Raw genomic sequence first — 94,075 nt, 5'->3', positions numbered from 1 at the left:
CCGCTGGCACTCGCCGCGTCGACTTCGCGCCAACTTACGCGCCGCCTCCCGCGCCACGCCGCCCCAGGGGCGCGCGGCGTAGACCGCAGCGCTCGCCCCCTCGCTCCAAAAGAGCGAAAGTCGAGTCAGACCCTGACGGGCATCATCGGCTTCGAGTCCGGCGGAGTGACCACGCTCTACGTCACCGGACTGGGCGGGTACCTGTACCGCTGGGTGCCTGGTACCACGCCGGCGAGCCAGTTCGAGGATGTGGACCTCGAGTTCCTCGGTGTCGCGGGGCCACGCCCGGAGGAGCTGTACATCGCGGGCCGCTTGAAGGGGGTGGGCCCGGAGGCCCAGCGGCTTCTTTCCTATACCCATACCGGTGCCGAACCCGTGGTGAACTACTACTCCACGGGCGGCGGGCTCGAAATGACCGCGGTCTGCATGGGGCTGGGTGAGACGGTCTATGCCGTGGGATTCGGCGGACAGGCCTGGAAGCGGACGGCGTCGACCAGCTGGACACGTCTGCCCCGGAGCTCTGGGCCATCGCTCTACTATTACAGCGGTGTGGCGGCTCCCAGCTCGGGTCCCAACGATGCCTACGTCATCGCGAAAGATACCAGCGACAACACGGGCATGCTTCGCCGGGTGACACCGTACGGCTGGGCCGCCGGACCGCTCCTCGACACGCCGGTCCAGCTCTTTGGCATCGCCATGAGCGAGGTGGGCAACTTCTGGGTCGTGGGCAATGACGGCTACGTGGCCCACTACCCCGAGCCGTAGCCCTCGGCCTCCGTCGGCCGCGCTCATCGCCTGCTCCTGACCTGCCTGTAACGCGGGAGGTCACGAACAGGCGCCCATCGTAACGCGGTGCGCTACACGAGTTCACCTGGTTCCGGGAGATGCACGGCTGCCCTTCCATTTGCCAGGGAGGAGGGACGTGGGGCTCGTGTTGGCACCCGCGCTGCATCCATCCGCCACGTCCGCTCGCGAAGCTGATGGCGAGAGGGACACCGAACAACAACCACCTCGATACCCATCGTCCCCCCGACCAACAATGAACATGAACTCCCTGAAGGTCCCCTCGCTTCTGGCTGCTGTCCTCCTCTCCGGCTCCGCCCTCGCGGGAGAGCCGCGCTCCGCGTCGTACGCCCCCCGTGAGGCCACCGCGGCCGCCTGCTCCGACCTCAAGTCCGAGCTGTTCAAGGCGGCCCAGGAGCAGGCCACCCCGCTCGACGCGGAGGGCGTGGTCACCCTCACCCTGCCGCAGGCCGCCCTCGCGGGAACCCCCATCGAGGGCTACGAGAAGCTCCCCGCCTCCGAGTTCGCGAAGGGCGTGGATGCCGCCTTCATCTACATCGACAACCCCGAGGCGGGCATCCCGGCGGGGCACTACCGCGTGAATGTCCGGGCCAACCCGGAGGACATCCACGAGGGCAAGTACCAGGGCACGGCCAGCCTCATCGACAAGGATGGCAAGGAGGTCGCGAGGCTTCCCGCGGACATCGAGACCTTCGCCCAGACGAGCGCGCGAGGCGGGAACGTGGGCCCCAGGGCGCACCTGGGCCTGCAGCAGCATACGTACGACTGGAACCTCGATCGCTTCCGGCCGCGCGTCCTCCTCATCATCGTCAGCCAGGCCGCCGGCATCATCGTCATCGACCTGTTCAACAACTGGTACTGATTCATCCCTCCACCGCCGGGAGCCAGCGGCTCCCGGCGGTGTCGTGGGGCTCGTCTCGTTCCGCCCACGGCATGTGGGTCAGTGGACGAAGACCTCCGGCGGCCGCAGGAAGCTGAGCGGCAAGTCTCTGGAACCCTTGGCGAACTGGGAGCGCAGCTCCAGGACCGCCTGCATCTTCTCCAGGTCCCGGATGGGGCCCACCTTGAACGGCGGCTCCGGCGCGCCGGAGATCCTGTCGAAGGGCACCGTGCCCGCGACGGCCTCCATCCGCGTCAGGAAGCTCGCGTCGAAGATGAGGAACGGGCTGCAGGCGGTGCAGGTGGCGATGTCATAGAGCCGCTGGTGCCGGCGCAGCAGGTCCGCGAACTGCCACGTCGGTGAGCCGAACTGCTGATCCGGGACGCCGAACATGAAGCCCACGCCGCCGCCCGTGAGGAACTTCGACGGCGTGGCCGGGATGCCCGACGTGGGGCTGATGTGCGTGAAGGCATTGTTGCCACCGGTGCCGTCCAACGCCGTGTCCCCGAAGTGACAGCCATTGCAGGTGTTGCCGGAGAACTCCTTGCGCGCGCAGACCTGCGCCGCCGTGGGGCTCGGGAACAGGCCAAAGGCCTCCCAGTGGGTGGGCGGGTTCACCAGGGCGCTGCCGCCCAGGAAGAAGTTGCCATTGACCTTGTGGGGCGCCGTGAAGCTGGCGGCACACGTGACGGGGACCGTCACCGGAAGCTGGACACCACTCGTGACAGTTCCCGCCACGAAGGCGCTCACGTCCGGATCGATGTCGGGGTCGTGGTTGCCGAGGTCGCTCGGCGTCAGCGCCACCGTGTGCGGCCGCAGGAGCCCGTTGGTGCGCGCGTCGGGACCGGTGTCCGTGAGGTTCTCGTCCGCCAGCTGGAACTCGCGCAGCTCCCACTGCGGATTCGGGTCATTCAGCACCAGGGAGATTTCATTGGTGCGCAGTTGGTTGAGGGCGTTCTTGTTGCCCTTGGACGGTGCGCTGCCGTGCAGGACGACGCTCTCGGTCATCGACTCGAGCTGGGAGAGGTAGGTCGCATCGAAGCTGGTGTGGGTGCCCAGCTGCGCCCACGCCCGGGCCCAGTCGATGACCTGCTGGCAACCCGTGCGGGGCACGCCGTACTCGATGATGGTGGTGAAGAGCTTGAGATTGCACGTCGCCTCGGTGCCGCCGGTGCCCCAGGGGTTGGGCTTCGTCATGCCGAACACGAAGCGCAGCTCGCCCGCGGTGGACGACCCGCCGTAGCCGCCCGTGCTGCCAGCCAGGTCGACGCGGTTGACGATGGACAGAAGCCGGAAGGGCGCGATGTCCAGGTTCAGCGGCCCGGTGATGGACACCTGCCACTTGTTCAAGGTGCCGTTGAACACGAGCGAGGCCACCTGCCCGCTGGCGGTGGCCCAGGGTTGGATGACCTCGGTGAACATGGCCTGGCGCGCCTGCACCGTGTCGCCATTGACGGTGTAGTCATTGAGCCAGTGGGACAGCCACTTCAGGACGAAGTCCTCGGCCGTGGTGCCCGAGTCCTGCGCCATCTCCTTGAGGAGGTGGGAGAATGTCCACTTGCCGCCCTGTGTGCCGGCGCCGGTGCAGGGGTCCCACGTGCGCGTCGGGTCCTGCACCACGGCCGGGTCGCGGATGAGCAGCGCCTTGTCCCAGACGTTCTGCGTGGTGGCGGGCATCGCCGGACAGTTGGCGATGGGCACCATGCCGCCGCCCCGGAAGGCCTGGGCCTCCAGCGCGAGGCCCTCGAAGCGGGCGGCCGGGTGGCGGCCGTTGAAGAGGACGGTCTCCCTGGTTATCTCGCCGAACTTGCCTTCCGCCACCTCCTTCTCACTGTTCGTCCGGCGGTCCAGCTCCGAGTCCGTCAGCGACGAGAAGAGCGTGAAGAACCCGGGGCCAGGGCTCTTGGGAATGCGGCCCAGCGAGGCCAGGGCATCGGAGCTGAACAGGACCACGGGGTCCTTCGGGTCTCCCACGACGCGCACCAGACTGTCCTTCAGCGCGGGGTTGGCCGGGGGCGCCAGCTTCACGTGGATGGCCGTCGTCTCCTTGAGGGGCGTGACCTGCTCCAGCCGCTGGGCGAAGGTCTTGACGGTTGACGCGCCCTCCACCCGGGGCAGCTCACTGAGCGACGAGGTCTTGCTCTCGCCCACCCCGGCCCCCGCCTCCGTCTGGGAGACAGGTCCGCCCAGGGCGTCCTCGGGCGATGTCGCCTTGGAACAACCACTGACGGCCAGCACGGCGCCCAGCAACCAGACCGACTGGCGCTTCCAGACTCTCACATCCCTGCGCTCTTGAGACATGCATGCCTCGTCGTGAAACCACCCTTATCGGATGGTGGGCATGCACCCTGGGTACGAGGCCCCAGGAGAGAAGTGGACAGGGCGATTGCACGCTGAGTCAAAGTCGAACCCACAACAGAGATTCACCGCGTCTGCCATTTATTCCAGTCTGGCCCCGTCCAACTCCAGACATGGCATGATTCTTAGCGCGGTGAAGGGTGTGAATACCCGAAGGGCTACGCCCCCGTGGGCTGGGTGAAGCGCCGCAGCGGGTCCCAGACGTAGCGCTCGGTGGGGATGAGGTCCATGTGGGTCAGCCCGTGCTCGGTGACGAGGCGGGCGAAGCGCTGGGAGACCACCCTGACGCCGGGGAGGCCGCGGGGCTCGAAGACGTCGTCTCCGTTCCAGCTCTGCCCAGGTCGAGGGCGCGGTAGCGTAGGTGGCCGGCCACAAACCGGCGCGAGTTCCGACTTCTTGAGGGAGTTGCCGATGTCCCAAGCGAACAACCCGAACGCTGCCGTCAGCACCGAGCGGGTACTGTCCTCGAACCCGCGAAAGGTATTCGCCGCGTTCGAGCAACCGGATCAACTGGCCCGATGGTGGGGGCCGAATGATTTCACGAACACGTTCGAGCAGTTCGAGTTCAAACCCGGCGGGCGGTGGGTCTTTGTGATGCACGGCCCGAATGGTGCCAACTACCCCAACGAGAGTGTGTTCCGGGAGATTCAGCCCGATACCAGGATCGTGCTCGAGCACGTCGTAAAGCCCTGGTACTCGCTAACAGTGACACTGACCGCTCGTGGTGACCAGACACACCTGTCCTGGGTCCAGGAGTTCGAAAGTCCCGAGGTCGCCGCGAAGATGCGTCCCCTCAGCGGAACCGCCAACGAGCAGGTCCTCGACCGGCTACAAGCGCGGCTCTCGAGCGTGTGACCCACTCCACCGGAAGCAGGCACCGCCTGCTTCCGGCGGGGGCGTCCGGCCGTCAGCAGTCCTGGCTGTACTGCTCCTCGAACACCAGCACGCGGTGCGACTCCGGGAAGAAGATGACGTCCAGCTCCCAAACCATGCACGCGTCCGGCCACATCATCCGCGCATACCGGTAGCCGCCCACCTGCACGTTCTCCGTGCCGTTGCTGTACTCGTTGAGCAGATCCGGGGCCAACGACGTGAACTGGGACCGCAGGCGGTACTGGGCGAAGTCCGCGTAGCTCATGGCCTCCAGGGGCGCACCGTAGAGCGCGTTGCTCTGGAAGAAGGAGGCCACCGCTTCCACGGCCTTGTCCAGGCTCGGCGGCGCGGCGTGGTTCCACGCGAAGTAGTAACCGTGGGCCGCGCCCTGACACAGGGTGTTCTGGCCGCAGGCGGTGTTGATGGCCGCCAGCTCCGACTGGAGGCCCGCGCTCAACGGCTGGGAGCTGAGGCTCAGCGAGTACAAGCCGTAGTCGATGGAGTAGAAGTCCAGGCACTTCGGCCACATCCACTGCGTCCACGCGGGCTCGCCGCCCGCGCACCACGCGGGCTTGAAGGGGTTCCCGGCGTAGCAGTTGCCCTCGTAGATGGCGTGCGAGTCATCCGCGCCGAAGCACCGCGAGAAGGCCTCGGCGGTGGGGACGCCCTCGGCGTTCCAGTGGGACATGCACTCCTCGACGAACGGCCCCACGCGGGCCGTGTCACAGGTGGCGTACACGGACGGGTCCACCGGGTTGCAGGTGCCGCTGAGACAGTCGACCTGGAGGCGGAACTGCTTGCCCGCGCCCGTGCCGGTGCTGACGACGACGAGGTACTCACCGCCCTGGGCGAACGCCACCGAGGCGAGCTTGCTGAGCTGGCCGTAGCCGGACTCGTCGTCCTGCGCCAGCACGGCGGTGCCATAGCTGCCGCTGGCGTTCTTCGGGCCGTACACGAAGAGGCCCGTGTCCAGGTACATGCTGCTGCCCAGGTGCGTCACCTCCAGCTTCGCCTGCGAGCCGGCGCTGACGGTGATGGCGAAGGAGAAGTACTGCGGGTTCATCGTGAAGCGCGTCTGCACCGAGCCGGGCACGGCCACCTGGCCCATGTACGTGGTGCTGTCGAGGATGTTGCCGCTGGCCGGCGCGGGGGGCGCATGGAGCACGCCCTGCGTCACGGTGTCGGGGGCGGAGGGCTCCGCGTCCACGGGAGTTTCCGTCGGGGAACAGGCGCCCAGGAGGAGCGCGGGGAACAGCCAGAGGGACTTCGGGGAACGACGCATGAGCTGGCCTCGTTGCTGGGGGAAAGGCCCGCCCCGTCCCACGCCACCGCCCTACCCGCCCGGAGCAAGCCGCGCGCAGTATAGGGCGCAACCATTGAAATCCGGATAACCACGTCAGCCCTTGCGCAGGGGGTTGGAACATGAGGGTCCCGAGTGTCGACGGTTCCATCACCACAGCCCATCAAGGTGAGACACACCAGCGCGGCTCGGTGAGACTCAGAGATTGACGAAGTGCCAGTTGCACGTCGATACGGCCAGGTCGACGAAGGCCCGGACCTTGGCGGAGAGCAACCGGGAGGTTGGATAGACGAGGTGGATTGGCAAGGGCGGCGGCTCGAACTTCGAGAGTACGACCTTGAGCCGCCCCGCTCGTACGGACTCGGCGACTTGATACGCGAGCAGCATCGTCAGTCCGTGGCCGCGCTCCGTGTGAGCGAGCGCCGCATCGGCGCTATTCGTCACGAAGGTGGGCGTGAACGAGACGTGGCTCAAGCGGCCGTCACGAGAAAAGCGCCACTCGGGTGTGGGATTGAGCCCGGTGAACAGGATGACGTCGTGTGATGCGACGTCACCGGGCAGCTGAGGCTTCTTGCGCTGAGCAAGGTATTCCGGCGAAGCAACGACGACGCGTCGGGTCTCCCCGACCTTGCGGGCAAAGAGGCTCGAGTCGGCGAGCACGCCGATCCGAACCGCCGCGTCCACTCCCTCTTCGACCAGGTTCACCGTGCGGTCCGACAGGAGCAACTCACCCATCACGCCCGGATGGCGTGACAAGAACGTGCTCATGAGTGGAGCGACGTTGAGCCGGCCGAAGAGGTCTGGTGCCGTGAGTACGAAGCGGCCCTTCGGTACGGTTCGCTCTTCTTGAGCCGCGTCCTCCGCTTCTTCGACCTCCGCGAGGATGCGGCGGGCGCGCTCCAGATAGCGGGCGCCCGCATCGGTCAACGTCACCGAACGCGTCGTGCGCTGGAGCAGGCGGATCGACAGCCGCTCCTCGAGCGCGGCGACGAGCCGTGTGACGGCAGAGGGTGACAGTCCCAGGCGGCGCGCGGCGTGAGCGAAGCCACGATGTTCGGCGACCGCCACGAAGGCGGCCATGGCATCAAGGCGGTCCATTTCATTATTGCAAGAGCTGAAACAGTGAAGTGTCAAGGAGCAGGATTGTTGCAGTGCTCGGGAGGGGGCACGTTGTTGGGGCGGCGGACGAATGGCTCCGCCCCCCACCCGAAAGGAAGCTCCCCATGTCGCGCATCCCTACTCCGGCCTCCATCGAAGCGTCCCCTGCCGCGGCTCAGCCCCTGCTCGAGGCGGTCAAGAAGCAGCTCGGCGTCGCGCCCAACCTGTTCCGCGTCGTCGCGAACAGCCCCGCCGCCCTCGAGGGCTACCTTGGACTCAATGGGGCGCTTGGAAAGGGCCAGCTCGATGCCCGCACCCGCGAACGCATTGCGATGGCTGTCGCGGAGCTCCACGGCTGCGACTACTGCCTCTCCGCGCACACCTACCTGGGCAAGAACCTGGCCAGGCTGGATGACGCGGAGCTGGCGGCGAACCGTGAGGGCGGCTCGATGGACGCGATGGCCGCCGCCGCCGTGCGCTTCGCCACCCAGGTCACCCGTGAGCGCGGCCACGTCACCGACGCGGACGTGCAGGCGGTCAAGGCAGCGGGTTACAGCGATGGGCAGGTAATCGAAATCGTCCTGCACGTGGCGCTCAACACGCTCACCAACTACGTGAACGAGGTGGCGAAGACAGAGATTGACTTCCCGGTCGTGCAGCATCGAGCGAAGTAGGCTCTCGGCTGCTTCTCCCCTCGCGTCACAGCGGGGGGATACGGACTCCATCGGCTTGGCGACACGCCTCACCTTCAACAGCCAGTCGAGGGGGTGTCCACATGAAGCGAAGACTCTGGCTCGTGGTGGCACCCTGGAGGAGTTCAAGGCGAGGCTCGTCCCCAGATTCACGAGGTCGCCCGGCAGACGCACGCGCTCATGGGCGAAACGCGCGGCAGCTCCAGCATGCGGCCAACGTGGTGGTGCCGCCGGATTCGCCGCATGCGCGGCGACGTACGGCTGCTATTTGTACATCACTACCGTCGACGGAACGCACGGCAGCTGCTCGCGCTTCCGTCGACGGACAAAGACACTGCTGACAAGAACTACTCCCTGGAGCCTCAGCGTGGCCTGACGTCGGCGGCTTCTTGGTGCTAAATCAGCTTGCCCCGCAGCACTCAAAGACAATGCAGGTGCAGATTGTCTGCGCCGAATGCGTATCGTAATGGCAGCCGTATCCCGCGTAGCAACACATCCCCTCTGTGCAGCAGTCCGTACAACGCCCCTGTTGCTGAGGATTAGGACTCTCCCAGGACTCGAGCGAAGCCGCGCTCGGAGTTAGCCTTACGAAAAAGATGCTCTTCTCAAGCTCTTGGGCATCAATGCCCCTCTGCTGTGCAGCCTCCTGCAGCCAGCGGTCCATTGCAGCTTGCTGACCACCTGCGACGAGCGAAATACGGCTGAAGTCGATCTGACCGCGCGCGGGGTCAAACGTAATCACGTCGCCCTGTGCCTGTCCGTCCAGGCGGAGATGAATGCCCTCATCAAGCGCCTTCACCGTAGCCGCCGTGATGTGAAGGCCGCTACCCTCACGGTCCTGCACAGCAGCCTCGGAAGTCTCCGACAGGTCCGTGCCAGCTTGACAGCCGAATGTCGTCGCGGTGAGCAAAGCAGCAATAGCCAAAGCCTTGAAATCAATCACGCTCATCGTTCTCTCCCTTTCGCGATTCCCTGTGGTGACGACGTAAATCAGCACTGGGCGCAGGGGTTATTACACGCATGGACTTGCTATAGCGACACAATTGCGGCGGCCACATACGCTGACGGCAGGGTGAGGCATTGTTGACCCCGAGCGTATGACAATGGCGCATTGCGCAACTGGTGTCCCCGCCCTTTCTGCCGAGAGTCATCCCCTGTCCTCGCCATAGGCAACGAGATGCCCCTGCGCTTGATTTCGTCCAACAGGAGATTTCTCTCGTGAACCGCCGGGCCCAGAGGGAAATGAACAAGTCGTACGAGAACGCCTGAGCGAGTGGGATGCACGCGATTCCGTGCGCGTCAGTCGAGGTACTGCTCGGTGCCGGCGCCGTCGAGGTGCCGTACGCGCACCTTCGACAGAAGCTCGAGCGGCATGAGCCGGGCGTTGACACCCATCCGGTCTCTCGCCGGGTCCAGCGACGCCCAGTGCGAAACACAGCCGCAGTGGGCGCAACGATGGAAGGCAATCTTCTGCTCGCCCCACTGGTACGTGTCCTGGGCAGTCCCTTCCGTACGAACGCGGACCTGTCGAGGCGAGTAGTACGCCCACAGCACCCCGTAGCGGCAACAGATGGAGCAGGTGCAGTCGGTGACTTCGGTGGGCTCGGACGGCACCTCGAGCGACACGCGACCGCAGTGACACGTAGCGAGAATCATCGTTGGCTCCATGCGAGAGAGTCGGCAGCTGCGTCCTGCCACAGTCAGCTTCGAGCCGCGAACTTGGAGCCGCCCCTTTCAACGTGCAGGAGGCGTGTCGCTCCCGGGCAGAGCGTGTAGGAAGCCCTGTCGGGGCGACGAGCCCCGCGTTGAAAAGGCGCCGCACCTCCCGAAATCGTGGCACGCTGGCTTCACTCCAGACCGTCCCCTTTCGGGGTTGGAAGACATTCCATGGCGCACCGACCCTTCGCTCCGCGTGAGCCGCCGGAGCCGCCCCGCACCTGGTGGCGGCGGTTCCTGGACTTCATGGACCTGTCCAGTCCCGAGTCGGTGAAGGGCCTCGGACTCGTGCTCGTCCTGCTCGTCATCGGCTTCGGGCCGTTGTTGCTGCTGGCGGTCCTCGACGTAAGCGGGACGGCACGCAAGGCGCTGGTCGCCCTGGGGCCCGTGTCCATCTGCCTGGGGTTCGCCGGCCTCGTGCTGGTGTGTGGCTACCGGTATGGCGAGTTGCTCAAGTGGTCGCGCCGCCAGACGTGGATGCTTGCCATGCTGTTCGTGGGCCTGGGCCTGCTGGGCGGCCTGGGGCTGTGGTTCAGCGAGAGCTGACGGTGAAGCAGCGGCGGGACGTGCTCCCCGTGAGTGCGCCCCAAGTGGGGCGCGCTCGTGCGAGGAGCCTCAGCCCTGCTCCGCCCCCTCGAAGGTGACCTTCGCCTTGTTCATGACGTGCTCCACGGCGAGCAGGTACCAGCCCAGCTCGGTCAGGCGCCGGGTCGTCTCCGGCGTCTCGCGCAGGGCGGCGTGGACGTCCTCCGCGCTGAACCCGAAGGGCTCCATGTGGTCGCGAATCAGCTCCTCGAGCTTCTCCGGGGTGAGCTGCAGCTTCTCGGCCTCGGTGACGGCCTTCAGCACGATGCCGATGTGCAGCCGGCGCTCGGCGTCCGCGCGCGTGGTGGGGTCCGCGAGCCAGCCCTGGAGCGCCTCCTGCTGCTCCTCGACGTCGAACTGGTACTCGACCATGGCCTTGCCCTCGGCCTGGACCCAGCGGCGGCGCAGCTCCTCGTCCAGCAGCGCCCGCGGCAGCTCCACCGGAGCGCGCCGGGCCACCTCGTCCAGCACCATGTCCTGGGCCTGCACCCAGAGCTGGCCCGCGAGCTCGTCCTCCAGCTCCTCGCGGAGGTTGTCCATGACCTCTTCCAGGGTGCTGCCCATCCCGAGCTTCTCAAAGAACTCGGGGGAGCTCTCCGGCAGCAGCGTCACCTCGCGGGCGGCCACGATGTCCACCAGGAAGCGCGCCGGCTTCCCCTGGAGGTGCTCCACCGGGTAGGTCTCCGGAAGCTCGAGGGCAATCTGCATGGACTCGCCCACCTTGCCCCCCTCCGCCACGGCCTCGCAGAACCCGGGCAGCGCCTCGATGGGCGCCAGCTCCGTCGTCATGCCGAAGCGCGCGGAAAAGGGGATGAGCTTCCCATCGCAGTAGCCCACGATGTTGAGCTGGACGTCGTCGCCCAGCTCCAGCGACTCGCCCTGCTGACGCTCGCGCGACGTGGCCAGGGCCCGGCGCTTCTCGTGGAAGCCGCGCAGCAGGTCCTCCTCGGTCAGGTCGTCCGGGGTGGGAACGCGCACGGCGAGTCCCTCCAGTGAGGGGGCCTGCACGCTGGGAAGCTTGAGGGCCTCGGCGGAGGCGGTGCTCACCACCGGGCTCATCTTCAGAAGGCGCTCGACACCCCGACCTGGTCCTTGCGTCCCTTGATTGCTGCTCACGAATGCTCCCGGAAGGTAGGCCTGCCAGCGTCCGCGCCAATGGGGAACAAAGCGACGGCTCGGCATGGACGTAGGCATAGTCCAGCCGAGCCGCTCTGACAAACCACGAAGGGATGGCCGCTTAGAAGAAGGCGCCCACGATGCTGGACACCGTGGAGACCGCGGCGCCCACCTGGCTGACGATGGGGATGTTGGTGGCCGCGGCGATGGAGCCCACCGCGGTGATGACCGACGTCACCTTCTTGCCCGTGCTCGCGTTCTTGTCCATCAGCGTCGCGCCCGCGTTGGCCACGTCGACGGCCGCAATGGCCACGTTGACGCCCGGAGCGAACCGGCCCAGCGCCTTGGCGGCAGTGCCCGCGGCGGCCTTCGCGCCCGCCTTGACGGCGGCCTCACCGGCCTCCCGGCCCACCGTGGCCAGCGCGGCCTTGGCGGCGGAGCGCGTGCCGCTGCCCAGGATGCCCTTGGCCAGGGTGCTGCCCGCCTTCGCGGCGTCCCCAGCGGCGGCGCTGACGGCCCGGCCCACGGTCTTCGCCGTGCCAGCCTCGAAGATGCCCTTGGTGGCGGCGTTCTTGACGGCCTTGAGCACGTCGTCGCTGGCGTTCGGGAGGGCCTTCTTGAAGGCGTCGACGGCCTTCATCCCGGCGTCCAGCTTGCCCTTCATGATGGTGCCGCCGAGGACGCCGCCCATCACCTTGCCGCCGACGATGCCGCCCGTCGCGGCGGTGATGCCGGCCTTGGTCGCGTCCAGGGTCGACCGCGTGGCCGAGATGATGTCGTCCTTGCTGCCCGTACGGATGGCCTGGCGGATGTCCTTGACGGCCGTGGCGCCCGCCATCACCGCACCGGGGATGCCCGCGTAACGCATGGCCGCGTTCATGGTCGCGCCGAACTTGGCGACGCCCTTGAACCCCTGGGAGAAGGTGGGGTTGCGGATGAAGTCCAGGTTCGTCTTCCCGAGCAGCCCCTCCGCGCCCTGCTTGATGTTCTTGATCTGCTGGAAGGCGTCCTTGCTGAAGCCGAAGGCCTTCGCGCTCTTGGTCGCGACCGCGATCCCGCCCGAGATGAGGCTCTTGTTGTCCTGGACGGTCTTCTGGACGTCCTGGACGGTCTTCTGGACGTTGGTGCGGACGGCGTTGAAGGTCTTCTTGATGTCGGGGAAACCCATGGAGGGCCTCGCGAAAAAATGGGATGGAACCTGCATGGATTATCGCAACCTGCGAGCGCGGGTTGCGTCAGCCAGGCCCCTTTTTTCCATCTGCGAGGGCGAGGCGGGACGGCCCACCCAAGACCCTGTAATCGCTGATGTTTTTTCACAGGGACTGGCGGGCATGAGACGCCTGGACCTCTTCATCTCGAGGCGCGGTTGCCCGGGGAGTCGACGTACCCGACGTGGCAGTCGCGCAGGTCGGCGACTCGTCCCACGTCCTTCCGCCATCCCACGACTGGACGGCGAAGCCACGTCCCCGGCGGTCAGCGTCTTCGTGGACAACGTGGCCCCGTTTGTCGTGCACGGCCTGCCCACGTACAACCAGCACACGCGCGGCTACGTGCGCGGCAACGTCAGCGTGGGCATGAGTGCGGTCGAGACCGGCTCGGGCGTGGCCAGGGTGGACTTCTACCAGGACTCGACCGTCTTCCTGGGGACGGTGCCCGGCCACAGCGGAGTCAGCTACTCCTTCGTGTGGAACACGGTGGGGCTGCCGGATGGTCCCCATACCATCAGCTACCGGGCCACGGACCGCGCGGGGAACGTGTCCAACGGCGGTGGCGCGAGCGTGAGCGTGGACAACACGCCGCCGACGTCGTCGGTCATCACGGCTCCCGCGAACGGAGCGCAGGTGAGCGGCATCGTGACCCTCCGCGCCACCGCGAGCGATGCCCAGGTCCTGGCCTGGGTCGCCTTCGAGGTGGATGGCGTGCGCCTGACGCCCTATTCGATGACCCAGCCGTTCACGACGACCTGGGACTCGACCCAGAAGCCCGGCACGCACACGCTGGTCGCCGTCGCCTCGGACTGGGCCGGTAACACCCGGCGGTGTGACTCGGGCACGCTGCTCAATGGTCGGGGCCCGGTAGGACCGGAGCTGTATGCGCCCAACACGCTCCAGGGCGCTTGCGCGGATGGCACGTCCGGCACCTTCCACGTGGACGAGTCGGTCGACCGCATCCGCATCTTCACCTTTGACGGCACCCCGTTGGCGCCCGGCAAGCCCGTGCGCCTGGAGACCATCGTGTGGGCCTTCAGCGGCTTCGCCGAGGACCACCTGGATTTGTACTTCGCGCCGGAGGCCCAGAGCCCGGTGTGGTCGCTCGTGGGCACCTTCACGCCGGTGGCGTCCGGCATGAACGTGCTGGGGACCACCTTCACACTGCCGGCGAGCGGGGCCAGCGGCCTTCAGGCCCTCCGCGCGCGATTCCGCTACCAGGGTGTGGCGGCACCGTGCACGTCCAATGGAAACACCTTCGACGACCACGACGACCTGGTGTTCCGCGTCGCGTACTAGCGGGTGTCCCGCCGACACGCACTCGTAAGCCATCTTGTCGCCGCTGGTATCGCCATTGCCGTCAATGACGATGGCCAGCGGCGCCGAGGCCGACTTCGGGTCGGCCCCTTCGCCACGAGGCGCCTAGTCCTTCGTGCAGACGACGTCGTCGAGCTGGAGGTGGTCGCGTCCGGCCTCGCTGCGGCTCGGATAGAAGAGCAGGCGCCAGTCGTGCACGTTGCCGGTGAAGCGGAAGAACACCGGCTGCCATTCGTCGCTGTCGACGACGAGGAAGTCGGTCTGCGCGCTCCAGCCGCCGCTCGAATAGATGCGATGGCGAATGCTGCCGTGGCCTCGCACCCGATACGAACAGGAGTAGTTGCCGCTCGGGACGTCGAACTTCTCGAGAGAGAAGCGCTCGGCCACCTGGAGAGGGACAACGAACTGCAGCGCCCTCGAGCCGCCGTGCACCGCGTTCGTGTAGAGCACGAGGCGCGAGGGCTTGATCTCGGAGCCCGGGTCGGAGACGCCGTTGTCGATGCCGTACCAGTCGTCGGGGATGTAATGGTCCCCGTGGTAGGGGATGTAATAGGTGCTCCAGGCTTCGAATCCACCGTTGCGGATGATGTTCGAGGGGTGAGCGGCGGAAACGCAGCGCCGGGTTGCCGCGTCGCAGGCAGGGAGCGCACCGCGGCAGTCGTAGGTGGTGAAGCAGGCCCCTTCGGCCAGCTCGCACACGCCGCTCGTGGGGTTGCAGCTCGTCGCCGGGTGGCTGCAGGTGACGCCGGCGCAGGGGTCGCCCTCAACGCAGAGGTGCGTGGCGTATTCGCAGACCGGCGTCTCCGGGGTCCCCGCGCAATCAGCGTGACGGGTGCAGCGCCCCTCAGCGACCCCACACGTGTGGGTCTCGTCGCAGGCCTGCCACTCGCTGCAGTCCGCGGCGTCGTTGCAGCGACCGGAGAGCGGTTCGCAGGTGGCGGTGGCATTCACACAACGCTCCCAGGCCTCGCAACTGACCTGATCACACGGCTCGACGGCCCGCACGCAGCGCACGTCGTCGATGAGCAGATGCTCGTCGCTGGTATTGCGGACGCTGAAGATGAGCTCGAAGGTGTCGAAGACGTCGGCGGCGAGGTTGAAGTCGTACGCCAGCTCTTCCCACTCCTCGGTGTCGACCGTGGTGTAGGCCGAGTAGGTGGAGTAGTCGTCGTCGAAGAAGGCGTTTCGAACGTCACCGGAGCCCCGCACCTGGTAGGTGCAGAAGTAGCGGCCGGCGGGCATCGACTTCGCCAGGGTGCTGAAGCGCTTGTGCGCGGTCGAAGGGTTGGCCAGCCGGGCCGCGTTCACGCCTTCGAAGGCATTCGTCGTCACCTTCTGCACCCCGTCGGTGGAGATATTCGACTTGCTCCCGAACCACATGCTCGGAAGCTCACCGGGCCATTCTTCGAAGCCCCAGTTGTCGATGACGCTCACCTCGGGATTCTCGCCCGCGTCCGGCGTCCCTGCTCCCGCGTCCGGCGTCTCGGCTCCCGCGTCCGGTGTCTCGCTTCCCGCGTCAGGTGTCTCGGCTCCCGCGTCAGGTGTCTCGCCTCCCGCGTCAGGTGTCTCGCCTCCCGCGTCCGGCGCCTCGCCCCCCGCGTCCGGCGTCTCGCCCCCCGCGTCCGGCGTCTCGCCTCCCGCGTCTGGCGTCTCCTCGCCGGCATCAGGCGTCTTCTCGCCCGCATCCGACAGGGTCTGGCCGGCATCAGGTGTCACCGCAGGATTCGAATCACCACAGGCGACAACCAGGACCAGCAGCGAAGTCAGATACACTCGAAACAACGTCACAACGAGCCTCCGTTTTCCAGCAACAGACCTCTCGTACCACACTCTCCCTCAAGTGCGGGCTGCGCTCGGAACGAACGTCGCTCGTGCTGGATTGGTCGTGGTGTTGCCGTGGATTAGCGCGTTGAACGTGACGCCCACGAGGAGGATGGCATCGTCCCCTTCGTGGCGAACAGCCCCGCAATGAGCTGCTGCTCGCGAGGAATCCGCACCGTGAGCATCGCCGCGCTGGCACCGTTGGTACGCGTTCCGGCAGCCCAGCCCCACATGGGGCGTGTACCGCCCCGGGGGCACGTCGGGGGGCACGGCATCAGCATCAGTTCGATTCGCAGAATGCCACCATGTAGAAGTTGCTCCCGGTGTACAGGGTGGTGCCTGACTTGTTTGTATAGAGATTGCACCCTCCCAGCGTGGGTGACGGGAAGAGCTGGGTCCCGGAACCTGCCATCACCGTGGTCTCATAGATGGGATAGAGTGGCCGGGGCCGTTGCACCGTGTGCGACCACTTCCAGAAGTCTATCGTCGCGCCCGAGGTCTCCCGGAACTGCGAGTACACGGGCGTCGGTGCGTATCGGCAAATCGCGTAGTTGGAGTTCACGCTATAGCTGCCGAACTGCCCCAGGAACAACCGGTTCGTGTTGAGCTCCCGGTAATCCTTCGACGCGTTGAAAGACTCTGAACCGTCCGTGTTGGTCAATAACGCGCACTTGCGGGCCCACTCGAGACGCGCAAGCGCCTGGGCCGATGTCAACGAGTCCACGCTGCAGCGGAACTCCAGGATCTGCGCATGTGAAGTAACGGGGACCAGCGCCATGAACATTGCGGCGAAGAGCCAGGCGAACGGGATTCTGAACATGGAAACTCCTGTGGGCGGTAGAGCCAGATGGCAACGTCAGCAATGGTGGTAATTCAAATTCAATTATAGACAAATTAAATTCAAAATCAGCGCACCAATCTGGCTTGATTGGAAATAGATGGTTTCCAGGAACTTCAACTTCCTGCCTCTGTCGTCTGCAATCCCATCGAGCGCCGACGCCATTCCGAGCACCGCAGGTAGAAGTCGTCGGGGCAGCCTCAGTCCCCTGGAGGCCCGCGCTCCAGGGCAGCCGGAGCGCGCGCGGCGCCGCGCATCACCTTGTGGCCACTGGCCGTTCCGGACGAAAGTGGGCGTGTGCCGACGGGCAACGAGCCGTCGGCCCCCACCTTTGACCGGGAGCACCGATGCCCGTCGTGGAATCCCGCATCGACACCGTGACGCTCTACCAGAAGGGCGCGCGGGTGACGCGGCTGCTGACGCTGGACTGCCCCGAGGGCCGCGCGCCCGGGGAGCTGGAAATCCCCCGGCTGCCGCTGGCACTGTTCGACCCCACGGTGCGCGTGCGGGTGCTGTCCTCCGGTGGCGATGGCGCGGACCTCACGGCCACGAACGTGCGCGTGGGCCTGTGGCTGCCGCCCCGCGAGGCGCCCCTGGAGACGGTGGACCAGGCCGCCCTGCGCACGCTGCGCCAACAGGCCAGGACGGTGGAGAGCCACATCCGCCAGCGCCAGTGGGAGCTGAACGTCTTCGGCGGCATCACCGTGCCCCCGCGCCCGAAGCCCGAGGAGGGCAAGCCACCACCGCCCTCGCCGCTGGGCGCGCGCATGGCGCTGGAGCAGTTCACCCATGACGGGGCACAGGCCCGGCTCGCGGAGATGCGCACCCTGGGCGAGCAGCTCCGCACGCTGCGCGAGGAGGTGGCCGTCCTCGAGCAGCGGCTGGCCCTGGCCTCCACCGCGCGGCAGGTGACGGCCCAGGACCTCTACAAGTCCGTGCATGTGCAGCTGCGCCATCAGGGCCCCGCGCTCTCCCGCGCGAGCCTCTCCGTGGAGTACTTCGTTCCTGGCGCTCGCTGGGCGCCCAGCTACCAGTGCCGCCTGACGCGGGACTGCCGGCAGATGGAGCTGGTGATGCGCGCCCTCATCGGCCAGCACTCTGGAGAAGACTGGAGCGGGGTGAAGCTGGTGCTCTCCACCGCCGCCCCGCTGAGCTGGACGGAGCTGCCGGAGCTGTCCTCCATCCGCATCGGCCGCGCGCAGCCCCCGCCCCCCGCACGCGCGGGCTTCCGGCCGCCGCCGCAGGGCGCGGCTTCGCTCTTCTCCGACTTCGACCGGGACAGGCAGGCGCTGCTGCGCATCCTGCCTTCACCTTCACCCTTCCCTCTTCCCGCCCTCAGCGAGCCCGTGGACCTCGAGAGCCTGGAGCCCCCCGTCCCGTCGGAACCGGACATGGACGCCTTCATGAGCGAGGCCGGCGACGACGAGGCCGAGGAGCGGCTCGCCGCCCCCTCGATGAAGTCCTATGCCGCCCGGGATGAGGAGGAGCTGCTCGATGAGCCCATGCCGGTCGAGGCTTCCCTGGCCCCTCCTCGTCCCGCGCCCAGGAGCCTGATGCCCGCCTCCGCCGGGGCGCCCGCGCGCCGCAAGGAGATGTCCAAGAAGATGGACCGGGGCGGGCCCGCTCCGGGGTATGGCGCCGGGCCCACGCAGGCCGGCCTGGAGGCGGTGGTCTTCACGCACCTGCGGCTCGCCCCCGCGTCGGACGGGGCGCACCGCAACCGGCTCCAGCCCATGGATGCGCGCCGCTTCTACCTGGAGACGCTGGCGCGCTTCCAGGTGGAGGTGACGTTCGACGTCATGGCGGCGGTGGCCGGGGCGGAGGCACTCGCCCAGGGCATGGCCTCCACGCCGCTGCCCGGCGGCACCGCCGACGTGAGGAACGCCTCCAGCCGCTTCGACTTCAGCTACACGGCCGAGGCCACCGTGGACGTCCCCTCGGACGGCGTCTTCCACTCCGTGGCGCTGGGCGCGCGCACCGGCGACGCCAGTGTCCTCTACGTGGCCGTGCCCCGGGAGGACTCGAACGTCTACCGGCAGGCCGAGGTGAACAACCCGCTGCCCGCCCCCATGCTGGCCGGCCCCGCCGAGGTGTACGTGGGCGGCGAGTACGTGCTGTCCACCACCCTGCCCACCGTGGCCCCCCGCGGCAACTTCAAGCTGGGCCTGGGCGTGGAGCAGGCCATCCGCTGCGCGCGCAACACCCGCTACCGCGAGCAGCGCAGCGGCTCCAAAATCGTGGCGACGACGGAGCTGTGGCACGACCTCACCATCGACCTGGCCAACAACCTGGACCGGGACATCACCTGCGAGGTCCGCGAGCGCATTCCCCAGCCCGCGCCCGACGCGGAGGTGGTGGTGGAAGAGGGCACCGTCACCCCGGCGTGGGAGCCCTACACGCAGCAGGAGCGCGGCAGCAAGGCGCTGGAGGGCGGGCGGCGCTGGCGCCTCACCGTGCCGGCCAACCAGACACAGCAGCTCTCCGCGCAGTACGTGGTGAAGCTGTATGCCAACAACGAGCTCGAGGGCGGCAACCGCCGCGAGGCCTGACATGAGCACGGAGATTCAGACGCAGGGTGTGGAGCGCCAGGAACCCCCGCTGCCCACCGGGGCCACGCGGCTGGACGCGCCGGTGCGCGGCGTGACGCTGCTGGAGGACCGCGCGCAGGTGACGCGCCAGGGCACCGTGCGCGTGCGCGCCGGGCAGAACCGTGTCGTGCTCCCGGGCATCGCGCCCGTGCTGCAGGACGTGTCCCTGCGCGCCGAGGTGCGCTCCGGCCCCGCGCGGGTGGCGGACGCCCGCCTCCGCCGGGCCCTGCGCATCCGCACCGCGGACAGGCCGGAGGCCGCCCGCCTCCTGGAGGAGCGGCTGCGCGCCCTCCAGCGCGAGTACGGACAGGTGCTCGAGGACCAGGTGCGCGGCAGGCTTCGCTTCGAGCGCGTGGGCAACATGCTGGTCCTGGGCGCCGGCGAAATCCCCGAGGACGCCGGCTGGGGCATGGGCACCGCGGCCCAGTGGCAGGACACCTTCGACGCGATGTTCCGCCGGGCCCGCCAGCTGCGCGAGGAGGCACTCCAGGCCAGCTTCACGATGGAGCGGCTGTCGGAAGAGCTGACCGCGGTGGCGCGCCAGCGGCAGGCGATGGACCGCGTGGACCACCAGGTGGTGTCCTGGCTGGAGGCGGACCTGCTGGCCAGCGCCGACGGCGAGGTGGAGGTCCACATCGACTATGTGGTGCCCAATGCCATGTGGCGGCCGCTGCACACGGCCCGGCTGGTGGAGGGCGGGCAGGTGCGCTTCACCGCGTCCGCCGCGGTGTGGCAGGACACGGGCGAGGACTGGAAGGACGTGGACCTCCATTTCTCCACGGCGCGCTCCTCGCTGGGAATCGAGCCGCCGCTGCTGGGCGACGACCTGCTCACCGTGAAGAAGAAGAACGAGACGGTGCTGGTGCAGGCGCGCCAGGTGGCGGTGCAGAAGGCCGGCCTGGGCAGCGCTCCCGCGAAGGGCTCCGCGCCGGCCACCGTGGACCTGCCGGGCGTGGACGACGGCGGCGAGACGCGCAACCTGCGGGCGCCCGGGAAGAACACCGTCCCCTCGGACGGGCGGCCCAACGTCGTGCCGCTCTTCACCTTCGAGGACGCGGCCCGCTCGGAGCTGGTGGCCTTCCCGGAGCTGGAGGCCAAGGCCTTCCTCCGGGCGGTGGCGCGCAACACCTCCGCCAGCCCGGTGCTGGCGGGCCCGGTGGAGCTGCTGCGCGACAACGGCTTCGTGGGCTGGACACAGACGCTGTTCGTGGCGCCCCAGGAGAAGTTCGAGCTGAGCTTCGGCCCGGACGACGCCATCCGCATCCAGCGCGAGGACAAGAAGCACCGCGAGGAGGTGAACCCGGTGAGCAAGTGGACCGAGCACACCCTGCACCGGCTCATCTACCTGTCCAACCTGTCCGGCGAGGCGCGCACCGTCACCGTCACCGAGCGCATCCCCGTGGCGGAAATCGAGCACGTGAAGGTGGAGCTGGACACGAAGAAGACCACCGGCGAGCCCGTGCTCGACGAGAACGGCTTCGTCACCTGGAAGGTGGAGCTGCCCGCCAACGGGCAGACCACGCTCCACCTGTGGTTCAGGATGTCGATGGCACCGGGGGTGCAAATTTCCTGAACGGCGGGATACGGGAAACCCGCGACATCAGGACACCCAAGCGCACTCGTACACACGACAGGCAACCTTGTGCGCCTCCTTGCGACAATACCTGGGTGGAGTGATGGAAGAGGAGCGGACCCGTGGACCTTCGCCTTGCCCGTACCCAGCCGTCCGCGACCCAGAGCACCGTCGCGAACAAGGGGGGCGCGAAGGGCCGCGACTGGCTGAACATCCCCCACATCAACCAGCTCCGCCCGGACGGTGCCAACGAGGGCTACGTCAACGGAGCCTCCTTTTGTGGCCCCGCCGTGGTGGCGATGCTGGCCCGGGGGGCCAACAGGCAGGGCAATCTGAGTGATGCCCGGCTCATCCAGGAGCTCTCCGAGGGCCTGGTGTCCCGGAAAGGGAGCTCGCCCCAGGACCTGACGAAGATGCTCGAGCGCGTCAGCCTCCCCCTGGGCGGCCCGGCGTTGTCCGGCTCCTACACGGACACCCAGTTGCAACAGCACCTGCGCCAGGGAAACAAGCTCATTGCCCAGGTGGAGTCGGTCAACCCGAAGACGGGGGAGCGGAGCGCGCACTACATCCTGGTGCGCGGGATGACGCCCGACGGCAACTACCGCATCTCGGATCCACTGGCCAACGGGCCACAGGTGATGTCTCCCCACCGGCTCCGCGGGCTCATCAGCCGGGCGCCGCCGGATGGAGGGATGCTCATCCCCGTGGCCCAGCCTCGCAACATCCCCAAGGGCTCCGGCGCTGGCACACCCCGGCCCGCGTCGCTGGACGCGTCGGGGCGAAACGACGGCCCCATCGGCATCATGGCTCGCCGTGAGGCGCGCAACGACTTCAAGCTCGGCATCGACTACGGCGGCCACGAGGTACGCCGCGACAGCGGGTCCATCAGCTCCATCGGCTTCGGGTCGCGCAGCAACTTCAACATGGACCTGGACTGCATCGGCCGCGATGCGATGCGCTACGGCTCCAGCCGGCCGGTGACTCCGAACCGCTTCTCCGCGGACGACTTCGCGGGCCGGCTGCTGTGGCTCAAGAGGAAGGGAGAGCCCAAGGCCCTCGCCGTCCTGGAGCTCCTCCAGTCCAGCCCCTACCCCAGGGATCAGCGGGTCTTCGAGCGCGTCATGAGGGCCGAGCTGCGCCAGCCCGGCATTGGAAAGAAGATACTGGGCGACCCCTGCTGAGCGGCGGCGCCGGGCTCCGCTCGCGGCGGGTGCCAGGCGCACCGCGTGTGCTAGCCTCCGGGCCGCCTTGGCATCGGAGCCTTCAGAGGAAGAAGAGGCGCTCGCGGCGTCGGAGACCACGCCTCTCGAGCAGGTGCGCGGCCCCGCGCGCATCCGCCTGAAGCTCCTGTTCCTCTCCGGGCCGGACGTGGGCCGCAGCGTGCCGCTCGAGCCCGGCCAGTACCGGATTGGCTCATCCCCCTCGTGCGAGATTGCGCTGAGCGACAAGACTGTCTCGCGCCAGCACCTGCGGCTCGTGGTGCGTGAGGACGGCGTGCGGGCCGTGGACGCGGGTTCGCGCAATGGCTCCTTCTGCGAGCAGATGCGCTTCTCCGAGCTCGAGGTCCGCGTGGGGGCGGTCCTCCAGGTGGGCACCACCGAGTTCAAGCTGGTGCCGGAGGAGTCTCGCGAGCGCATCATCCGTCCTTCCGCGCGGGAGTCCTTTGGCGCGCTGGTGGGCGACAGCCGGCCCATGCGCGAGCTGTTCACCCTGCTGGAGCGGCTGGCGGCGGGAGACGCGGATGTGCTCGTGCAGGGCGAGACGGGCACGGGAAAGGAGCTGTGCGCCGAGGCGCTTCATCAGCAGGGCCGGCGCAGCCAGGGCCCGTTCGTCATCGTCGACCTGGCCGGCGTGGCGCCCTCGCTCATCGAGTCCGAGCTGTTCGGCCACGTGAAGGGGGCCTTCACCGGAGCCCATGGGGAGCGCGCCGGGGCCTTCGAGCGGGCCCACGGGGGCACCGTCTTCCTGGATGAGGTGGGGGAACTGCCGCTGGAGCTCCAGCCCAGGCTCCTGCGGGTGCTGGAGCGGCGCCAATTGAAGCGGGTGGGCGCCAATGACTACCGCACCGTGGACATGCGGGTGGTCGCCGCCACGCATGTCGACCTGGAAGCCGCGGTGAAGGCCGGCAGGTTCCGCAGGGACTTGTTCCACCGGCTGGCCGTGCTGCGCGTCACCCTGCCCCCCCTGCGCGAGCGGCCCGAGGACCTCCCCCTCCTGGTGGACACGGTGCTGCGGCGGATGGGCAAGCCCCCGGGCGCGCTGTCGGAGCAGACGCGCGCGCTGCTGGCCCAGTACCCGTGGCCGGGCAACGTGCGCGAGCTGCGCAACGTGGTGGAGCAGGTGGTGAACCTGGGCGAGGAGACGCTGCCCGAGCTGACACCGGACCCGCTCGGGCACTCCGTCGACGCGGGCGCGGCCGGCCTGGAGCTGCCCTTCAAGGAAGCCAAGGAGCGGCTCATCGAGGGCTTCGAGCGCGACTACCTCCGGAGCCTGATGGAGCGCTGCGAGGGCAACCTCTCCCGCGCCTCGCGCGAGGCCGGCATCGACCGGTTCTACCTGCGCAAGCTGATGAAGAAGCACGGGCTGGACGCGCACTGAGCCCGGGGTGGCGACTCCAGTCGCCAGGTGGCAACGCGACTCGCCAGGGACGACTCCCGCCGCCAGGGCCCGCGTGCCCTGCCGCCCGCGCTAAACCCCTGAAGAGACGAAGCGCACCTTGTGCCGCAAGCCCGGTGCGTGTGTGGCACGCCCCTCGCAGTAGGCATGGGCACACACCAGCGCTCCTCCGGACGCTGCGAACCTGAAAGGCAAACCCCATGCGCGCCATCGGCTCTTCTGCTTCTTCCCACGCTCAGCGGACCTCCTTCGCCACCCGCCAGGACAACCAGAACAACCGCATCCAGAAGGGCATCAGTGACGGAACCCTCACCTCCGAGGAGGCCAGCGGCCTGATGGCGAAGCAGGCCCAGATCGCGGAGGCGAAGGGCAAGGCGATGGCCGACGGCAAGATTGACGGAAAGGAGCGCAAGGAGCTGCGGCAGCTGCAGCGGGGCGCCAGCCGCGACATCTTCGAGCAGCGGCACAACACGTCCGAGCGCCCCGTCGCGCCCGAGCAGCGGGGCTCCAACATCGACGGCCACCAGACCGGCCAGCGCAACCGCATCCAGAAGGGCCTGGGTGACGGCTCGCTCAGCGCCGGCGAGGCCGGCCCCCTGCTGGAGCAGCAGACCAAGCTCGCGGAGGCCAAGGGCAAGGCGATGGCCGACGGGACGATTGACGAGGCGGAGTACAGCCAGCTCCGGCAGCTGCAGCGGGAGGCCAGCATCAGCATCTTCAACGCGCGCCACAACGATGGCATCCGGGCGTAGCTGCCCCGGGCCTCTCCCGCTCCCGCTCAGTGCGGCCTGGAGCGTTCGGAGGCGCTCTGGGAAACAGGGCGCTCCTTCCGGGCCTCGAGCCAGGCGCTGATGTCCGCCGCCTGCCGCTGCTGGCCCAACGCCGTGTAGCGCTCCCGGGCCCGCCGCGCCTCCTCGCGGGCCTGCTCCGGTGTCTGTCCGGCAGCCCACAGCGCCTGGGCCAGGGTGAAGCCCGTCTGCGCGAGCGCCTCCGGGTCCGTGTTCTCGAAGGAGAGCGCCTGCCGCAGAGGCACGATGGCCTGGGCGGGAAGGCCCTGGGCCAGCAGCGTCTTGCCCACGCCGTCCAGGGAATAGGAGAGGTCGGGGTGCTCCGCGCCGAGCGCCCGTCGCTTGAGCGCCTCGGCCTCGCGAAAGGACTTCAGGGCCTCGTCGTAGCGCTTCAGCTGGAGGAAGCACTCGCCCAGCTCGTCCAGGTCGTCAGCGGTGGAAGGGTGCTCTGGCCCTAGCGCGGCCTGGCGGACCGCGAGCGCCGTCCGGGCGTACTCCAGCGCCCGGGCAGGCTCCCCGCGCTCCCGATACGCCGTGGCCAGCATGCTCCGGCGGATGGCGACCTCGGGGTGTTGCGGTCCCTTGAGCTCCTCCGTGCGCCGCAGCGATTCACTCAGCATCGCGATGGCCCTGGGAAGATCTCCCAGGCGCAGCGCCGCGAGGCCCAGGGCGTGGCTCACCTTGGCCCGCCGCGGGTCCTCCGGCGCGAGAGACTCTTCCATCGCGCGAGCCTTGGAGAAGGAATCCCAGGCCTCCTGGTAGCGCCCGCCGAAGAGGGCGGTGTAGCCCAGGTTCACGTTCAGGTCGAAGGCCGCGGGCGGCTCGCTGCCCACCCGCTCGAGCACGCCCCGCGCCAGGTCGCCCCACCGGCGCGCCTCGTCTGGGTGGCCGTTGTTGGCCAGCGCGTAGGTGAAGCGGGTGAGCGCCTCCAGGCGCTGCCGGTCCGCGCGGCCCGCCTCGGCGTCGCGCAGGGCGCGCTCGAAGTGGCGCAGGCTCTCCTCCGCCTCGCCCTGCTGATGAAGCAGCCAGGCCAGCAGGTAGCTCAGCTCGGCCTGGAAGGGACGCCAGGCGGTGAGGGCCGCCTGGGGCTCCAGCTTCCGCGCCAGCTCCAGCCCCTGGGCATAGCGGCCCGCATCGAGCAGCACGCGGACCTGGGCGAGCTGCGCGCCGAGCTGCTCGATGGCGGCGCGGCGCAAGGGGTCGGCGGGCAGCGCGGGCTGCTCGGCCAGGGACTCGATGTCGCGGCACTCTTCGAAGCCCGGGAGCGCAGAGGCCGCATCCACGGCGCGCTCCACCACCTTGCCGTCCGCGCTGGTGAGCAGGTCCACCAGCGCGCCCAGGCTCTTGCGGCGACGCTCCAGGCACACCATGCGCAGGGACAGCAATTCCTCCGTCTGCTCGCCGCGCACGCGGGTGGCCTCGCAGGCCTCGGTGTGCAGGCGGGCCCACCCGCCGGCATAGGCATCCAGCAGCCGCGTCACCCCGTGGGCGCTCTCCGAGGCAAAAGGCCTGCCCGTGGCGTGGAAGGCGGCCTCCAGCTTTTGCCGCGCTGCGGGCCCCCATACGGAAGCCACGAGGGAGTCCGCCCCCGCGCACACCTGGCTCTGGCGGTGGAGGAACAGTCCAATGCCCGCGGTGGCCGCCGTCAGCAGGCCCAGGGCCGCCAGGGCTCCACGGCGGTTGCTCCGCCGCTGCTCCCAGGAGAGCTCCTCCAGCAGGGCCTCCATGGAAGGGAAGCGGTCCTCCGGGTGCAGGGACAGGCCCCGCATCATCGCGTTCCGCACCCGGGCGGGGACGCGGGGCTCCGTGGGAGGCACCTTCGCGGTGCCACGAGGCAGCAGCCGCCAGGCCTCTGCGCCAGGGGGCGCCTTGTCCTGGTGTTGAACCGCCTGGGTGGCCGCCGCGACCATGAGCCGGGGCTCCACGGCGTGCTTGCGGTACAGCGCCCAGAACAGCGAAGCGCAGAAGCTGAACTGGTCCGTGCGCGCGTCCACGCCGCTGCCCAGGTACTGCTCGGGCGGCATGAAGTGGGGAGTGCCCTTCACGAACCCCGCCTGCGTCAGCGGCGTGGCGAGTTGGAGTCCGCCCATCCGGCCCAATGTCTCTTCCTCGTGGAGTCGAGTCCCCTCCTCCTCGTGGGGCAGGGGGTTGAGCCGTGCCAGCCCGAAGTCCGTCACGCAGACGCGGCCGTTGCGTCCGAGGAGGACGTTGGCGGGCTTGAAGTCCCGGTGCACCAACCCCACCCGGTGCGCCGCGAGCAGACCCTGTCCCGCCTGGTGGAACACGCGCAGCACCTCCTGCGGCGTGGGGGGCGACTGCTGGCGGACCCACTCGTGGAGGTTCTGGCCCTGGATGAACTCCATGGCGATGAAGACCCCCCCGCCCACCGTGCCTACGTCATGCACGGTGATGACGTTGGGGTGGGAGACGCGGGCCATGGCCTGGGCCTCGCGCTGCAACCCGGCCGCCTCATCCATGACGCCGGGGCGGGCCTTGTCCGGGCGCAACAGCTTGAGGGCCACCTTGCGGTCCAGCTCCGGATCATAGGCGGCGTAGACCACGCCCATGCCGCCCTGCCCCACCGGATTGAGGATGAGGTAGCGCTCGACGTGGGTGCCGCGCTCCAGCACGAGCCCCGCGCCCTCGGGAGGGGGCGAGGTGTCAGGTGCGCTGGGGAGTCGCTCCTGGAGCCCCCGCGGGAGCGGCGGACCGGCGGGCTCCGTCACGCCCTCCTCGCCAGGGTGGGAGACGTCGTCATCGGCAGGAGGTCTGCTCATCGGCCCCGCAGCATAAGGCCGCAGAGGGGCCGCTTACGAGGCCACGAAGCCGTGGCTGCGGGCCTTGTCCGGCGTGGTGCCAGTCATCCGCCGGAACATCGCGATGAAGGCGGAGGCACTGCTGTAGCCCAGGTCGAGCGCGATGGCCTCCACCGACTGGCCCTGCTCCAGCATCGCGAGCGCCTTGACCACGCGCAGCCGCTGGCGCCACTCGCTGAACGACAGCCCCAGGTGTTGCTGACAGCGCCGCTCCAGCGTGCGCTCGGTGGTGTGCAGCACGCGAGCCCACTCGGCCAGGGAGCGTTCATCCTCCGGGTGTTGCTCGAGTGCCGTGAGGACCGGCTCCAAGAGCGGGTCGTCGGACATGGGCAGGTAGCTCCCATGGGCGGGGGCCAGCGTCAGTTGGTCGATGAGCACCCGGAACAGCCGGCGCTCGGCGCTCGTGCGCGGCTGCGCCAGTTCATTCGCGCGCAGGTGCTCCAGCAATGACTTCATCAGCGGACTCACCGCCAGCGCGCACGTCGTCCTGGGCAGTCCCCGGCACCACTCCTGCGCGAGGTAGAGCGAGCAGTGGCTCGCCTCGAAGCGGTTCATTCCCCGATGCTCCACGTCGGGTGGAAGCCAGATGCCGTACTGCGGTGGCGCCAGGTAGTGGCTGCCCGCCAGCTTCAGCTCCATCACCCCGCTGAACGCGTAGACGAACTCACCCCAGGGATGCCGATGCCGGGGATACGTCGCCGCGGCAGGCAGGCTTGCCGTCCGGAAATACACGGGGTGAGGGAGCTTGGAGGTGAAAGGAACCTGGAGCTGCTTCGCCATGGCGCCTTCTCGGGATGGGTTGTCGGAGTCTCGCTATATCAATCAGCTCCGCCATGCGAAGGATGTTCGCATGAGTTCTCATCGGAAACCCGCGGACGGCTTCGCGCTCGTGACCATGCTCGTGCTGTGCTGCATCTGGGGCATGCAGCAGGTGGCCGTCAAGCTGGCCGCCCCCCACATTCCGTCCCTGATGCAGATGGCGGTGCGCTCGGGTGTGGGGGCGCTGCTCGTGGGGCTGCTGTGCTGGCTGCAAGGCGAGCGGAGGCTCCTACGTCATGGCCCCTGGCGCCCTGGCCTTCTCGCGGGTGTGCTCTTCGCCCTGGAATTCCTCTTCGTCGGCGAGGGGCTGCGTCACACGCACGCTTCGCACATGGGCGTCTTCCTCTACACGTCCCCCGTCTTCGCCGCGCTGGGCCTGCACTGGCTGGTGCCTTCCGAGCGGATGCGGCGAACGCAGTGGTTGGGCATCGGCGTGGCTTTCGCGGGCATCGCGCTGGCCTTTGGCGGCGGGTGGCTCCAAGGAGGCATCAGCCCGGGTGTGCTCTGGGGCGATGCGCTGGGACTGCTCGCGGGCCTGGCCTGGGGCGCCACCACCGTGGTGATTCGTGTCTCGTCGCTGTCTGATGCGCCGCCTACCCAGACGCTCCTCTACCAGCTGGTGGGCGGCGTCGCGCTCCTGCTGCCGGTGGCCCTGCTCACCGGACAGGCCGGCCCGATATCGATGGCCCCCATCGCGTGGGCGAGCTTGCTGTTCCAGGGCGTCATCGTCTGTTTCGCCAGCTACCTCACCTGGTTCTGGCTCCTGCGCCGGTATCTCGCCTCCAACCTGTCGGTCTTCTCCTTCATGACGCCCCTGTTCGGCGTCAGCGCGGGCATCCTGGTGCTGAATGAGCATGCGGACGGCTTCTTCGCCGTGGGGGCCGTGTTGGTGCTCACCGGGATTCTCATCGTCAGTGGCTCCAGCCTGCTGCGGCATGCTCCCGCGCTGAAGACGGGGACGACCTGAGCGCTCCGCGAGCGTGCGAGGCTTCAGTGTGGTGGTGGAGGAGTTGGCCGAGGTGCGTGGCGAGGACGCTGGGCGCTCTGTCCTACGCACGTTCGACCTTTTTCGAAAGCCGGTGAGGGAAAACCCGGCAGGGGTCCGTTCTCGGGTTGGTCATGCAAGCAACACCCAGAACCGCGGTGTTGCGCGCCGGTCTCCACTTTTCGCGGCGCAAAGGGCTCGTGCACGCGAGCACGGCCCTGCTCTCGCATGACGGAACTCGCGCTCCGAACACGAGAGAGAAACCATGAAGACGACGAAGTGGAGTGTCCTGGCACTGCTCGCCGGCGGTGTGGGCTGCGGCATGCCCGAGGGTGAGGCTCCCGAGCGAATCGAGCTCGGAGCTCAGCAGGCCGGGATTGCCCGGGGAACCGCTGTTCCCGACGGCACCTATCCGTGGGCAGTCTCACTGCACACGAGCTCCGCCACCTCGACCGCGAACCGCACCTGCAGCGGCTCGCATATCGCCCCGGGCTGGGTCCTGTCGGCGCAGCACTGCTTCGACGCCAACCTCGACGGAACCATCTCCGCCGCGGAGCTCTCGGCCACCGAAGTCTGGGCGTCGCTCAACCGCACCCGCATCAGCGACACCAGCCGCGGCCAGGTCATCCAGGGGGCAGAGGTCTTCCTCAACAACACCAATGACCTCGCGCTGCTCCGGCTCGCCACGCCGTCCAGCGCCCCCATCGTTCAGCTCGCCACGGCGATTCCGGCCGTCAACGCCGCCGTGACACCGGCCAGTTGGGGCCGCATCGAAAACAACACCACCCCCGACAACATGCAGGAGGGTGAATTCCGCGTGACGGGCTCGAACGCGCTCGACCTCTTCTACCTCAACGTCAACACCGAGGAGATGTGCGGCGGAGACAGCGGCGGCTCCGTGTTCACCCAGGTCGGCGGCGTCTTCCAACTCGTGGCCGCGCACACGAACTCTCCGGGCGGCTGTGGCGTCGCTACCGGCAACGCCACCGGCTCGCGCATCGATGTCGCGCTGCCCTGGATTCGCAGCATCATTCCCGCCGCCTTCGGCTTCGTCTGGGCGGACCAGCCGTCGTCCGCCAGCTACAACCCGAGCGCCAACTACTCGTTCAACTCCACCGGCGGCACCAACGCCATCACCCGCCTCGGCACCGGCTACTACCGCGTCGACCTGCCGGGACTCGGCCAGTCCAATGGCAACGTCCAGGTGACCGCCTACAACTCCGCCAACCGGTGCAAGCCCGTCAGCTGGGGCCCCTCCGGAACGACCCAGCAGGTCTGGGTCCAGTGCTTCACTCCGGCGGGCGTGGACGCTGACACGACCTTCGTCGCGCAGTACTACCGCGCGGGCGCGGGCAACCCCGAGCAGGGCGCCTACCTCTGGGCGAGCCAGCCGACCTCCGCGAGCTACACGCCCTCCAGCGACTACTCCTACAACTCGCGCGGTGGCACGAACCAGGTCACCCGCAGCGGCGTGGGCGTCTACCAGGCCTCGCTGCCGGGCTTCACCACCTCGGGCGGCAACGTCCAGGTGACGGCCTACGGCTCCACCACCGACTACTGCAAGGTCGCCAGCTGGAGCACGAGCAGCGTCAACGTGCGGTGCTTCGACACCGCGGGCAACCCGTCCGACTCGGTCTGGACCCTGCGCTACACCGACCAGCACGTCGCGAACAACGGCCAGCGCGGGGCGTACGCCTGGGCGAGTGACGCCACGTCCGCCTCCCACACGCCGTTCGCCACGTACCAGTGGCACAGCCAGGGGAACTCCCTGACGGCCACCCATCCTTCCGTGGGCACGTATGGGGTCAACATCCCCAACATGACCTCGTCCAACAAGACGAGCGCGACGGTGACTGCCTACGGAAGCGCCAACCTCTACTGCAATGTCGGAAGCTGGAGCACGGATGGCGCCGGGGGCACCGACGTCACCGTCCACTGCCGGAACCCCACGGGGATGCTCGCGGACTCGCAGTTCACCCTGAGCTTCATCACCAACCTCTGAGCCCACAACTCCGGTGCGCGGCGGGCGGAGTTCCGCTCACGCGCACCGGAGTGCCTTCACGGCACTCCACCTCCAGAGGCTGTCTGCGCAGGGCTTGCTTCGCCCAGCCTGGATGCAGGTGCTCCCCTGTTGCATCGGTAGGAGAGCGATTACCTCTGTCCTGGTGCATGGCACCTGCGAGTGGAGGAGCCCGAAATGTCGCGAGCACAGCGAGAGAACGCGCGAAGTCCAGAGCGCCTGGTCCCCTGGCAGACGGTGCCCGGCAAGCTTCGAAAGAGGCTGCTGGCAACGGTCTGGACCCTGCTACCGCTGGCCGGCCTGGCCGTCCTGGCGCCAGCCGGTGCCAGCGCTGGTCCCCCTGCCGAGGAGGAGCAGGAGGCTGAACAGGTCGAGGCAGCCCCCGAGATTGCCGCCGAGGCCCAGGCACTCGACGTCAGTGATGAGGCTTTGACCGAGGACGCAGACAGGTTCATCAAGGACCACCCCCGCCCCAAAGGCAAGGCGGCCTCGGACTCGGAGGCACTGGCCAGGCGCATCGAGTCGGTCGACCCCGACCAATTCCTTCAGGCGCTCGAAGAGCTCCGGAAGGAGGGCCTGACCGCGGAGTCCACTCCAGATTTCGCGCAACGTCTGGAGAAGAAGCTCGAAGGGCTGCCCGCGGCGCCAAAGAAAGCAGCTTCGGATGACGTCGAGACACTGGCGCTCGGGCCCCAGGAGAAGAAGCTCTGCATCGCCTTTCCGGACTTCTGCGCGAGCTCGTTTGCGCTCGGCCAGGTCGCTGAGCAAAAGGCGAAGCGCTACGGAAAGCTGCACAACGGCAAGGGAGACGCGTTCAAGCATGCCTACTGGAGCGCACTGATGACGTTCTACCATTCGGAGCTCTGGGCGAAGGCGCTTGGCAACGCGCACGAAGCGCGGCCGAAGAATCCCAAGATCGAAAGGCGCATGGACCTGCACAACAACGCCGTCGGGCGGGGTCACGGCAAGCGCGCGAACATCGTCACCAGCGTCGACGATGGTGTGGACCGCAGCTTCAAGCGGGGCGACCTCTTGCGCATCTCTTGCGGCGGAAAAGGCCGCTCACATCTCGTCGCCACCGACCGGGGCGGAGACTATTGCGACTAGCAGGCGCTTCAGGGAGCTCAGGGCACGGAGAGGGAAATCCGGGCGTCGGCGTCCTCGTTGCACTGGGCCTCGTCCTCCTCGTGAGTGGCAGGCACGTGGCCCGCCGTCAGGTACAGGCCTGGAGGGCACCACCCTCGGTGAGGTGACGATGAACCAGCTCGGGTTCAATCCGTCCGGAGGCACCGCGGCGAAGGCGTTCCCGACGTTCAAGGCGTGGACGGCACGCTTCAAGGCGGAGAGGCCGAGCCGTGCTCCGGTCTCGCGACTGGCTCAGCGGACGGATTCCATGGCGAACTCGGTGTTGGGTACCTTCGCGCCTCCGGCGTAGCTCGGTGACGGCGTGCCCTTGCAGTTCTCCTCCGTGCGCATCGCGGTGATGCCGTCCTGGGCGCCGACCTTGAGCGACCGCACCAGGAACACCCCACCCACCAGGGTGTAGCAGTCCGTGCCTGGCAGGGAGATGCTGAGCTTGGAGCCTTCGTAGTTCTTCTTCTTCCAGAAGCAGACTTCCTTCGAGCCGCACTTCTTGCTGCGGGCTTCAGCGGTACCTTCCGGGGCCTCCTCCATCACGACCCCGTTGCTCAGGGTGGTGGTGGTGACGCCATCGTCGCTGGTGGTCTTCTCGACGACCGCGACCGCCTCCGATGCCGCTTGAGCCGTTCCTCCGACCATCAAGGTGACCGCGAGGGCAGCCCCGCCCGCAATGGCGAACGACCGGAACTTCCTGAACATGCTTCCCCCCCACAGTCCATGCCGGAGGTCCGCCACGACCGGGTGCTTGGGATCAAGAGGAGCCGAGTTGTCACCGCTCGCGGTGAGCTGTCCTGAGTACGTGCTCGTCATACCGTTCTCCCATGGGTTTGGCTGTCCGGACATAGGCAGTCAGAAGAAGCTTGCCACCGGATTGGAGCTCGGCACGGCGCGGGCATTCGACTGCTCTCCTGTCCCGAGCGATCCACGCCCACCCACGCGGGAGGTCAGGTGCCTGCGTGAGCCCAGGGTGGAGCGGTAGCCGTGCAGCCCCCAGCCGCTCCGTCACCTCACGCACGGTGAGCAGGCGCTCCGCCCCGCCCGGCAGCGCGCGGAGCCGAGCAGGAGCCGGACCTTGCAGCAAGGATGCAGCAAACCCCTTGGGACTCCCTGCTACCGGCCGGGACGACTGGACGGAGCAAGGATTCGAATCCCTTGACTGAACGTGCTTTCAGGTCCACTTTGAGCATGTGAAGGCGAGGCCCATCGACAATCCGCCCAACCCCTGGGCGAGCACCGCGGTGGAGTACCTGGACGAGATTCCGCCCTCGAAGCTGGAGGTGTTCGAGGACCACAGCCGTCAGGTGGTGTCGCGCAACGACAGCCCGGACGTGTGCTTCACCTGGAGCGTCAACCCGTACCGCGGCTGCCTCCACGCCTGCGCGTACTGCTACGCCCGGCCCACCCACCAGTACCTCGACCTGGGCGCCGGCACGGACTTCGAGACGAAGCTGGTGGTGAAGCCCCGCGCGCCGGAGTTGCTGCGCGAGGCCTTCGAGAAGCCCTCGTGGAAGGGCGAGACGGTGGTGTTCAGCGGCGTCACCGACTGCTACCAGCCGCTGGAGGCCTCGCTGCGCCTGACACGCGGGTGCCTGGAGGTCTGCGCCGAGTACCGCAACCCGGTGGGCATCATCACCAAGGGCGTGTTGATAGAGCGGGACCTCGACGTGCTTCAGCGCCTGGCCCGGGACGCGCGGCTATGGGTGAGCATCAGCCTGCCCTTCCACAACGCGGAATTGGCCCGCGCCATGGAGCCGTACGCGGCGTCACCGAGCCGGCGGCTGCTCGCGATTCAGCGGCTCACCGCGGCGGGCATCGACGTGGCGGTGTCCGTGTCCCCCGTCATCCCCGGCCTCAATGACGAGGACATCCCCCGGGTGCTGGCCGCGGCGCGCGCGGCCGGCGCCACCCGCGCGCACCACACGCTGGTGCGCCTGCCCGGCCCGGTGCAGCAGGTCTTCGAGGAGCGCCTGCGCGCGAAGCTGCCGCTGCGCGCCGAGCGGGTGCTGCACCGCATCCGCGAGACGCGCGGCGGGGAGCTGACGGACTCACGCTTCAAGAGCCGCATGCGCGGCGAGGGGCTCTACGCGGAGACCATCCACCGCCTCTTCCACACCGCGGCGAGGAAGGTCGGCATCCGCACCTCCTCCGTCACCGAGCACGACGCTCCGGACACCTTCCGGCGCCCGGAGCGCAAGCCGCCGCCCACGCCCCAGCTCAGCCTGTTCTGAGGGGCGCGTCGCGGCGGCTATTTTCGAATGGCCTGGACGATGGTGATGAGGATGACGGCCCCCACCGTGGCCACGGCCAGCGAGTAGAGGTTGAAGCCCGTCACGCCCCTGCCGCCAATCAGGCTGAACAGCCAGCCGCCAATCATGGAGCCGACGATGCCGGTGGCGATGTTCGCGAACATCCCCATCCGGGCATTGGTGCCCTTGATCATACTGGCCAACCAACCCGCGATACCGCCCAGCACCAGCCACGAGCAGATCCCCATTGCTTCCTCCTTGCCCACCGGTTGCTATCAGACCTGACACCCCCGTGCAGCCGGGCACCCCCTTCCGTACGCGAAAGGCGCCGGGGTATTGCCCCCGGGGGCTGGAAACGACGACGCCCCGTGTCGGACACGGGGCGCCGGGACTTCCTCACGCGAAGCGGAACGCTCAGTCCTTGCCGAGCATCCCGTCCTTGAGGTCGCCGTCCACGGGCTTCGCGCCCACGAAGACGGAGAAGAGCGCGTCCGAGAAGTCCTTGCCCTCGACGGTGATCTGCTTGCCGCTCTTGCTCTGCACCTGGGTGCCCTGGCCGGGCACGTAGGTGAGGGTGATTTCGTCACCCTTCTTCACGTCGGGGAGGGCCGCGGTGAAGGTGTCCAGCTTGGGCTGGAGCTCCGGCAGCTTGGCGCCGGCGTTCTTCTTGAAGCCCTCGGCCATGGCTTCGCCGATGGTCTTCTTGTCCAGGTCGCGCAGCATGTACATGCGCACGCGCTTGATTTCGTCGGCGCTGATGAGCTTCGCGCCGTCCTTGGACGGGTTCTCCACGTACAGCCCCGCCGTGTAGACCTTGAAGACCATCTTGGTGCGTACGCCCACCCCGTTGAGCTTCAGCTCCTTGCCTTCGACGGTGGCGGTCTCCGGATACTTCACGCCAGCGACCTCCTTGGCGAAGGCGGGAGCGGCGAGCAGCAGGGACAGCGCGACGGCGGACAGCTTGGCTTTCATGAAACCTCCGGTTGGGAAATCCGTGGGGTTGGACGCAGCCTAGCCGCGCATCTTCACGAAGTGGTCCATGAAGGAGGCCAGGGTGCGCACATTCTCCACAGTCACGGCGTTATAGGTGGAGACGCGGATGCCGCCCGCGGTGCGGTGTCCCTTCAGTCCCACCATGCCCGCCTTCTTCGCCTCGGCCACGAAGGTGATGTCCAGGTCCTCCGAGGGCAGGTGGAAGACGACGTTCATCACTGAACGGGACTCGCGCTCCACGGGGGCCCGGTAGAAGCCCGCGTTCCGGTCGATGGCGCCGTAGAGCAGCGCGGCCTTCTCGCGATTCCACCGCTCCAGCTGGCCCAGGCCGCCCACGTCCTTCATCCACGCCAGCACGTTGCGCACCAGGTAGATGGCGAGGGTGGGGGGCGTGTTGTAGAGCGAGTTGTTCTCCGCGTGGGTGCTGTAGCGGAAGAACTTGGGGATGTCCTTCCGGCCCCGGGCGATGAAGCCCTTGTCGGCCACCACCAGCGTCACGCCCGAGGGGCCCAGGTTCTTCTGCGCGCCCGCGTAGACGAGCCCGAAGCGGCTCACGTCGAACCCCTTCCACAGGAAGTCCGAGCTCATGTCCGCGACGAGGGGCACGCTGCCCACGTCCGGGAAGGTGTGGAACTGCGTGCCGTAGATGGTGTTGTTGCTCGTGAGGTGGACGTAGGCCGCCTTCGCGTCCAGCTTCAGCTCGTCCTGGCGCGGCACGCGCATGTAGTGCTTGTCCGGCTGGACGGTGGTGGCCGCGACGCGGGGTTTCCCGTAGTACTTCGCCTCGTCGAAGGCCTTCTCGCTCCACACCCCCGTCATCAGGTAGTCCGCGCCGGCCTCCGGGGTGAGGAAGTTCATCGGCACCTGGGCGAACTGCTGCGAGGCGCCGCCGGTGAGGAAGAGCACCTGATGGGTGGCGGGAATGCCGAGCAATTCCGTCAGGAGGGAAATGGCCCCGTCGTGGACGGCCTCGTACTCCTTCCCCCGGTGGCTGTGCTCCATGACGGACATGCCCGAGCCCTGGAAGTCGAGCAACTCGTCCCGGGCCCGCTCGAGGGCTGGAAGGGGCAGGCCGGCCGGGCCGGGGTTGAAGTTGATGACGCGCATGGCAGTGTCCTTTGGAAAATGAACGGCCGGGCCGGCATTCTTCCTCGTGGAGCCCCCCCGGGGGCCAGCGGGAAGGAGACTGCCAGGCTGCTTCCCGGCGTGAGCGGCGGGTTTTCCCTGGATGCGTGGCCGGCGGGTGGATTCGCGGGTCTGGAGGTCAGGTGGGTTCCTCGGAGGGGTTGACGGAGTGGGTAATGCGGGCGGCCCGCGGGGAGGCGTCCGCCTACAGTGAGCTGTACCGGCGCTCCCGGCCCATGGTGGCGAGGCTGGTGGCGGGGTTCGCCCCGTTGGATCCAGACGAGGTGGAGGACGTCATCCAGGAGACCTTCGTCCGGGCGTTCCGTGCGCTCCCGCGGCTGAAGGAGGTGGGGGCATTCGAGGCGTGGTTGCTGTCCATTGCCCGAAACCGGGCGCGGACGCGGCTGGAGCGCAAGTCGAGCACGCGGCGGCTGGAAGATGACGTCGCGGACCCGGAGCCGGAGACAGTCCCCCACATCCCGGAGGCGCTCCAGTTGGAGCGCGACATCGAGGTGGTGCGGCGGCTCATCGATGAGCTGCCGGAGGGCGAGGAGAAGCGGACGGTGCACCTCTTCTACATCGAGGGTGAGCTGTCCGCGCGAGAGATTGCCGAGAAGCTCGGCGTGGGAAAGAGCGCGGTGACGATGCGGCTGGAGCGGTTCCGCTCCCGCATCAAGCGCGAGTTGCTCCGGCGGGTGCTCGCCGGTCGGTGGGAGTGAGACGTGATGAGACACCTGAATGCCGACGCGATGAGCGCGCTTGCCCGCCGGGAGCCGGAGGCGGTGGCGTACTTCCGCGAGCACCTGGCCACCGCGTGCGAGACGTGTGAGGAGTTCCTGGCCACCCACACCGGCCCCGACCTGCTGGACGGACAGGTGGATGCGCTGCTGCTCGGCCTGGGCCCGGCGGCGAAGCAGCAGGCCCCGCTGGACGAGCTGGGCCTGGCGCGCGTGCGCCGCGGCCTGCGCCAGCCCCGACCGGAGGCCCGGCGTTGGGGCCTCATCGCAGGCGCCATCGCCGCCAGCGTCCTGGCGGTGGTGCTCGTGCCCCGTCTGCGCGAGGCGAACCCGGCGGTGGACACCGGGTGGGACGGCGTGAAGGGCCCGGCCGGCAACATCGCCCTGGAGCTGGCGGTGGTCGCCCGGGGCGCGGACGGCAGCCTGCGACGGTTGGACCCCGAGTCGCCCGTCGAGGGTGCGGACGTGCTCCTGCTGCGCTACCACGCCACCGAGGCCGGCACCGCCCTGCTCTTCCAGCAGCGGGCCGGCCAGGGCCCGGAGCTGCTCGGCCGCTTCCCGCTCGAGGCGGGGACGCATGACCTGCAGGGGCCTCAGGGACTGGCCGGGGTGAGCCTGGAGGGCGAGGCCGGACCCGTGACGCTGTGGCTGGTGGGCTCGGCCGGACGTCACGAGCCCTCACCAGACGCGGTGCGGGAAGTGTTGGTGGGAGGAAGTACGGCCTGGGAACAGCACCGGCTGGCGGTGACGAGGTTCGACGTGAACGTCGGAAGCGGTCAGAATCACCGCTGACGGCATGCGTGTGAGGCACCTCCTATCCATCCTGCTGATGGGCCTGGCCGCGTGCGCGGGCCCTGCTTCCGTGGAGAAGGGTGGCCTCGTGCCACTCCGGCTCGACGAGGAGGCGCTCTCCACGGCCTACACGCCCCGGCGCATGGCGCTGCTGGTGGGCATCTCCGAGTTCGACGACCCGCACTGGCGTGGCCTGCGCTACACCACGAAGGACGCCACGGACCTGGCGGAGGCGCTGAGGGACCCGACTCGCGGCCGGTTCGACCAGGTGCGCGTGCTCACGCGGCCGGAGGAGACGACGCGCGCGTCCATCCTCGCGGCGCTGCGGCAGCTCCGGAAGGAGGCGCACCGGCCCGACGACGTGGTGGTGGTCTACTTCTCCGCGCACGGCACGCTGGCGCGCGACAACCAGGGCGAGCTGCGGCGCTACCTGGTGACGCGCGACGCGTCCTTCCGCGCCATCCCCCAGACGGCGCTGTCCATGGACGCGCTGAAGGCGGAGTTCGACGGGCTGTCCAGCCGGCGGCGACTGCTGGTGCTGGCCACCTGCCACAGCGGCAGCGGCAAGTCGCTGCTGCCCAAGGAGCTGGAGGCGGAGCTGGCCGGCATCAAGTCGGGCTTCTACGCGCGTCCCCTGGAGGAGTCGTCGCGAGCCTCGCTGGTGTTCGCCGCCTGTGACTGGGGCGAGACGGCGCGCGAGGACGAGGGCCTGCGCAACGACATCTACACCCACTTCCTCATCGAGGGCCTGGGCGGTACGGCCGACCGCAACGTGGACGGGGCCGTCACCGCCACGGAGGCGCATGACTACGCGCGCCGCCGCACCTTCGCCTTCACCGAGGGACGGCAGCGGCCCTCGGCGGAAATCCTCGAAGTGGGCGCGGACCCGGTGGTGCTGTCGGGCAGCATCGCCCGGACGGGCCGACCGGAGCTGTTCTCCTACAACCCGCGGCTGGACGGCTTCACCCTCAAGGTGGACGGAGAGCCCCGGACGGACCTGCCGGGCGGCGCGGCGGTGGTGCCGGGCAGGCGCACGGTGGAGCTGACCAAGGGCGACGCGGTGCTGGTGCGGCGCGAGGTGGACATCGGCGTGGGAGAGCGGCTGCCGCTGGAGCGGCTGCTGTCGGAGGCCTTCCCCCGGCGCTCGCTGTCGCTGCTGGGCGGCATGTTCACCTTCGCGGACGCGCGCAGCCGCAACGAGCTGCTGCCCAGGGCCCCTGAGGTGGCGGTGTCGCTGCGGCTGGAGGACATGCCGCTCCAGGACTTCGCGCTGCTCTTCGACGTGGGCTTCAGCACCGGCCGGCAGAAGCTGCGGATGGCCCCGGGCAGCGAGGTGCCCTTTGGCTACACCACCTTCACCACCGGGGCGGCGCTGCCGTACCTGTGGCGGTGGGAGCGATTCACCCTGTTCGCCGGCCCGCGTGTGGCCGCTCTGTACCTGGGGCGGTCTTTCGACGTGGAGGCCTTCGCCGGCAGCCAGAGTTTCTTCACGGTCAGTCCCGGCGTAGTGGGCGGCGTGGTGTGGCGGGTCGGGGAGCGGCTGGAGCTGATGTCACAAGCCCAGCTCATGCTGACGTACGTGGTGGTGGACGGACAGGGACAGGCCGTGGGCTTCACCGGCGGTTGGGCCGGCGCGGGGTATCGGTTCTGATGCGCACGACTTTCCACATCGCGATGGCCACCCTGCTCGCGCTGGTCGCGGGCGCGTGCGGCAACCTGAAGAACGACCCCTTCCGGGTGGGCACCGTGCGCGGTCAGCTCACCGAGTTCGACCCGGCCGTGGCGCTGGTGGCGCTGGTGGGCCAGCCCGGGCTGCGCAGCAACGTGGACGCCGAGGGGCGCTTCGCGCTGGAAGGCGTACCGGCGGGCCCCGTCGAGCTGTTCATCGTGGCCACCGCGGAGAAGGCGGCGCGCGTCGGCGTGACGGTGCAGGGCGGCCAGTCCATCGACGTGAAGAAAGTGGCGACGAAGGACGCCGGCTTCTTCGACCTGAAGGTGAAGGCCGCGCAGGGACAGCGCGTGACGGGCGCGCAGGTGTCCGTGGTGGGCACGCCCTTCCAGCGACTGCAGCTGGACGACAAGGGGCGGCTCCGGGTGGGGCCGCTGCCGGACGGCTGCTACGGCGTGACGGTGTCCGCCATCGGCTTCTCCCTGCTGCAGGCCGAGGCGTGCGTGGGGCCCGGCGAGAAGAAGGAAATCAAGCTCGACCTGGAAGCAGACGAGGACTCCGCCAACCGCGGCTGCGCGGTGACGGGCTGCGCGGAGGGCCTGCGGTGCGCGCCCAACAACAAGTGCGTGGAGTGCTACGAGGACGCGCAGTGCGGCGAGGGCCTGTCCTGCAAGGGCTTCCGCTGCGAGGGCCCCGGCGCCTGGTGCGCCCCGTGTGATGGGAACTGGAAGTGCCAGCAGGGCGCGACGTGCCAGGACCTGCCCGAAGGCAGCGCGGCCTGCGTGGCGGAGTGCGCTGACGGCGCCGAAGGAGCCGCGGAGGACGCGTGCGCCTCGGGCTTCACCTGCCAGGGCGGCCGGTGCCTGCCGGACGCGGCACGCTTCGAGGGCTGCCATGGCCTGCTGGGGCTCAGCACGCAATGCGACGGGGACGCGCGGTGCCGGGACCAGGGGCTGACCGATGGACTCTGCGTGGACGGCGCGTGCACCATTCCGTGCGCCACGGACCGCGAGTGCCCGGGCGCCCTGCGCTGTGAGGACTCCGCCGCCGGCCGCGTCTGCCGGCCGCGCAGCTGAAGCCGTGACTCCCCTGCCCTCCCCCCGTACCCGCATGGCCCTGGCCTTGCTGGGTGCCGCCATCCTGGGAGGCTGTGACACGCCCCCAGGCCCGCTGCCTCCGCCCAACGCCGCGCCCACGCTGAGCATCCTCCGGCCGGAAGGCCCGGCGCCCCTGCGCGTGGGGCAGCCCGTGGACTTCGAGGCCCGAGTGGAGGACGCGGAGGACGGCGAGACGCTGGGTGAGCGCGTGCTGTGGGTGTCCTCGCTGGAGGGGCAGCTCACCCGCGGCGTCCGGGCCACCGCCACCTTCCGCGAGGCGGGCGACCAGACGCTGACGGCCACGGTGGTGGACTCGGGTGGACAGGCCACCAGCGCGTCCGTGCGCGTGAGTGTGCTGGGCACGGAGGCCCCCGTCGCCACCGTCCTCAAGCCCTCGCCCGGCAACGCCTTCAACCTGGGCGAGCCGGTGGAGCTGGCGTGTGAAGCCATCACCGTGGGCGGCGTGCGGCTGACGGGCGGCGCGGTGCACTGGACGTCCGCGCTGACAGGCCCGCTGCCACAGGGCGAGGCGGTGCGCGCGACGCTCCGGGTGGCGGGCGAGGACACGCTGACCTGTACCGCGACGGACCCCGCCACCGGCGCCAGCACCACCGCCACGGTGCGCGTCACGGTGCGCGCCACCCGGGCGCCCGCGGTGCTCATCACCCGCCCCGAGCAGGAAGAGGTGTACGTGAAGACGGGGGAGCCCGCGCCCTTCGCGTCCACCATCCTCTTCCGCGCCACGGCGCAGGACTTCAACACCGACGGCGGCGCGGGCAACCTGGACGGCGCCATCCAGTGGGTCCTGGAACCGGGGAGCCTCCCGCTCGGCACGGGACCCGCCCTGTCGCACACCTTCACGCTGCCCGGCGAGTACACGGTGACGGCGCGAGTGGTGGACGGCCTGGGCAACGCGGCCACGGACAGCGTGCGCATCCGACTGGTCACCAACCTGCCCCCGTGGTGCGGAATCGAGGCCCCCCAGGAGAGCGCGCGCCTGCTGCTGGGCGCATCCAGCGCGCTGCGCGGCCAGTGCGTGGACCCGGAGACGGGCGAGTCGCTGCCGCCCGTATGGTCCACCAGCGCGTCGCCCCGGCCACTGGCCACCGGCGAAGACGTCACCGCCATCTTCACCGTGGCCGGCGCGCAGACGCTCAGCGCCTGCGCGGTGGACCCGGAGGACACGTCGCTGCGAGGCTGCGCGACGCGGCCGGTGCGCGTCATCGTCAACTCGGCCCCCACGGGCTGCTCCATCCAGGCGCCCCGCGCCACCGTGGTGGTGAACGCCGGGAGGCCATTGGCGCTGGAGGGCTCGGCCACCGACGCGGAGGACCTGAGAGGGGCCCTGCGCTTCGCTTGGACGTCCTCGCGCGACGGAGCCCTGGCGAGCGGCGCCAGCGCCACCACGCAGCGGCTGACCACGCCGGGCCCCCACGTGCTGACGCTCACCGTGACGGACCCCTGGGGCCTGGCCTGCACCGCCACGGTGGCCGTGACGGTGAACGGGGCGCCGGAGGTGCGGGTGGAGGGCTTGTGGCAGGACGGCACGAACTGCCTCGAGGAGCCATGCCGCGAGGGCCACTCCATCTTCGCCACCGGCTTCGTGAGAGACCTGGACACGGGGGGCGGCCTCGCGTCGCTGGCGTGGCTGGACAGCCTGGGCGGGCGCGTGGAGGTAGGCACTGGCGGCAACCCCGGGGTCAACCTCACCGCGCCCGGCATCGGCAGGCACACGGTGGTGCTACGCGCCGAGGACCGGGGCGGCGCGGTGAGCCGGGCCGCGGCCTCCTTCACGGTGCTGCCCCCGGGCCGCTCCTGGCTGGTGGAGGCGGTGACTGATGATCGACCCGTGGTGTCGCTGGCCCTCATCGGCGCCGGGCTGCGCTACGTGGATGGCGAGTCGGCGTGGGTGTTCAGCGCGCGGCCGCCCTCGACGCCCATGGGCGTGAGCGAGTCGGCGACGGCGCTGTTCTCCCTGCGTGGCGAAGACGGCGAGGTGCTCTTCGTGGGCACGGATGGCGGAGGCGTGCATCGCTGCGTGGAGGGCACGTGTGTGCGCTTCGCGGGCGGGCCGCTGGGCGCCGCGAACGACCGGGTGACGTCGGTGGCCGCGCTGGAGTCGCCCGACCTGCTGCTGCTGGGCACGGACAAGGGCCTCATCCTCACCCGCGCGAGCAATCCCTCCCTGGGAGGACGTCCGGGCATCGTCGTGGGCCAGCGCCTGCTGGAGGGACGCGAGGTGCGCCAGGTCGTCTTCTCCCCCGCCTCCACCGCGGCGCGGGTGAAGGCGTGGGCCGCGACGTCGGCCGGACTGGCCGAAGTGACGGTGCAGGTGGAGGACGCCTTCGAGCCGGCGCTCGCGCAGGTGAGGGTGACGCTCCACGTGCCGCCCGCGGTGACCGACGAGGACGTGCGGGCCGTGGCCGTGAGCCCCGAGGGGCTGGTCTTCGCGGGGACGGGCAAGGGCTTCAGCACGCTGGGGCGGCCCGGCCCGGCGCTCCGCGACGCGCCCTGGTCCCTGCCCGACGAGGAGGTGCAGGCGCTCCTCTTCGAGCGACAGTCCACGGGCACCCGCACCCGGGACGTCCTGTGGGCCGGCACCCGGCGCGGACTGGTGCGCTACGACCTCCAGTCGGACATCGTCACGCTGCTCACCGAGCAGGAGGGCCTGCCCGACGCGGACGTGCGCGCGCTGCTCGCGGGGCCGGAGGGTGGTCGCTACATCGGCACCAGCAAGGGCGTGGCGACGTACTCCGGGCCTTAGGAGGGTCCCCGTGCGAGCGGAGCCGCGCCGCGGACCTCGCCACGCCGGGGCGTGCGGAACCACGCGGAGCCAACACGGGCACGGCGCCCGGTGGCTTCCAGGCGAGGGGCAGGTGCTTCAGCCTTCGGAGCCGCGCGGAGCCAGCACCAGCCCGTCGCGGGAGAAGCGCTCCACCGAGCTCCGCAGCTCCGCCTCGGGCATGCCGGTGGCCGCAGCCACGTCCGAGGCGGACAGCCCCTCCACCGCCATCTTCAGCACCAGCAGCGCGGGCGGCGTGGCCTCCACGTAGTAGGTGACGAGGTGCTCCGGGTGGCGCCACAGCAAGGCCAGCTCCTGCCCCGCCTCCGGCTCCGTCCGCGCCCCCTGCGCCCGCACGTACGCGCAAAGAAGGAAGGGATGCTCCAGCACGGCCAGCGTGGGGTTGGCCGACAGCCGCTCCACCCGCTCCGGCGCGGACTCCTCCGAGGCGAACACCGCGAAGTCCGTCCACTCGAAGCGCGCCAGCGCGGGGACGAAGGCTGCCAGCCCGCGCGCGGCCACCGCGTCCGCGACGAAGGCCGGGAAGCCCTCCGCCAGGTGGTTCAGCTCATGGTGCCGCGCGGGCCGCGTCAGCGTGTAGCCCTCCACCAGCGCACCCCACGCCTCCGGGCCCACCGCGCCGCGCACGAGCGGGAAGACCTTCTCCAGCACGCCGCGCACATGCCCGCGCACGAAGTCGCCATAGACGGCCACGCGCCCGCGCGCCGCGTCCCAGCCCGGGTGCTCCGCGTACAGCCGCTCCAGCGACTCCGCGCCGGGGCGGGCGAAGTACGTGCCCATGCTGTCGAAGAAGTGCTTCAGCGCCGGCTTCATCGCCCCGCCACCTCCCGCAGCGCGCCGCGCGCCACGTCCGCCTCGTCCAGCACCGCGTCCAGCGAGGGGATGTCCTGGTCCCACTCGATGAGCGTCGCCACCGGGCCGGTGCGCTCCAGCACATACCGATACAACGACCACACGTCCCCGCAGACGCGGTCTCCGTGCGTGTCGATGATGACGTCCGGGTAGCGCGTGTGGCCGGCGAGGTGGACCTGCACCACCCGCTCCAGCGGCAGCGCGTCCACGAAGGCCCGCGGGTCATACCCGTGGTTGAGCGCGTTGACGTAGACGTTGTTCACGTCCAGCAACAGCCCGCAGTCCGCCTGCTCCACCACGTGCCGCAGGAAGTCCGCCTCGGACAGCGTGCCGCCCGGCATGTGCGCGTAGTAGCTCGGGTTCTCCAGCAGGAAGGGCCGACCCACGCGCGCCACCACCTCGCGCACGCGCGGCACCACGTGCTCCACGGCGGCCTCGGTGAAGGGCAGCGGCAGCAGGTCATGCAGGTACACGCCGCCCAGCCGCGAATAGCAGAGGTGGTCCGAGAAGAACGGCGCGTCCACCCGCGCCACCAGCGCCGCCAGCCGCGTGACGTAGTCCACGTCCAGCGCATCCGGCCCGCCGATGTCGAGCCCCACGCCGTGCGGCAGCACCGGCCACCGCTCCGCGCAGGCGTTCAGGGTGCGCTGCGGCCGGCCGCCCAGCGAGAGGAAGTTCTCCGGGATGACCTCCACCCAGTCGAGCGTGCGAACGGTGCGGGGCAGCTCCTCGTAGAAGCTCCGCCGCAGCCCGATGCCCGCGCCCAGCGGCTTCAGTCCGTGTCTCCGCGCGTACGTCACCACCGGGGCACTCCTCCTCGGGAGGCAGGAACGACACGGGCGGCGGGAGCATTCCTCCCACCGCCCGGACAGCAGGGCGCCGGCTTTCACCGACCCCCGCCAGGGACGCGACTACTTCTTGGCGCCGCCGCAGGAACCGGCGCCGCAGCTGCCCTCGGCGCCCTTCTCCGGCGTGGCGGCCGGAGCGGCCTCCTGCTTCTGGCCGTTGCAGGCGGCCTCGGCGCCCTTCGCCTCGGTGGCCTTCGCGCCGCAGCTGCCCTCGGCGCCCTTCTCGGCGGTGGCCGGCTGGGCCTCCGCGGACTTGGTGGACGCACAGCCGGTGGCCAGCGCGGACAGGGACAGGGTGCCGACAATCGCCGCCAGGGTCTTGACGTTCATGGTGTTGCTTCCTTTCGGTACTGCATTGGGGGGTGAACTACAGCGTTACAGCTTGAATTGCGTGGAGCCCCAGGCGTCGACGTTGACCTCGGCGGTCTCGCCCACCTTGAGCACCAGCGCTTCCGTCCGCTGGATGCCGTAGGCCTCGAGCGGAATCTGGAACTTCGCACGCACGCGCAGGAGGTCTCCCGCCGCGCGGTTCTTCGTCTCGCTGGACTCCTTGAAGTACGTGGCCGTCACCTCCACCGGCTCCTCGCGCGTCACACCGCGCAGGGTGAAGCGGCCCTTGCCCTTCACCTTCACCGGCTTGCCCGCCTCCAGCGCCGAGGGCAGGGCCAGGTCGACGAACTCGAAGACGATGTCCGGGGACTTCGCGGCGTCCAGCCAGCGGTCATTGCGCAGGTGCTCGTCGCGCGTGTCGTTGCCCGTCTTGATGGACTTCACGGGCAGCTGGAACTTCCCGCTGGCCTTGGTGCCCTTCACCTCCACGCGGCCGCGAACCTCGTTGGACAGGCCGTTGATGACCTCCAGCGGCGCGTCCAGCATGAAGGCCACGGTGTCGCGGCTGTTCGGGTCATTGAAGACGAAGGCCCGCGGCGCGGCGGCGGGCTCGGCCGCGAGTGCGGGAAGCGACAGGAGGGCGGCGAGCGCCAGGAACGTGCGGGACATGACGGACCTCATTTACGGATGTCAGCGATGCGCGGATGCATCCGGTACGCAGCTCCCGTCCGCCGGTTACAGCGCCTTCCCGCGGGTTCCGTTCAGAAGCCGGCGCCGCGGGTGCGCCGACCGTCCAACGCTTCACGCAACAGGCTGTCACGGGCCGGCACCAGCTTGACTTCGCCCGTGTCAGTCCTGACCCCCAAGGCTTCTAGCAGACCTTCCGCCTCCGCAAAAGAAGGTCGCCGGAGGTGCCGCTCCAGCAGCGCGCCGAACAGCGGCTGGCCCGCGACAGAGTCCACCGCCGCTCCGAAGGCACCGAAGGTGGACGTGGGGCCGCGCTCGGCCAGCAGCTCCAGCACGTCCTCCAGCCGGCGCTTGTTTTCAGTGACACGGCGTAATTCCACATCGAGATGCAAGGCGAAGAGCGCGCCCGTCCAGTAGACGCCGAGCGAGTAGGGACTGCCCGCCACCACCTCTTCCATGGTGCGCCCGCCCGCCTGGGCCCGCCCGCGAGCGAAGCCGTCCACGAGTTCCTCCCATGCACGCTGCGCGCTCTGCCGCCCGGAGCGCGAGCGCGCCACCTCCGTGTAGTAGGTGGCCAGTCCTTCCGACAGCCAGGGCACGCGCGGGAGGATGACAGGGTGGGTGAGGTGCAGCAGCTCGTGCACGGCCACCCAGTCCCGCTTGAAGGAGGTGGCGTCCGTGTCCCGGCCCACGAGGATGGAGACACTGGGCGGCGAGCTCCACTGCACCATGCCGAAGAGGCCGGAGCCGCGACGCGCCGACGCGGGGATGACGCGCACGGAGATGCGCGGATACGGGAAGGCGCGGCGCACGGTGCGCACCTCCTCCGCGGCCTGCCGCAGCCACGCGCAGATGGACGCGTCGTCCAGACGCGAGAAGCGTCCGAGGATGGCGACGTCCAGCACCGCGTCCGGCAGCTGGACCTGGCAGCGGCGCCCGCCGAAGCCATGGAAGCCGGAGTCCACCAGGTCCTCACCGCGCAGGCGGTAGAGCCCCCCCTCCCCCGGCTGCCACGGCAGCAGCGCGTCCACGCCCTCCAAGTACAGCTCCACTCGCAGGTCCGGCGTCACCACGCGCGGACGGATGAGGTACTCACGCCCGGCGACATGGCGCGCGTCGCCATCGCCGACGCCGATGAAGAAGCCGGGCCCGTGCTGTCGGATGCGTGCATCCAGCGCGTAGCGGTAGCGCAGGAAGCGCGTGCCGGCGGGAAGGCGGAGCCCGTCCTCGTGGACCCGCAGCGAGCGCACCTGTCCGTCGTCGCTCCAGACGTGGACCGTGTCCACACCGCCGGGCTCACTGAAGAGGAACTCGCGCGGAGAGCCCTTCGCCAGCACCACCTCTACGTCGATGGCGTGCTCGGGCTCGCGCACGTAGGTGAGGTTGTAGCGCAGCGCCGCCGGGTCTCCCGTCGGACGCGGGCGTGCCGGCGTCTGGCAGGACAGGGCCGCGAGCGCGAGCAGGAGGATGACGGACGAACGTGCACGGGCCCTCCAGGGAGCTACCCGGGCGGTGCCTCCGGTCCGGCTGCGTCTACGTCCCACGCGTCACCTCGAAGCGCTCCGTCAGCGGACGCGAGAATACGCCTGGCGACACGCCGCGCGCCTCACGTCGAGTGGGAACACTCCGCCACACACCGCCTTGTGGCTGCGCGTGACGCAGGTGGCTCCCGGGAGGCCGGTGGCCCTAGAGTCATGCGCAATGCCCATACGCATCCGCAGTCCCGAGGGTGAGCTGTCCTATGGCGGACTGGATGAGGTCCGCCAGGCGCTGTCGACGGGACTGGTGGACCCGACGGACCAGATTCGCACCTCCGAGACAGAGCCCTGGCGGCCGGTGAGCGAAGTCGTCGGCAGGCCGGCCCGGCTGCGCTGGAAGGAACACTTCCACTGGTACGTCCTCACCGCCGTGCTGGTGGGGATGTACCTGGTGGGGTTCGGCATCATCTGGATGCTGCTGGCCGTGGGCGCCCATGCGCTCTGGCGGAACACGACGCGCCGGGGCCCGCGCGGAGGCATCCGGTGGTGGTGAGCCCCCCGGGCCTTCTCGGGTGGGTCAGCGCACGACACGGGGTCCGCCGCTCAGTGTGACTTCTTCCGCGAGGCAGGGGCCGCTTCCGTCCCCTTCCCGTCCGCGAGCAGGAACTCCCGCGCCGCCTCCAGGATTTCATCCGACAGGGGCAGGCCCTTCGTCGCCCGGGCCAGCGTCATCGCGCCGATGAGGGACGTCACCGTCGCCAGCGCCCGCTTCCGCGCGGTGACGCCATCCTCGCCCGGCACGCGCACCACCATCTCCGCCACCAGCCCCTCCACCCCCTCGGCGAAGGCCTCGCGCGCTTCCGGAGTCCCTCGCCCCAGGTCCGACAACACCGACGGCAGGATGCAGCCCGTCTCCATGTTGTCGCGGATGTGGCGGTTGAGGTACCGGCGCACGAAGTGGCTCAGCCACTCCGCGCCCCGCAACTCCTCCAGCCCACCCAGCCACCGCTCGCCGTTGCGCTGGAAGAAGGCGCGCACGGACTCCGCGAGCAGCGAGTCCTTCGAGGCGAAGTGGGCATAGAAGCCCCCCACCGTCAGCCCCGCCGCGCGCATGACGCGCTCCACGCTCGCGCCCTCGAAGCCCTGCTTGCGGAAGAGGTTCTCCGCCGCCGCCAGGATGCGCTCGCGCGTGGCCTGCTTGTGCTCTGGTCCGTACCGCATCGCTTCCTCTCCTACTCGCGGCCTCCCGCGCCCGGGGGCCGGAACAGCATGCACGTGGTGGTGCCGTGGGCATACAGCTTCCCCGCCGCATCCGTCAGCTTCGCCTGGGCCGTGGCCACCCGCCCACCCACATGGATGACCTCGCCCGTGCACGTCAGCCGGCCCGTGTCGTGAGCAATCGCGCGCACGAGATTCACATGCAGCTCCAGCGTCGTGTACCCCGACCCCGCCGGCAAGGTGGAGTGCACCGCGCACGCCAGCGCCGAGTCCAGCACCGTGGCCGCCAGCCCACCGTGCACCGTGCCGATGGGGTTGTAGTGGTACTCCGCCGGCTCCACCACGAACACCGCCCGCCCCTCGTCCACCTCCACCGGAGCGAACCCCATCAGCTCGGCGATGGGCGCCCCCGGCACCTCACCTCGGACGATGGCGCGCAGGTATTCCAGCCCGGACAGCGTCCTGGCCGCGGCCACGCCCTCGCGCGGGTCCCTCCACGTCACGGTCCGGGTCCGGCTCCCAGCGCTCCCCTGGCTCATCGGTGCTTCCTCCATTTGAATGATACTCGTCATCCAATGCAGCTCCGGGGATTCCAGCGCCCGGTCGCATCTACTTGCCCTGATGGCATGATGCCCATAATACAAAGTCCCATCGAGCGCACGTGGAGAAGCGGGCAGCCGGGCAGACAGGCCCGTTCAAGGCCGCCGGTGCGCGTGGGAGACGGAGAGAGCCATGGAGAAGCGGCGTGTCGCGGTGACCGGGCTGGGGCTCATCAGCCCCTGTGGCACGGGAGTGGAGAAGAGCTGGGAGGCCCTGGTGGGCGGGCGGAGCGGCGTGGGCCCCATCACCCTCTTCGACGCGAGCCGGCTGGACTGCCGCATCGCTGGCGAGGTGAAGGACTTCCAACCGGAGGACTACATCGACCGGCGCGAGGTGCGGCGGATGGACCGCTTCGCGCAGTTCGCGGTGGTGGCGGCGGACATGGCCATCGCGGACTCGGGGCTGAAAATCACCCCGGAGAACGCCGAGCGCGTGGCGGCCATCATCGGCTCCGGCATCGGTGGCATCTCCAGCCTGGAGGAGACCTACCGCAAGGCGATGGAGAAGGGGCCGGACCGCATCAGCCCGTTCTTCATCCTCCAGATGATCATCAATCTGGCGCCCGGCTACGTCACCATGCGCCACGGCATCAAGGGCCCCTCGTGGTCCACCAACTCCGCGTGCTCCACCAGCGCCCATGCCATTGGCGAGGCGATGCGCGGAATCCAGCGCGGCGAGTTCGACGCGGCGGTGGCCGGCGGCTCCGAGGCGCCCATCTCACTGCTGGGCGTGGGCGGCTTCGCCGCGATGAAGGCGCTGTCCACCCGCAACGACGCGCCCCAGGAGGCCAGCCGCCCGTTCGACGCGGACCGCGACGGCTTCGTGCTCGCCGAGGGCGCCGGCATGCTCGTGCTCGAGGAGTGGGAGCACGCCCGCGCCCGGGGCGCGCGCATCTACGCCGAGCTGTCCGGCTACAGCGCCACCTCCGACGCGCACCACGTCACCGCGCCCGCCCCCGAGCACGAAGGCGCCCAGCGCAGCATGCGCGGCGCCATGAAGGACGCCGGCCTCACGCCCGCGGACATCGGCTACATCAATGCCCACGGCACCTCGACGGACCTCGGCGACGTGCTGGAGATGGAGGGCATCGCCCGCGTCTTCGGCGACGCCGCGCGCACCGTCGCCATTTCCTCCACCAAGTCCATGACGGGCCACATGAACGGCGCGGCTGGCGCCGCCGAGGCCGTCATCAGCATCCTCGCCCTCACCCGCGAGGTCCTCCCGCCCACCATCAACCTCCAGCGTCAGGACCCCCGCATCGCCCTGGACTGCGTGCCCAACACCGCCCGCCCCGCGCGCCTGGACGCCGTCATGAGCAACTCCTTCGGCTTCGGCGGCACCAACGCGTCGCTCGTCTTCCGCCGGGCCACCGGATGATCGACTCCTACGTGTCCCCACCACTGGACGCCCTTGCTTTGTAAACCGTGAATCCGCGTTTACTGACGCACTCCAGGTCACATGGCGCAGTGCGCCAGTAAACGGTTGACAAGCCGCGGCGGGGGCGCGCTGGAGCGAACACTCCCACAGCCCCAAAGCACCGTAATTACATGCGCTTACGCGCATTTCTACAGCTCCGTAGTGGAGGCGGACAGCTGTTCCGTCGCCCGCCGGACAGGGGGCCCCCCGCCCGAAAACGTTCATTGCAAATCGGTAAATCGATTTGCAAAGTGGATCCAGGTCCCAGGTGCGCGAGGTCCGGCGTGCTCCAGAGGGCCTCGACTCGGCCATGAACGACAACGCACTGAACGCCAACGTGGGCCTGAAGCTCCGAGGGCTGCGCCTTGCACGCAACATCAAGCAAGCAGACGCGGCCAAGGACCTGGGTGTGTCCCCCGCGTACCTGAACCTCATCGAGAAGGGGAAGCGGGTGATGCCCTTCCCGCTGCTCTGGAAGGCGCTGCGCTACTTCGACCAGGACCCCGAGCAGTTCATGTCCACGCTCGGCGAGGGCCGCGTGGACGAGGCGCTGGCGAAGCTGCTGGACGAGCCGCTGCTCAAGAGCCTCGACATCGACCCCGAGTCGCTCCAGTCGCTGTCCGCCGAGCCGAAGCTGGCCGGCACGGTGGCCGCGCTCTTCAACCTCTACAAGAACACGCGCACGCAGTTGGAGAACGTGCTGGCGCAGCTCAACGTGGAGGAGCGCACCCGCGCGCAGGGTGGCGCGCAGAACGGCACGGTGCCGGGCGTCCGCTTCGACTACTCGCCCTTCGACGAGGTCAGCGACTTCCTGGAGAAGCACCGCAACTTCTTCCCGGAATTGGAGGAGCAGGCGGAGGCGCTGCGCCGTGACGTGCGCCTGGAGCGGCAGCTCACCAGCGGACAGCTCATCCGGCTGCTGGAGGAGCGCTTCGGCTACCGCGTCCTCTTCGACGACCCGGCGCCCAGCGGCTCGTCCGTGGTGCGGCGGTTGGACCCGGAGGAGAAGACGCTCACCCTGTCGCCCTTCCTCACCGAGCAGCCGCTGAAGTTCCAGATTGCCGCGTCCATCGGCCTGCTGGTGATGGACCGCGAGAAGCTGGTGGAGCGCATCATGGTGGCGGGCCGCATGCGCCACGGTGAGACGGAGCGGCTCATCAAGGTCAACCTGGCCAACTACTTCGCTGGCGCGCTGATGCTCCCCTACGGGGACTTCTTCAAGGAGGTGCAGCGCACGCGCTACGACGTGGAGCTGCTCTCCAGCATCTTCGGCTCCACCTACGAGACGGTGGCCCACCGGCTCTGCAACCTGTCGGACCCCAAGCGCCCCGGCATCCCCTTCCACTTCCTGCGCGCGGACATCGCCGGCAACATCTCCAAGCGCTACAGCGGCACCGGCATCCGCTTCGCCACCGGCGGCGGCTCGTGCGCCAAGTGGGCCGTGCACCTGGCCTTCCTCAACCCGTCCCAAATCACCCGGCAGTACTCCATCATGCCGGACGGGACGACGTACTTCTGCTTCGCCAAGGTGCAGCTGCAGCCCATTGAAGGCTCCATCGTCAAGGGCACGGCCTACTCCATCGGCCTGGGCACCCACGCGGAGAACGCGAAGTACCTGGCCTACGGCCTGCCCACCACGGACCTGCGCAAGGACGCCATTCCGTCCGGCATCTCCTGCCGCTTCTGCGAGCGCACGGACTGCAACCAGCGCGCGGCCGCCAGCTACCGCTTCGCCTTCGCCTTCGACGAGTACACGAAGAAGGACTGCTTCTTCTCCCCGCTGCTCGTCCACGAGAAGGCCGACAAGGTGGAGAAGGAGCGTATCCACCAGATGGGGGAGAATGGCGGCCCAGCCCACGCGCATGGCGGCGGGGTGGAGGTGCTCCCGATGAACGGCTCGCTCACCGTCAACGGGACTCACGGGACTGAGAAGGACGATTCGTTGGACAAGCCGTCCCGGCGCCGCAAGGGTGGCGACGCCTGAGGTCGACATGCACGCTCCCGACGACACCCAACGCGCCCACATCCTCGACGCCATCCAGCAGCAGAAGAACGCGCTGGCCCCGCTGCGCATCACCGGCTCGCCCACCGAGGTGGGCCAGGGGCTGGTGAGTCTGGCGGAGCTGCACGGCCTGGTGGAGGACCATGCCGCGAGCCGCGAGTGCTACGAGGAGGCGCTCGGCCTCTTCCAGCAGGCGAAGTACAAGCCCGGCCAGGCGCAGGCGCTGCTCGGCCTGGGCGTGGTGAAGGCGCACTTCGAGGACCACCGCGGCGCCATGGAGCGCATCGCCCAGGCGGCCATGCTCTTCAACGAGGCGAAGGACCGCGAGGGCGAGGCCCTGGCCCGCGCCTGCATCGGCGAGTCCCTGCGCGCCATGGGCCAGCCGGAGGCCGCGGAGGAGAAGTACCAGGAGGCCCTCATCCTCCTGCGCCAGACGCGCAACCCGGACCGCGTGGCGCGGCTGCTGCTCGACATCGGCGACATCCGCATGGAGAAGGGCGAGTACGAGCCCGCCCGCAAGCGCTTCCTGGAGGCCGTGCCGCTGCTGGAGCAGGGCGAGGACCCGGAGGCGCTCGCGCAGGGCCACCTGCTGCTGGGCGAGTCCGAGGGCCTGCTGGGCAACCATGACGGCGCCCGCCCCCACCTGCTGCGCGCGGTGGAGCTCTACGAGCAATTGCACGACCACGCGTACGAGGCCCGCGCCCGGTGGGATTTGGGCCTGTCCTGCTACTACCTGCAGGACTTCGCCGCGGCCCGCGCCCAGTTCGAGGCGGTGCTGCCGCTGTATGAAGATCAGGGCCGCGCGGACGAGGTCGCCAAGGTCCGCAACGTGCTGGCCCACTTCGCCGCGCGCGGAGTCTGAGCGCTCATCCCCGTTGCCGGGGAGAGCGCCCTCCTCACGTCAGCTCAGGCCTGGATGCCGGCGCCGACGGCGATGGCCAGCAGGCCCAGCACGCCCGCGGCGATGATGGTGTAGCGCCACTCGCCCTTGAGGCCCAGCAGCGTCCCCGCCACCGCGAGCCGCGCCACCGGTGTCACCAGCAGCAGCGACGCCGCGCCCTTGCGGAGCAGGTCGATGGCGACGTGCACATTCTCGGATTGGGGCAGCGCCTCCAGCCCCAGCGACACCACGAACATCCCCCCGCTCACCACCGCACCGCCGCGCAGCACGCGGGCAATCCACCGGTCTCCCGCGACGGCCAGGTCCCGGCGGCGCGCCCGTCCCACCGGGGCCACGTCGAGGCCGGGCTGGGTGATGGGCTCCGCGTCCACCTCGGGCGCCAGGGCCTGCTCCGCCCCAGGCGTCATCACGTTGTGGGCCCCATGCGTGTCCGCCATCACCGCCGCGGACACCACGTGTCCCTCCGTGCCGGATGAGTCCGGCTCGCTCATTTCACCATGCTCGGCCACAGTCCCGCCCCTCCCTTCCACAGCATCTGGCTCGCGACCACCAGCAGCACCACGGCGAAGAGCTTCTTCAGCACCGCCGTGGGCATCTTCGGCATCAGCCTGCCGCCGACGTACGCGCCAACCAGGACCCCCACCACCAGCGGGGACACCAGCGCCAGCTTCAGGTGCCCGCGGAGTGCGTAGGCCGCCACGCTCGCGGCCCCCGTCACGCCAATCATCAGGTTGCTGGTGGCGCTGGCCACCTTGAACGGCACCCGCATGCCGTAGCTCATCAGCGGCACCTTCAGTGGGCCTCCGCCCACGCCCAGCAGCGAGGACAGCCCGCCCGCGACGAAGGAGCCGGAGATGCCCAGCGGGTAGTTCGTCGGCGTGTAGTCACTCAGCGTCGCCGGCTCCTGCCGCGGAGAGCACAGCAGCATCATCTGCAGGGCGACGTAGAGGGTGAAGAGGCCGAACACCACGGCCACCATCGCCGGAGCAACCATCGCCGCCACCAGCCCGCCAACGATGGCGCCCATCACCGTGGCCAGCTCCAGCGTCAGCCCCAGCCGGATGTCGCTCAGGTGGTTGTGCACGTAGCCCGCGGCCGCCGCGCACGAGTTGGCCACCACGCACATGAGGCTCGCGGGCACCGCCTCTTCCAGGGGGATACCGAACAGCAACACCAGCGCGGGGACCAGGACGATGCCTCCTCCGATGCCAAGCATCGCCCCGAGAGAGCCCGCGAGGCCGCCCGCCATCATGAGGAGTAGGACCGTCATTCCTTCACGAGGATAGGAGCGGTCCCCTGGTTCGGACAGCGGCATTCCCCCCTGGGAAGAATGCTCGCCAGGATGCCTGCCCTGCGCGCGAGGAGTTGCGGGAAACGCGTCAGTCCGGGCCGACGCTATGCGGCACACGCGCCCAGCGTGCCCTCGGGGAACACCTCGAGGAAGCGCGCACGCGTACGTGGCGTGAAGGTGCCCCTCGCCATGTAGCCGTGCAACCTGCGCAGCACGCCACGCGCCGACTCCAGCGCACCTTCCACCTCTCCGGAGAAGTCGAAGGCGTCGTTGCGGTACAGCTCCTGGAAGGACAGGTGCGCGTACGCCGGCAGCGCGCGCGCGCGGCCCACCGGGCTGGAGAGGAAGAGTCCGGAGATGTACAGCCCGCGCACCCAGCCATCCACGTCCGCCTTGGACGGGGCCTGGCCCACGCGCTCCTGCGACGACAGGCGCACCAGCTCGTAGATGCCGCGACCGATGCCCCGCCACGGGAAGCCCGGACTCTTCACCACCTGACACTTCTCGCGCAGCCGGGGCGTGCCCAGCAGGTCCACGCCGTGCAGCTCGCGCAGGTAGAAGAGCGTCTGCGCCCACTCGATTTCACGGTGCGCGTCGCGCGCTCGCTCGCCGCGGCGGCGGTGGCGGTGCACCAGCCTGTCGACGACGGGGTACAGCCGCCGGTCGATGCACAGGTGCGTGAAGTAGCCCGCCAGCAGCGCGAGCCCCGCCTCGTTGCCCACCAGCGCACCGGTGGCCACGAGCTCCGCCATCTTCAGGCCGAAGCCCACCGGCGCGCGCTCGTGGTACAGCCGGGCGAAGAGGGGCGGCTCCCGCTCCGGAAGGAAGGCCGACAGCCCGCCGCGCACGCCTTCACACAGCGGCAGGTCCGGCAGCGCCGCGCCGAAGCGCGCATACGGCAGGTCCTCCGCGAGCGCGCGCACCCAGTCCGCCGGAAGGTCTCCCGGATTGGCGGCCATCCGTTCGATGGCGGTCAGATGCATGAGCAACGTGGGCATTCCCCACACTGCTATCCAGTGCACCCCGTCATTGCAATGCTCGAATGAAATCGAGCGCTTTGCGCGCAACAGGGTGGGCGTTACAGTCCGCGACCTTCTGCATCCCCTTCCATCCGTTCAGGAGCTCATCGGCCCATGAATTTCAGCTTCGTCTCCGGCGACGTCACGAAGGCAAGCGGCGAGCTGCTCGTCATCCCGCTCTTCGAGGGCGAGCTGGCGGACACCGCCCCGTCCTCCCTGGCCGCGGCCGACTCCGCCCTGGAGGGACGCCTGCGCGGCGCCGCCGCCCAGGAGGGCTTCAAGGCCAAGGCCGAGCAGTCCTTCCTCATCCACACGCATGGCCGCGCCACCGCGGAGCGCGTGCTGCTGCTGGGGCTGGGCAACCGCGCCCGCTTCCACCCGGAGGTGCTGCGCCTGGCCGCCGGGCGCGCGGTGAAGGCCGCGCTGCGGCTGAAGGCGGGCTCGGTGGCCTTCGTCCTGCCGGCCACGGACGCGGCGGAGAACACGGTGCGCGCGGTGGTGGAGGGCCTGGCGCTGGGCGCCTACCGCTTCGACAAGTACAAGTCCTCCGCCCGCGAGGACAAGAACCCGGCGAAGGTGAGCAAGGTCTCCCTGGTGCTGCCCGACGGCGGAGAGAAGTCGAAGGGCCTGGAGGACGCGCTGGCCCTGGCGAAGCGCGTGGCGGACGCCACCAACTGGGCGCGAGACCTGGTCAACGAGCCGCCCAACGCGGTGACGCCCACCGTGCTGGCCGAGGCCGCGCGGCAGGCGGCGAAGGAAGGCGGCCTGCAGGTCACCATCGGCGGCCGGCGTGAAATCGAGAAGCTCAACATGGGCATGTTCCTGGGCGTCACCGCCGGGAGCGCCGAGGAGCCGCGCCTCATCCACGTCGTCTACACGCCGAAGAACGCGCGCGACGCGAAGCGCGCGCCGCTGGCGCTGGTGGGCAAGGCGATTACGTTCGACTCGGGCGGCCTGTCCCTCAAGCCCACCGAGGGCATGGTGGAGATGAAGACGGACATGGCGGGCTCGGCCGCGGTGCTGGGCGCCATGAAGGTCATCGCCGCGCTCAAGCCGCCCTTCCCCGTGCACGCCTTCATCGGCGCGTGCGAGAACATGCCCTCGGGCACCGCGTACAAGCCGGGCGACATCCTCACCTCGCGCCTGGGCAAGACGGTGGAGATCACCAACACGGACGCGGAGGGCCGCCTGGTGCTGGGCGACATGCTCACCTGGGCCGTCGAGCACAAGCCGTCCGCCGTCATCGACCTGGCCACGCTGACGGGCGCCTGCATCATCGCCCTGGGCAACTACATCGTCGGCGCCTTCGGCGACCACGACGGCACGGTGAACGAGGTGCTCCAGTCCGCGCGCACCGCGGGCGAGGAGATGTGGCGCCTGCCGGTGACGGAGCTGCAGAAGGACGCGCTGCGCTCCGAGGTCGCCGACATGAAGAACTCCGGCGAGCGCTGGGGCGGCTCCATCAACGCCGCCCTCTTCCTCAAGGAGTTCGTCGGGGACACGCCGTGGGTGCACCTGGACATCGCCGGCCCGTCCAACAGCCCCAAGGAGCGCGGCTACCTGAGCAAGGGTGGCACGGGCTCGGGTCTGCGCACGCTGGTGGAGTGGGTGCGGCTGCGCACGGAGACGATGGCCTCCAACCCCGAGGCCTACGAGCCCGCGACGCCCGCTCCCAAGCCGGCGAAGAAGGCCGCGCGCAAGGCCGCGCGGTAGCAACGCCGTCTGGACTGGGGCGCGTCTAGCGGCGCGGCGCCTGGGACACCGTGGCCGGAGTCTGCTCCGGCCCGGGCAGCGGACGGACGCCGGCGATGAGGGCGTCCACGCTCTGGGTGACGCCGTCCGGCGACTCCGCGGGCCACGTGGCCAGCATCATCAGGACGCGGCCCGGCCGGCCCTCGCGCACGGCGACGCGGCCCAGCACCGAGTCCCCCACCTGGAAGTCGAAGCCCACCGCGTTCTCCGACAGCGGAATCGGCGCCGGGTCCGTGGTGGTGAAGCCCGGCTGCTGGCGCAGCCCCTCCGTCAGCCGCTCCGCGAACTGGGTGGGAGACGCCACCGCCGGGGCCACCTGGAGCACCACCTGCGCCCCGGAGGTGTTGTGGCGGAGGATGACGGGAATGGAGAGCCCCTCCGGCGTGCGCTCGTTCGTCTCGTCGAGCTGCCAGTCCGCCGTGGGCCGGATGATTTCGAAGCCCAGGTCCTCGTCCACGTAGCGGCGGGCGGTGGAGTGGCCCGCCGTCCCGGAGCCGCCCACGCCCTGCTCCAGGCCCACGTCCCCGCCCCGGGAGTCCTGCACCGCCGCGCGAGAGCCGCTGCAGGCCGTGCTCAGCACCAGGAGTCCCCACGCCAGCTTCCGCATCGCGCCCATGTCGCTCGTCCCCCGCCCGCTAAGGCCGTGAACGCGAACGTGGGCACGGGGCGCCCCCTAGGCCAGTCCCCCCTGGAGTGTGCGGTAGGTGTTGGACAGCCTCTCTGCCACCTCGGGAGGGAGCACGTTGCGCGCCGAAAACAGCGCATAGGAGACAATGGCGTCCATCGCCTCCAGGGTGAGGGCCCTCCCCACCGCCTCGCCACCCCCGGCGAGGTTGGCACCCAGCCGCGCCACGTCCACCCGCCCGTCCGGGCCGGGCGTCACCCCGGCGAAGGCGTCCTCCAGGCCCGCCGGTGGCGAGTCCAGGAAGCCGCGCAGCAAGTCCTCCTCCCGGCCCGCGTCGCGCAGCGCCCGGTGGATGAGGGACAGCAGCAGATTGTAGCGCTCCTCGGCGGACAGCAGCTCCCAGGCCATGCCCTCCACCGCGGGCCCGGGGGCCGGGGGCGGCGCGGGGGCACGCACGACCAGGTGGCCGCCGCGCACGGCCTCGTCCAGCCACGTGTAGAAGGCGTAGGGCCCGCCCTCGTAGAGCGCGCGCACGTCGCCCAGCGGGGCGCCCGCGCCCAGCCGCGTGAAGAGGCGCGCCTCGCCGGGCAGAGCGCCTTCCGGGCCGGGCTCCACGCGCATGTCTTCCTGGAAGCGGCGGCGCAGGCGGGACAGCTCCTCCGCCCGTTTGATGCCGGTGAGCACCAATTCCCGCGTGCGCTCGGGCAGCTTCACCACGTCCGCCATGGGCGCGGGGCCCTCGATGAAGAGGAAGCTGCCGTCCACCAGGTCGAAGAGGCTGAGCACCACCTCGCGCACCACGTACGTCATGGCGCTGTAGAGGTTGGCCTCCGAGACGAGGCCCTCGGACGTGAGCACCTGGCCGATGCGCCGCGAGGGCGTCACCCGCGACAGCGCCTGCGTCAGCTGCGCCTGCGTCAGCAGCCCCAGCCGCAGCAGCACCGCGCCCAGCCGCTCCCAGCGCTCCGTGGACGTGGCGAACACCACCTGCCCGTCCCGGAAGGACACCGTGCGGCGCACCGTGCCGTGCTGCACGGCCAGCAGGCCGCTGCGGATGCCCGACAGGACGTGGGCGAACACCTCCTCGACGGAGAGCGTCCCCAGGCTGCCGGCGAGGAAGCCGGCGAACCCGGAGGGCTCCTGGAGGAGGACCATCCCCTCGGGCCCGTGGAACCAGGCCGAGAGGGGACGGGAGGGGGACAGGCCGGCGGCGAGCGGCCGCTCGAGGTCGAGCGAGGCCTGCTCACCGCTGACACGAGGCGTGGCCTTCGGTTTCGACGCCACGGCCCGTGTCCCCCGTCGACGCGCGCGACTACTTCTGCGCCGTCTTCAGCTCCTCGTCGATGATGCTCTTGAACTCCTCGAACGGCTGCGCCCCGGACAGCAGGATGCCGTTGATGAAGAACGCGGGGGTACCGGACACGCCCGCCTTCTTGCCTTCCTCCAGGTCGGCCTGGATGACGGAGGCCTTCTCACCGGAGTCCAGGCACTTGTCGAACTTCGCCGTGTCCAGCTTCAGCGTGGCGGCGTGGGCCTTCAGGTCCGGCACGTCCAGCTTCTGCTGGTTGGCGAAGAGCAGGTCGTGCATCTCCCAGAACTTGCCCTGGTCGCCGGCGCACAGCGAGGCCTCGGAGGCCTTCGGCGCCTTCTTGTGGAAGTCGAGCGGGAAGTGGCGGAACACCAGGCGCACCTTGTCGCCGTACTCCTTCATGACCTGGTCCACGGCCGGGTTGGCGCGGCTGCAGAACGGGCACTCGAAGTCGCTGAACTCGACGATGGTGATGGGCGCACCCTCCTTGCCACCCTTGGCGGCGCCGGTGGCGGCCACCTGCTTGCGCTCGGCCGGGGCGCGCGGGGGCTCGGGCAGGGTGATCTGCACGTTCGCGTTCTTGCGCAGCTCCGCGAACAGCGCCTGCGCGCGCTCCTGCTTCGGCTGCTGGTTGAGGAAGTCCACGATCTGCGGCTTCATCTGCTCGAAGGTGGACCCGGGCGGCAGCTGGCCCTTGGCGCCGTCGAAGACCTCCTTGATGCGCTCCTCGGGAGGCGCGGGGACCTTGTCGTCGATCTCCGCCTTCAGGTACTGCTCCTGCGTCAGGTTGCGCTTCTTGGCCTCGGCATCGACCAGCTTCTCGGTCACCATGCCCTCGAGGCCGCGCTTGCGCAGCTGGTGCTTCTGCTTCTCCAGGTTGGAGAGCGGCTCGGAGATCTTCTCGTTGAGCTCCTTGTACGTAATCTTCTGCCCGTCGCCGAAGGTCGCGACGACGGCATCGGGCGCGGGCTCACCCGCGTTGGCCTGCTGTGCCGTGGCGGCCGGACCCTGAGCGGTGACCGGCGCCTTCTCCTTGTTACAGCCGGCGGTGATGGAGGCCGCCAGGAGAGCGGCGAGGATGACACGGGTGGGCTTGAGCATAAGCTCGCGTCCTAGTCGAGCTAAAGCCGACCTGCAAGGAAATGGCTTCAGGCGACGAGGGGCTCCAGCTCCAGCGCCCCCGCGAGGCCGGTGAAGCCCAGGTCCAGGCCCTCCAGCTCGCGGCGCCGCGCGGGCACGATTTCGTAGCAGCTCGGGTCCGACAGCACCTTGCGCACCAGCTTGTGGTTGAGCGCATGGCCCGTCTTGTACGCCGTCAGGTGCCCGATGACGGGGCGGCCGAACAGCGACACGTCGCCGATGGCGTCGAGAATCTTGTGCCGCACGAACTCGTCCGGGAAGCGCAGGCCGTCCGGGTTGAGGATGGAGACCTCGTCCACGACGATGGCGTTCTCCAGCGAGCCGCCGCGCGCCAGGCCCAGCTTCTTCAGCTTCTCCACGTCGCGCAGGAAGCCGAAGGTGCGGGCGCGGGAGATTTCGCGCGAGAAGTCCCGGTCGCTGAAGTCCAGGTCGAAGGACTGGCCCTGGATGACGGGGTGCTCGAAGTCGATGGTGCAGCTGATGCGGAAGTGCTTGGACGGGGTGAGCGAGGCCTGCTTGTCACCATCCACCACGGACACGGCCTTGCGGATGACGAGCAGCTCCTTGGGCGCCTCCTGCTCGCGCACGCCGGCCTCGTGGACGAGGGCCGCGAAGGGCGCCGCGCTGCCGTCCATGATGGGCACCTCCGGCCCGTCCAGCTCCACGCGCACGTTGTCGATGCCCAGGCCGGCCAGCGCCGACATGAAGTGCTCCACCGTGCCCACGCGCACGCCGTCGCGGCCCAGCGTCGTCGCCAGCGCCGTGTCCACCACGTACTCCGCCAGCGCGGGGATGCTCACCGGCCGGGGCAGGTCCGTGCGCACGAAGACGATGCCATGCCCGGCGGGCGCGGGACGCAGGGTGAGCGTCACCTTGGCGCCGGAGTGGAGTCCCACTCCCTGCAGGCTGGCAGTCTTGGAAACGGTGCGCTGGTTGTAGGAGGACGGTCGCATGTTGGTGTCGCCTCGTGGCTGCTCGGTGCTGCGGGACTTCCGGTCCGGGTCCCGCCGGTTGGACCCGGAAACGTTCATCAGTGATCTGACGCGACGCGCTGATTCTGCAATCGGCACGCCACGACCTCGTGACCTGCTGGCTGGAGCCCGAAGGGCCTTGAGGCGAGTCAACCCTTTGGAATGGCTCGCCTTTTCAGTGCGTCGTGGCGGGTGCCGGTTCCGGTCTGGCACCCTCCCCCCTGTGTGAAGCCCGGTGATTCCTCCCGCTACCGCGACACCGATGTCCGGGATTCGTCAGAACCCGGAATCCGCGTCCCCTCGCCCGACCCGCGATGCCGCAGCGTGTCTTCCAGGCAACATGGGCGCGTCAATAGCGCAAGGCAGTGACAGGTGCAAACCAGGCCCCGGAGCGACCCCGGGTGAAGAGGTGCTCGCACGGGGCGTGGGGGTGGTAGGGCGCCGGTGTCCTGCCCTCAGCGGGCGGGGGCGGGGAGGAAGCGGTCCCGGAGGGCCTCCGCCTCCTGCCGGTCGAAGCCACGCCCCTGCAGGAGGGTGCGGCGGCTGACGGCGTGGAAGGTGGACTCCAGCGTCTGGGTGAAGCGGCGCAGGTCCTCGGCGAGCCGGGCGCGGATGCCGGGCCCTTCCGGGGGCCAGGGCAGCTCCACCAGCAGCGAGGTGAAGCGGTCGAAGGCGTCGTAGTCCGCGTAGCGCAGCAGCTGGTAGCCGCCGGCGTGGAAGTAGTCGAGGAAGGCCTTGAGGGCGTCCAGCGCGCGCTCGGCGGCGGCCACGTCCTCGGCGCGCAGGTGCGTCTCCGCGGTGCGGCACAGCTGGGCGTAGACCCACAAGTCCTTGCGCAGCCGCAGCGCCGCGTCCTGCGGGCTCATCAGCTCGTCGAAGACGCCGTCGGCCAGGCCGCCGTTGGGGGCGAGCGTCTCCACCAGCACCACCACCTGCGTGCGCAGCAGCGTGGTGAAGGCGGCGGCGGCGCGGGAAGGGGCCTCCACGTCGCGGTCCAGGTTGACGAGCACCTCGCGGGCCACGCGCTCCGTCTCGCGGGCGATGTCCCGCGCGGCGCGCAGCGTGGCGGCCTGCAGCGACTTGGAGGCCGCCTTCGGCGACAGCTCCGAGTGCATCCACGAGGCGAGCGAGTTGGCCTCGCTGCGCACCAGCGCCAGCAGCACGCGCACGCGGCGGGAGTACGGCGGCTGGCCCTCGGCGTCCACGTAGGCCAGGTAGTGCAGCAGGCGGAAGAGGCCGAGGAAGACGGTGGAGAAGAGTGTGCGCTGGTCCTCGGGGAGGCCGCCCAGCGTGTCCAGCAGCCGGACCGACCTGAGCCGGTCGTACTCGACGCGGAACTCCAGCGGGCGGAAGGGGCGGAAGTAGCGGTTGAGGACGATTTCGCGCAGGGCCAGCTTGCCCACGTCCTGGAAGAGGCCGAGGTTGGCCACGGGCAGCTTGAGCAGGTGGTCCAGCAGGTTCTTCAGCGCGTCGAAGGCCTCGCGCAGCACGAAGAGGCTCTCGGGCGGCGTCTCCTGGTCCAGCTCCTCCTCGATGAGGGCGCGCCGGATGCGGTCGTCCGCGAGCTGCGTCTCCACGTACTTGCGGAAGACCATCTTCTGGTCGCTGTCCGGGTCCTGCAGGTGGCGCGCGACTCGCAGGGCGCGGTCCATGGCGTCGCGCACGTCCGCCAGCTCTTCGTGGAAGTCGCGGGTGACGAGCGGCCTGTCGCGCGCGTCCACCACGGTGTTGAGGTTGAGGTAGCGCTCCACCGCGCGCAGGAGCATCTCGAACTCGAAGAGCAGCTCCTCGCGGCCCTCCACGGGCACGCCGCGCAGCCAGCGCTCGCGCTCGGCGAGGAACCCGGCGCGCGACGTCTGCGAGGCGCGCATCAGGTCCGCGTAGAAGTCACGTCCGGAGGCGGTGGCGGGAGGCGTGTCCTGGCTCATGGCGCGGAGGAGCTTAGTCTCAGAAGAGGTTGCCCTGGGGCGTGGGCGGTGGCTGCTTCTTGAAGTACTGGTAGGTGCGGTGCGTGGCCATGCGCCCGCGGGGCGTGCGCTGGAGGAAGCCCTCCTGCATCAGGAAGGGCTCGTACACGTCCTCAATCGTGTCGCGCTGCTCGCCCACGCTGGCGGCGATGGTCTCCACGCCCACCGGGCCGCCACCGAACTTGTCGATGATGGTCAGCAGGATTTTGCGGTCCATGGAGTCCAGGCCGCTGGCGTCCACGCCCAGCCTGTCGAGCGACTTCTTCGCCAGCTCCAGGGTGATCTTCCCGTCGCCCTCCACCTCCGCGAAGTCGCGCAGCCGGCGCAGCAGCCGGTTGGTGATGCGGGGCGTGCCGCGCGAGCGGGTGGACACCTCGCGCGCGGCGTCCCTGTCCAGGGGGATGCCGAGGATGCGCGCGGAGCGGTGGAGGATGAGCTCCAGCGCCTTCGCGTCGTAGTACTCCAGGCGCTCCTGAATCTGGAACCTGTCCCGCAGCGGCGAGGTGAGCAGGCCCGTGCGCGTAGTGGCGCCGATGAGCGTGAAGGGCGGCAAATCAATCTTCATCGCCCGGGCGGCGGGCCCGGTGTCGATGGTGATGTCCAGCCGGAAGTCCTCCATGGCCGGGTAGAGGTACTCCTCCACGGCGGCGTTGAGGCGGTGGATTTCGTCGATGAAGAGGACGTCGCGCGCGTTGAGGTTGGTGAGCAGGCCCGCCAGGTCGCCCTTGCGCTCCAGGGCGGGGCCGCTGGTGACGTGGATGCCCACGCCCAGCTCGTTCGCGATGATGTGCGCCAGGGACGTCTTGCCCAGGCCCGGGGGGCCGGAGAAGAGGCAGTGGTCCAGCGAGTCCCCACGGGCGCGGGCCGCCTGCACATACACCTTGAGCTTCTCGACGACCGGCCCCTGACCCACGTACTCGTCGAACGAGCGCGGACGCAGGGAGGCCTCGAGCCGGACGTCCTCGGGCTGGACCTCTTCCGAGAGTGTGTCGGACTTCCTCGCCATGACCATCTGGAACCCTATACAGGAAGGGCGCGCGTGTCGCCGCACATCTGGCGAGGCTAGACTCGGAAGGCCCGCCGGCCGAGCAGCCAGGGAGCGCCCACCGCCATGAAGGGGTCGTCTTCGACGCAGGGCAGGAGAACGGCTGCGAGCACACCGCCGACGGCTGCCTGGCGGCCGGGCAGATGCTCGGATACCAGCGCGAGCTGCCGGGCGGCATGGGCACGGAAATGGTGGCGCCCCCCTCCCAGCTCCGGCGGGCGTGGGCAACAAGGAGGGCGTGCTGCTGGAGCCGCTGGCGGTGAGCCTGCGAGCGGTGCTCAAGGCGCCCGGAAGGAAGGCCCGGACTGTTCCGTTCTCGTCACGCACACCTTCCCCCTGGCTCGCTACCAGGAGGCGATTGAGGCCAATCTGGCGCGTGCCAGATTCCAGTCCGTGAAGACGGTCTTCGACCTGACCCGGTGACCCCCATGCACACGAGCCCCGCGTTCCGTCCCCTCCCCTCCCTCGCTGGTGCCCGCGCCGAGTCGGTGCCCGGCGTGAAGCTGCAGAAGCTCCGCCGCGCGGCCCTGGATGCCCGCGAGGCCTTCGTCCGGGAAGGCCCGGTGGCGGCCATCGCCACGTGTGACCTCATCACCTTCCCGTACCCCGCGCAGTTCGCCTTCAGCGGGGCGGCGCTGTCTCCGGCGCCGTACGTGATGATGACCAACCGCATGCAGGTAGTGCAGTTCGTGGACCGCGAGGGCGAGCGGCGCACCCTGCTGTTCAACCCGTCGGACTACGAGAAGGGCTACGCGGCGCCCTTCTACCGCGCGCTGCGCGAGCGCTATGGCGCGTTCGTCTCCGACAAGGTGATGTCCTCGCGGCACGGCTCGGTGCAGAGCCACCTGGCGTCACTGGGGCTGACGCCCGCGGACGTGGACTACATCGCCTTCGACCACCTGCACATCCAGGACCTGCGCGGCTGGCTGGGCGGGGACGGGCTGCCCGCCTACTTCCCCCGGGCCAGGCTGCTGGTGCAGCGCGCGGAGTGGGAGATGGTGAAGGACCTGCACCCGATGCAGACGGTGTGGTTCGTGCCGGGCGGCGCGGAGGTGCCGCACGAGCGCGTGGTGCTGCTGGACGGCGACGTGTGGCTGGGCCAGGGCGCGGCCATCCTCAGCACGCCGGGCCACACGCATGGCAACATGTCGCTGGCGGTGGCCACCTCGCGCGAGGTGTTCGTCGTCAGCGAGAATGGGGTGGCCACGGAGTGCTACACGCCGCTGCTGTCCGCCATCCCCGGCGTGCGCCGCTACGCGGAGCACATGGGCTGGGAGGTGGTGCTCAACGGCAACACCCGCGAGGACTCGCTGAACCAGTACTCGTCCATGGTGGTGGAGAAGCTGTTCGCCGGCACGTCCGCGGTGGAGGGCGCGTTCGTCAACTTCCATCCGTCCTCGCAGCTCACGTCCCACCTGATGGCGCCCGCGCTGGCGCCCACCATCGTCCTGCCCGCGCCCAACTTCGGCGACGTGCGCCCCACGCCCGCGGCGCGGCGCGCGGCGTAGCCCCAGCCTTCATGGGCCCGCGCCAGGTGTCACCGGCGCGGGCCTGGAGTCGCTCAGCGTGCCCGGTCGCCGCAGTACCGCGTCGGCCGGAACGGCACCGACCACAGCTCCCGGTCTCCGGCGCTGTCGGTCGCCGCGAAGAAGACGTCCCACCCCGAGCGCACGAAGGACCTCGGGTCAGAGGACGCGGCCCCCGACGCGATGTCCGCCAGCGGCCGGGTGTCCCAGGGCCACCCGCCGCTGTACCAGACCTCGCTCCCGTGCCCCGACGTGGACGCGGAGAAGAACAGCCAGCCCGTGTCCGCCGTCAGCGCGTCCGGGTCGCTCCCGGCCTGGCCGGGCTGCAGGTCCCTCACCAGCCACGTCCCCCAGGGAGTCCCGTCACTGCGCCACAGCTCGCGGCCGAAGAACCCGTCGTCCGCCGCGAAGTACAGCGTGCGCTCCAGCACGACGAGCTGTGGCACATACCCCGGGGCGAACGCGCTCTCCGGGCCGAAGCGGATGTCCCGAACCATCCGCGTGCCCCACACCGTTCCGTCGCTGGTCCAGAGCTCACTGCCGTGCACCGGGTCGCCAGGGACGCCAAAGTCCCCTTCGCCTCCGGCGACGAAGTACACCGCATCCTCCAGCGCCGTGAGACTCACCGGGTGCTGGCCCGGGAAGTGCCGCAGCCACTTCGCCGTCCCCGGCGTGTCGCGCGTCACCCACAGGTCCGCCTCGCCCGTGCCTGCGTCCACCGTGAAGAAGAGCTGTCGGCCCGCGGGCTCCAGCTCCTCGAACACCCCGTAGCCCAGGATGAAGAGCCGGCTCATCCGGCCCCACTTGTCCAACCTCCAGAGCTCGGTGTTCCAGGTGGCCGGGTCGTAGCGCACCAGCGCGAGGCCCGACTCCCACGCCGTCAGCTTGTCGAGGTCGGACGAGTACATGCCCGGCGTGAAGTCCCGGACCAGCTCCGTGCCCTTCTCCGTGCCGTCGGTGCGCCACAGCTCGCGGCCGTGCTCACCGTCGTTCGCCGTGAAGTAGAGCGTGCCGTCCACCACGGTGAGCTGGTCCGGTACGGCGCCCATCCTTCCCGGCGCCACGTCCTTCACCCGCGCCGTGCCCCCCTCGGTGCCATCGGTGCGCCACAGCTCGGGCCCGGAGTCCCCGTCGTCCGCGACGAAGAACAGCCAGCGACCCATCACCGTCAGCGAGCGCGGCGTCGCGTGCCCCTTCGGATTCACGTCCTTCAGCAGGGACGTGGGCCGTCCCTGCCCCAGGCTCACCCACAGCTCCCGGCCATGCTGGCCATCATCCGCGATGAAGACGAGCCGCCCGTTGACCTCCACCAGCGCGTCCGGCGTCGAGCTCGCCGTGGGGTGGATGTCCCGCACGCGCTGCGTGACATCGTCGCAGACCTCCCACCCTCCGTTGGGGATCAGCCCGCCCTCCGCCGTCACCGTTCCGACAACAGCCTCCGACTCCCGGGCTGACTCCACCGCACCCGACTCCACCTCACCCTCCGGTACAGGGCCACACCCCACCACCAGCCCGGAGAGCACGGACACCAGCACCGGAACGCCACGCCAAGACTTCATGTGAGCAGCCCCTTGTCCTCGGCGGAGCGCTGGCTTCCACCGTCGGAGCTGGAAAGTGATACTCATGACGTAAGAGTCTACTCAGACCAAGGTAGGAAATGGCTCAGGCTGTCCGCCATCCCGCTACGCATTCCGACCCATGCCGACAGGCCGACAGCGGGCGCGTTGGGCCGCGGACCGATTCGGATTCTTAGAGGAATGGAGCTTCGGCGGACTGCGCCTGGAACTCCAGGCTTCTCGTCACACCGCCGTCACACCCACGGCCGGTAGTCCGTTTCACCCCCCCGAGCGCAGCGCCTTGAGGGCCTCGCGGAACAGGGCCTGGAAGGTAGCCTCCGCGCCCAGCCGCTGGCTGGCCAGCTCCGCGGCCTTCTCCGCCTGGGGTGGTTTGTACCCGAGGTTGAGCAGCGCGGAGACGAGGTCGGAGTGGCTGCCTCCGATAGCGGCCGGCGCCGTCCCGCGCGACACGGCCTCCAGGTGGATGTTCTTCACCTTGTCCTTCAGCTCCAGGACGAGCCGCTCGGCGGTCTTCTTGCCCACGCCGTGAATCTTGGACAGCCGTGCCACCTCGCCGCGAGACAGCGCCGCCACCAACTCCGGCACCTCCATGCCGGACAGCACCATGAGCGCCAGCCGGGGCCCCACGCGCGTGACGGCCGTGAGGAGCTGGAAGAGGTCCTCCTCGCCCTTCGTGAGGAAGCCGAACAGCTCGAAGGCGTCCTCGCGCACCACCGTGCGCACGCGCACGTCCACCGGCTGTCCGTCCACCGGCAGCTTCCCCAGCGCCAGGGTGGAGAAGTTCACCCGGTAGCCCACGCCGCCCACGTCGATGGTGGCGTCGTCCGCGTCCTTCTCCAGCACCGTCCCGCGCAACCGCGAAATCATCTCGCCTCCGGCTTCCGATAGGAGGGCGCCAGGCGGTCCGCCAGCAGCGCCGCCGCGCCCTTGCGCTTCTTGCCCGACGCCGCCATGGCCGACGGCACTCCGGCCCGGCCCTGGTTGAGGTGGCACAGCGCCACCGCCAGCGCGTCACTCGCGTCCGCGCGCTCGAACTTCTCCGCCCCCAGCGACAGGAGCGTGCGCACCATCCGCCCCACCGCGTCCTTGCCGTCCGCACCGCCCGCGCCCACGGACTTCTTCACCTTGGCGGGCGCGTACTCGTACACCGTCAGCCCCGCCTGCGCGGCGGCCAGCAGGGCCACGCCGCGCGCATGGCCCAGCACCAGGGCGCTGCGCGCGTTGCGGAAGGTGAACAACCCTTCCACCGCCACCGAGTCCGGGCGGTAGCGTGCCAGCGCCTCCGCCAGCGCGGCGTGCAAGTCCTTGAGGCGGGAGGCCAGCGGCGCCGACTCGTCCACCTTGATGACGCCGTGGCCCACGTGCGCCAGCCGCCCCCGCTTCTCCTCCACCACCCCGTAGCCCATGAACCGGCTGCCAGGGTCCACGCCGAGCACGCGCATGTCCCGCTCCATTCCCCCCGCCGCTACTGCGACAGGGACTCCATCACCGCGTCGTCGAGCTCGAAGTTGGCGTGCACGTTCTGCACGTCGTCGTTCTCCTCGAGCACGTCCATCAGCTTGAGCAGGCCGCGCGCATTCTCACCTTCCACATGGAGGGTGTTCTGCGGCAGGAACGTCCACTTCTGCTCGCCCAGCGCCAGGCCGGCGGCCTCCAGGCGGGTGGCCACCGTGTGCAGGTCCGCGGGCGCGGTGCGCACCTCGAAGCCCTCGTCGCCGTGGTTGAGGACGTCCTCGGCGCCCGCGTCGATGGCCTTCTCCATCACCGCATCCTCGGTGGGACCGGGCTTGACGGTGATGGCGCCCTTCTTCTGGAACATCCAGGCCACCGCGCCCTCGGCGCCCAGGTTGCCACCGTAGCGGCCGAAGATGGAGCGCACGTCGGCGGCGGTGCGGTTGCGGTTGTCGGTGAGGCACTCCACCAGCATGGCGACGCCACCGGGGCCGTAGCCCTCGTACGTCACCTCCTCGTAGCTCTCCCCCTCCAGCTCACCGGTGCCCTTCTTGATGGCGCGCTCGATGGTGTCCTTGGGGATGTTCGCCTCGCGGGCCAGGCCCAGGGCGACGCGCAGGCGGGCGTTGCCGGTGGGGTCTCCACCGCCGAGGCGCGCGGAGACGGTGATCTCCTTGATGACCTTGGAGTACAGCTTGCCCTTGGTCGCGCCCATGGCTGCCTTCTGGCGCTTTATCTTCGACCACCGATTATGACCGGACATGGGTGTGGGGCCTCTCGCGGGCCTTGTCTCGCACCCCGGGCCGCCGAGTCAAACCCTTCAAATCCCGGCGTCGTCCGAGCGCCCCGAGGACTCCAGGTCCTCCGGCCCACTCCCGGGGCGCGCGGGCTGCTTCGGGAACGTCAGGATGACCGGGGGCTGGGCGCCCCCCACCAGCTCCACCGTCGGCTCGGTGGAGGGCCTGGGCTCGAAGAAGCCGGGCACCTTGGAGCCGCAGCGGGCCCGCTCGCGCTCCTCCACGAGGCAGGCCGGCACCAGCACTCCGAGCGAGAACAGCCGCGTGGAGGCCTCGTAGGCCACCGCCTCCGGGAAGGGGCACTCCAGCAGCATGGCGCGCAGCGTGCGGCGGCCGTCGAACAGGCGCACCACCTCGCCCACGTCCTCGGGCAGCGTGGACAGCACCTCTGCCAGCCGCGCGAAGTCCACCGTCAGCCGCGAGGCCAGCGGCAGCCCCCGGGCGCGCAGCGCGTCGAAGCGCTCCAGCCCCGGCAGCACCGTCTCGCACAGGTACGCGCGGTCCATGGTGAACGAGCCCTTGTGCAGCTCCGGCCCCAGCGCCACCGCGTACGCGCCGCTGCCGAAAGCGAGCATGCGCCGGAAGGCCAGGCTCCCGCGCTCACCGTGGAACACCGCATCCACCACCAGCCCGTGGCGGAACGCGAACCAGCCCTCGCCCTCGGCGAGCACCGCCCGGCCGGAGCGCACGCCCGCGAGCAGCGCCCGCGCCACGTGCCCCAGCGACAGCCGCGCGGTGTGGGACTCGAAGGCGGCATCTCCCGTGCGCCGGCCCGCCTTCAGCCGCGCGAGCGCCACCACGTCCTCCACCAGCACCGGCTGGGGCAGGTAGTCGTCCGCGCCCACCCCACCGGCGAGGTCCCTGTGGAAGTCCTCCTGCCGCCGCGCCAGCAGCACCACCGGCAGGTGCGCCGTGCGCGCGTCCGCGCGGACGTTGCCACAGAGGCTGAAGCCATCACCGTCCGGCAGCTCCACCTCGGAGACGACCAGGTGCGGGAGCTTGCCGTCCTGCGACAGCGCATCCAGCGCCGCGTGGGCGCTGCCCACCATCAGCACCTCGAAGCCCGCCTGCGCCAGCGCCGCCGCGAGCACCGCCTGCGCGCCCGCATCCGAGTCCACCAGCAGCACCCGCGAGCGCCCTCGTGACGCACGACGACGCGGGCCCGTCTCCGCCGAGGCGGAGGAACCCGGTTCAGTGCGCGGAGAAGGTTGCGAGAGCGCGGCAGCCATGGATTCCTGAGTCTTCCAGGCAAGCCTGACAGATCATTCAGCTCCGTACAAGCCCCCGGAATCGTTGGGTTTCAGGGAGCGACTTCGCGAGGTAGGGTGCTCGCCATGACGCGCCCTGCCCCGTCCCGACTGCTCGTGTCCGCGCTGTTGCTGGTGTCCCTGGAGACCGCCGCCCAGGAAGCCGCCCCCGTCACCGTGCCCGACGCGGTGCGAAGCGAAGGGGTGGACGGAGACCCGCTGGGCGCGGTGGTGGCCCCGGCGACGCTGCCGGACGGCGCCACGTCCGTGTACGGCTTCGTCGGCGCGCCGGAGCTGGGCGTCGGCTTCCGCCAGGGCATCTCCGGCTTCGAGCTGGAGGCGCGCGGGCGGCTGCAGTGGTTCCAGCTGTCCGCGGCGCTGGAGCTGGCGGCGCGGCGCAGGGTGTACGAGCGCGGGGCGCTGGCGCTGGCGCCCTCGCTGGGCGTGGGCGTGGTGCTCAACTCCGGGGCCACGTACATGGACGACGACAACTTCTCCGGCGTGCTGCTGCGGGTGTCTCCGGGGCTGGTGGCCAGCTACCGCGTGGCGGACACGGTGGCGCTGCTGGGGCTGGTGGACCTGCCCATCGACATCGGCCTGTCGCAGGACAAGGCGCGGCGGTTCCAGGCGCTCGGCGGTGGTGGTGTGGAGGTGTACCTGGGCTCCAACCTGTCGGTGCTGGCGTCGGGCCAGCTGGGCGTGGAGACCTTCCGCGAGCGCGTGGGCCAGGGCGAGACGCGGCTGGGCTGGTCCACCCGGCTGGGCCTGGGCGCGCGCCTCTTCTGACTCACGTCAGGCCGAAGCGCTCCAGCTTCTTGAGCAGGCCCTGGCGCGACAGTCCGAGCGCCTCGGCCGTGTGCGTGCGGTTGCCGCCGCAGCGCTTGAGCGCCTCCTCGATTTCGCGCCGCTCCAGCGCCTCCACCTTCTGCGCCAGCGTGGTGGCGCCGGGAGTGCTGGCGCGGGGCCGCTCGCTGCCGGTGAAGGACAGGTCCTCGGGCTGGATTTCGCGGCGCTCGCCGGCGAGCACGGTGGCGCGCTGCATCTCGTGCTTCAGCTCGCGCAGGTTGCCGGGCCAGGCATGGGCCGCGAGCGCCTCGGCGGCGGCGTCCGACAGCAGCCGCGCGCGCCCGTCCGGGCACAGGTGGGCGCACTGGTTGAGGAAGTGCTTCGCCAGCAGCGGCAGGTCCGAGGCGCGCTCGCGCAGGGGCGGCAGTCTGATTTCCACGCCCTTCACGCGCCAGAAGAGGTCCTCGCGGAAGGTGCCCTCCTGGAGCATCCGCCCCAGGTCCTGGTGCGTGGCGGAGATGAGCCGCACGTCCACCTTCACCGGCAGGTCCGCGCCCACCGGGAGGATGTCGCCCGTCTCCAGCGCGCGCAGCACCTTCACCTGGAGGGAGGGCGTCATGTCCCCCAGCTCGTCGAGGAACAGCGTGCCCCTGTCCGCCTCCGCGAAGAGGCCACGGTGGTCCTTCGTCGCGCCGGTGAAGCTGCCCTTCACGTGGCCGAAGAGGGCGCTCTCCAGCAGCGACTCCGGCAGCGCGCCACAGTTGATGGGGACGAAGGGCCCGGCATGGCGGCGGCTCTTGAGGTGTACGCTGCGCGCGAGCAACTCCTTGCCCGTGCCGTTCTCTCCGGTGACGAGCACGGGCAAGTCACTGGCGGCCACGCGCTCGGCCAGCGAGACGGCGGCGAGGAACGGCGCGCTCTGCCCTACCAGCGCCGAGTCCCCCGCCGCGCGGGTCAGCGACGTGCGCAGGGACTCCACCTGACGCTCCAGCGTCACGCGGGCCAGGGCGCGCTGCACCACGACGAGGAGCACGTCCGGGTCCACCGGCTTGGTGAGGAAGTCGTAGGCGCCCAGGCGCACGGCCTCCAGCGTGTGGCGCGTGTCCCCGACTCCGGAGATGACGATGACCTTGGTGCCGGGCCGGGCGCTCAGCAGCGCGCCGAGCCCCTCCAGCCCCGCGGACACGCTGCCATCCGGCGGCAGCATCAAGTCCAACAGCACGAGGGGGAACGCGCGCGCGTCGAAGGCAGCGCGGGCGGAGGGGCGGTCCGCAGCCTCCACCACCTCGTAGCCCGCGTCGCGCAGCAGGCCGCCGTAGACCTTGCGAAAAGCGGCGTCGTCATCCACGAGCAGCAGCGCATGCGGTGCGGACATTCGGGGTCTCCAGGCTCAGTCCGGCAGCGGGCTCTGGCGCGGGGTGCCCATCAACTCCAGCGCGCGCAGGGCGACCCGGATGAGCGTCTGGGCGCAGGGCTCACAGCCTCCGCCACAGCAGCGCGGCCAGCGCCCCTCGGGGTTGCGCAGCAGCGGGCGCACGGTGGACTGGTAGTAGCTGGGGAAGCCCAGCTCCTCGCTGGCTCGGGCCAGCGCGGCATCGAGAGATGGCGGCTCGGTGACGTCGGACACGCCCGCTTCATAGCAGCGGAGCGGCCCGCCGCACACCCGGGCCCGGGAGGACTCAGGGCCCTTCGTAATGGCTCACAACAGGGACGACTGCGCGGGGGGCTCGGCCGGAGCGCCCTCCGTGGGCTGACAGGAGGCGCACCAGTGCGTGTTGCGCCCGCCGATGCGCAGGTGCGAGACGGGCGTGGTGCAGCGCGGGCACGGAGCGCCGGTGCGGCCAAAGACATTGCGCCGGTGCTTCGCCTGGCCCTGGATGCCGAAGAGGTCCTTCTGCGTGCCGCGCAGGCTCAGCCCTTCCTCCAGCACGTGGCGGATGGCGCGGTGCAGGCGCGCCACCTCCTCTGTCGTGAGTGAGGACGCGAGCCGGCGCGGGTCCAACCCCGCGTGCCACAGGCTCTCGTCCGCGTCACGGTTGCCCAGCCCCGCGAGGACACGCTGGTTGAGCAGCACCGTCTTGAGCGGGCTTCCGCGGCGCCGGAGCTGCCGAGCGAGCACCTCCGGGGTGAAGGTGTCATCGAGCGCCTCGGGCCCCAGCTCCTCCAGCTTCAGGCGCGCGGCCAGCTCGGAGGCGCGGCCCACCGCCACGCGCGCATAGCCCAGGGTGTCGGTGAGCTGGAGCTCCTCGCCACCCTCCAGGCAAAAGACGACGAGCGTCGCCGGAGGGCGCTCGCTGCCCAGGGGACGGAGCTTGAGGTCTCCCCACAGCATGAAGTGGATGGCGAGCGTCTTCCCGTCAGCGAGCGACAGCAGGATGAACTTGGCCCGCCGGGACGCGGCGATGACGCTGCGTCCGCGCAGCTCCGCGATGAAGTCCGGCGGCGACGGGAAGCGCACGGCGGCCGGTGCGAGCACCTCGACCTCCGTGAAGCGCCGGCCCACGACAGCCTGCCGGAGATCCCTGACGATGATTTCCACTTCGGGAACTTCAGCCACGCGGACACCTCCTCCGCACATACACTGCTGCGTAGGCTGGGGTTCGCGCTACTCACGAGGTTGCGCGCCAGCGCTGCCCGGCTGCTGCACGGGCAGGGGCTCCCGCGGCTCCGCAACCGCTCCTTCCCTCTCTCGCCTTCTTCCGGCCTGGGCACCTTCACCCGCGACTTCTCGTGCGGACTCATGGCCCGGTCGAAGCCGCATCCACTCGAGCATTCTTGCAACCGCATCGCTTCTGTCTCTTCTCTGCGGTTGACACCCGCAACCTACCGAGGCTCTCCTCCGTAGATGCTGGTCATCCGAGACAGGCAGATGGAGGTTCTCGACGCTCCAGCCCGGGAGCGCTTCATCACGGACACCCTCCTCGCCTTGCCAGAGGTGTTCCCCGATGACCCGAGGGTCCTCGAACACCGGGCGATGCGCACGCTCATCGAGGATGGCATCACCCGCGCGACGCGCATCGGACTCACGAGCGGCGACGAGGTCATGCGGTACGTCTTCCTGCTCCACGAGCTCGGTCCGGACTTCGAGGACGCGGCCGGGACACGCTGGATTGGCCGCGTCCTCCGCGACGCAGAGCTTCCTCCCTCCACGAGGATGGAGGTCGTCTATGCCCGCCTGGAGGCGACCTCCGCCAGGAGAGCGCCATGAACTTCGAGGCCGCCAGGAAGGCGTCGCAGCGGGCCTCCAGGACCTTCCTGAAACAGCAGGTCATGCCATGCCCCTTCATGAACACGGGGCTCATCGTAATCGTCTACCGGGAGGACGACGGCGAGGGCATCCCCGGTGCGCAGGGGGCAATCTCGGGAACAGGGCGGATATACAAAGAGGAGCGGGTCGGGAAGAACAAGCCCCCCCGGTATCTCCGCTCGGACGAACCCATCGACCGGAAGGAGAGGACCGACGCGAGCGGGATCGCCCGCTTCCTGCCCTGCAACCCGGGGGAGTTCCACGTCACGGCCGTCGACCTGCCCGACCCCGACAAGGTCCTGGGAAAACCCCGTGAGGCGAACGTCAGGGTTCCCGCGCAGGAGTGCCCCATCTGCGTGATTCCCGTGCCGGTGCTGGCAAGGCCGGAAATCATGCTTCGCTTCAAGCACGACAGCTCGGGTGTGCCCGGCGTGCGCGTCAAGATCGGCGAGGAAGTCCTCGACGAGCGAACGGATGGTGCGGGGCTCGCGCGCTGGAAGGGCGAGCCGATGAACCCGGCCCACTATGCCGTCGCGTTCACTTTCGACGGCGACGCGCCACACCGCTTCTTCGACCAGGCGAATCAACCCGTGGATGCGCCCGCCATCGTGCTGCCAGTGGGCAAGCATCGCTTCACCTTCTACGCGGAGCAGCTCTCGTGGCTCACGTTCGACGTGGTGCGGGACGAGCCGGGCGTCGGCCCCAAGCGACTCGACAAGGCCAGGCTTACGCTCCAGTGGCCGGGGGACGGCGCCTCGAAGCCCTTCGAGACCGACGGTGCGCCCAGGAAGATCGCGGACATCCCCCAGGTCCAGGGGCCCGCGACGCGGTGTGAAGTGGTCACGCTCGAGCTCCCGGACGACGGCGAGCCCGAGGTGTACGAGTTCGTAGAGCTGAACACGGCGTGAGGTTGAGCGATCATGATCAGGGTATTCGACAAGCGCGCGCCCAAGTATGAGCTCCCGCTAGGCAAGAAGACGCTCGGCGCCATCCTCGATGAGAATGGCCTGACCGGAAAGCTCGACGACGTAGGCCTCTACAATTGGGGCACCCGGGACCCGGGCGAAATCAACCGCGCCCTCGTCGAGCTCGTGGGCTGCTCCAAGGTCAACGACAACCCGCTCCTGTCCGAGATCGATCCTGCGCTCGGCACGACCAAGGTCATCTACAAGCCCGAGCCGTGGAAGCCGGTCCCCGCGCTGGAGCTGGCAAAGACCCACACGGTCAAGGTCAAACGCAGACACCCGGTCTGCGCGGTCGCCATCACCAAGCTCACCCGCTGGTTCAAGCCCGGAACGGACACCTGCGAGGTCGAGTATCGGCTCGAGGGAGTGTCGGCCCACGCGAGCAAGGTCGACTTCGAGGTCCACGCGACGAAGTACTACGACGTCCGCCTCTCCAACCCGCAGGTGTTGGCGCAGCCGAAGGAGCTGGTCGAGGTGCCCTGCGATACCCGGGATGCCCCGGGGACCACCCACCTCTTCCAGCGGCTGAAGTGCCTGGAGGTTGCGGACAAGCGCCCCCCCGCGGTGGCGCAGAAGGCCCCTGCCTGGAAGGGCGAGAGCGAGGCGACGAAGGGCGTCCTGAAGAAGGTGGGCATGGCCGACGTCTACGTCGCCCATGGCTCGGCGCCGTACAACGTGCTCGTCCGCTATTACAAGGACGATGCGGACAACAAGGCCAGGCTCCTCATCGAGCCCTGGAGTCCGCGGTGGAAGCACGCGCCGGGCGCGCCGCTCGACGACGCCTCGCTCGTCGTCAAATGGGACATCCACGACGACAACGGCAAGCTCGTGCGCGGGCAGCTCTCGATCTGGGACAAGGACGACGCTCTCGTCTTCTTCGCGCCGCTCTCCAAAGACAAGCTCCGGACGGACAAGAAATACGACCTCCTGAACGACCCGCTCAAGAAGTGGAGCAAGGTCGACGTCGACCGCACCAAGATGCCGTACCGCGTGCAGCTCCAGGCGCACAGCGGAGAGGACGAGGAGAACGGGCTCGCCGTCGCGGTGATGCCCACGCTGGTGCGGGCGTATCGCTACCAGCAGGTGCAGTTCGTCGCGTTCGACGTCAAACCCGGGACCCACGCGAATGCGTACCTCGGCGATGCCAATCACGACACGGACATCGCCGCGCGCTGCGATGCCATGAAGGAGGCCATCCAGCTCGCCGCGCCGAACGTCAACGCCTCAGCGGACGTCCTCAAGGTCTTCATGGCTCCCGAGTTCTATTTCCGGGGTCAGAAGGGTGGATACCCGGTCGAGAAGCTCCAGACGATCGTGCAAAAAGTCAGGGAGGAGACCGACAAGCTCGCCTATGCCGACTGGCTCTTTGTCATGGGTACCGCCATCGGCTACCTGCAGCACGGGGACGCGGGCGCCGGGCCGCGGCTCTCCCACAAAGACGACCTGAAGCACGCGGTGACCATCGCCGCCATCGACGACACCGGCGTTGACACCAAGCTCACGGTCCACAACGCAACGACAGCCCCGGACGTGACCTGGCGCATCAATCAGCTCCTCGTCACCGCACCCATCCGGACCGTCCAGAACATCGGGCTCAACCAGTACACGCTCACGCTCGTTGGCAAGCACGCGTTGAACGCGGCCCCGGCGGTGCTCCTCCAGTCCCGCGTGTGGATTGAGTCGATGGACGTTACGCCGCCCAAGACCCAACTCGTCGTCGTCTCCCCGGTGTGCGACTGGATTGTCAACGGCGTCGCACCGGCGGCGCGGTGGACCGTCAAGGACTCGGCCGGCGTCGATGACGACATCGAGGTCTGCACGCAGCTCGGGCCGGGGAAGTACACGCTCACGCTGGCGAACAACAAGACCACGTTCACCGTGGGCAAGGCCGAGCTCCTCGAGCCGAAGGCCACCGAGGTGTTCAACGTGGCCATGGTCCAGAAGGGCTGGCCCGCGCCCCACCTCGGAGACGGAGGGCTGAAGAGCGCGGTGATCGACAAGGAGAACATCTCGTGGATCGACTTCCTCGGGCCAAACCTGGGGAAGGACCCCTTCAACAGCACGCCGGGCGGGGGCGGCCGGCTCATCGACATCCATGACGACGCGGGCCGCCTCGCGCTGCCTACGAGCGGCTCGCGAGACACCCTGGGCGCAAAGCCCAACCTCGGCTCGGAGGTCAGCAAGTCAGGCCTGGGCGGGGGCTCGGTGGTCACCATCGATGACATCACCTTCGGCATCGAGGTGTGCCTGGACCACAACAAGAGCAAGCTCAATGACTTCTATACGAACCGCGCCGTGAGCGGCGAGCCCAAGGTGCAGGTCCACCTCATCCCCTCATGGGGCAGCTCCATCGGCGGCGGTGTCGTGTGTGCCCCCAATCCCACCGGTCCCGTCCTCAATGTCGACGGCCAGCGGCGCAGCTCGACGGCGCGCATCAACGACGGACAGCTCTACTGCGACGACCACCCTGACAACCACTCCGTCGCGGCGGGCAACTGCCAGAGACCCACCGAGACAGTCTGGTGCGGGACGTGCAACGCGACTCGGACGGGAGCGGGCGCGTGCTCACGGTGCGCAGCCGCGGTGACCACGTACCACAAGTGCGCGCACACGAGGGTCGGGTTCGCGACGGTGTGCTCGAACTGCTCGGGTCCGCGCCCTTGCGCGACCCACCCGGCGGCGCCTCCCCTCGCCAGGCCGACGGTGACGTGCTCGAACAAGGCCTGCAACAGAGTCCACTGGTGGGGGCCGATGCCGCCTCCATGCGTGACGTGCGGGGGGGCACCGAACGCGGGGACTGTCGTCACCTCGTGCAATACCTGCGGGAATCCTTCCCCGTGCGTAGCTCACGTTGGCGGCCCCTACACAACCCAGCTCAAATACACGTGCGGCGCGGGCCACGTCTTCCATTCCCCCCTCCCGCCCCCGAACATCCCTTGCGGCTGCGGATGGAACGCCCCTCCAGCGCTGTGCGAGCTGCTCTACCCCAAGGCGGGGACCTGCGCTCAGCACGCCACGCTCGTGCCCTGGCCCTGGCGTTGCCTGAAGCCCTTCATGCCCATCGGCTCCCTCATTGGCGTCGCGAGTGGCCCCACCGCGGTGCCCCTCAGCGCCAACACCACCTACTTCGAGGAGAAAGGGCACGTCGTCGTGTACGCCGCCACCAACATCCCGGCGATGGACTTCGTGCCCTGACGGCGCTCGCGTACTGGGAGACTTCGGCGGCCCCCACCCGCTAATGCGCGTTGGGCATGCGCTCGAAGGGCCAGGTCGGGTCTCTCGCTCCGTGCTTCGTCGCGGCGCCATCGAGCCACACGTCCGCGACCCGCTGCGCGAGCCGCCAGGGCTCGCCGCCCGCGCGGTTGGTCAGGACGATGACCGTGAGGCGCTGGTCCGGATACTTCACGATGGCGTTGGTGAAGCCACACGTCTCACCGTGGTGGGACAGGCGCTTCTGGCCGCGGTCCTCATCGACGAACCAGCCAAAGCCATAGCTGCTGGTCGTGCCGTCCGGAAGCGTCGGCGGCGTCCAGGCCTGCTGCTGGGCCTCCGCACTGATGAGGGCATGCGTATCCAGCGCCCGGTCCCACGCCACCAGGTCCACCACTGACGTGTAGATGCCGCCATCTCCCAGCACGGCGCTGGTGTTGCTCTGGTCCCTGGGGATGAAGCCGCTCGGGCCGACGGCATGGCCGTACGCGCGCCGCGCAACCGTCGACACACCCTCCTCATGGGCCACGCTGGCCTGCATCCCGCTCGGGGCGAAGACGCGCTCGTGAAGGAACCGGGAGAACGGCACCCCACCCACCTGCTGCACGACGAGCGCGAGCACCGCGTAGGCGGAGTTGCTGTAGCGCACCGCCGTCCCCGGCGAGAAGTAGGTGCGGTCGGTGCGCGCCAGGAGGTCCAGGACATCGCGGTCCTTCACCTGCACCGTCTGCGTGGCCGGGACGAAGTCCTCGTAGTCCCAGATGCCCGACGTGTGCTGGAGCAGGTGATGGATGCGGACCTCGCGCAGGTACGCCGGGAAGCCGGGGAGCACGTCCACCACGCGGTCATCGAGGCGCAGCTTGCCGTCCTTCACCAACAACAGGATGCCCATGGCCGTGAACTGCTTGCTGAGTGAGGCGAGGCGGTAGTTGCTCTCGGGCGTGGCGGGGGCTCGCCGGTCCAGGTCGGCCAGGCCGTAGGCCCGGTTGAGTGCAACCTGCCCATCCTTGATGACGACAACACTCGCTCCGGGGCGCTCCGGACCGCTGTAGTCGCTGAAGAGTGCATCCACGGTGCTCGCAGCCGTGGCGGGGAGCGCCCGGGTGCTCGAGGGGGTCGCCGCACAGCCGATGAGCAGGGTGAGGGCGGCGACGGCAAGCAGGGGGGCGGTCATGGCTCCAGGCTCCATGCGGTGATTATGCAGACCTGGGGCGCCGCAGAGGAGCGAAGAGATGAATGTCGTGAGCAGGGTCTTCGAGGACTGCGTGGTGGGCCTCGTGCACTGAGGCGTCACCGCTACCCCCGCACCTCCACCTCGCGGACCTCGCGCGACACCTCTCGGACCTGGACCTTCACGTCGAGGAAGTGCGCCATCGTGTCGAGCTGCGTCTCCGCATGCCCATCCAGCGGCAGCGTGCGGAAGCTTCCGCCCTTCGCCAGCGCCAGCAGCAGCAGGAGCTGGTCGCACAGGTGCTCGCCCACCGGCACCTCCGCGTCCAGGTAGCGCTTCACCTCCGCCGCCACCTCCTCGCCCACCTCCTCCGCCCGCTTCCCGCGCTCGCCGAAGCCGGTGAAGACCTCCGTCACGTGCTCGCTCTCCACCTCGGCCACCAGCACGTTGCCCGGGCCCGGGGAGCGCTTCAGCTCCTCCGTGCGGTACTCATCCGGCCGCCACTTCAGCGCCCCCGCCACCGTCTCCAGCTCGCGCTTCGCCACGTCGAACGGAATCATCGCCACCACCGCCTTCACGTCGCGGCGCAGCACCCGTCCGCGCTCCAGCAGGCTCAGAGGCTTCAGCGGCGCCGGCCGCACGTCCACGCGGAACTTCCCGCCGCCCGCCGGGAAGAAGCCCGGCCTGTCCAACGTCGCCTCCACCGCCGGCCCCATCTTCCGCAGCAGCGGCAGGTACGCCCTCTGGAGGAAGTCGAACGGCGGCGCCGCTGGGTTGTGCGTCCCACCCTCCAGCATCAGCGTGGACGGCCCGCCCGCCATCAGCAGCGCCGGCAGCACCGTTTGCAGCACCAGCGTCGCGCTGCCCGCCGTGCCCACCGAGAAGTGATAGTTGCCCGCCGCCAGCGCCCGCGGACGGAACGTCAGCTCGCGCGAGCCCAGCTCCGCGCCCGACAGCTCCGCCGCGCCCACCGCCTCCGCCGCCTTCACCCCCGTGAGGTGCTGGCGCAGCAGGCCCGGCTTCTTCCGGCCCGCGCGGATGTTGGTGATGGTGAACGGCGTCCCCGTCACCAGCGACAGCGCCAGCGCCGTGCGCAGCACCTGACCGCCACCCTCTCCCTTGGAACCGTCAATGCGCACCATCTTCAGCCTCCTCGCTCCCCGCGACCCACGAGCCAACCGGGACAGTCTGACACCTACCCAAAAATAGCGGCGCCCGCTCCCCCCATCCTGGCGGCCTTTCGGCCTCTAAGGGGGAAGCGGGCGCCTCGGCATCTTCATCCCGGCATGGTCACCTCATGGAGCCCTCGGGTTGTCGGTTCTTGCCCCTCGCCCTACCCCTTCACGCACACCACCTGCTTCAGGGTATGGACGACCTCGACCAGGTCCGCCTGCGCCGCCATCACCGCGTCGATGGACTTGTACGCAGCCGGCGTCTCATCGATGACGTCGACGTCCTTCCGGCACTCCACGCCCGCCGTCGCCTTCGCGTGGTCCTCCAGCGTGAAGCGCTTCTTCGCCGCCTCACGCGACATCACCCGACCCGCGCCGTGGCTGCAGGAGTGGAAGCTCTCCTCGTTCCCCTTCCCGCGGACGATGTACGAACGCGCCCCCATGCTGCCGGGGATGATGCCGAGGTCGCCCTCGCGCGCCCGCACCGCGCCCTTGCGCGTCACGAAGCAGTTCTTCCCGTAGTGGTGCTCACGGGCGATGTAGTTGTGGTGGCAGTTCACCGCCTCCTCCATCAGCTCGAACGGCGGCAGCTCACCGCTCAGCTTCAGGGCCTCCACCGCCGAGTGCAGCATCAGCTGGCGGTTGGTGGCGGCGTAGTCCTGCGCCCAGCTCACCGCGAAGACGTAGTCCTCGAAGTGCTCCGTACCCTCGGCCAGGTACGCCAGGTCCGCGTCGGGGAGGTTGATGAAGAACCGGCGCATGTCCTCCTTCGCCAGCTCGATGAAGTAGCTCCCGATGCGGTTACCCACGCCGCGCGAACCCGAGTGGAGCATCAGCCACACGCCGTCCGCCTCATCCAGGCACAGCTCGATGAAGTGGTTACCCGTCCCGAGCGTCCCGAGGTGCGCCAGGTCCGGGCCACGGCCGATGCGCGGATGCTTCCCGACAATGCGGTCGTACCCCTCCATCAGCCGCGACCACGCCGCCTGGTGCTGAGCCGGCGCCACGCGCCACGCGCCCGCGTCGTTACGGCCGCCATTGTCCGTACGGCCGTGCGGCACCGTCCGCTCGATGGCCGAGCGCACCCCACGCAGCGAGTCCGGGAGCTGGTCCGCGCGCAGCGTCGTGCGCACGGCAATCATCCCGCAACCGATGTCCACGCCCACCGCCGCCGGCACCACCGCGCCCACCGTCGGCACCACGCTACCCACCGTCGCGCCGTAACCGCGGTGCACGTCCGGCATCACCGCGACCCACTTATGGATGAAGGGCAGGCCGCGCAGGCTGCGGAGCTGCTTCTTCGCCTCGTCCTCGAACGGCACGCCCACCGTCCACGCCTTGATGGGGCGACCCGCCTCGTCCGACAGCACCTCGTAGTTCGCGTTGTTGCGGTTCATGGCCTGCACCTTTCGGTCGTCCGCCCGGGCTCTGCGTCCCGGGCACGTCGGGAGGTAAAGCAGCCGGCGTGCCAACCTTTCTCCCGAGGGAGAGCCCTCCAGACGGGTGCCTTTCCCTATCCTCTGGGATAAAGTCCTATCTCCATGGCGAAAGCACGGGCGCGCAAGACAGTGGTCCTCGGGATGCTCGGGACGACGCTGGACACGGGGCAGGGCCCGCAGCGGTGGACAAAATGGCGGCCCACCGTCGCGCTGTGCCAGCAAGAGGACCTGGTGGTGCACCGGCTGGAGCTGCTGCACCCGCCCACCGCCACGTCGCTCGCGTCGCTGCTGGTGGCGGACATCCGGCAGGTGTCACCGGAGACGGAGGTGCGCCCCACGGTGCTGGACATCCAGGACCCGTGGGATTTGGAGGAGACGTACGGCGCGCTGCTCGACCACGTGCGCGGCTACACCTTCAACCCGGAGGAAGAGGACTACTTCGTCCACATCACCACCGGCACGCACATCGCGCAGATCTGCATGTTCCTGCTGGTGGAGAGCCGGCTCATCCCCGGGAAGCTGGTGCAGGTGTCGCCCGCGGGGACCGGGAGGGACCGTTCGGGCCCCGGCTCGCACACCCTCATCGACTTGGACCTGTCGCAGTACGACACGCTGGCCGCGCGCTTCCGGCAGGAGCAGCGCGAGGGCCTGTCCTTCCTCAAGGCCGGCATCGACACACTCAACCCTGCCTTCAACCGGCTCATCGAGCGCATCGAGCAGGTGGCCGTCCACTCCCGCGCGCCGCTGCTGATTACCGGCCCCACCGGCGCGGGCAAGTCGCAGCTCGCGCGCCGCATCTACGCGCTGAAGAAGGCACGGCGCGGGGTGGCTGGCGCCTTCGTGGACCTCAACTGCGCCACGCTGCGCGGTGACGGCGCCATGTCCGCCCTCTTCGGCCACGTGAAGGGGTCCTTCACCGGGGCCCTGCAGGACAGGCCGGGCCTGCTGCGGCAGGCGAACGGCGGCGTGCTCTTCCTGGACGAGATTGGCGAGCTGGGCGCGGACGAGCAGGCCATGCTGCTGCGCGCGCTCGAGGACAAGCGCTTCCTGCCGGTGGGCTCCGACAAGGAGGTGGAGAGCGACTTCCAGCTCATCGCCGGCACCAACCGCGACCTCCAACTGGAGGTGGAGCGAGGGCGCTTCCGCGAGGATTTGCTCGCGCGCATCAACCTGTGGACCTTCCGGCTGCCCGCGCTGCGGGAGCGTCCCGAGGACATTCCTCCCAACCTCCTCTACGAGCTGGACCAGGCGTCCGAGGCGATGGATACGCGCGTCACCATGAACAAGGAGGCGCAGGAGCAGTTCCTCGGCTTCGCCACGTCGCCGGAGGCGCGATGGTCGGGCAACTTCCGGGACCTCAACGCCGCCGTGCTGCGCATGTCCACGCTCGCCGCGGGCGGGCGGATTACCCGCGAGGTGGTGGACGAGGAGATTGCCCGCCTGCGCGAGCAGTGGCGCCCGGCGGGAGCGCGCGACTCACGCGCCGGGGCGGTGGACCTGGTGGCGGAGCTACTCGGTGAAGACCTGGCCCGGGAGCTGGACCGGTTCGACCGCGTGCAGCTCGCGGACGTGTTGAGCGTCTGCCGGGCGGCGCGCTCGCTGTCGGATGCCGGTCGGGTGCTGTTCGCCCAGTCGCGCACGCAGAAGAAGAGCACCAACGACGCGGACCGGCTGAAGAAGTACCTCGCGCGCTTCGGCCTCACCTGGGCGGACGTGAGCGGGCGCGGAGCAACGGAAGCGGCGTGAGCGCGCGAGGGCTCGTCCCGACAGCATGGGACGGCTCCGCGTTTCCAGCCGGCGGGCGCACACGCGGACCACTCATGGTGAGAGCTGCACCGGAGTCGCCTCCGGCCTCGCGGTGAAGAGCACCTCCGGCGCGGCCGACACCACCTCCGGGTACTCATGGGCCGGGTCGTCGAGGAGCGGCGCGGGCACTCCCTTCACGTGGCGGTCGAAGAAGGCGCGCAGGCAGTCTCCCAGCACCCGCCACATCCGGTCGCCGCCGATGGTCCCCATCGCCTGACCCGCTGGCGACCAGGTGCGCAGGGGCAGCAAGCCGCAGTCCGTGAAGCTCGCGTGCCCCGCTCCGTGAATCTGGAAGCTGTAGCCAGGACGCGCCTCCGCGTACAGCCGCTGCCAGCCCCGCAGCACGTGGCGCTGGTCCGCCCGGCAGTAGTCCTCCGAGGTGAACATGCCGCGCCGCACGGACTCGCCGCAGGGCTGCGTGTACTCCGGATGCTCTCCGAAGACCTCGAGCACCGGCCGCGCCACGCCACCCCGAGCCACGGCCGTCCACAGCCCTCCGTCCAGGACGGCCACCGCCCGGCAGCGCGCGTCCCTGGCACACCACTCCGCCGCCGCGTTGCCTCCCATGGAGTGGCCCATGGCGCCCACCCTGTTCGGGTCCAGCTTTCCAGCGAACCGGCCGGGCTCCACGCCCAGGCGCTCCAGCCGAGCCACCACGCTCCGGAGGTCATCCGCCTTCACCTCCACCACCGCCGCGCGCTTGCGCACGTCCTCCGGCTGCGGCCCGCGCGACACCGAGAGCGCGCCACCCACGCTCGACGGGCGGAACCAGCGCACGCGCCCGTCCGCGAAGACCGAGACGGGGAGCATCTCGTACGTATGGCTCACCGCCGCGACGACGTACCCGTGACTCGCCAGTTCCTCGAACAGCGCTGTGTAGAAGGGTGGAGGGAAGCCCGCGGGAGAGAAGAGCAGCACGGGATGGGGCGCCTGCGCATCCGCCACGGGCGCCTCCGGGATGGCATGTGCGCGCACCCGCTTCGAAGCGAAGCCCCAGAAGTGCCCCGCGCGCCGCCAGGCCCCCGGCAGGTAGGCCCCCGCTCGCGCGTGCGGCTCGGGCGTCGCCGGGTACCAGAGCATCACCGACAGCTCCCGCCCTGGCCGCCGCGCATACGGCTCCTGGCGCTCATGGGCCACCACGTCGAGCGCACTGCGGCCCACCGGGAATGGCCCTGTCGGAGCGGGCAGCTCCACGGGGCGCCGCCGCTGACTCCACAGGTACAGCTGGCGCCGGACCTCCGCCACCACGGCCAGCACCCAGGCTCGCCACGAATGCACACGTGAGCGGAAGCCCGGGCTCATGGGTGCCACCTTCCGGATGACGCAGGGAGCAGGAAGAGCACGACGGCCGGCAGGCCGCTGAACAGCCCGCTCGTGAACACACCGAGGGCCAAAGCAATCGAGGCGGCCCGCATCGTCGCCCTCCTCGATGGAAAGCTGGCCATCCCACGCGCGGCGTGGGCCCTTCCGGTGACAACCGGGCACTGGACCGCTCATGCCGTCCGGAAAAAAGCAGTCCAACAAACGAGCGTGTGACCGTCTCTACCCTCGTCGGTGTTTCACGAAGAGGGGGACCCGCGAGCCGGACGGGCTTCCGCGGGGTCAGTGCCATGAAGACGTCTTCGCATTTTCTCAACCTGCATCGCAGGACCGCCGCGTGGCTCCTCGCCGCCTGCGTCGCGCTTACGAGCACCGCCGCCATGGCGCAGGTCCGCGAGCCCGACAACTTCCTCGCCACCACCCTCCTCTTCTCATCCGCGCCCCGGCTGGACGACGTCGCCACGCGCCACTTCTCCCCCACGCTCTCCGCCGGCTTCAAGGTGTCCGAGCACGGCCAGCTCCGCCTGGACTGGGGCCTGCCCTACACCTCCGTCGCTTCCGGAGGCAGTCGGGAGTGGAGCCATGTCGGCTCCTCCAACCTCCTCGTCGGCCTGCACCATGTCAGCACGGCCGTGAATGACAGCCTCTTCCTCCGCGCGGGCGCCGCCGTGGCCATTCCCATTGCCCTGCGCGACGACACGCTCCAGCCGGGAGGGCCCGCGCTCGCCGAGGGCGCCAACTACGCCGCCGCCACCGCCGTGCGCGGGCTGGCGGACCCGTGGCTGTGGGCGCTCGACACCACCTCCGTGGTGCTGCCCCTGGCCGCGGGCGTGGACCTGCCCGGCTTCCAGCTCCGCGCCGACGTGGCGGTGGGCATGCTGGTGCCCCTCTCCCGCGCTTCGGAGGACACCCACTTCGTCGCGCAGGGCAGCGCGGAGGCCTCGCTCGGGCTCGGCCTGCTGGAGCCCGGCGTGCGCGCGCAGGTCGTCTCTCCCCGCCTCACCGCGGCGACCTGGGACGGCAACGACTCGCAGCTCTCGCTGGAGCCCTTCGTCCGCGCCCGCCTCGGCGGCGCCTCCCTTCGCGCGGGCGTCCGCATCGACCTGGGCCGGCCCGAGGACGGCCCACGCCCCGACGCCCACCGCATGTGGGCCTTCAGTGTAGGGGCGCTCCTCGGGTTGTGACGCCCTTGCGCCCGAGGAAGTAGAAGGCCTCCTGCCGGGGCACGAAGAACTTCCAGCCCTCGGCGGTGAGGTACGCCGGGTCCTCCATCATCACGAACACCTTCTGCCCGTCCCACTCGGGCACCTCGGTGGCCGTGTTCAGCTCAATCGCGATGTAGGAACCCTCGCGCAGCAGCTTGGGCTCCTCCTTGCGGTTGGCGGAGCGGAAGTCGATGCTCGCGCCCAGCGCGTGGCCCTGGTTGCCCAGCGGGTGGCTGTACACCATCGCCTCGATTCCCTTCTCCTTCATCTCCGCCATCGTCTGCTCATACACGTCCGCCGACGAGCGGCCCGGGCGCGACGCCCGCAGCATCAGCGCGTCCTGCAGCGCATGCGTGTTGGCCAGCGCCCGCTTCAGCCCCTCGGGCACGTCCGTCTCGCCCTCGAGCGGCACGTACGCCATCTTCTGCCAGTCCGAGTTCAGCCCCATGTAGGTGATGCCGAAGTCCACGTGGAGCAGGTCTCCACGCTGGATGACCACGTCCTCCGTGGCGGGTGCCAGGAAGCCGCGCGAGGTGGTCTTCGTCAGGCCCTTGCGCTGCACGCGCAGGTCCGGCTGGAACCAGGTGTCCACCCCCAGCTCCCACAGCCTGTCGTAGAGCCAGCGGCGCACGTCGCCCACCGTCGTCTTCCCCGGCTCCACCACCTCGGGCGAGAAGGCCTCCTTCACCACCGCCTCCGTCAGCGCCACCAGCGTGCGGTAGTGCTCGTGCTCCTCGGGCAGCCGCGTGTCCAGGTACTCCTCGATGAGCGGCGCCGCGCTCACGAAGCGCGACTCCGCCCCCGCGCCCAGCGCCTCCACCAGGAAGGCATACCCGTCACGCGTCAGGCTGCGCGTCACGCCGCGCTTGCCGCCAATGCCCAGGGCGATGGTCTTCGGCTGGTGGCGCGCGTCCAGCTCCGCCAGCACCTCGCGCGCCGTGCGGCCCTCGGCGGGCAGCTCGAAGAAGCGCTTGAGCGCCGCCTCCGAGTAGCCCGTCAGCGCCACCCGCTTCAGCCCCTCCGTACCCGCGTCCACGAAGACGAACACGTCCCGGTTGCCGGCGTACGGGCGCGGCGGCGCCACGAACTGCGTGAGCGGATCATCATGGAACTCCTCGTTGACGATGATCCACATGCCCACGCCGTGACGGTGCATCATGTCCAGGAGCATTCCGTGGCGCTTCTCCAGCCAGGCCTCGCGCACGGCAATCTGCTCGGACCAGGGCAGCAGGCGCGGCGCATCGGCGACCGTCCCCCTCCGGGCCGGCGTGGCACAGGCGGCCAGCAGCACACAGGAGAGGATTGCCCAGCTTCCACTTCGCATTCGAGGACTCCCCATCAAGAAGGAGCCCGCACCCTACTCCAGGAAACCAGGGGCCCCCCGCCCCCGGAGCTTGGAGTCTCCGGAGGCGGAGGACCTGGGGCGCATCCGCCGCCCATCCCCTTGAACGCCGCACTCCGGCTCTCCCTCAGGTGGACCCGTTCTTCTCCTACCGAGTCTTGCGCTCGTCCCCCCAGGCCGCGACGAGCCCACCCATTGGATTGACGGTCGTCCCCCGACGCCGTCTGCCAGAGCGGAGCGTCCAGCCCCTCGCGCCATACATCAGTAGCTGGCGATCAACTCCAGGTCGTCCTCGTAGAACAACTCGACTTCCAGCCCCCCCAGGTCCTCGTCGTCCCCCCCGGACAACAGCTCGAACCCCGACTTCTCCTGAAGCACGCGCGCCGCATTCCCCTCCGCCACCAGCGCCCTCGCCGCCCAGGGGCCCCCCAAGGCCCCACGCCCGTCCTCGGGCGCCCACATTCCGCTGGACTCTCCATGACTGCGCGCGTCACAACGAAACATCACTCCCCCCTTGCGATGCTGGCTGCGCGGTGTCGCCACCGCGCCGCCCTTCCTCTTCAAATACGTACACAGCCCTTTTTCTTGTGCGGTCTGCTCAAAAAAGTTTCGGGGCACCTCCCTGGAGGGAGATGCCCCGAAGGGCAGGAAGCGCTGGATCAGAGTCCAGACACCCCTGGAAGCGCTGGCTACCGGCCGTCCTCGTCTCCCTCCGGCGCCTCCACGGCGACGAGGGAGGTCGGCACGGACATCCTGGCGGAGTAGGGCCGGTCGGCCGCGAGCCCCTTGGTGATTTCCGGGGGCGGGTCCTTGGGGTTGATGCCCTCCACCGGTCCCTCTTGTCCATCCAGCCTCGAAACGTCTTTCGCCATGGCGTCCCCCTCCTCTTGCATGGGCCATCCACGGTCCGGCCACGCGCCGGCACCGTGCAACCGCACCGGTAAGACGTGGGCGGTTGGATTTCTTGTTACTCGAAGAGCAGCACGGCCTGGACCCAGGCCGCGCCGGGGTCCGCGGCCAGCCACTGGCGCCGCGCGTCCCGCAGCGCGATGGACGGCACCACGCCCGCGCGGATGCGCTCGCGCACCGCCTCGAAGAAGCGTCCGGCCGAGTCCGGGATGTCCACGGTGGAGGCGAGCACGGTGGACGCGCCGGCCTCGATGAAGGCCACCGGCAGGCTGAAGGACTCGTGCAGGAAGGGCGTGGCCCGCGCGGCGCCGCACGTGGCCAGCAGCACCAGCGGCGCGCCCTCCAGCCGGACGGTCCGTACATGGGCGGCGGAGAGCGCGTAGCGGCCGTCAGCCTCCGGCGACAGCACCACCAGCGAGGCGTCCGACAGCTCCGGGCTGAAGGCGCCGTGCGCGTGGAGCTCCACCTCGCTGGCGGCCGCCATGGCCTCCAGCACGCGCGAGGGCGTGGCCCGGGGCCCGCTCAGCTCCACCCGCTGCGGGTCTGGCACCGTCGGGGGCTCCAGCGGGCCCAGGCGGGGCAGCCCCAGCGAGGCGGGCCCCTCCACGCCGGTGACGACCAGGTGCGTCCCCCCGGTGCGGCGGACCGCTGACGGTGCGCCCCCCGAGCGGCCCACGCGATAGCTCCAGGCCAGGTCCGCGGGCAGCAGGCCGGTGAGGCCGTGCACGGGCGGCAGGGCCAGCACGTCCACGTGCTCACAGCCGCGCAGCGCCGCCAGCACCCGCGCGGGCACCAGCCCGGACGCGTCCCGGTCCAGCGGCGCGGTGCGGCCCGCGTCGAAGTGCCCCAGCAGCTCGCCGCCCCGTCCGCGCGCGGCCACCACCGAGCGCTCGTAGTCCACCGCCACCGCCAGCACGCACCGGCCGGGCACCTCCACGCGGAGCGCGGCGCCCGTCAGCGCCAGCACCTGGCCCGCATCGCCGCCACGGCCCGCGTCACTCACCAGCACGTTGTACGCGCCCATCCGCGTCTTCCGGGCGTCCACGTCATCGGGCAGCGCCTCCGCCTGTCGAATCGCGCCATGCAGCAGCTCGCGACCGGCGGTGGGGTCCTGCCCCAGGGAGAACTGGCCCTCTGCGAAGGCCAGCTGCGCCAGCTCGCCCGGCGTCGGCTGGCCCCGGCGCAGCTCGGACAGGGTGCGGCGCAGCAGGTCCGCGTCCTGCGCGTCCGAGCCGAAGCGCGCCAGGTAGGACAGCACCAGCGCCCCGGGCAGCCCCAGCGGACGGCCACACCCCAGCGCCAGCTCCAGCTCGTGCCGGGCGCCCTTCGGGTCGAAGTCCAGCAGGGACAGGTACGCGAGGTTGCGGTGGACGTACGTCCGCTGCTCGCAGACCTCTGGAGTACGCGCCAGCGACTCGCGCAGGTAGGCGCGCGCGCCGGAGACATCCAGCCGGTAGCGGGCGATGTGCGCCAGCTCCTGGAGGAACTGCTGCTCCAGCTCCCACTCACCCAGCTCGCGCGACGCCTGCCAGCCGCTCCACGCCTGCTCGAAGGCGTCCGCCGGACGGTTGAGGGCAAGGTACAGGTCCGCCAGCCGCTTCCTCAGCGTGGCGCAGCGGAAGGCCAGCCCCGGGCCCTGGCACGCCGCCAGCGCGGCCCGCAGCCGCGCCTCCGCCTTCCACCACTGGCCCTCGTGCTCCTCGAGGTTGGCCAGCTCGCGCTCGGCCACCAGCGCCAGCCACGGGTCCTGCTCCTCGCGGGCCAGCCCGGTGAAGGCCTCCCGCTGGCGGGAGGCGTCCGCCGACGGCACGAGCACGCGCGCCCCCAGGTACAGGTCGTCCTCCCCCGAGCGCCTCAGCGTCTCCACGAAGTCCGCGGGCGAGGCCAGCTCGCCGCGAACCAGCCGCGCATAGTCCCGAGCCAGCGGCGCCCGGCGGCTGAAGTCCCGCTCCGCCACCCGCCGCACGTAGCCGCGCAGCACGTCGCCGCCCTGCACACCGTCCAGCACCTCGGCCAGCGGCAGCAGGCGCAGCGCCGCGTCGCGCGAGCCCGCCGCCCGCACCGCGTCGTAGAAGGCCAGCCGGACGATGCCCGGATACCGCCGCGCCTCCTCCAGCGGGAGCCGCGCCTTCGCGTCCACCATCAAGTCGCGCACCGCCGCGAGGGCCGCCTTCCAGGCCCGCCCGCGCGCCTGCGTGCCCTGCCGGAGCGCCCGGGCGCGAATGCCTGCCTCCTCGCTCCAGCCCGGCTCCCCCTGCTTCGCCACCGCCTCGAACGCCTCCGCCGCCAGCAGCGTCAGCCCCATGTCCCTCAGCACCAGCGCCCGATTCCACAGCGCCTGCGGATGCTCGGGCACCTGGCGCAGGACGCCCTCCAGCAGCGCGAGCGCCTCCTCATGGCGGCCCTCCTCCAGCGCAACCACCGCCAGGTCGCAGTCCCGGTCCGGCGACGGCGGCGCGCGCCCCAGGAACTCCGAGGCCTGCCGCAGGTCCCCGCGGACGAGGTACGCGGCGGCGATGCCGTGCAGGTCTCCCTGGTCCTCCAGGTCCGCCAGCTCCCGCAGTGGCAGCGGCGACGCGGAGGAGGGCGTCACGGTGCCGCCGCGCATGGGCGTGTAGGGGCGGTGCATGTCCGCTCGGCCGTACGCCACCCGCGCCTCCAGCTGCCGCGTGGACGCCTGGGCGAGCCAGACCGCGCGAGGCGCCTCGCGCGACGCGGGGATGAAGACGACGAGCGCGGCCAGCCCCGCCGCCAGGGCCAGCGCCGCGACCACGGGCCAGCGCCCTCGCGGCAGTCGCCAGCGGCGCTCCCGCGCTTGCGCGAGGTCCACCGGCGCGCCCACGTCCGCGGCCTTCGCGGCCACCTGCCCATCGCCCAGCGCATACAGGCCGAGCAGCTCGAGCTGCAGCGCCTCATGCAGCCCGGTGGCGCACGGCTCGCAGCGCGCGAGGTGGTGGCGGAAGTTCTCCTCGTCCACCGGGCCCAGCTCGCCGTCCAGGAAGAGATACAGCCTGTTGCAATGGGGGCTCATTCCACATCCCCTCCACCATCACCACCGGTCAGCGGCAGCAACAGCGCCTTCAGTTCCTTGCGCGCCTGGAAGAGCCAGCTCCCCACCGTGCCCTCGGGTACGCCCATGCGCTGGGCGATGGCGCGGTAGCGCAGGCCGGTGGCGTGCAGCTCGTACGCCTCGCGAACGCGCGGGTTGGAGAGCCGGGCGATGGCGGCCAGGAAGTCCTTGTCGGAGATGTGCTCCCAGGCCTCGCCCGTGCGCGCGTCCGGCGCTTCCACCTCGCCGCGCACCAGGCGCAGGTCGCCGCGCTCATGTTCCAGCAGCTCCGAGCGGCGCTTGCGACACAGGTCGAGGAAGTGGTTGGTGAGGGCCCGGCACAGCCACGCCCGGTACACGGGCTCCGGCTGGGCGACAAGCGCGCCGTGGTACGACAGCGCGCGCGTGAGCGCCTCCTGGACCAGGTCCTCCGGGTCCACCCCGCCATGGCCGCACATACGCCTCGCCAGGGCCAGCAGCATGGGGCGGACACGGCGCGCGAACTCCTCGAAGCCGTCGTGACTCACATTCTCACTGTAGGCCACTGGCCATTGGACCACTGTGGCAATGCGCTGGACCCTCATCGACCCCCGCCCTCCTTCACGCCTGGTCAGAACGCGCTCAGGGTGAATCCTTGGGGGGTCGTCCGGAAACCGACGCAGCCACGCGGGGTTCCGCCCTCTGACCGACAGCCCCGCCCGACTTCCGGCGGGGCCGTGGCCGGTGCGGGCGTCAGCCGGTGGGCTCCTTCGGCGGAGGGTCCCTCACCTCGGGCCTGGCGCGGCCCTCCTTGGACTCGGGGGGCTGCGGGCACAGGCCGGTGGGCTCCTTCGGCGGAGGGTCCCTCACCTCGGGCCTGTCCGGCGTCTTGTCAGGTTGGCAGCTCAGCATCTCACGTTCCCCCTCTCGGCCACGGTGGCCCGCCGTGATGACGACGCCCCGCGCCTGCCCTGACAACGCAGCGGGTGGGGTTCCTTACGAGGAACCTGCC

General features: G+C 69.8%; 81 protein-coding genes and 1 pseudogene. 32 read left to right on the top strand and 50 right to left on the bottom strand.

Going from position 1 to position 94,075, the window contains the following annotated elements; all coding sequences use genetic code 11:
* Together G4D85_RS45315 and G4D85_RS45310 are read left to right on the top strand one after the other, a co-directional pair.
* Window positions 1-765: pseudogene (locus G4D85_RS45315) on the top strand (hypothetical protein); the annotation flags it as partial.
* A 280-nt stretch (window positions 766-1,045) separates the two neighbouring features.
* Window positions 1,046-1,666, top strand: coding sequence for a hypothetical protein (locus G4D85_RS45310; protein WP_164020763.1), 621 nt, complete (start codon window positions 1,046-1,048; stop codon window positions 1,664-1,666).
* 78 nt (window positions 1,667-1,744) lie between these two features.
* Here G4D85_RS45310 and G4D85_RS45305 read toward each other — a convergent pair whose 3' ends face one another.
* Both G4D85_RS45305 and G4D85_RS50525 read right to left on the bottom strand, forming a co-directional pair.
* Complete coding sequence (locus G4D85_RS45305; protein ID WP_240359896.1) at window positions 1,745-3,964, bottom strand: hypothetical protein; 2,220 nt, start codon at window positions 3,962-3,964, stop codon at window positions 1,745-1,747.
* Window positions 3,965-4,200: 236 nt separating this feature from the next.
* The gene (locus G4D85_RS50525) at window positions 4,201-4,323 is read right to left on the bottom strand and encodes a hypothetical protein (RefSeq protein WP_275900403.1); all 123 of its coding nucleotides are present in this window, start codon (window positions 4,321-4,323) and stop codon (window positions 4,201-4,203) included.
* A gap of 130 nt (window positions 4,324-4,453) precedes the next feature.
* Here G4D85_RS50525 and G4D85_RS45295 point away from each other — a divergent pair, with 130 nt between their 5' ends.
* Window positions 4,454-4,897: an SRPBCC domain-containing protein gene (locus tag G4D85_RS45295; RefSeq protein WP_164020759.1), complete on the top strand. Its 444-nt coding sequence runs from the start codon at window positions 4,454-4,456 to the stop codon at window positions 4,895-4,897.
* Window positions 4,898-4,949: 52 nt separating this feature from the next.
* Here G4D85_RS45295 and G4D85_RS45290 read toward each other — a convergent pair whose 3' ends face one another.
* Both G4D85_RS45290 and G4D85_RS45285 read right to left on the bottom strand, forming a co-directional pair.
* On the bottom strand, window positions 4,950-6,197 hold the full coding sequence (locus G4D85_RS45290) for a hypothetical protein (protein WP_164020757.1): 1,248 nt from the start codon (window positions 6,195-6,197) through the stop codon (window positions 4,950-4,952).
* 216 nt (window positions 6,198-6,413) lie between these two features.
* The gene (locus tag G4D85_RS45285; RefSeq protein WP_164020755.1) at window positions 6,414-7,313 is read right to left on the bottom strand and encodes a LysR family transcriptional regulator; all 900 of its coding nucleotides are present in this window, start codon (window positions 7,311-7,313) and stop codon (window positions 6,414-6,416) included.
* Window positions 7,314-7,438: 125 nt separating this feature from the next.
* On the opposite strand from G4D85_RS45285, the gene G4D85_RS45280 reads away from it, so the two are divergent.
* Window positions 7,439-7,987, top strand: coding sequence for a carboxymuconolactone decarboxylase family protein (locus G4D85_RS45280; protein ID WP_164020753.1), 549 nt, complete (start codon window positions 7,439-7,441; stop codon window positions 7,985-7,987).
* Between the two features lie 418 nt (window positions 7,988-8,405).
* On the opposite strand, the gene G4D85_RS45275 is transcribed toward G4D85_RS45280, so the two are convergent.
* On the bottom strand, window positions 8,406-8,954 hold the full coding sequence (locus G4D85_RS45275; protein WP_164020751.1) for a hypothetical protein: 549 nt from the start codon (window positions 8,952-8,954) through the stop codon (window positions 8,406-8,408).
* A gap of 350 nt (window positions 8,955-9,304) precedes the next feature.
* Window positions 9,305-9,661: a GFA family protein gene (locus G4D85_RS45270; RefSeq protein ID WP_164020749.1), complete on the bottom strand. Its 357-nt coding sequence runs from the start codon at window positions 9,659-9,661 to the stop codon at window positions 9,305-9,307.
* Between the two features lie 231 nt (window positions 9,662-9,892).
* On the opposite strand from G4D85_RS45270, the gene G4D85_RS45265 reads away from it, so the two are divergent.
* A complete protein-coding gene (locus G4D85_RS45265) occupies window positions 9,893-10,267 on the top strand; it encodes a hypothetical protein (protein WP_164020747.1) in 375 nt (124 codons plus the stop codon).
* A gap of 69 nt (window positions 10,268-10,336) precedes the next feature.
* Here G4D85_RS45265 and G4D85_RS45260 read toward each other — a convergent pair whose 3' ends face one another.
* Window positions 10,337-11,353: a trigger factor gene (locus G4D85_RS45260; RefSeq protein WP_240359895.1), complete on the bottom strand. Its 1,017-nt coding sequence runs from the start codon at window positions 11,351-11,353 to the stop codon at window positions 10,337-10,339.
* Between the two features lie 190 nt (window positions 11,354-11,543).
* Complete coding sequence (locus tag G4D85_RS45255) at window positions 11,544-12,590, bottom strand: hypothetical protein (protein ID WP_164020742.1); 1,047 nt, start codon at window positions 12,588-12,590, stop codon at window positions 11,544-11,546.
* Between the two features lie 325 nt (window positions 12,591-12,915).
* Here G4D85_RS45255 and G4D85_RS45250 point away from each other — a divergent pair, with 325 nt between their 5' ends.
* Window positions 12,916-13,929 carry an Ig-like domain-containing protein gene (locus tag G4D85_RS45250; protein ID WP_164020740.1) on the top strand — a complete coding sequence of 338 codons (1,014 nt, stop codon included), beginning with the start codon at window positions 12,916-12,918 and terminating at the stop codon, window positions 13,927-13,929.
* 123 nt (window positions 13,930-14,052) lie between these two features.
* On the opposite strand, the gene G4D85_RS45245 is transcribed toward G4D85_RS45250, so the two are convergent.
* Entirely contained in the window at window positions 14,053-15,663 is a 1,611-nt protein-coding gene (locus tag G4D85_RS45245) for a carbohydrate binding domain-containing protein (RefSeq protein ID WP_240359894.1), read from the bottom strand.
* A gap of 385 nt (window positions 15,664-16,048) precedes the next feature.
* A complete protein-coding gene (locus tag G4D85_RS45240) occupies window positions 16,049-16,588 on the bottom strand; it encodes a hypothetical protein (RefSeq protein WP_164020736.1) in 540 nt (179 codons plus the stop codon).
* Window positions 16,589-16,953: 365 nt separating this feature from the next.
* Here G4D85_RS45240 and G4D85_RS45235 point away from each other — a divergent pair, with 365 nt between their 5' ends.
* The 5 genes from G4D85_RS45235 to G4D85_RS45215 all read left to right on the top strand — a co-directional run bounded on the left by G4D85_RS45235 (window position 16,954) and on the right by G4D85_RS45215 (window position 24,135).
* Window positions 16,954-19,155 (top strand): mucoidy inhibitor MuiA family protein, encoded by a 2,202-nt coding sequence (locus G4D85_RS45235; RefSeq protein WP_164020734.1) that lies wholly within the window; start codon window positions 16,954-16,956, stop codon window positions 19,153-19,155.
* Window position 19,156: 1 nt separating this feature from the next.
* A complete protein-coding gene (locus tag G4D85_RS45230) occupies window positions 19,157-20,767 on the top strand; it encodes a mucoidy inhibitor MuiA family protein (protein WP_164020732.1) in 1,611 nt (536 codons plus the stop codon).
* A 122-nt stretch (window positions 20,768-20,889) separates the two neighbouring features.
* Window positions 20,890-21,948, top strand: coding sequence for a papain-like cysteine protease family protein (locus G4D85_RS45225; RefSeq protein WP_164020730.1), 1,059 nt, complete (start codon window positions 20,890-20,892; stop codon window positions 21,946-21,948).
* 133 nt (window positions 21,949-22,081) lie between these two features.
* Window positions 22,082-23,365: a sigma 54-interacting transcriptional regulator gene (locus tag G4D85_RS45220; protein WP_164020777.1), complete on the top strand. Its 1,284-nt coding sequence runs from the start codon at window positions 22,082-22,084 to the stop codon at window positions 23,363-23,365.
* Window positions 23,366-23,583: 218 nt separating this feature from the next.
* Window positions 23,584-24,135: a hypothetical protein gene (locus G4D85_RS45215; RefSeq protein ID WP_164020728.1), complete on the top strand. Its 552-nt coding sequence runs from the start codon at window positions 23,584-23,586 to the stop codon at window positions 24,133-24,135.
* 26 nt (window positions 24,136-24,161) lie between these two features.
* On the opposite strand, the gene G4D85_RS45210 is transcribed toward G4D85_RS45215, so the two are convergent.
* Both G4D85_RS45210 and G4D85_RS45205 read right to left on the bottom strand, forming a co-directional pair.
* Window positions 24,162-26,948: a serine/threonine-protein kinase gene (locus G4D85_RS45210; RefSeq protein WP_164020726.1), complete on the bottom strand. Its 2,787-nt coding sequence runs from the start codon at window positions 26,946-26,948 to the stop codon at window positions 24,162-24,164.
* A 33-nt stretch (window positions 26,949-26,981) separates the two neighbouring features.
* Window positions 26,982-27,767 (bottom strand): AraC family transcriptional regulator, encoded by a 786-nt coding sequence (locus G4D85_RS45205; RefSeq protein ID WP_164020725.1) that lies wholly within the window; start codon window positions 27,765-27,767, stop codon window positions 26,982-26,984.
* 70 nt (window positions 27,768-27,837) lie between these two features.
* Here G4D85_RS45205 and G4D85_RS45200 point away from each other — a divergent pair, with 70 nt between their 5' ends.
* From G4D85_RS45200 to G4D85_RS45190, 3 genes are all read left to right on the top strand, one after another.
* Window positions 27,838-28,773: a DMT family transporter gene (locus G4D85_RS45200; protein WP_164020723.1), complete on the top strand. Its 936-nt coding sequence runs from the start codon at window positions 27,838-27,840 to the stop codon at window positions 28,771-28,773.
* 283 nt (window positions 28,774-29,056) lie between these two features.
* Entirely contained in the window at window positions 29,057-30,793 is a 1,737-nt protein-coding gene (locus G4D85_RS45195) for a S1 family peptidase (protein WP_164020721.1), read from the top strand.
* 195 nt (window positions 30,794-30,988) lie between these two features.
* Window positions 30,989-31,918, top strand: a complete 930-nt coding sequence (locus G4D85_RS45190; protein WP_164020719.1) for a DUF6973 domain-containing protein — start codon at window positions 30,989-30,991, stop codon at window positions 31,916-31,918.
* Window positions 31,919-32,188: 270 nt separating this feature from the next.
* On the opposite strand, the gene G4D85_RS45185 is transcribed toward G4D85_RS45190, so the two are convergent.
* On the bottom strand, window positions 32,189-32,650 hold the full coding sequence (locus tag G4D85_RS45185) for a peptidase inhibitor family I36 protein (RefSeq protein WP_164020717.1): 462 nt from the start codon (window positions 32,648-32,650) through the stop codon (window positions 32,189-32,191).
* Between the two features lie 488 nt (window positions 32,651-33,138).
* Between G4D85_RS45185 and G4D85_RS45180 the strand changes: the two genes are divergently transcribed.
* The gene (locus G4D85_RS45180) at window positions 33,139-34,179 is read left to right on the top strand and encodes a PA0069 family radical SAM protein (RefSeq protein WP_164020715.1); all 1,041 of its coding nucleotides are present in this window, start codon (window positions 33,139-33,141) and stop codon (window positions 34,177-34,179) included.
* Window positions 34,180-34,196: 17 nt separating this feature from the next.
* On the opposite strand, the gene G4D85_RS45175 is transcribed toward G4D85_RS45180, so the two are convergent.
* From G4D85_RS45175 to serC, 3 genes are all read right to left on the bottom strand, one after another.
* Window positions 34,197-34,445, bottom strand: a complete 249-nt coding sequence (locus G4D85_RS45175; protein WP_164020712.1) for a GlsB/YeaQ/YmgE family stress response membrane protein — start codon at window positions 34,443-34,445, stop codon at window positions 34,197-34,199.
* A gap of 166 nt (window positions 34,446-34,611) precedes the next feature.
* Window positions 34,612-35,169 (bottom strand): chalcone isomerase family protein, encoded by a 558-nt coding sequence (locus G4D85_RS45170; protein WP_164020711.1) that lies wholly within the window; start codon window positions 35,167-35,169, stop codon window positions 34,612-34,614.
* Window positions 35,170-35,208: 39 nt separating this feature from the next.
* Complete coding sequence (gene serC / locus G4D85_RS45165) at window positions 35,209-36,297, bottom strand: 3-phosphoserine/phosphohydroxythreonine transaminase (protein WP_164020709.1); 1,089 nt, start codon at window positions 36,295-36,297, stop codon at window positions 35,209-35,211.
* Window positions 36,298-36,458: 161 nt separating this feature from the next.
* On the opposite strand from serC, the gene G4D85_RS45160 reads away from it, so the two are divergent.
* From G4D85_RS45160 to G4D85_RS45140, 5 genes are read left to right on the top strand one after another with little or no spacing between them, the layout of a single operon-like run.
* On the top strand, window positions 36,459-37,034 hold the full coding sequence (locus tag G4D85_RS45160) for a sigma-70 family RNA polymerase sigma factor (RefSeq protein ID WP_164020706.1): 576 nt from the start codon (window positions 36,459-36,461) through the stop codon (window positions 37,032-37,034).
* 6 nt (window positions 37,035-37,040) lie between these two features.
* Window positions 37,041-37,844, top strand: a complete 804-nt coding sequence (locus tag G4D85_RS45155) for a hypothetical protein (protein ID WP_164020704.1) — start codon at window positions 37,041-37,043, stop codon at window positions 37,842-37,844.
* Window positions 37,845-37,854: 10 nt separating this feature from the next.
* Complete coding sequence (locus tag G4D85_RS45150) at window positions 37,855-39,495, top strand: caspase family protein (protein WP_164020775.1); 1,641 nt, start codon at window positions 37,855-37,857, stop codon at window positions 39,493-39,495.
* Window positions 39,495-40,589, top strand: a complete 1,095-nt coding sequence (locus G4D85_RS45145) for a carboxypeptidase-like regulatory domain-containing protein (RefSeq protein ID WP_164020702.1) — start codon at window positions 39,495-39,497, stop codon at window positions 40,587-40,589. The genes G4D85_RS45150 and G4D85_RS45145 overlap by 1 nt, the downstream gene beginning before the upstream one ends.
* Window positions 40,590-40,623: 34 nt before the next feature.
* Window positions 40,624-43,374 carry a PKD domain-containing protein gene (locus G4D85_RS45140; RefSeq protein WP_164020700.1) on the top strand — a complete coding sequence of 917 codons (2,751 nt, stop codon included), beginning with the start codon at window positions 40,624-40,626 and terminating at the stop codon, window positions 43,372-43,374.
* A 117-nt stretch (window positions 43,375-43,491) separates the two neighbouring features.
* Here the strand turns inward: G4D85_RS45140 and G4D85_RS45135 are convergent, their stop codons facing one another.
* From G4D85_RS45135 to G4D85_RS45115, 5 genes are all read right to left on the bottom strand, one after another.
* A complete protein-coding gene (locus G4D85_RS45135) occupies window positions 43,492-44,226 on the bottom strand; it encodes an HvfC/BufC N-terminal domain-containing protein (RefSeq protein ID WP_164020698.1) in 735 nt (244 codons plus the stop codon).
* On the bottom strand, window positions 44,223-45,068 hold the full coding sequence (gene bufB, locus G4D85_RS45130; RefSeq protein WP_164020696.1) for an MNIO family bufferin maturase: 846 nt from the start codon (window positions 45,066-45,068) through the stop codon (window positions 44,223-44,225). The genes G4D85_RS45135 and bufB overlap by 4 nt, the downstream gene beginning before the upstream one ends.
* Before the next feature lie 108 nt (window positions 45,069-45,176).
* Window positions 45,177-45,443, bottom strand: a complete 267-nt coding sequence (locus G4D85_RS45125) for a hypothetical protein (RefSeq protein WP_164020695.1) — start codon at window positions 45,441-45,443, stop codon at window positions 45,177-45,179.
* Window positions 45,444-45,488: 45 nt separating this feature from the next.
* Window positions 45,489-46,112, bottom strand: coding sequence for a YceI family protein (locus G4D85_RS45120; protein WP_164020693.1), 624 nt, complete (start codon window positions 46,110-46,112; stop codon window positions 45,489-45,491).
* Window positions 46,113-46,204: 92 nt separating this feature from the next.
* Complete coding sequence (locus G4D85_RS45115; protein ID WP_164020690.1) at window positions 46,205-47,674, bottom strand: M61 metallopeptidase family protein; 1,470 nt, start codon at window positions 47,672-47,674, stop codon at window positions 46,205-46,207.
* A gap of 157 nt (window positions 47,675-47,831) precedes the next feature.
* On the opposite strand from G4D85_RS45115, the gene G4D85_RS45110 reads away from it, so the two are divergent.
* On the top strand, window positions 47,832-48,161 hold the full coding sequence (locus G4D85_RS45110; RefSeq protein WP_164020688.1) for a hypothetical protein: 330 nt from the start codon (window positions 47,832-47,834) through the stop codon (window positions 48,159-48,161).
* A gap of 50 nt (window positions 48,162-48,211) precedes the next feature.
* On the opposite strand, the gene G4D85_RS45105 is transcribed toward G4D85_RS45110, so the two are convergent.
* Both G4D85_RS45105 and G4D85_RS45100 read right to left on the bottom strand, forming a co-directional pair.
* Window positions 48,212-48,829 carry a TetR/AcrR family transcriptional regulator gene (locus tag G4D85_RS45105; protein ID WP_164020686.1) on the bottom strand — a complete coding sequence of 206 codons (618 nt, stop codon included), beginning with the start codon at window positions 48,827-48,829 and terminating at the stop codon, window positions 48,212-48,214.
* 11 nt (window positions 48,830-48,840) lie between these two features.
* The gene (locus G4D85_RS45100) at window positions 48,841-49,365 is read right to left on the bottom strand and encodes a PaaI family thioesterase (protein ID WP_164020684.1); all 525 of its coding nucleotides are present in this window, start codon (window positions 49,363-49,365) and stop codon (window positions 48,841-48,843) included.
* 193 nt (window positions 49,366-49,558) lie between these two features.
* On the opposite strand from G4D85_RS45100, the gene fabF reads away from it, so the two are divergent.
* The 3 genes from fabF to G4D85_RS45085 all read left to right on the top strand — a co-directional run bounded on the left by fabF (window position 49,559) and on the right by G4D85_RS45085 (window position 53,706).
* Window positions 49,559-50,803, top strand: a complete 1,245-nt coding sequence (gene fabF, locus G4D85_RS45095; protein WP_164020683.1) for a beta-ketoacyl-ACP synthase II — start codon at window positions 49,559-49,561, stop codon at window positions 50,801-50,803.
* Between the two features lie 349 nt (window positions 50,804-51,152).
* Window positions 51,153-52,826 carry a helix-turn-helix domain-containing protein gene (locus G4D85_RS45090; protein WP_164020681.1) on the top strand — a complete coding sequence of 558 codons (1,674 nt, stop codon included), beginning with the start codon at window positions 51,153-51,155 and terminating at the stop codon, window positions 52,824-52,826.
* Window positions 52,827-52,833: 7 nt separating this feature from the next.
* Entirely contained in the window at window positions 52,834-53,706 is an 873-nt protein-coding gene (locus G4D85_RS45085) for a tetratricopeptide repeat protein (RefSeq protein ID WP_164020679.1), read from the top strand.
* Window positions 53,707-53,750: 44 nt separating this feature from the next.
* Here G4D85_RS45085 and G4D85_RS45080 read toward each other — a convergent pair whose 3' ends face one another.
* The 3 genes from G4D85_RS45080 to G4D85_RS45070 all read right to left on the bottom strand — a co-directional run bounded on the left by G4D85_RS45080 (window position 53,751) and on the right by G4D85_RS45070 (window position 56,034).
* Window positions 53,751-54,236: a hypothetical protein gene (locus tag G4D85_RS45080; protein WP_420821754.1), complete on the bottom strand. Its 486-nt coding sequence runs from the start codon at window positions 54,234-54,236 to the stop codon at window positions 53,751-53,753.
* Window positions 54,233-55,015 carry a sulfite exporter TauE/SafE family protein gene (locus tag G4D85_RS45075; RefSeq protein ID WP_164020677.1) on the bottom strand — a complete coding sequence of 261 codons (783 nt, stop codon included), beginning with the start codon at window positions 55,013-55,015 and terminating at the stop codon, window positions 54,233-54,235. Before G4D85_RS45075 ends, G4D85_RS45080 begins: the two co-directional genes overlap by 4 nt.
* A 125-nt stretch (window positions 55,016-55,140) precedes the next feature.
* Window positions 55,141-56,034 (bottom strand): zinc dependent phospholipase C family protein, encoded by an 894-nt coding sequence (locus G4D85_RS45070; RefSeq protein ID WP_164020675.1) that lies wholly within the window; start codon window positions 56,032-56,034, stop codon window positions 55,141-55,143.
* Window positions 56,035-56,169: 135 nt separating this feature from the next.
* Here G4D85_RS45070 and G4D85_RS45065 point away from each other — a divergent pair, with 135 nt between their 5' ends.
* Window positions 56,170-57,768 (top strand): leucyl aminopeptidase, encoded by a 1,599-nt coding sequence (locus G4D85_RS45065; RefSeq protein WP_164020674.1) that lies wholly within the window; start codon window positions 56,170-56,172, stop codon window positions 57,766-57,768.
* A 25-nt stretch (window positions 57,769-57,793) separates the two neighbouring features.
* Here G4D85_RS45065 and G4D85_RS45060 read toward each other — a convergent pair whose 3' ends face one another.
* The 6 genes from G4D85_RS45060 to ruvB all read right to left on the bottom strand — a co-directional run bounded on the left by G4D85_RS45060 (window position 57,794) and on the right by ruvB (window position 64,831).
* Window positions 57,794-58,423 (bottom strand): hypothetical protein, encoded by a 630-nt coding sequence (locus tag G4D85_RS45060; RefSeq protein WP_164020672.1) that lies wholly within the window; start codon window positions 58,421-58,423, stop codon window positions 57,794-57,796.
* A gap of 57 nt (window positions 58,424-58,480) precedes the next feature.
* Window positions 58,481-59,716 carry a DUF4388 domain-containing protein gene (locus G4D85_RS45055; RefSeq protein ID WP_164020670.1) on the bottom strand — a complete coding sequence of 412 codons (1,236 nt, stop codon included), beginning with the start codon at window positions 59,714-59,716 and terminating at the stop codon, window positions 58,481-58,483.
* Between the two features lie 28 nt (window positions 59,717-59,744).
* Window positions 59,745-60,842 carry a thioredoxin domain-containing protein gene (locus G4D85_RS45050; RefSeq protein WP_164020668.1) on the bottom strand — a complete coding sequence of 366 codons (1,098 nt, stop codon included), beginning with the start codon at window positions 60,840-60,842 and terminating at the stop codon, window positions 59,745-59,747.
* A gap of 47 nt (window positions 60,843-60,889) precedes the next feature.
* Window positions 60,890-61,834 carry a UDP-3-O-acyl-N-acetylglucosamine deacetylase gene (gene lpxC / locus G4D85_RS45045; protein WP_240359891.1) on the bottom strand — a complete coding sequence of 315 codons (945 nt, stop codon included), beginning with the start codon at window positions 61,832-61,834 and terminating at the stop codon, window positions 60,890-60,892.
* Window positions 61,835-62,307: 473 nt separating this feature from the next.
* Window positions 62,308-63,780 carry a hypothetical protein gene (locus G4D85_RS45040; RefSeq protein WP_164020664.1) on the bottom strand — a complete coding sequence of 491 codons (1,473 nt, stop codon included), beginning with the start codon at window positions 63,778-63,780 and terminating at the stop codon, window positions 62,308-62,310.
* A 19-nt stretch (window positions 63,781-63,799) separates the two neighbouring features.
* Window positions 63,800-64,831, bottom strand: coding sequence for a Holliday junction branch migration DNA helicase RuvB (gene ruvB / locus G4D85_RS45035; RefSeq protein ID WP_164020662.1), 1,032 nt, complete (start codon window positions 64,829-64,831; stop codon window positions 63,800-63,802).
* 461 nt (window positions 64,832-65,292) lie between these two features.
* Between ruvB and G4D85_RS45030 the strand changes: the two genes are divergently transcribed.
* A complete protein-coding gene (locus tag G4D85_RS45030; RefSeq protein WP_164020660.1) occupies window positions 65,293-66,372 on the top strand; it encodes an MBL fold metallo-hydrolase in 1,080 nt (359 codons plus the stop codon).
* 53 nt (window positions 66,373-66,425) lie between these two features.
* Here G4D85_RS45030 and G4D85_RS45025 read toward each other — a convergent pair whose 3' ends face one another.
* From G4D85_RS45025 to G4D85_RS45005, 5 genes are all read right to left on the bottom strand, one after another.
* Window positions 66,426-67,949: an ELWxxDGT repeat protein gene (locus G4D85_RS45025; RefSeq protein WP_164020658.1), complete on the bottom strand. Its 1,524-nt coding sequence runs from the start codon at window positions 67,947-67,949 to the stop codon at window positions 66,426-66,428.
* Between the two features lie 276 nt (window positions 67,950-68,225).
* Window positions 68,226-68,834: a Holliday junction branch migration protein RuvA gene (ruvA, locus tag G4D85_RS45020; protein WP_164020656.1), complete on the bottom strand. Its 609-nt coding sequence runs from the start codon at window positions 68,832-68,834 to the stop codon at window positions 68,226-68,228.
* Window positions 68,831-69,409: a crossover junction endodeoxyribonuclease RuvC gene (ruvC, locus tag G4D85_RS45015; RefSeq protein WP_164020654.1), complete on the bottom strand. Its 579-nt coding sequence runs from the start codon at window positions 69,407-69,409 to the stop codon at window positions 68,831-68,833. Before ruvC ends, ruvA begins: the two co-directional genes overlap by 4 nt.
* Before the next feature lie 23 nt (window positions 69,410-69,432).
* On the bottom strand, window positions 69,433-70,182 hold the full coding sequence (locus G4D85_RS45010) for a YebC/PmpR family DNA-binding transcriptional regulator (protein WP_164020653.1): 750 nt from the start codon (window positions 70,180-70,182) through the stop codon (window positions 69,433-69,435).
* Window positions 70,183-70,239: 57 nt separating this feature from the next.
* Window positions 70,240-71,445: a response regulator gene (locus G4D85_RS45005; RefSeq protein ID WP_164020650.1), complete on the bottom strand. Its 1,206-nt coding sequence runs from the start codon at window positions 71,443-71,445 to the stop codon at window positions 70,240-70,242.
* A gap of 105 nt (window positions 71,446-71,550) precedes the next feature.
* Here G4D85_RS45005 and G4D85_RS45000 point away from each other — a divergent pair, with 105 nt between their 5' ends.
* Entirely contained in the window at window positions 71,551-72,249 is a 699-nt protein-coding gene (locus G4D85_RS45000; RefSeq protein ID WP_164020648.1) for a hypothetical protein, read from the top strand.
* Between the two features lies 1 nt (window position 72,250).
* Here the strand turns inward: G4D85_RS45000 and G4D85_RS44995 are convergent, their stop codons facing one another.
* The 3 genes from G4D85_RS44995 to mutM all read right to left on the bottom strand — a co-directional run bounded on the left by G4D85_RS44995 (window position 72,251) and on the right by mutM (window position 74,806).
* Window positions 72,251-73,624, bottom strand: a complete 1,374-nt coding sequence (locus G4D85_RS44995) for a sigma-54-dependent transcriptional regulator (RefSeq protein ID WP_164020646.1) — start codon at window positions 73,622-73,624, stop codon at window positions 72,251-72,253.
* A gap of 15 nt (window positions 73,625-73,639) precedes the next feature.
* Window positions 73,640-73,876, bottom strand: a complete 237-nt coding sequence (locus G4D85_RS44990; protein WP_163998428.1) for a hypothetical protein — start codon at window positions 73,874-73,876, stop codon at window positions 73,640-73,642.
* A gap of 72 nt (window positions 73,877-73,948) precedes the next feature.
* Window positions 73,949-74,806, bottom strand: coding sequence for a DNA-formamidopyrimidine glycosylase (gene mutM, locus G4D85_RS44985; RefSeq protein WP_205525995.1), 858 nt, complete (start codon window positions 74,804-74,806; stop codon window positions 73,949-73,951).
* Window positions 74,807-75,094: 288 nt separating this feature from the next.
* On the opposite strand from mutM, the gene G4D85_RS44980 reads away from it, so the two are divergent.
* The 3 genes from G4D85_RS44980 to G4D85_RS44970 are packed head-to-tail and all read left to right on the top strand — an operon-like array spanning window position 75,095 to window position 79,656.
* A complete protein-coding gene (locus G4D85_RS44980) occupies window positions 75,095-75,457 on the top strand; it encodes a hypothetical protein (protein WP_164020642.1) in 363 nt (120 codons plus the stop codon).
* Window positions 75,454-76,404: a hypothetical protein gene (locus G4D85_RS44975; protein ID WP_164020640.1), complete on the top strand. Its 951-nt coding sequence runs from the start codon at window positions 75,454-75,456 to the stop codon at window positions 76,402-76,404. Before G4D85_RS44980 ends, G4D85_RS44975 begins: the two co-directional genes overlap by 4 nt.
* Window positions 76,405-76,416: 12 nt before the next feature.
* Window positions 76,417-79,656, top strand: coding sequence for a hypothetical protein (locus tag G4D85_RS44970; RefSeq protein WP_164020638.1), 3,240 nt, complete (start codon window positions 76,417-76,419; stop codon window positions 79,654-79,656).
* Between the two features lie 40 nt (window positions 79,657-79,696).
* Here G4D85_RS44970 and G4D85_RS44965 read toward each other — a convergent pair whose 3' ends face one another.
* From G4D85_RS44965 to G4D85_RS44955, 3 genes are all read right to left on the bottom strand, one after another.
* Entirely contained in the window at window positions 79,697-80,845 is a 1,149-nt protein-coding gene (locus tag G4D85_RS44965; RefSeq protein WP_164020636.1) for a serine hydrolase domain-containing protein, read from the bottom strand.
* A 122-nt stretch (window positions 80,846-80,967) separates the two neighbouring features.
* Entirely contained in the window at window positions 80,968-81,984 is a 1,017-nt protein-coding gene (gene rtcA, locus G4D85_RS44960; protein WP_164020634.1) for an RNA 3'-terminal phosphate cyclase, read from the bottom strand.
* Between the two features lie 191 nt (window positions 81,985-82,175).
* On the bottom strand, window positions 82,176-83,411 hold the full coding sequence (locus tag G4D85_RS44955) for an RtcB family protein (RefSeq protein ID WP_164020632.1): 1,236 nt from the start codon (window positions 83,409-83,411) through the stop codon (window positions 82,176-82,178).
* Window positions 83,412-83,555: 144 nt separating this feature from the next.
* Here G4D85_RS44955 and rtcR point away from each other — a divergent pair, with 144 nt between their 5' ends.
* Window positions 83,556-85,199 carry an RNA repair transcriptional activator RtcR gene (gene rtcR / locus G4D85_RS44950; protein WP_164020630.1) on the top strand — a complete coding sequence of 548 codons (1,644 nt, stop codon included), beginning with the start codon at window positions 83,556-83,558 and terminating at the stop codon, window positions 85,197-85,199.
* A gap of 72 nt (window positions 85,200-85,271) precedes the next feature.
* Here the strand turns inward: rtcR and G4D85_RS44945 are convergent, their stop codons facing one another.
* Window positions 85,272-86,561, bottom strand: a complete 1,290-nt coding sequence (locus G4D85_RS44945) for an alpha/beta hydrolase family protein (protein ID WP_164020628.1) — start codon at window positions 86,559-86,561, stop codon at window positions 85,272-85,274.
* A gap of 308 nt (window positions 86,562-86,869) precedes the next feature.
* On the opposite strand from G4D85_RS44945, the gene G4D85_RS44940 reads away from it, so the two are divergent.
* Window positions 86,870-87,763: a hypothetical protein gene (locus G4D85_RS44940; protein WP_164020627.1), complete on the top strand. Its 894-nt coding sequence runs from the start codon at window positions 86,870-86,872 to the stop codon at window positions 87,761-87,763.
* Here G4D85_RS44940 and G4D85_RS44935 read toward each other — a convergent pair.
* From G4D85_RS44935 to G4D85_RS44910, 6 genes are all read right to left on the bottom strand, one after another.
* A complete protein-coding gene (locus G4D85_RS44935) occupies window positions 87,735-89,108 on the bottom strand; it encodes a M24 family metallopeptidase (protein ID WP_164020626.1) in 1,374 nt (457 codons plus the stop codon). The two genes, G4D85_RS44940 and G4D85_RS44935, sit on opposite strands and share 29 nt — an antisense overlap.
* 279 nt (window positions 89,109-89,387) lie before the next feature.
* A complete protein-coding gene (locus G4D85_RS44930; RefSeq protein WP_164020623.1) occupies window positions 89,388-89,588 on the bottom strand; it encodes a hypothetical protein in 201 nt (66 codons plus the stop codon).
* A 227-nt stretch (window positions 89,589-89,815) separates the two neighbouring features.
* Complete coding sequence (locus G4D85_RS44925; protein ID WP_164020621.1) at window positions 89,816-89,998, bottom strand: hypothetical protein; 183 nt, start codon at window positions 89,996-89,998, stop codon at window positions 89,816-89,818.
* 95 nt (window positions 89,999-90,093) lie between these two features.
* On the bottom strand, window positions 90,094-93,066 hold the full coding sequence (locus G4D85_RS50520) for a CHAT domain-containing protein (RefSeq protein ID WP_164020620.1): 2,973 nt from the start codon (window positions 93,064-93,066) through the stop codon (window positions 90,094-90,096).
* Entirely contained in the window at window positions 93,063-93,611 is a 549-nt protein-coding gene (locus G4D85_RS44915; RefSeq protein WP_420821753.1) for an RNA polymerase sigma factor, read from the bottom strand. The genes G4D85_RS50520 and G4D85_RS44915 overlap by 4 nt, the downstream gene beginning before the upstream one ends.
* A 205-nt stretch (window positions 93,612-93,816) precedes the next feature.
* A complete protein-coding gene (locus G4D85_RS44910; RefSeq protein WP_164020615.1) occupies window positions 93,817-93,975 on the bottom strand; it encodes a hypothetical protein in 159 nt (52 codons plus the stop codon).
* Window positions 93,976-94,075 lie beyond the last annotated feature (100 nt).

This window comes from Pyxidicoccus trucidator (genome assembly GCF_010894435.1).
Lineage (GTDB): Bacteria > Myxococcota > Myxococcia > Myxococcales > Myxococcaceae > Myxococcus > Myxococcus trucidator.
This window is presented reverse-complemented; position numbering and strand designations above follow the sequence as displayed.

What these genes read in the sequence shown, in the direction of transcription:
- G4D85_RS45310 (WP_164020763.1), top strand. Translation starts at nt 1,046, where the DNA reads ATGAACTCCCTGAAGGTCCCCTCGCTTCTGGCTGCTGTCCTCCTCTCC.
- G4D85_RS45295 (WP_164020759.1), top strand. Translation starts at nt 4,454, where the DNA reads ATGTCCCAAGCGAACAACCCGAACGCTGCCGTCAGCACCGAGCGGGTA.
- G4D85_RS45290 (WP_164020757.1), bottom strand. Translation starts at nt 6,197, where the DNA reads ATGCGTCGTTCCCCGAAGTCCCTCTGGCTGTTCCCCGCGCTCCTCCTG.
- G4D85_RS45285 (WP_164020755.1), bottom strand. Translation starts at nt 7,313, where the DNA reads ATGGACCGCCTTGATGCCATGGCCGCCTTCGTGGCGGTCGCCGAACAT.
- G4D85_RS45280 (WP_164020753.1), top strand. Translation starts at nt 7,439, where the DNA reads ATGTCGCGCATCCCTACTCCGGCCTCCATCGAAGCGTCCCCTGCCGCG.
- G4D85_RS45275 (WP_164020751.1), bottom strand. Translation starts at nt 8,954, where the DNA reads ATGAGCGTGATTGATTTCAAGGCTTTGGCTATTGCTGCTTTGCTCACC.
- G4D85_RS45270 (WP_164020749.1), bottom strand. Translation starts at nt 9,661, where the DNA reads ATGATTCTCGCTACGTGTCACTGCGGTCGCGTGTCGCTCGAGGTGCCG.
- G4D85_RS45265 (WP_164020747.1), top strand. Translation starts at nt 9,893, where the DNA reads ATGGCGCACCGACCCTTCGCTCCGCGTGAGCCGCCGGAGCCGCCCCGC.
- G4D85_RS45255 (WP_164020742.1), bottom strand. Translation starts at nt 12,590, where the DNA reads ATGGGTTTCCCCGACATCAAGAAGACCTTCAACGCCGTCCGCACCAAC.
- G4D85_RS45240 (WP_164020736.1), bottom strand. Translation starts at nt 16,588, where the DNA reads ATGTTCAGAATCCCGTTCGCCTGGCTCTTCGCCGCAATGTTCATGGCG.
- G4D85_RS45235 (WP_164020734.1), top strand. Translation starts at nt 16,954, where the DNA reads ATGCCCGTCGTGGAATCCCGCATCGACACCGTGACGCTCTACCAGAAG.
- G4D85_RS45230 (WP_164020732.1), top strand. Translation starts at nt 19,157, where the DNA reads ATGAGCACGGAGATTCAGACGCAGGGTGTGGAGCGCCAGGAACCCCCG.
- G4D85_RS45215 (WP_164020728.1), top strand. Translation starts at nt 23,584, where the DNA reads ATGCGCGCCATCGGCTCTTCTGCTTCTTCCCACGCTCAGCGGACCTCC.
- G4D85_RS45210 (WP_164020726.1), bottom strand. Translation starts at nt 26,948, where the DNA reads ATGAGCAGACCTCCTGCCGATGACGACGTCTCCCACCCTGGCGAGGAG.
- G4D85_RS45205 (WP_164020725.1), bottom strand. Translation starts at nt 27,767, where the DNA reads ATGGCGAAGCAGCTCCAGGTTCCTTTCACCTCCAAGCTCCCTCACCCC.
- G4D85_RS45200 (WP_164020723.1), top strand. Translation starts at nt 27,838, where the DNA reads ATGAGTTCTCATCGGAAACCCGCGGACGGCTTCGCGCTCGTGACCATG.
- G4D85_RS45195 (WP_164020721.1), top strand. Translation starts at nt 29,057, where the DNA reads ATGAAGACGACGAAGTGGAGTGTCCTGGCACTGCTCGCCGGCGGTGTG.
- G4D85_RS45190 (WP_164020719.1), top strand. Translation starts at nt 30,989, where the DNA reads ATGTCGCGAGCACAGCGAGAGAACGCGCGAAGTCCAGAGCGCCTGGTC.
- G4D85_RS45185 (WP_164020717.1), bottom strand. Translation starts at nt 32,650, where the DNA reads ATGTTCAGGAAGTTCCGGTCGTTCGCCATTGCGGGCGGGGCTGCCCTC.
- G4D85_RS45175 (WP_164020712.1), bottom strand. Translation starts at nt 34,445, where the DNA reads ATGGGGATCTGCTCGTGGCTGGTGCTGGGCGGTATCGCGGGTTGGTTG.
- G4D85_RS45170 (WP_164020711.1), bottom strand. Translation starts at nt 35,169, where the DNA reads ATGAAAGCCAAGCTGTCCGCCGTCGCGCTGTCCCTGCTGCTCGCCGCT.
- serC (WP_164020709.1), bottom strand. Translation starts at nt 36,297, where the DNA reads ATGCGCGTCATCAACTTCAACCCCGGCCCGGCCGGCCTGCCCCTTCCA.
- G4D85_RS45155 (WP_164020704.1), top strand. Translation starts at nt 37,041, where the DNA reads ATGAGACACCTGAATGCCGACGCGATGAGCGCGCTTGCCCGCCGGGAG.
- G4D85_RS45145 (WP_164020702.1), top strand. Translation starts at nt 39,495, where the DNA reads ATGCGCACGACTTTCCACATCGCGATGGCCACCCTGCTCGCGCTGGTC.
- G4D85_RS45140 (WP_164020700.1), top strand. Translation starts at nt 40,624, where the DNA reads ATGGCCCTGGCCTTGCTGGGTGCCGCCATCCTGGGAGGCTGTGACACG.
- G4D85_RS45135 (WP_164020698.1), bottom strand. Translation starts at nt 44,226, where the DNA reads ATGAAGCCGGCGCTGAAGCACTTCTTCGACAGCATGGGCACGTACTTC.
- G4D85_RS45125 (WP_164020695.1), bottom strand. Translation starts at nt 45,443, where the DNA reads ATGAACGTCAAGACCCTGGCGGCGATTGTCGGCACCCTGTCCCTGTCC.
- G4D85_RS45120 (WP_164020693.1), bottom strand. Translation starts at nt 46,112, where the DNA reads ATGTCCCGCACGTTCCTGGCGCTCGCCGCCCTCCTGTCGCTTCCCGCA.
- G4D85_RS45110 (WP_164020688.1), top strand. Translation starts at nt 47,832, where the DNA reads ATGCCCATACGCATCCGCAGTCCCGAGGGTGAGCTGTCCTATGGCGGA.
- G4D85_RS45105 (WP_164020686.1), bottom strand. Translation starts at nt 48,829, where the DNA reads ATGCGGTACGGACCAGAGCACAAGCAGGCCACGCGCGAGCGCATCCTG.
- G4D85_RS45100 (WP_164020684.1), bottom strand. Translation starts at nt 49,365, where the DNA reads ATGAGCCAGGGGAGCGCTGGGAGCCGGACCCGGACCGTGACGTGGAGG.
- fabF (WP_164020683.1), top strand. Translation starts at nt 49,559, where the DNA reads ATGGAGAAGCGGCGTGTCGCGGTGACCGGGCTGGGGCTCATCAGCCCC.
- G4D85_RS45090 (WP_164020681.1), top strand. Translation starts at nt 51,153, where the DNA reads ATGAACGACAACGCACTGAACGCCAACGTGGGCCTGAAGCTCCGAGGG.
- G4D85_RS45085 (WP_164020679.1), top strand. Translation starts at nt 52,834, where the DNA reads ATGCACGCTCCCGACGACACCCAACGCGCCCACATCCTCGACGCCATC.
- G4D85_RS45080 (WP_420821754.1), bottom strand. Translation starts at nt 54,236, where the DNA reads ATGAGCGAGCCGGACTCATCCGGCACGGAGGGACACGTGGTGTCCGCG.
- G4D85_RS45075 (WP_164020677.1), bottom strand. Translation starts at nt 55,015, where the DNA reads ATGACGGTCCTACTCCTCATGATGGCGGGCGGCCTCGCGGGCTCTCTC.
- G4D85_RS45070 (WP_164020675.1), bottom strand. Translation starts at nt 56,034, where the DNA reads ATGCCCACGTTGCTCATGCATCTGACCGCCATCGAACGGATGGCCGCC.
- G4D85_RS45065 (WP_164020674.1), top strand. Translation starts at nt 56,170, where the DNA reads ATGAATTTCAGCTTCGTCTCCGGCGACGTCACGAAGGCAAGCGGCGAG.
- G4D85_RS45060 (WP_164020672.1), bottom strand. Translation starts at nt 58,423, where the DNA reads ATGGGCGCGATGCGGAAGCTGGCGTGGGGACTCCTGGTGCTGAGCACG.
- G4D85_RS45050 (WP_164020668.1), bottom strand. Translation starts at nt 60,842, where the DNA reads ATGCTCAAGCCCACCCGTGTCATCCTCGCCGCTCTCCTGGCGGCCTCC.
- lpxC (WP_240359891.1), bottom strand. Translation starts at nt 61,834, where the DNA reads ATGCGACCGTCCTCCTACAACCAGCGCACCGTTTCCAAGACTGCCAGC.
- G4D85_RS45040 (WP_164020664.1), bottom strand. Translation starts at nt 63,780, where the DNA reads ATGAGCCAGGACACGCCTCCCGCCACCGCCTCCGGACGTGACTTCTAC.
- ruvB (WP_164020662.1), bottom strand. Translation starts at nt 64,831, where the DNA reads ATGGTCATGGCGAGGAAGTCCGACACACTCTCGGAAGAGGTCCAGCCC.
- G4D85_RS45030 (WP_164020660.1), top strand. Translation starts at nt 65,293, where the DNA reads ATGCACACGAGCCCCGCGTTCCGTCCCCTCCCCTCCCTCGCTGGTGCC.
- G4D85_RS45025 (WP_164020658.1), bottom strand. Translation starts at nt 67,949, where the DNA reads ATGAAGTCTTGGCGTGGCGTTCCGGTGCTGGTGTCCGTGCTCTCCGGG.
- ruvA (WP_164020656.1), bottom strand. Translation starts at nt 68,834, where the DNA reads ATGATTTCGCGGTTGCGCGGGACGGTGCTGGAGAAGGACGCGGACGAC.
- ruvC (WP_164020654.1), bottom strand. Translation starts at nt 69,409, where the DNA reads ATGCGCGTGCTCGGCGTGGACCCTGGCAGCCGGTTCATGGGCTACGGG.
- G4D85_RS45010 (WP_164020653.1), bottom strand. Translation starts at nt 70,182, where the DNA reads ATGTCCGGTCATAATCGGTGGTCGAAGATAAAGCGCCAGAAGGCAGCC.
- G4D85_RS45005 (WP_164020650.1), bottom strand. Translation starts at nt 71,445, where the DNA reads ATGGCTGCCGCGCTCTCGCAACCTTCTCCGCGCACTGAACCGGGTTCC.
- G4D85_RS45000 (WP_164020648.1), top strand. Translation starts at nt 71,551, where the DNA reads ATGACGCGCCCTGCCCCGTCCCGACTGCTCGTGTCCGCGCTGTTGCTG.
- G4D85_RS44995 (WP_164020646.1), bottom strand. Translation starts at nt 73,624, where the DNA reads ATGTCCGCACCGCATGCGCTGCTGCTCGTGGATGACGACGCCGCTTTT.
- G4D85_RS44980 (WP_164020642.1), top strand. Translation starts at nt 75,095, where the DNA reads ATGCTGGTCATCCGAGACAGGCAGATGGAGGTTCTCGACGCTCCAGCC.
- G4D85_RS44975 (WP_164020640.1), top strand. Translation starts at nt 75,454, where the DNA reads ATGAACTTCGAGGCCGCCAGGAAGGCGTCGCAGCGGGCCTCCAGGACC.
- G4D85_RS44970 (WP_164020638.1), top strand. Translation starts at nt 76,417, where the DNA reads ATGATCAGGGTATTCGACAAGCGCGCGCCCAAGTATGAGCTCCCGCTA.
- G4D85_RS44965 (WP_164020636.1), bottom strand. Translation starts at nt 80,845, where the DNA reads ATGACCGCCCCCCTGCTTGCCGTCGCCGCCCTCACCCTGCTCATCGGC.
- rtcA (WP_164020634.1), bottom strand. Translation starts at nt 81,984, where the DNA reads ATGGTGCGCATTGACGGTTCCAAGGGAGAGGGTGGCGGTCAGGTGCTG.
- G4D85_RS44955 (WP_164020632.1), bottom strand. Translation starts at nt 83,411, where the DNA reads ATGAACCGCAACAACGCGAACTACGAGGTGCTGTCGGACGAGGCGGGT.
- rtcR (WP_164020630.1), top strand. Translation starts at nt 83,556, where the DNA reads ATGGCGAAAGCACGGGCGCGCAAGACAGTGGTCCTCGGGATGCTCGGG.
- G4D85_RS44945 (WP_164020628.1), bottom strand. Translation starts at nt 86,561, where the DNA reads ATGAGCCCGGGCTTCCGCTCACGTGTGCATTCGTGGCGAGCCTGGGTG.
- G4D85_RS44940 (WP_164020627.1), top strand. Translation starts at nt 86,870, where the DNA reads ATGAAGACGTCTTCGCATTTTCTCAACCTGCATCGCAGGACCGCCGCG.
- G4D85_RS44935 (WP_164020626.1), bottom strand. Translation starts at nt 89,108, where the DNA reads ATGCGAAGTGGAAGCTGGGCAATCCTCTCCTGTGTGCTGCTGGCCGCC.
- G4D85_RS44930 (WP_164020623.1), bottom strand. Translation starts at nt 89,588, where the DNA reads ATGTGGGCGCCCGAGGACGGGCGTGGGGCCTTGGGGGGCCCCTGGGCG.
- G4D85_RS44925 (WP_164020621.1), bottom strand. Translation starts at nt 89,998, where the DNA reads ATGGCGAAAGACGTTTCGAGGCTGGATGGACAAGAGGGACCGGTGGAG.
- G4D85_RS50520 (WP_164020620.1), bottom strand. Translation starts at nt 93,066, where the DNA reads ATGAGCCCCCATTGCAACAGGCTGTATCTCTTCCTGGACGGCGAGCTG.
- G4D85_RS44910 (WP_164020615.1), bottom strand. Translation starts at nt 93,975, where the DNA reads ATGCTGAGCTGCCAACCTGACAAGACGCCGGACAGGCCCGAGGTGAGG.